This window comes from Bradyrhizobium sp. SZCCHNRI1029 (assembly GCF_032487555.1).
Lineage (GTDB): Bacteria > Pseudomonadota > Alphaproteobacteria > Rhizobiales > Xanthobacteraceae > Bradyrhizobium.
On the sequence record NZ_JAUEUK010000012.1, the window covers coordinates 1 to 113,762 of the forward strand.

Sequence of the window (113,762 nt, forward strand, 5' to 3'; positions counted from 1 at the left end):
GGGTCTTGGTCGTGTAAAAACGGCCTTGCGGACGTCCGTCCTGACCACGAGGACGCGGGCGTTTCTCAGGCTGTGATTGCCGCGATCAACGGCTTGACCCCGACGATGTTCATGACCCGTGTGAGGTTGTAGGCCAGAACCGATAGGGCCATCTCGGCGGCTACTTTTGGGAGCGATTTAGTGAGGAAGTGCGTCGCTCCCATACGGGCCTTCATCGTGCCGAACGGATGTTCGACCGTCTCGCGCCGCTGGCGCATCGCTTCCGGGTTTGCGTCAAGGCGCTGCTGCACTGCCTCAAGCAGATGCTCGTGCTCCCACCGTGTAATCCGCCGCTCCGGCCCCGGCGTGCACTGGGATTTGAGCGAACAGGTTTGACAGGCTGTGGTCCAGTAGCGCCGCAACACCTTGCCGTCTTCTTCGTTTGTATAGCGATACGGTAATCGCTCTCCAGCTGGGCAGCGATAGGCATCCTGTTCTGGCAAATAGACAAAGTCCTGCTTACCGAAGCGTCCCTCCGACTTAGCATTTGACGTCTGCGGCTTGGGCAGCGTCACCGTGATTCCGGCCTCGTGGCACGCGAGGATCTCTGGGCTATTGAAGTAGCCGCGATCGGCTACAGCGTCGAGCGTCTCGCTCTTGAGAACGGCCTTTGCCTGTTTGGCCATGTTAGCAAGTTGGGCGCGATCTGAACCGCTGTTCGTGACCTCGTGCGTCACAATCAGATGGTGCTCGGTGTCCACGGCGACCTGTACATTGTAGCCGACAACGCCGGAGCCGCGGCCGCTCGTTGCCATCGAGCGGCTGTCGGGATCGGTCAGAGAGATTTGCTGATCGGACGACGCAAGCATCTGCTTCTCATACGCGGCAAGCTTGCCCATTTCCTCCTTCAGCTTCGTGAGCTTCTCGGCAAGTCTCGTCACCTTCGTAGCCAGCGCCTCTGTCGGCTCCTGACGGTCGGCCGTGTCAAGTTGGCTCAGATAACGCGCGACGCTCTCCTCCAGCTGAGCACGCCGCCGTTGGACCTTTGCCCGTGTGAAGTTCTTGTCTCGGCTGTTCACGGCTTTGAACTTGCTGCCATCGATGGCGACGCTCGCCGTCGCCAGAAAGCCCATCCCACGGCAGAGTTCGACAAAGCGCGCACAGACCTTGCGAAGCGCCAGGCCGTTGTCTTTACGGAAGTCGGCGATGGTCTTGTGATCAGGCGCGAGCCGACCCAGCAGCCACATCACCTCGAGATTGCGGCCGGCCTCCCGTTCGAGCCGCCGGCTCGACTGCACCCGGTTCAGATAGCCGTAGATGTAAAGCTTCAGGAGAACCGAGGGGTGGTACGACGGCCGACCGGTGGCTGCCGGCTCCACCCCTTCAAAACCCATCTCAGACAAATCGAGCGCTTCGACAAATGCGTCGATCACGCGAACGGGGTTGCTCTCGTCAATGAAATCATCGAGGCATTCAGGCAACAGCGTCCATTGCCCACGATCCGCCTCTTCAACGAAGCGCCTCATCGATTCCCCCAAAAGAATCACTGGAGAATCATAACAGCCGCGCAGCGTTTTCACACAGCCAGGGTCACAAGCAGCCTATCGGTCCTCGGATGCAGATTTCCGGCCCTACCCCGAGAGGGGACATCATCGGCGCCCTCGGGAAGGTCCGGAACGGGCCACAAGCCGACCTGGGCCTTCAAAGGGAGCCGTGCAATCATCCAGATGATCCGGGCATCAGAGGGGAACGATGGCATGAGGATAGTGGCCCGCTTGGCGGCCTATTTTGCCGCGAGCGCAACGTCATCAGCGGTCTTCACCGTTTGGATGGCCTGTCGCGACTCCCGCGATCCGGCAGGAAAAGGGCTGAACCTCATTGAAGTTGGGAGCGAGACCTTGCAGGTTTGGCCCTATGTCTTTGCGTTGGCGCTTTTGCTGATGTTCTTGCCTTGGTGCTTGATCACGGGGATGTCGCGATGGCTGCCTTTTGGAGGACCAGTCTACAGCGCCAGCGGTTCGGCTCTCGCAGCGATCCTCGCTTGGGGTTGCTTGGGAGGCCTATTCCCCGCGCGCGGCCATCCAAGCTTCACGGAAGGCTTCGCGCTGGCCCTAGAGGCAAACGGACTCCCAGTTCTGATTTCTGGCGCGATCGGAGGCTTGATCTATTGGCTGGTCCGCGAACGCGCCGAACACCTCAAAAATACGATGCGATCCGTCGAGCATATTGAGGCTGATGCAAAGGTCCATTGAGTGCTATCAGTCCGCATCTGACCGGGATGTCTGCTCAGGGTCGATTCTGTTGAAAAAGTCAGCAGTTGCGACGCAGAGATATCGGTGATTCAGTCTGTCTAGTGGGCAGGACTGAAGGTCATGATGGGGCATCGGCAAGTCGAACAGGCTGCGTTGTTCTATGAGTTCTCGCTGGAAAGGCACATCCCAGCCGACCACCTCGTGCGGTCGATCGATAGGTTCGTCGACCTTGAGGACTTACGGCGGGAGCTGGCGCCGTTCTACAGCAACATCGGGCGGCCCTCGATCGATCCGGAGCTGATGATCAGGATGCTCTTGATCGGCTATTGCTTCGGCATCCGATCGGAACGGCGCCTCTGCGATGAAGTCCATCTCAATCTGGCATACCGCTGGTTTTGCCGGCTGGGTCTAGATGGAGGCGTCCCCGATCACTCGACGTTCTCGAAGAACAGGCACGGCCGCTTCCGTGAGAGCGATCTCTTCCGTCGCGTGTTCGAGACCGTCTTGCGCCGCTGCATCCGGGAGCGCCTGATCGGCGGCGAAGGGTTCGCAGTCGACGCGAGCCTGATCAAGGCGGATGCCAATCGGCAGAAGGGAATCGAAGGCGATAAGAGGCTTCCGCCGGAGGCTGCGGGTCGAGCGATCGACGAGTATCTTGCCGTTCTTGATGATGCCGCGTTCGGTGCCGCGACGGAGGTCACGCCCAAGTTTGTATCGCCCTCCGACCCGGCGGCGCGCTGGACGGGAGCGCACGGCGGCCAAGCCTTCTTCGCCTACTCGACGAACTATCTGGTCGACGTCGAGAATGCGATCATCGTCGATGTCGAAGCGACCACGGCGATCCGCCAGGCAGAAGTATTGGCCGCCAAGCGCATGATTGAGCGTTCAATCGAAAGGTTCGATCTTTATCCAAGCCGGCTTCTCGGCGACAGCGCCTATGGCTCCGCTGAGATGCTCGGGTGGCTGGTCTACGAGCACGGGATCGAGCCGCACGTGACCGTCTTCGACAAGTCGGCCCGCACCGACGGGACCTTCTCGCGTGAGGCCTTCACCTACGACCATACCAGGGACGTCTATCGCTGTCCCGCTGGCAAACCCCTCACCACTACAGGGACGCTGGTGAACAACGACACGACGGTCCTCTACCGTGCGAGCAAGCGCGATTGTCAAGCATGCTCTCTAAGAAGCAGGTGTTGCCCCAACACCCCGGCTCGAAAAGTGCCGCGCTCGATCTACGAGGGCGCTCGCGACATGGCACGCGAGATCGCAAGCTCATGGGAAGGCCGCACTTCACGCCGGCTCCGCAAGAAGATTGAGATGCTGTTCGCGCATCTCAAGCGCATCCTCAAGCTAGATCGGCTGCGACTAAGAGGGCCGAACGGCGCACGCGACGAGTTCACCCTCGCTGCAGCCGCTCAGAACCTTCGTAAGATGGCCAAGCTGATCCCGATGCCCGCGCTGACGCCCGCGTGAACCACAACGCGCCAATTCGTCCTCGAAACAGATGGCGTTCACGACGAAACTACTGCCGACTTTTTCAACGGAATCGGTCAAAAGCCACCTTCCGGTCGGCCAGTAACTTACGTCCGGTTGTATCCAGCAGTAGGCGTTCCAGGCGCCGGCCCGAAGGTCCCAGATGGGACAACATCAGACGTCGGGCGGGTTCGTATTAGCGGATCAAGCCTTCGCCCGCCGGATCGAAGTCGGTGGACGCTTGTATACCTCAGCAAACACACTGTTGAAACGCCGTAGGCTGCAGAATCCTGATCTAAGTGCGACCTCGGTCATCGGAAGCTTCGTCTCGTCCAAGAGACGCTTTGCTCGTTGAACACGCCCCGTTCGCGCGACTTGGGCGGGACTTGCGCCGACATATTTTTTGAATAGGCGTGATAGATGCCGCGGTCCGATGCCGAGACGTTCTGCGAGTGTTTCGATGTTCGCATCGTCTAGTGCACCACTGCTAATCAGACGTAGGGCGCGCTCAACTGTCGTCCGTGAGCCCTTCCAAGCTGGAGAGAACGGTGCCGTTTCGGGGCGGCATCTGAGGCATGGTCGAAATCCCTCCTGCTCAGCTGCAGCTGCCGAAAGATAAAACGTCACGTTTTCGGCCTTGGCGGGGCGCACCGGGCACACCGGCCTGCAATAGATCCTCGTGGTTCGGACGCCTGAGAAGAACAGGCCGTCATAGCTCTTGTCGCGACTCACTCGGGCACGTTCGCATACAACGGGATCAAGCCTCCCGATGTCCGTTAAAGCCGACGACGGAGTCCGATTCCGGCGAGCCACAACACGCTCCAATTGCTACGACGCCATCAACCTATCAGCATGAGTGAGCGAGACAATGGGTGACGAGCAGCATTTCGTTGGTTGGTCGGTGGCATGGGCTGCCTTTACCTTGGCGGTGCTCGCCTGGGGCATCGGCTTCTATGGTCCTTCGGTCTTTCTTCCGACTCTGCACTCCTCGCGCGGATGGTCCATCTCGGAAATCTCGGCTGCCATTACCTTTCATTTCGTGCTGAGTGCGCTCCTGGTCGCGTAATGCCCGACATTCATCGCAGAATTGGGATTGCCGGGACGACACTGGGCGGTGCTCTTCTGATGGCCATCGGGTTGATCGGATGGTCCAGATCGTGGGAGCCGTGGCAACTCTTCTTAGCGGCCATTCCGAGTGCGGGAGGTTGGGCCGCTACAAGTGGTGCTGCCCTAAACGCCATTGTCGCCAGATGGTTCGAGCGCGATCGCCCGAAGGCGATGAGTCTGGCGTTCAATGGCGCAAGTGTCGGGGGGTTCTGTTCGTGCCTTTGTGGCTCTTCTTGATCGATTGGCTCGGCTTTCAAACCGCGGCGCTGGCCGTGTCCATTGTTGCCCTCGGCGTTATGGGTTGGATTTCTATTCGATACTTCAGGCTGTCCCCCACCAGCCTTGGTCTCTCTCCCGATGGCAACGGAGTGCCTACGGTTGTCGCGAAACCGACAACGAGACTATCTCGCTCTAGCATTATTCGTATGCCGGGATTCCTTACGCTTTCGGCGGCGTTTGCGCTTGGCTTGTTTGCGCAGATCGGCCTTCTGTCACACTTGGTCTCCCGCCTCACTCCCGATGTTGGTGCGACAACTGCGGGCCTGCTTCTCAGCCTAGCGACGGCATGTGCAGTAATCGGACGGACTCTGACGGGATGGTGGATCGGAGATCACGACCGGCGGATCGCCGCAGCCATTAACTTCGCGGTTCAGACCGTAGGAGTTCTGCTGCTCATCTTCGGCAACGGATGGATCGTACTGACATTTGGCTGCGTCATCTTCGGATTTGGCATCGGGAATCTTACGACTTTGCCGCCATTGATCGCGCAGAAGGAGTTCGATCGTAAGGATGTGGTGGCGGTGGTTGCGCTGATCGTTGCCATCAATCAGGCAGTATTTGCGTTCGCGCCAGCCATTGTTGGTGCTCTCCGCGATGCGACTTCGGGTTATGGAACGGCGTTCGGGATTGTCGCTTGCATCCAGCTTTTGGCTGCGATGGTTGTGCTCCTTGGGCGTAAGGCCGTGGTCCCGCCGGCGAGGTCAGCTTAGGGTCATTCGCGTCGGCATTGCCATGTCCGCCTCCTGGTCCGCTATCGACAATACCCAACCTTACCGACCGAGTAGGTGTGGATCTCGACCGATTAGGACTGCCGTCCGTTATCGGCCTGACCGTCCGTCAGCTGACGCGACAGCGGCGGCCATGCAGAATGAGCGCTCTCGACCACACAGGAGGCGCGCAATGGAGTTCTTCTGCGGGCTGGATGTCGGCATGGATCGAACCACGATTTGCGTGGTCGACGACAAGGGCGAAGTGCTGCTGGAGGTCGCGGTGATGACCGACCCGAATGCGGTCAGGGGAGCACTGGCGCCATATCTCGGCCGCTTAAGGCGGGTCGGCCACGAGGCCGGGGCGCTGTTGCCGTGGCTGCATCCCGAGTTGCTCAAGCTTCGCCTGCCGGCGATCTGCCTGGAGACCCAGCATGTGCGGGCGGCGCTGAAGGCGCAGCGCAACAAGAGCCCGCGCTGGCGCAGAGCAGGCTGAGGGTGCGCTGGATCGGGCTGGGCCGAGCATCACACCCCAGGCAATCAAAACCTCGCCAGCCAGGCCCGCAAACGCATGAGGACTGACTCGAAGAGCTACCGGCGCGACTACCTCCGCGCGCTCGCCCAACGCGTGGAAGTGGACGCGAAAGAGCTTCGCATCATGGGATCGAAAGCGCGCTCCTGCGCACGCTGGTCGGTGCCTCGGGCGCAAAGACGGCCCAGTTTGGTACCGAAGTGGCGCACGCGACACGATTCGAACGTCTGGCCTTCGCCTTCGGAGCGCACCCGGCATCGGTGTTCAATCCGCCACACGCACGCGCAGCGACAAATCTGCGCGGCGGTCGGGATCGTTCGGCCGTGGCCGCGAAAAATGTTGGCCTTTTCGTTGGCTTTCGTTGAAATCGCACAAAAATACATAAGCTAAGTCAGTAGGATGCGCCTATAGCGAGGCGCCCTCTTGCGGCACCAGCCTCTCCTTCCGTCCCGATCTCTCCTTTCCTGACGCGCCCGCTCGCCGCGCTCGATTTGCCGGTTAAGAATTGCTTAACCCAAATCGCGCCATCGTTCGGCGCGAGCGGCGGGATGAATGCCCGCACTGGCGGCTGGCGGCGATCCGGACGAGCGCGTCCGTCGTGTTCGAATCCCGCAGGTTCCGGTTGCGCTCGGGCGTACGCCAGCGGCCAAGCCGGTGGCGATCAGTATCCAGAGGTCATGGTGGGACGTCTCTCGCAAGGGCATGGCGCCCGTGCGCGTGACGATTCGACCGGCACTGGCGATGCACCGGCTGCTGGCAGCGGCGCCGGACCAACGGCCGAAGACGCAACGCGAGACAAAGGCGAACCCGCGACATGAGCACGACTGCCCTCGACAGCCACACCCAGTTTCAATCCATCGTCGGCCAGATCCGGACGCTCGCCTACAAATACATCGAGGACAAGGACTTCGTCAGCGCCCAGCTCGCGTTCCAGAAGCTGCTCGAGCTCGACCCCAAGGACATCAACGCGCGCTTCATCTATGCGCAGCTGATCGACGATGGCTCGCACAAGAAGCGCGCCGAGGCGCGCGACATGATGCTGGCGATCCTCGACGAGCATCCGGAGATCTTTGACGAGCCGAGCGAGGGCAACCTGCACCTGATCCGCAGCGCGGCCGTGCGCTGCAGCCATGTCGGACCGTTCACGCGCTCGATGGAGCTGTTCCGCAAGCTCGCCCGCGCCTCCAACCAGGCGGCTGACTATTTCTCGCTCAGCGAGATCCTGACCCAGGGCAACGAATTCGAGGAAGCGGTCGCGGCGCTGGAAAAGGCGATCAAGCTCAACCCGGCCTATGACAACCCGATCAACCGCGAGACGCTGGAGCTCGCGCGGTCGAACGCCAAGAAGGGCAAGGCCAAGGAAGCCAAGGGCCGCGCCAAGGTCGGACGCTATCCGGAGACCAAGGACTTCCTCGGCGACCTGCAGACGCTGATCACCAGCCACATCGCGGTGAACCTCGCGGCCGCGCCGAAATTCCTCGACAAGAGCACCCGCTTCTTCACCATGGGCTCGTGCTTCGCGCGCAACCTCTCCAAGAGCCTCACCGACAGCGGCTATGCCAGCCACCACATGGAGATCTCGGAGTACATCAACACGACCTTCGCCAACCGCGTGTTCGTCGACTGGCTGCGCGACGCCCAGATCGATCCGGAGATCCGCGAGCGCATCGTCGAGTTGCTGCCGCCGGGATCGAGCAAGGAGAATACGCTCGCCGTCATCAAGCAGGCCGACGTCTTCATCCTGACGCTCGGCGTCGCCGCGGCGTTCTTCGACCGCGAGACCGGCGCCTTCGTGCTGCCCCGGCCGACCGCGCTGAACTCGCGGGCGCTGGCCGAGAAATACAAGTTCCGCACCGCCAGCGTGCAGGAGAACGTCGACAACGTGCTCTATCTGATCGAGTTCATCCGCAGCATCCGGCCTGGCATCAAGGTGATCGTCACCGTGTCGCCGGTGCCGCTGCTCACCTCGTTCGAATATGAATCGGTGGTGCAGGCCGACTGCCTGTCGAAGAGCACGATGCGGCTGGTCGCGCATGAGGTCGTCAACAATTCGAACCTCGAGGACATCTGGTACTGGCCGTCGTTCGAGGTGTTCCGCTGGGCCGGCTCCAACGCCTCCAGCTTCTTCGCCGCCGATGACGGCGCCGCCTGGCACGTCTCGGAGGACAAGGTGTCCGCGACGGTGCGCGCCTTCGTGCAGACCTTCTCGCCGGCCTGAGCGCGCGAACGGCTGCCTCAGGGCAGCCGCTTCTTCCAGAGGCGGATGACCAGGATGCCGGCCTGGGCGTAGCCCGGCGGCGAACTTTCAGTGCCGAACGGCGTCTTCGAATACAGCGAGCTCGAGACCAGGAAGCCGCCGACATACGGCTCGGGCAGGCCCGACAGCGCCAGGAAGCAGCGGTGCGTGAGCAGGCCATCCTCCGGCAGATTGCCACGCACCAGTCGGCAATCGCCGATGCCGGTGAATGCGATGCCGTTGAGCTGGCCCTCGGTGTAGGTGCCGAGCAGGGTCGGATCCATCGCCTGGCCGATGCAGACCCGCATCTCGCCGATGCTCTTGTCGCCGGTCTCGGTCATGCGGCCGTCAGCCGGCCGGACCCCGACGGAGTGGATCGAGAGCTGATCTTCCAGCGCCGGCGCGAAGCCGGTCTTGGTCGGCGCGCAGAAATCCGACGGCACGACGCGGCCCTGGCGCACGCTCCGCGCAATGTAGATCTCTTCGACGTTGTCGTCGCCGGACTGCGCCCGGCCCGGCCCACTGGCGGCCAGCAGCGTCACGGCCGCCAAGAACACTGCAACGATCACCCGGCGCATGCGCGCATCCTTCCCCCGAATCGATCGGTTTTCCTATCGGATTCGGCGAAGCTTCTGAACAGCACCAACGAACAGTACACGTACATACGATCATACCTCAACCCTGGATCTCACCGGCAGCATGGAACACCGCGCCTTGACGGTAATTTGGTAGCAACAGTCGGGTGTGCCGGATCGCGTCGCCCACCGCCCACGTGCTGCCGCCGGTGGATTTCCGGATGGGCTCGTCCAGAACTCCCCTCGTCCTGAACGGACGTCCCCGCGGCGCCGGAAAGGTTTCGAGAAAGATGGCGCACCGATCCGCAGTGCCGTGTGCCGGCATCCGGCTTCATTCGCGCTTGCCATGCGGAGCGTGACGGGGGTCACATCGGACGGTCGCGCCGGCGCCTAAACCTTCCCGCAGCCAACAAAGGGGAGCTTACTCGATGCGCAAGATGATCCTGATCGGAGCCATGGTGCTCGCATCCGCCACAGTCGCGCAGGCCGAGGGCACACGCAGCCTGTCGCTGTCGTCGAACGACGCCGCCGCGCGGGCGCCGCGTCCGACCTACGTCCAGCAAGCCGGCGAGGTCACCGTCACCCCGGCGCCGGTGCCGGCCGTCGCGGCCGAGGTCCAGCCCGCTGCGCAACCGGTTGCGCCAGCGGCCCCGGCCGCCGCACCGCCGCCGCCGCCGCCGCAGCCCACCGCCGCTGCGGCGCCGGCACCGCAGCCGGGCTCTGTGCAGCAATCATCGCGGCGGTCGAAATCGGCGCGCTCCGACCGGACGCGCCGCAAGAGCTGGACCGAAGCCCGCATCGTCCGCGAGCTGCATCGCCACGGCATCTATTGGTGAGCATCCGCCAATAGGCGACAAACGAAGAAGGCCGGGCGAATGCCCGGCCTTTCGCGCGAGGAGACCCTGCAGCGAGGCATCACTGCGAGATGGTCTGGATCACGCTCGAGATCGGCCGCGCATTGGTCATTGTCGTCGGCAGCTTCGGATCCTGACCGATCATCGCGTCATATTCCGGCAGCGTGTCGAGCGTGCCCTTCGGCTTCATCGCGACCACCTTGTAGCCGCCGGCCTTGAGCCGCCGCAGCAGGGTCGGCAGCGCCAGCGCAGTGTTCTTCTGGAAGTCGTGCATCAGGATGATGCCCTTGCCCTTCTTGTCGAGCCCGGTCATCACGGTGTTGACGACCTGGTCGGCATCCTTGGAGCGGAAGTCGAAGCTGTCGACGTCGCAGGAGAACATCGCGACATTGCGGCTGCCGAGATAGGCCACGGCAGAGGGCCGGTGCTGCAGTTGCGGGAAGCGGAAGAACGGCGCCGGGTTGGTGCCGAGCGCGAACTTGACCGCGCTGAAACCCTTCTCGAGCTCCTCCTTCGCCGTCTCGTCGGTCATCTTCTTGCCGTTCAGATTGGCGTGCGACCAGGTATGAACGCCGACGACGTGACCGGCGGCCAGCACCTGGCGCAGGATCTCCGGATGATAGGTCGCATGCTTGCCGATCGTGAAGAAGATGCCGGTGGTGCATTCGTCGGCCAGCGCCTTCAGCACCGCCGGCGTGTTGACCGGCCACGGGCCGTCGTCGAAGGTCAGCACCACCTCGTGGTCGGCGAGGAAGTCGAACTGCTTGAAATGGTCGAGGCCGAAACCGGGGCCGCCGGTGGTGTCGACCATGACGGTGCGGGAGATGCCGAGCGCGTCCGGATTGGCGCAGGTCGATTTGGGCTGCACGGGCGCCGGGCCTGCTGCTGCGGCAGCGCGCGTGGAGACGGTACCGGTCGTCTCGACATCGTCCTTCGAGCTGGCCTTGGCGGCGACGCGCGCCGGAGGCGGCGCCGGCTCGGACGGCTTCGCCGCTGCGCTCTGCGCGGCGGCCTTGGCGGCGCTGGGCTTCGATACGTAGTACCAGACACCGGTGATCGCCAACGCCGCGACGACGGTGGCCAGCAGCAAGCCTAACGCATTACGCATGGTTACTCTTCCCGAAAACACGAGACACTCGATGGCGGACGCAACGCTGTCCGCCTCCTTCAATTAGCTTCCATTAGTGCCAACGATTCCTTAACGCGGTGCCAACACGACCAGGATCGGACAAGATTTCCAGGATGATGCCCGCTCCGAAGCGGCCGTTCACCGGAGCGACATGGCGCCGCGGCCATCGGCCTGCCGAAACTGCCGACCAGGTTTGGATCTGGCGTGACCCGCATCACGGTTGCCAACAGGGCATCCGGCCATGATGGACGCATTGAAACACGCGGCCCCGCCAACATGCGGCGCCAATGGGAGCCAGCCATGACGAAGTCGACCAACATTCTGCGCAGGGCCGTTCTGACGGCCGCCAGCCTTGCCGCCCTCTCGACCTTCTCCTCGACGGCAAGCTTCGCCTTCAGCGCCGAGGCGCAGCAGATGTGCACCGGCGACGCGTTCCGCCTGTGCAGCAGCGAGATCCCCAACATCCCGGCGATCACCGCCTGCATGATCAAGAACCGGTCGTCGCTCAGCTCCGGCTGCCGCGTCGTGCTCGACCGCGAGATGTCCAAGCGCAGCGGCAAGGTCGCGGATGCCAACGAGGCCAATTGAGAGCGCTTCCGGCTCCCGCCTGCGCACCCCGGCTGCGACCGAGGCGCTTGCGACGGCCGGTTGCGACCACTAAAAGCGCCGCCAAACGTTCAGTCCCGGGAGCGAGGCGCCAGTCATGAACAAACTCTCTCTGATTATCCCTCTGGTCCTAATGGCGTCGACGGCCTCAGCCCAGCAGCAGCCCGGCCAGGATGCCTGCGCGCGCGACGTCTCGCGGTATTGCCGCGCCGTGATGAACAACGGCGATCAGGCGGTGCTGGCCTGTCTCAAGGAGCATCGGGCCAAGCTGTCGAAGGCTTGCGAGAAGGTGCTGACCGAGCACGGGCAGTAAGCGCCTGCTCAGTGCAGATGCTCCGGAGCTACGGCCCGCTGCGAGCCGCCGAGGCGACAGCCGGCGCCTGCTCGGCGGTGCGGTCGATATCCTCCTTGGCGCGGACCGAGCCGAACGGCCGCTCCAGCATGCGGCGGATGCGCACCGGGTCGGTGCCGATGTGGAAGTCGATCGCGCGCTTGTGCAGCTCGCGCTCGGCGCGGGTCGAGCGGTTGCGCTGACGCAGATAGTCGATCCAGGTCGGGCAGTGATAGCGCTCGGTCCATAATTCGGGGTCGGCGATGTCGCGTGCGATCGACCAGCCATAGGCGCCGTTGCGCTGGCGGCTGAGCTGCACGTCCTGCATCAGGTCGTGAAACGCGCGGGCATTGTCTTCAGCGACGCGGTACTCGATCTCGACCACCAGCGGCCCCGAGCGCGGCGTCAGCTCGAGCTGCACCTCCGGATCGGCCAAGGTCTCGCCGTCCTCGTTGCGGGCCCCGATCGGCGGCATCCGCAGCCACAGGCCGAGCAGCGGCGACACCATCATCAGCGCTCCCGACGCGAGCAGCGCGACCTCGACGCCGGCGGCGTCGGTGAGACGCCCCCAGCCCCAACTGCCGATCGCGATGCCGCCGGAGATCGCGGCCTGAAATGCCGCCAGTGCGCGGCCCGCGACCCAGCGGGGTGCCGAAAGCTGCACGCCGATGTTGAACAGCGCCACCGCCAGCATCCACACCGCACCGGCGATGACGAGCGCCGCCGCCGTCAGGACCGGCGCGGTGCTGAGTGCAACGGCCGCGGTGGCCGCGCCCAAGGTGAGCGCGCAGGTGCGGATCGCGGCCTCACCAGACAGCCGCTTCCTGATCTCGCCGATGTTGAGCGCGCCGACCACCGCGCCCATGCCGAAGGCGCCGAGCATGATGCCGTAGGTCTGCGCGCCGCCATGCAGCAGGTCGCGCGCGACCAGCGGCATCAGCGCCGAGATCGAGCCGCCGATGATGCCGGTGACCAGCGTGCGGATCAGCACGATCCGGATCGACGGCGAATGGACGATGTAGCGGACGCCGGAGACGATGGCGCGGTTGAGCGGCTCGCGCGGTAGCCGGCTCGGCTCGACCACGCGCCGCCACAGGAACAGCGCCGCGAGCAGCGGCAGATACAGCAGCGCATTGGCCGCGAACGCGGCGACCGCGCCGGCGGCCGCGACCACGACGCCGCCGATCGCCGGACCGAAGCTCCGCGCGATGTTGTAGCTGATGCCGTTCAGCGCGACCGCGGCCGGCAGCGTCTCCGGCGGCACCTGCTCGCTGACGGAGGATTGCCAGGCCGGCCCCATCAGCGCCATGCCGCTGCCGATGACGAAGCACAGCGCGAGCAGGCGCTCCGGCGTCACCAGGCCGTACCATGCCAGCACCGTCAGCGTGGTGGCGCCGCCGAGCGCCACGGCGAGCGCGACCAGCGCGACGATGCGCCGGTCATACATGTCGGCGATGGCGCCGGCCGGCATCGAGATGAACATCACCGGCAGCATCAAGGCGGTCTGCACCAGCGCAACCTTGTCGGCCGACGACGTCATCTGCGTCATCGCCCAGGCGGCGCCAACCGCCTGGATCAGCAGGCCCAGGTTCGACAGCAGGCTCGCCAGCCAGATGCGGCGGAACACCACGTGCCGCAGCGGCGCGGCGATGCTTTCGGCGGCGAACAGCTCACGTTTCTGCGGCGCATTCATGCGGGTCCGTCCACGTCGCCAGTTCGCCTTGAAGCTCGCATCGAACTATCGCTTGATTCCAGCTGGACCTATGTGATGCCTGCGAATGTCCGCCGCTGTCCAGTGCTGCCTGCAAAGGCCGGCATCGGGGATCGCGGCCAACGAACACAAATGAATGAGACCAAAGGGAGACCGCCGATGAAGCTGACGCGCCGCAACATTCTGCAGGGAATGGGAACCCTTCCCTTGCTCACCAGCGGTCTACCCTTACCGGTACGCGCCCAGAGCGCGGCGGCAACGACGGTGGCCGACATTCCTCCGGTCCTGTTCGTGCACGGCAATGGCGACCACGCGGCATTGTGGATGACCACGCTGTGGCGGATGGAATCCAACGGCGTGCCGCGCACGCGTCTCGCTGCGCTCAACTTCACCGACCCGCTGGCGCGCAACGACGACGCCGTGGCGCAGCCGAACCGCTCGTCGACCGACGATCAGCGCCGCGAGCTCGCCGAGGCCATCAAGACACTGAAGGAGCACACGGGCGCTGCGCGCGTCGCGCTGGTCGGCAGCTCGCGTGGCGGCAATGCGATCCGCAACGTCGTGAAGAACGGCGGCGGCGCCGATGTCAGCCACGCCGTGCTATGCGGAACGCCCAATCATGGCGTGTTCGACTGGGATGACAGCCCCGGCAGCGAGTTCAACGGCCGCGGCCCGTTCCTGCGCGGACTGAATGCCGGCGACACCGAGGTGACCGAGGGCACCGCCTTCCTGACGCTGCGCAGCGACGGGCTCGACAAATACGCCCAGGCCGACGGCCGCCTGGTCGGCAAGCCCGGCGTGCCGACCGGGATCACCTCCGAAGGGCCGGCGCTGAAGGGCGCAACCAATCTCGTGATCGGCGCGCTCGACCATCGCGAGGTCGCGTTCCACCCGCGCGCGTTCCGCGAGATCTACAAATTCATCGCCGGCCGTGAGCCGACGCAGATCGCGATCCAGCCCGAGCAGCAGGTGCGGCTCAGCGGTCTGGTGACGGGAACGCCGGGCGGCGCGCCGACCAATCGCCCGGTCGCGGGCGCAAGCGTGGAGGTCTATCGCGTCTCGAGCGAGACCGGCGCACGCAATGGCGAGCCTGTCTATCGCGGCCAGACCGGCGCCGACGGGCGCTGGGGTCCCGCGGAGGTCGATCCGACGTCCTATCTCGAGATCGTCCTGACCTCGCCGGGCGCGCCGGTCACGCACTTCTACCGCTCGCCGTTCCCGCGCTCGTCCGACGTCGTGCATCTGCGCGCGGCGCGGCCGCTCGGCCAGGCCGATGCCGGCGCCGGAGCGATTCTCATCATGATCAGGCCGCGCGGCTATTTCGGCCTGCCCCGCGACATCGTGCTGCTCGACGGCAAGGAACCAACCGACGTACAGAAGGGAATACCGACCGATGCGGCAACGACATTGCGGCTGCCTGCGGGCGACGTCGGACGCAGCGTCATCGGACTGTTCAACGAGGAACGCATCACCGCCCGTCTTTGGCCAGCATCGGAGAGCAGGATTGCGGTGATCGAGCTGACTAATTAGTTGCTGGAGTATGATGATACATCATAGCCTCGGAGAGGGCGGAAGCGCGCCCCTCTCGCTTGTGAGCGGGACGACAGAGTTACCTCTGGCAGAAGGCCGTCGTTGCGCGACGGCCCGTTGCGGCCCCGCAACCGAGGCTCGGTTGCTCGCGATGCAGCCGATCGGTGGTTCCAGGCTCGTGACAGCGTCGAGAGGCCGTGAATGAGTACCGCCGACGTCCATTATCTGCCGCAGGCACGATTGCCGCTGATACCGCCGACACCGCCGCGGGCGCCTGACAGCATGGGCGCGCTGCGCCGCGTGCTGATGATGGGCGACAACGCGATCGCGACCTGGAGCCAGCGCGCCTATGAGGACGACATCATTCGCGGCCGCTTCTTCGGCAGCTCCAGCTACATTCTCAATACGCCCGACACGATCAAGCACGTGCTGGTCGACAATTGGGAGAACTACGCCCGCACCGTCGGCGCCATCCGCGTGCTGCGTCCGGTGCTCGGCGAGGGGCTGCTGATCGCGGAAGGCAAGGCGTGGAAGCACCAGCGCCGGACGCTCGCGCCGGCGTTCACGCCACGCGCCGTTTCCGGCCTCATCCCGCACATGGTCGCGGTGAGCGACGAGACCGTCGCCAGGCTGAAGCAGCAATGCGGGCAGCCGCTCGACCTGCGCGAGATCATGCAGCGCATGACGCTCGACATCGCCGGCCGCACGATGTTCTCGTTCGAGATGGGCCGCCATGGTGCCACCCTGCGCGATTTCGTCTACGAGTATGGCGCGCGGCTGGCCAGCCCGCATCTGCTGGACATCGTGCTGCCGCTGTCCTGGCCGACGCCGCGCGACTTCGCGCGCCGGCGGTTCCGCAAGCGCTGGACCGGTTTCGTCGCCATGCTGATGGCCGAGCGCCGCGCCGCCGGCAAGCTGGAGGACGCACCGCCGCGCGACCTGTTCGACCTGATGGGCGCGGCACGCGATCCCGAGACCGGCGCGGCGTTCACCGATGCACAGCTCGCCGACGAGGTCGCGACCATGATCCTCGCCGGCCACGAGACCACGGCAACGGCGCTGTTCTGGGCGCTGTATCTGATCGCGCTCGACCCGGCCAATCAGGACAAGCTCGCGCAGGAGGCCCGCGCCGCGACCGATCTCAGCGATCCGGATCAGTTGCCGTTCACGCGCGCCGTGCTGGACGAGACATTGCGGCTCTATCCGCCCGCATTCCTGATCGCGCGCGCAGCCAGCGGCCCCGACCGGATCGCCGCGTTCCAGGTGAAGCGCGGCGACGTCGTGCTGATCTCGCCCTGGCTGCTGCACCGGCACGAGAAGCTGTGGGATGCGCCCAACGCCTTCAAGCCCGAGCGATTCATGCCGGGCGCGCCGCCGCCGGAGCGCTTCGCCTATCTGCCGTTCGGAGCGGGCGCGCGGGTCTGCATCGGGGCTCATTTCGCCCTGACCGAGGCGGTTCTGGCGCTGGCACGGCTGGTGGCGGCCTTCGACATCGAAATGCTCGACGCCGCACCCGTGATGCCGGTCGGCGTGGTCACGACCCAGCCGGATCGCTCGCCGCTGTTCAAGCTCACGCCCAGGGCGGGCGTCTGATCCCGGCGGCGGCCGGGCCATCGCTTCGTCTCTTGCTTGTGGGTTTGCTAGGCACCATCTTAGCACGCCATGAGCGACATCCAGGCCCAGCTTTCGGTTCTGAAGCAGACCGCCGATCCGGCCGTTGCGGACGCGATCACACGGTTGATTGAGGCGGGTGAAGATCACGAACTCAACCGTATCAATGCCCTGGAGTTCTCGGCGCGCGCCGGTCTCGATGAAGAACGGGTTATTTCCGGGTTCCTGCATGCTGCACGGATCGGCTTGTTCGATCTGACTTGGAACGTGCTCTGTCCTGGCTGCAGCGGCGTGCTGGATGCGCACGCCACGCTGAAATCTCTCCGCCATGACGATTACCATTGCGGACTATGCGCTTGCGGCTACGAGCCTTCCATCGACGAGCAGGTCGAAGTTGCTTTCACCGTGAGCTCCAAGGTCAGGAGCATCGCCGCTCACGATCCGAACACGCTGCCGCTCTGGGAGTATTACAAGCAGGTCTTCTGGAGTTCCGGGATCGACCTCGACCGGGAGACTTTTGCCTCGCTCAGCGAAGAAGTGACGCTTGATGCGCTCGAGCTGCCAGCCGGTGAAAAGGCCGTGCTCTCGCTGCAGCTCCCATCCGATTTCATCATCATCTTCGAACCGGTGACGCATTCTGCGCATTTCATCGACGTTCAGGGCGAGCCCACCAGGGAACGCCAGCAGCTCGGACTACTATTCAACAGGGCGCATCCTCCGACCGGATCGATCACGTTGCGTCCAGGCCCGCTGCGACTGGCGCTCGACAATCAGGCCGGCGTACGGACGCTGCCGACCGTCTTCGTTGCCGGCGATGCGCTCCACCATCTCCTTGGCAAGCGCCGGCCTTTCCTGACCGCCAAGCGCATATTATCCAACCAGACCTTCCGCGACGTGTTCAAGGCGGACAATCTCAACATCGACCAGCGGCTGAAGATCACCTCGCTGACCTTCCTGTTCACCGACCTCAAGAGCTCGACCGCGCTGTATGAGCGTGTCGGCGATCTCGCGGCCTTCGACCTGGTGCGCGCCCATTTCCGCGCGCTGCTGGAGATCATCAACGCCGAGAAGGGCGCGGTGGTGAAGACGATCGGCGACGCCGTGATGGCGACCTTCGTCAAGCCCGAGCATGCGCTCGCCGCCGGCCTGCGCATGCGCGCGGCGATGCAGCGGCTCAATGCCGAGCGCGGCACCGAGGACCTCGTGGTCAAGATCGGCATTCACGAGGGGCCGTGTCTCGCGGTGATGCTGAACGACCGCCAGGACTATTTCGGCCAGACCGTCAACATCGCCGCCCGCGTGCAGAGCCTGTCGACCGCGCAGGAGATCCATCTCACCGCGCCCGTGATCGAGAGCCCCGGCGTCGCCGACATCCTGCGGGGCGCGAAGATCGCGCCAATCCAGAAACAGGCTGCGCTGCGCGGCATCGCCGACCGCATGATGGTGTACGAAATCCCCTGAGCCTTACCGAAATGTCATGCAGTCCGAAGGTCGCAGCGGATTGCCGGCACAGCGTGGCATTCGCATATAGTGAGCAGTCGCCGGCCGGTTTGCGGTCCACTACGGATCTGACAACGAAAGGACGCCATGCTCGAAGGATTGCGCCAATTCATCGCCGACGTCGTTTCGCCGCACGAGACCCCGGCGTTCGACGACAATGGCTATCAGCTCGCGGCGACGGCGCTGCTGATCCACGTCATCTCGCTGGACGGCGAGCCGAGCGAGATCGAACGGCGCAAGCTGCATGGCCTGATCGAGCTGCGCTTCGGGCTCGACCCCGGCAGCGCCGACCGGCTGATCGCCCAGGCCATGCTGGCGGAGGGCGACGCTGTCGATCTCTATCGCTTCACCAGCGTGATCATGCGCGAGGTCGACGAAGCCGGCCGCCTGCGCATCGTGGAGATGATGTGGGAGCTGGTCTTTGCCGACGGCAAGGTGACGGAGTTCGAGGACAATGTGGTCTGGCGCGCCTCCGAGCTGCTCGGCATCTCCACGCATGACCGCGTCGACCTCAAGCACCGGGTGGCGTCGCGGAAGTCCGGCGCCCCTGCTTGAACCGCCTGGCTCCGGGCGGAACCGACTTCATGCGGAGATGAACAAACTTTAATTTTGTTTCCGAACCCCCCCGTTCATGTAAACCCATGTGAATCTGAGGCTATTGCCGCAATCCCGCGCAAGGCCATGGAGCACGGTGTCTTGCATGTTCCCGTCCCGCTATGCTCTCGTCCGCCGCGATTGGATGATGTGCGGATTGTGATCGAAGAGCAGGATCGTGGGTGAACGTGTCACGCTCGTAACAGGTGCCTCGGCCGGGATCGGCAGCGAGTTGGCGCGCGTATTTGCCGCGAACGGGCACCGGCTCGCATTGACGGCCCGGCGCGAAGACCGGCTCGCGGCGCTGGCCCAGGAGATCGCCGCCAAGGGCGGCCCGGCGCCGCTGGTGATCCCCTGTGACCTCACCTCCTCCGACGCCGGCGCGACCATCGAGGCTGCGCTGTCGGCTGCCGGCCTGGAGCTGGAATATCTCGTCAACAACGCCGGCTTCGGCCTGTTCGGCAAGGCGGTACAGCTCGACCGCGCCGAGCAGCTCGACATGATTTCCGTGAACGTTCGCGCCCTGACCGAGCTGTCGCTGCGCTTTTCCGAGCAGCTGATCCGCAACAAGGGCGGCATCCTCAATCTGGGCTCTGTGGCCGGGTTCCTGCCGGGTCCCGGCATGGCCGTCTATTACGCCTCCAAGGCGTATGTGATCTCGTTCACCGAGGCGCTGCGCAAGGAGCTGGCGCCGCATGGCGTCCGGGTCACGGTGCTATGTCCCGGTCCGGTGCCGTCGGAATTCCAGGACCGCGCCGGCTTCAAGCCGGGCGTGGATTCGGTGATCCTCAACGTCTCGCCCAAGGCGGTGGCGGAAGCGGGCTATCGCGGCTTGATGGCCGACAAGCGCGTGGTGCTGCCCGGGCTCGGCATCAAGATCGTGCCGTTCATGCTGCGCTGGTTCCCGCGCGGCTTCATCCTCGCCGCGGTCGGCCGGCTGCAGCTGAAGCGGACCTGATCGCGCTGGCCCGGCGCTTGCTTTGCAATGTGCGCTCGCTCACGCGCCGTTAACCTTTGCTTAGCTATGATCGCCAGGTGATGCTCAGGCAAGACCCTTCGCTCCATCCGAACGGGCCCCAGGCCGACGTTCGGCAGCTCCATCCGAAGCCGGCCATGGCGGCTGCGCCGCAGCGGCCCGTCCTCATCATCCTGCACCAGGAAACGTCGAGCCCCGGCCGGGTCGGCAATGCGCTGCGCGCCCGCGGCTATCCGCTCGACATCCGCCGGCCGCGGTTCGGCGATCCGCTGCCGGAGACGCTCGATGGGCATGCGGGTGCCGTAATTTTCGGCGGTCCGATGAGCGCGAACGATCCGGACGACTTCGTCCGCCGCGAGATCGACTGGATCGAGGTGCCGCTGCGGGAGCAGCGTCCGTTTCTCGGGATCTGCCTGGGCGCGCAGATGCTGGCGATCCAGCTCGGCGCCCCGGTTGCGCCGCATCCAGAGGGGCGCGCCGAGATCGGCTATTATCCGATCCGCCCGACCCGGGCCGGGCGCAAGCTGTGCCCGCATTGGCCCGATCACGTCTATCACTGGCACCGCGAGGGCTTCGATCTGCCCGATGGCGCCGAGCTGCTCGCCGAGGGTGGCGACTTTCCGGTGCAGGCCTATCAATACCAGAACGCGACCGGGCTACAGTTCCACCCCGACGTGACCTACGCGATGATGTGCCGCTGGACCACGCGCGGTCATGCCCGGCTGGACACGCCCGGCGCCCGTCTGCGCCACCATCATTTCGAGGGCCGCGCCGTGCACGATGCGGCCGAGCGAGCGTGGCTGGCGCAGTTTCTGGATGGCTGGCTGATGCGCGAGCCGGTGGCGGCGATGGCCGAGGCGGCGGAGTAGGACGGGCGTCCTGGTCAGTCCGTTGTTGGGCATCTTTGCCATCCAGCCCGCCGTCGCCCTTCGGGCTCTGGCGCGGCAACCTTCGCACGCTTCGCTATTCATTTGCTGAAGCGGCTTGCCGAGCCGAAGCTCGCGAAGCGAGCGAAGGTTGGTGGAGCCAGGCGGGATCGAACCGCCGACCTCGTCATTGCGAACGACGCGCTCTCCCAGCTGAGCTATGGCCCCGTAACACGACCGCCTCGATGTTGGGAAAAGGCAGCCGGCAGATCGGGCGCCATTTACAGTGGGTGCCGAGGTCAAGTCAAGAACGGTCACATCGTCCGTTAGCCTTGACGGGCACCTTCCCTTGTTTGCGCCGGGGGGAACCGATATCTACCGGTCGTCACAGGTCGAATTCGCGACCTCGCCCCCCGAGTGGACCCGCATGCGTGCCGTTCTCGACATCGTTCTGATCGTTCTCGACCTCTATGTCTGGCTGCTGATCGCCTCGGCGATTCTGTCGTGGCTGATCGCCTTCAACGTCGTCAACACGCGCAATCAGTTCGTCTCCGCCGTGGCCGAGTTCCTGTACCGAATCACCGAGCCGGTGCTGGCGCCGATCCGGCGCATGCTGCCCAATCTCGGCGGCCTCGACATCTCGCCGATCATCCTGATCCTCATCATCATGCTGATTCAGCGGGTGATCACCTACTACATCTATCCATTCGTGTTCTGACCGCCACGCCGTTCGCCATGGATCCCTGGCGCGCCGCTGCTGATGGTCTCACCGTCGCGCTGCGTGTGACGCCGCGCGGCGGCCGCGACGCGATCGACGGCGTCGAAACGCTGTCCGACGGCCGCAACGTGCTCAAGGTCCGCGTCCGGGCCATCGCGGATGGCGGCGAGGCGAATCGCGCGGTGACAGAGCTGCTCGCCAAGGCGATCGGCGTCACCAAGGCCTCGGTGCGAATCACCTCTGGCACCACCTCACGGCTAAAACAGGTCGCCATCGACGGCGATCCGTCCGCGCTCGATCAGGCCTTGCGCGACCTCCTTGCAGCCCATAAGCGGACCGGGAAACAACGACAATAGACGCAAGAAGTGCGAGCCGAGGTCTTTCGGCTTCGCAAGCGGCGATCTTCACCCTCCCCTGGAGGGGGAGGGTCGCCTCACGGTGAGCGAAGCGAGCGTGAGGCGGGGTGGGGTGATCTCTCCACCGGTACCGGCATCCGTGGCTTCACCCCACCCCGCTCGCCCGCTTCGCGTGCGATCGACCCTCCCCCTCCAGGGGAGGGTGGGAGCACGCGGCCAGCGTCTTGCTCGATGAACAGCCTTTGAACCGAGGATAGAGCAAAATGACCGCGCGCATCATCGACGGAAAGATCATTGCAGCCGACCTGCGCGCGCAGGTCGCCCGTGAGGTCGAGCGGGTCAAGCGCGACCATGGCCTGACACCGGGCCTCGCCGTGGTGCTGGTCGGCAACGATCCGGCGTCCGAGGTCTATGTCCGCAGCAAGCATACCCAGACCCAGGCGGCCGGCATGGCCTCGTTCGAACACAAGCTGCCGGCCGACGTGTCGCAGGACGAGCTGCTGGCCTTGATCGGCAAGCTCAACCGCGATCCCGCCGTACACGGCATCCTGGTGCAGCTGCCGCTGCCGAAGGGGCTGGAGACCGAAGTCGTGATCAATGCGATCGATCCGGCCAAGGACGTCGACGGGCTGCATCCGCACAATGCCGGCCGTCTCGCCGGCGGCCAGCCGGCGCTGGCGCCGTGCACTCCGCTCGGCTGCATCATCCTCAGCAAGACCGTGCATGGCTCGCTGGAGGGCATGAACGCGATCGTGATCGGCCGCTCGAACCTGGTCGGCCGTCCGCTGGTCCAGCTCCTGCTGAACGAGAACGCCACGGTGACGATCGCGCATTCGCGCTCGCGCGACCTGCCGGCGCTGACCGCGCGCGCCGATCTGGTCTACGCCGCCGTGGGCCGCCCGGAGATGGTGAAGCGCGACTGGATCAAGCCGGGCGCGACCGTGATCGACGTCGGCATCAACCGTATCCCGACGGCGGAGGGGAAGACGAAGCTGGTCGGCGACGTCGCCTATGCCGAGGTGGCGGAGGTCGCCGGCGCGATCACGCCGGTGCCCGGCGGCGTCGGCCAGATGACGGTGGCCTGCCTTCTGGTGAACACGCTGCGCGCCGCCTGCGCGATCGCCGGGCTGCCGAAGCCGGCCGTCTAGGCCTTAGCCCGCGGCGGCTTCCAGCAGCCGCCGATAGAAGCGGATCATGTCGGCATAGCCCTCGACCGACAGCCGCTCATTGGTGCCGTGGAAGCGCTTGAGATCCTCCGTCGTCGCGCGCAGCGGCGAGAAGCGGAAGATGCTGTCGGCAATGCCCGCATAGTGGCTCGAATCGGTGCCGGCGACCATCAGGCCGGGCGCCACCACCGCGTCGCTGAAGATCTCGCGAATGGTCCGGTTCACGAGCTGATAGGACGGTCCGGCGGTCGAGGTGACCGGCGGGGGCTCGCGGTTGCCGCGCAAGGACGTGATCGAGATGCGGTCGTTGGCCACGGTCTGCCTGACGTGGTCGATGATGCCCGCCTCGGTGTCCCCCGGCAGCAGCCGGAAATTCACGGTGGCGGAGGCGTTGCCCGGCAGCACGTTGTCCTTGTCGCCCGCGTTGAAGATGGTCAGCGCGGTCGTCGTACGGACCATCGCTTCGGCCGGACCGCTCTTGGCGAACTCGCCGAACAGCAGCGGTTTGGTCAGCCAGAGATTGGACAGCACGGCGCGGTTGATGCCGGTCATTTCCGGCGCCAGCGTATCAAACATCTCGCCGACCGTGCCGTCGATGCGCATCGGCAGCCGGTTGGCCTCGAGCTTCGCCAGCGCCGCACTCATCATGCCGATCGCGGTGTCCCGCGGCGGCATCGAGGAATGCCCCGGGGTGGCCTTGGCCGTCAGCACCAGGCTCGCATAGCCCTTCTCGGCAACACCGACCAGTGCCGCCGGCTTGTCGAGGCCCTTGATGCCGCCCTCCGAGATCAGCAGGCCCTCATCGATGACGAAGTCCAGCCGGACGTTGCGGGCGGCGAGGACGGCCGAGATGGCCTTGGCGCCCCGGGTGCCGCCGACCTCCTCGTCGTGACCGAAGGCGAAATAGATCGTGCGCTTCGGCTTGAAGCCGGCCTTGATCAGCGCCTCGGCCGCCTCCAGCATCGCATACAGATTGCCCTTGTCGTCCCAGGCGCCGCGGCCCCAGACGAAGCCGTCTTTGACGACGCCGGCAAACGGCGGCACGGCCCAGTCGGGCTCGGTGCCCGGCGCGACCGGCACCACATCCTGATGGGCCAGCAGCGCAATCGGCCTGGCCGCCGCATCCGAGCCCTTCCACAGGTACAGCAGGCTGTGCCCGGCCACGACCTCCTGTGTCGCGGCCGCATGAAAGGCCGGGAAGCTTGCCTCGATATGGGCCTTGAGCGCCGCGAAGGCATCGGCATTCAGCTCGGGATCGTCGGAGCTCGAAATCGTGCGAAAACGAACCGCCGCCGCGAGCCGCTGCGCCGCGGCCTCGGCATCGATGCTGATCTTCGGCAGCGCCGCGACATCGAGCTGCCGGGAGCCATGGCGAAACATGTTGACCAGCACGAGCGCGACGAGCGCCGCGCCTGCCGCCAGGATGAGAAGACCAAGGTATCGAAGGGACCTGAGCAGGCGGCGCATTGCAGAACGCTCCAAGACAAGACGGCGCCGCAGATCCTATCTGCGACGCCGTGAAACTGCTCGGAGCGGACTCGAAAGTCCATCGCCTGGAGCCGCGAAGCGCTGCGTTTGGAGCTTCCGCGCGCCCTACTTCTTCGCCGCCTTGGCGCGCGCGATGCCCTCGGCGATCAGCTGATGGGCGTCGTCGGCATTGCCCCAACGCAGCACCTTGACCCACTTGCCGGGCTCGAGGTCCTTGTAGTGCTCGTAGAAGTGCCGGATCTGCTGCAGCGTGATGTCCGGCAGGTCCGAATAGGTGCGGACCTTGTCGTAGCGCTGGGTCAGCTTCGAGGACGGCACCGCGATGATCTTCTCGTCGCCGCCAGCCTCGTCCTCCATCAGCAGCACGCCGACCGGGCGCACGCTCATGACCGCGCCGGGCACGATCGCACGCGTATTGGCGACCAGCACGTCGCAGGGGTCGCCGTCATTGGACAGCGTGTGCGGGATGAAGCCGTAATTGCCGGGGTAGCGCATCGCCGTATAGAGGAAGCGGTCGACGAACAGCGTGCCGGCTTCCTTGTCGAGCTCGTACTTGATCGGCTCGCCGCCGACCGGCACTTCGATGACGACGTTGACCTCGCGCGGCGGATCTTTCCCGATCGGGATGGCGTCGATGCGCATGGATGCTCCGTAGAACTTGAACGTTTGAGAACTTGAACGTTGAGGGTCGGACGCTCGACAGGCAAGCGCTGGCATTCGCAGTCGCAAAAAAATCGCGGCTGCGCAACAGCTACCTCAAGCCAACACTTTCAGTTCAATTCCAGTTCAATTCGGCGGCGCGTTAACGTTTAACGCGCCCGGAGCACGGCCGGCCCAGGCTCAGTTGGTCCAGGCAAAGGCAACCTTGTCGAGCGACTTCGGCCCGAAGCGCTCCGACGACCGCGCGACCATCCGGCCGCCCAAGGCGCGGTAGAACTCGGTGGCAGGATCGTTGTCGGACAACGCCCATACCACCATGCTCTTCAGGCCGCTCTGCGCGAGGTCGCGCTTGGCGGACTGGAAGAGCCGGCGACCGAACCCCAGCCCCTGAAATTCCGGTCGCAGATAAAGCTCGTAGACTTCACCGTCGAAGTGCAGGCTGCGGGCGCGATTGCGGCCGTAATTCGCATAGCCTGCGACCTTGTCGTTGAACACCAGCACGCTGACGCGGCTGCCTTTGCGGATCGCGCTGTCCCACCATTGGGGGCCGCGCCGGTTGATCAGCTTCTCCAGCTCTGCGCCAGGGATGATTCCCTGGTAGGCGGAACGCCAGGCTTCATCATGGGCTGACGCCACCGCAGCCGCATCTGCAGCCTTGGCCGGACGGACTTCGATCAGGGTTGTGCTCATGAGCGGATCAAAGCAAGTCGGCGGTCCGCCTTCAAGGTGCCACGTTAAAGATCGGTTAACCTGTGGACTTTCGGCATCACCGTGGCGGAAAGCTGTGCCGAAAAGGGACAAATTCGCAACATTGTTGAGGGTCGACGGTGCCCCGTCACCGCAGGTTCATACCACGAACTAAAAACTGCAACTCACTCGCGGTGGGCTCGGCTAGTGTGGCCGGAGCTCAACAACTTCCCGCCCGGCTGAATGCTGCTGCTTCGCTGCCTCTCATGGTTGATGGCGCTCGTCCTCGCGGGATCGAACGCCTGGGCACAGACATTCGGCCCGGCCTCGCCGGAAGGCGAGCCGGCCCGGCTGCAGCAATGGCTGGTGCCCTCGACCGAGCCTGGACTCCCCGCGCATGCGCTGCTGTATCGGCCTGCCGGTGACGGACCGTTTCCGCTGGCGCTGATCGCGCATGCCTCGACACAGAATGCGTTGCGGCGCGCGCAGCTGCCGCAGCCGAGCTACACGGCGATGGCCAGCGAGCTGGTCGCGCGCGGCTATGCGGTGCTGGTGCCGGAGCGGCTCGGGCATGGCCGTACCGGCGGCCCCTATGTCGAGGATCAGGGCGCGTGCGAAAATCCGGACTACGAGAAGGCGGGACGTGCCACGGCCACGCAGATCTCGCGCGCGCTTGCCTTCATGCGCGATCAACCATTCGTCGCCAAAGGCGGCGCACTTGTGGTCGGTCACTCGGCCGGCGGCTGGGGCGCGCTGGCGCTCGCCGATCAGCCCCGGCAGTTCGTTTCGAGCATCATCGTGTTCGCGCCCGGCCGTGGCGGCCATGCCGACGAGGTGCCAGGGCGCGTCTGTGCAGAGGCGCGCCTGCTCGATACGGCCCGCGCATTTGGACGCGGCGCGCGCGTGCCGGTCACGTGGCTGGTCGCGGCCAATGACAGCTACTTTCCACCACCGCTTTCGCGTCGGCTTGCGGAGGCCTTCGACTCGGCCGGAGGCCGGGCGGACTTCAAGCTGTTGCCAGCGTCCGGCGAGGAGGGGCATTGGATGATCGAGCGCGACGACGGCGTGGCACTGGCGGCGGATTTGCTGTCGCGGGCGCTGACAACGACACGTCGATCGACGCATCCGATGCCGCCGAACTAGCAGGACACGATGACGCTGTATTTCCTTGTCAAATATCTCCACGTGCTCGGCGCCATCGTCATTCTCGGCACCGGCACGGGGATCGCATTCTTCATGCTGATGGCGCATCTGAGCGGCGAGGCCGCGTTCATCGCGCGCACCGCAGGCGTCGTCGTCATTGCCGACATGCTGTTCACGCTCTCGGCGGTGCTGCTGCAACCAGTCACCGGCGGCACCTTGATGTGGCTGTCGTCGACGGCGATGACCGAGCGCTGGCTGCTCACCTCGCTCGCGCTCTACGCCGTCGCCGGCCTGTTCTGGGTCCCCGTGATCTTCATGCAGATCGAACTGCGCGACCTCGCCCGTGCTGCTGATATCAGCGCCCAGGCGCTGCCGCCGCGCTACTTCATCGTCTTCCGCCGCTGGTTCCTGTGCGGCATCCCCGGTTTCGGCGCGGTCATGGCCACTCTCTGGCTGATGATCGCAAAGCCGTTCTGACGAGACGCGCATGATCACGTCAACCAACCCCCGCATCCTCGTGCTTGGCGCCTCCGGCCTGATCGGACGCTTCATCACCGACGATCTGCGCCAGCGCGGCTGTGCGACGGTCGGTGTGGCGCGCGCGTTCTCGCCATCACAACGCACGTCACCGTTCGACATCGAGCTGCCTATCATGGCGCTCGATGCGCCGGCTTTGGCGAGTCTGATCCGCGCCCACGAGATCGACGTCGTCGTCAACTGCCTCGGCGTCCTGCAGGATGGTCCGGGCAGCGATACCGCTGCCGTGCATCGTGAGTTCGTCGCGCGCGTGCTCGCAGCGATCACGGCCTGCGGCCGTCGCGTACGCTTCATTCACATCTCGATCCCCGGCACGGCCGATCAGGATCGCACCGCCTTCGCGACCACCAAGCGCGAGGCGGAGCAGTTGATTGCATCCTCAGACATTCCCTACGCCGTCCTGCGCCCGGGCTTCGTGATCGCGCCATCGGCCTATGGCGGCAGCGCGATGGTCCGCGCGCTCGCGGCGCTTCCGGTCGACCTGCCGGCGAGGGATGCGGCGACGCCGTTCCAGCCGGTGGCGGTGGCGGACATCGCCGCGACCATCGCCTGGCTCGCGATGCGGCCGATCGATGACGAGGCGACGCGCGCGGTGAGCTGGGACCTGATGCAGCCCGAGGCGGTGACGCTTGGCGACGTCGTCGATGCGTTTCGGCGCAGTTTCGGCACGACGGATTGGCCACGCGTTGCCGTGCCCGCACCACTGATCAATCTCGGCGCTTTCGCCGGTGACCTCTGCAGCCGGCTCGGCTGGATGCCGCCGATGCGCACCACCGCGATCGCCGAGCTTCACCGCGGGGTGCACGGCGATCCCGCACCATGGATCGCGGCAACCGGCATCACCCCCACGCCGCTGGACGCCGTCGGCGCGCGTGGCGCCACCATTCAGGACAAATGGTTCGCGCGGCTGTTCCTGATCAAGGCACTGATCATCGCGAGCCTCGTGCTGTTCTGGGTCGCATCGGGGTCGATTGCACTGTTCGTCTCGTTCCCGGCGACCACGGCGGTCCTGACCACGCGCGGCTGGCCGGAAGGCTTTGCGACTCCGTTCGCGGCGATCACCAGCATGATGGATATTTCGGTCGGCCTATTGATCGCATTCCGCAGGACCGCAGCATTCGGGCTCGCCGCCGGCACCCTCGTCTCGCTCGGCTACATGCTCGGCTGCGCGATCCTCACGCCCGATCTCTGGCTCGAGCCGCTCGGCGCCCTGGTGAAGACGGGACCTGCGATCGTGCTGATGCTGGTCGCGCTGCTCATGATGGACAATCGCTGATGACCAACTGGCCCGACGATGACGTGATCCTCTACGACGGCGTCTGCGTGTTCTGCTCCCGCTGGGTGCAGTTCGTGATCGCGCGCGACACCGCCAGGCGCTTCCGCTTCACGCCGATCCAGTCGCCCTACGGCACCCGGCTGGCACAGGCCTTCGGCATCGATCCCCAGGACCCCGACACCAACGCGGTCGTGCATGGCGGCAAGGCGCATCTGAAATCCGATGCTGCGCTGACCGTATTGTCGAACCTGCCGGGCTGGGGCTGGACGCGCGCGCTGCGCGCCATTCCGAAGCCGCTGCGCGATGCGGTCTATGGCGTGGTCGCACGCAACCGCTACCACATCTTCGGCAAATACGAATCCTGCTTCGTGCCGGATGCCGAGCTGCGCAAGCGGGTGCTGGAGTCGTGATCCGGTCGGCGGTGAGATGCGGCCACGAGCGCCGATTAATCGATTGAACCGAATGATACGTGCGATATAATCTGTTGGATCGATTGGTCACAGCATGAAATTCTCTTCCTCGCACTTGGTTTGGGAGAGATTTCCATGGCTGCCCCCTCGCACGATCTGATCGCAGATGCGCCCGTTGCCATTCATCATCGACCTGCGCACGCGCCCGCGACGCCGGCGGCACCGACGCTGCTGCCCGGGCTCGCGCTGTCCGCGGCGCTCGCGGCCGGCGCCTTCGGGCTGCGCCTGCTGCCGGGCCTCGGCCTGTTCAGCCCGATGATCCTGGCGATCGTGGCAGGGATGGCGCTGCACAACGTGGTCGGCACACCGGCGCGGGCCAAGCCCGGCGTCGCCTTCTCGATGCGTCGCGTACTGCGGCTGGCGATCATCCTGCTGGGCCTGCAACTGACGGCGACGCAGATCGTCGAGGTCGGCGCGCGTGGTCTCGCCGTGATCGCGCTGAGCCTCACCGGCACCTTCCTGTTCACGGTGTGGATGGGACAGCTGCTCGGCGTCAATCGCAAGCTGGCGGAGCTGATCGCCGCGGGCACCTCGATCTGCGGTGCGTCCGCCGTGATCGCGACCAACACGGTCACGCGCGCCCATGACGAGGACGTCGCCTATGCGGTGGCCTGCGTCACGGTGTTCGGCTCGATCGCAATGTTCATCTATCCGCTGCTTCCGGCGCTGCTGCATCTCGACGCGCACGCCTTCGGCCTGTGGAGCGGCGCCTCCATTCACGAGATCGCCCAGGTGGTCGCGGCCGCGTTTCAGCAGGGCCAGCAGGCCGGCGAGTTCGGCACCATCGCCAAGCTGGCCCGCGTGATGCTGCTGGCGCCGGTCGTGCTCACGCTCGGCCTGCTGGCAACGCGGCGTGCGCGCCATGGCGGCGAGACCCGAGGCAATGCGCAGCCGCCACTGCCCTGGTTCGTGTTCGGCTTCATCGCGCTGGTCGGCCTCAACAGCGTGATCAGCATTGCCGCCGAGATGAAGACGGTGATCGTGACGGCGACCACGTTCCTGCTGTCGATGGCGCTGGCCGCGATGGGACTGGAAACGGATTTCGCCAAGCTCAAGGCCAAGGGCCTGCGGCCGCTGGCGCTGGGCCTGCTCGCCTTCCTGTTCATCGCAGGCTTCAGCCTGGCCCTGGTGAAGCTCACCACATAGGACGCCTGTGACGCTCGAACAGCTCAGGATCTTCGTTGCGGTCGCAACCCGCGAGCACGTCACGCAGGCGGCGCGCGACCTCAATTTGACCCAGTCGGCGACATCGGCGGCTGTGGCCGCGCTCGAAGCGCGCTACGAGACCAGGCTGTTCGATCGCGTCGGACGCCGCATCGTGCTCACGGCGACCGGGAAGGCGTTTCTCGTCGAAGCGAAGGCGGTGCTGGCGCGCGCGGCCGCCGCCGAGACCGTGCTGAACGATCTCGCCGGCCTGAAGCGCGGGCAGCTGGCGCTGGCGGCCAGCCAGACCATCGCGGGCTATTGGCTGCCGGCCTTCATTCACCGCTTCAGTGCCGCGCATCCGGCGATCAGGCTGCAGCTGTCGATCGGCAATACCGAGCAGGTCGCGACCCAGGTCCGCGAGGGCTCTGCCGATCTCGGCTTCGTCGAGGGCGATGTCGACGATCCCGTGCTCACGGTTCAGCCGGTCGCGCAGGACAACATGGTGCTGGTCGGTCCGATCGATCATCCGCTGTGCCGCGGAAGGTCAGTGACAACCAGCGACCTGAAGACGGCGCGCTGGGTGTTGCGCGAGCAGGGCTCCGGCACGCGCGCCGCGCTCGAAACAGCGCTTGGCCGCTTCGGAATCACCCCGGCCGAGCTCGATGTGGTGTTCGACCTGCCGTCCAACGAGGCCGTGCGCGGCGCCGTCGAAGCCGGCGCCGGCGTCACGGTGCTGTCGCGCCTCGTGGTCATGCGCGCCGTCAAGGCCGGGCTGCTCGCCGTCGCCAACATCGAGCTGCCCAAGCGGCACTTCTACAGCCTGCGCCACAAAGAGCATCACCAGACGCAGGCCGCGCGGGAGTTTCTGCGGATGGTGGGGGAGACGCATTGATTGGGGCACGTCATCGCGAGCGCAGCGAAAGCGATCCGGAAATCCCACCGCGGTGACAGTCTGGACTGCTTCGCTGGGCTCGCAATGACGATCGATGGACTAGCGCCTGGTTAATGACGCCAGAGCTTCCCGCGCCGCGCGCTCACCGCTGTCACGCGCGCCATGGGCAGTCGAGAAGAAATCCGAGGGCGTCGCCTCGCCGGCGAAGAACAGCCGATCATCAACCGGCGCGGCCAGCACGGCGCGCTTGTCGGCATGTCCGGGCAGTGCATGCGAATAGGCGCCGCGCGCGAACGGGTCGGCGCCCCAGCGGGACTCGGCGAGCGGACGGAGGCTGTTGCGGATGTCGTTGCCGACCAGGGCCGCGATGTCGTCGATCGCCTGCGCCGCCAAGGCCCCCTCGCCCGCCGCCTCGATCTCGCGGGCGAAGCTGCCGCCATAAAAACCTTCGATGCAGGGCTGGCCGAACGGGCGCAGCTGGAAGCTGCCGACCCGCGCGGTGTGGCTGCGGCCGCGCATGCCCGAATCCCTCGGCAGGTGCTCCCAGCCGTCGAGCGCCAGCGTCACCTTGTTGTCCAGCCCGAGTGGCAGGCCGATAGCGGCTTCGACCTTGGCAGGCAGCGCCGGCGTGAAACGGAGCGCTTCGTCGGCGATGAGATTGGTCGGCACGGTCACGATGACCTTGTCGGCCGTCAGCGTGCCCTGTGACGTCGTCAGGCGGATGCGCCTGTCGCCACGGTCGATCAGCGTCACGTTGCAGTCGAGCACGATCGGCAGGTCCGCACCGTAGGCTGCAACGAGGGCGCCATAGCCGCGGCGGATCCGCCAGTTCAGCTCGGTGTCCTCATAGGCCTCGAAGTCGAGCAGCGACATCTGCTCCAGCTCGCAGCCGTTGAGATAGGTGCAGATCGCGTCGATCATGCCGTTCCAGCGATTGCCGGGCTCGAGGCAGATGCTCGCAGGCGCATCGCGGCCGCTCTTGGCAGCCTCCGCGGTACGCATGAAGAACGCCTCCAGCGCGCGGATGAATTCTTCGCGCTCTTCGCGCGGGAATGCCGCCTCATAGGCCTGATCGCGCCAGGGCGGCCGGCTGGTGTCGATAGTGAAAGCAAGCTGCTCGGCAATGCCGACGAACGAGTTGCGATCAGCCGAATGCAGCCAGCCGCAGCCGAGATCGAAGGTGACATCAGGCGAAGCCATGATGGTGTGAGCGCGGCCGCCGATGCGGTCGCGGGCCTCCAGGACGATGAACGAGACGCCCTTGTCCTGCAGCGCATGTGCCGCGCCGAGGCCCGCGGCACCCGCGCCGATGATGGCGATGTCGATGGAGGATGGGAAAGACATTGGCTCATCCAACTCCGTCGTCATGCCCGGCCTTGTGCCGGGCATCCACGTCGTCCTCGCAAGCCCCAAAACGTGGATGGCCGGGACAAGCCCGGCCATGACGCATTTGAGAATGGAGGGCGGAAATTAGGCCACCGCTTCCTTCTGCTTCTCGGCGCGCTTGCGCTCGTTCGGATCGAGATGCTTCTTGCGCAGCCGGATCGACTTCGGCGTGACCTCGACCAGCTCGTCGTCCTCGATATAGGCGAGCGCCTTTTCCAGCGTCATCTTGATCGGCGGCGTCAGGCGGACTGCCTCGTCCTTCGACGTGGTGCGGATGTTGGTGAGCTGCTTGCCCTTCAGGACGTTGATCTCGAGATCGTTGTCGCGGGTGTGCTCGCCGACGATCATGCCGCGATAGACCTTCCAGCCCGGCTCGATCATCATCGGGCCGCGGTCCTCCAGCTTGAACATCGCGTAGGCCACCGCCTCGCCCTGGTCGTTGGAGATCAAGACGCCGTTGCGGCGGCCGGCGATCTCGCCCTTGAACGGGGCATAGCCGTGGAACAGGCGGTTCATGATCGCGGTGCCGCGGGTGTCCGTGAGCAGCTCGCCCTGATAGCCGATCAGGCCGCGGGTCGGCGCGTAGAACACCAGCCGCAGGCGGTTGCCGCCGGACGGGCGCATCTCGATCATCTCGGACTTGCGCTCGCTCATCTTCTGCACGACGACGCCGGAATGCTCCTCGTCGACGTCGATCACGACCTCCTCGATCGGCTCCAGCCACGCGCCGGTGGCCTCGTCCTTCTGCAGCACCACGCGCGGACGCGACACCGACAGCTCGAAGCCTTCGCGGCGCATGGTCTCGATCAGGATCGCGAGCTGCAATTCGCCGCGGCCCGACACTTCCATGGCGTCCTTGTCGGCGGATTCGACGACGCGCAGCGCGACATTGCCCTCGGCCTCGCGCAGCAGGCGGTCGCGGATCATGCGGCTCGTGACCTTGTCGCCTTCGGTGCCCGCCAGCGGCGAGTTGTTGACGATGAAGGACATCGACACGGTTGGCGGGTCGATCGGCTGCGCCGGGAGCGGAGTCTCGACCGAGGGATCGCAGAACGTGTCGGCGACGGTGCCCTTGGTCAGGCCCGCGATGGCGACGATGTCACCGGCCTCGGCCTCGTCGAGCGGCACGCGCTCGATGCCGCGGAACGCGAGAATCTTGGAAATACGGCCCTGCTCGACGACCTTGCCTTCGGCGTTCAGCACCTTCACGGCCTGGTTGGGCTTGATGCTGCCCGAGGTGATGCGGCCGGTGATGATGCGACCCAGGAAGTTGTTGGCCTCCAGGATGGTGCCGATCATGCGGAACGGTCCCTCTTCGACCGACGGCGCCGGCACATGGCGCAGCACCAGGTCGAACAGCGGCTGCATCCCGGCGTCCTTCGGACCTTCCGGGCTCTCGGCCATCCAGCCCTGCTTGGCCGAGCCGTACAGGATCGGGAAGTCGAGCTGCTCCTCGGACGCGTCGAGCGCGGCGAACAGGTCGAACACCTCGTTGATGACCTCGGTCGGACGGGCGTCGGGACGGTCGACCTTGTTGATGACGACGATCGGCTTGAGGCCGACCTTGAGCGCCTTGGAGACCACGAACTTGGTCTGCGGCAGCGGGCCCTCGGCGGCGTCGACCAGCACCAGGGCGCCGTCCACCATGTTCAGGATGCGCTCGACCTCGCCGCCGAAATCGGCGTGGCCGGGAGTGTCGACGATGTTGATGCGGGTGTCCTTCCACTGCACCGAGGCGGCCTTGGCCAGGATGGTGATGCCGCGCTCGCGCTCCAGATCATTGGAGTCCATGGCGCGCTCGGCGACCTTCTGGTTCTCGCGGAAGGTACCCGACTGCTGCAGGAGACGATCAACCAGGGTGGTCTTGCCGTGGTCGACGTGGGCGATGATGGCGATGTTGCGAAGATTCATGGTCGGTGTCTTCTAAGCTTTCTCAAGAGCTCGTGCTCTGTCCCCGGCGGGGCGCGCGCTTTGTTATAGTCGAATCAAGCTGTTAGCTTTGCGACGCGCGCTCGCGAAACTCGTTCGGCGGCAGGGGCCGGCAGCCCCAAATAGGAAGCCCGGCCAATCGACCGGGCAGACCTCACGCGTTGCGGCGCAATATAGGCAAAAAATGCCAAAAAACAATGACTGCTTTCAGGAACGAGGAGCGGTTTCCGAGCGGCTGGCTAACGCCTCCGCGACCGCACGCTTCCGGGCAGCGCGGGAGAAGACGAGACCAACCACTCCGACCGGCAATCCCACGAGGACCAGCGCTGACAGCCAACGCGGTTGGCTGGTGTCTGTGCGCGGAAAGTCACTGGCGCCTGCAGGCTCAGCCCGCCGCGGCCTGCTCGGTCGGATAGACGCCGCGCAGGACCTCCTCGAAATGGGTCTTCACGGCCTCGTTGCACAGGCAGGAGCGGCGCTTCAGCGCGTCGAAGTCCCGCACCATGAAGGCGCCGCGGCGGGTTTCGAGAATGCCCTCGGCCCTGAAGGTCTGGACAACCCGGCTGACGTAGCTGCGGCCGACGCCCAGCAGCGTTGCCAGCTGCTCATGCGTCAGCGGCACGATCGGCTCGCCATCGGTACGGTCCATCGCGGCCACGATCCACTTCGCCGTCCGCTGCTCGATCGAATGGATTGCGTTGCAGGCGGTCGACTGGAACATCTGCGCCAGCATGCAATCGGCGTAGCGCGCGAACACGTTGCGCAGCGTCTTGGATTGCAGCTTGGCGGCCGCCAGGCGGGACAGCGGCAGCCGTGCGAACGGGCCGCCGAACTTGACGACGATCCGCGTGTAGGCCGGCAGGAAACCCTCGCTGACGATCCCGCCGACGGCGCCCTCGCGGCCGACCAGGATGGTCTCGACGTCGCGGCCATCCTCATTGGGAACGAGATAGGACGTCAGCGCCGGCCCGCAGGGAAAATGCACGATCTGGACGTCGTCACCCGGACTGTAGAGCAGCTCGTTCGGCGTTGCCTCGTCCTCCACCAGATACGGTGAGATCAGCGCGTAGTCGGCCGGACTGAGCCGCCGCAGCAGGTTGTTGTAGGGCCGCTCCCGGCTCAGCGTGGTCACACCTTGGCTCAGCATCGTCATCCCCGTGCGCAACGCATGTGCGTGATCCGTGCACCTTGTGTTCACAAGTGCACCGACACAGGAACTCTGATATGCTGCCTTGGTTCCAGGAACCCGCCAGCGCGCTCGAGAGGAGGCGCCGGCCGCGGGGTCCATCCCTCATCCTGGAACCCGCAGATCCCATGACCAGCTCGCAATCAGGCGTGCCCGAGTTCTATCAGCATGTGCTGGTCGTCGAAGACGACCCCATCATTGCGCTCGGACTGGAAGACACGATCACCGACCTCGGCGTTCCCGACATCAGGATCGCAGCCGACGTCGCAACCGCGCTCGCCATGATCGCCGAGCGCGTCCCGCAATTCGCGCTGCTCGATGTCGGCCTGGTCCGCGAAAAGAGCTTTGCGATTGCCGAGCGGCTGACGGCGCTCGGCATTCCCTTCGCATTCTCGACCGGCTATGGCGCCGACCGCGTGCCACCCGCATTCGCCGACCGGCCGCGGCTGCCGAAGCCTTGCCCGACCGAGGCGCTGGAGGCGGCGCTGCGGCGACGCGATTAGTTGCCGTCGCCGCACGCGGTCGTCTTGCCGCCGAACAACGAGACCTCAGCCCAGCTTCGGATCGAGCGTGGTCGACCACAGCGCGACGTCGGCGCGATCCCGCAGGGTCACGGTCATCTGGCCCGTGGCGCCTTCGATCTTGACGTGGCCGAAGAACTGCATGCCGGCCGACGGCGGCAGATTCTGCTTGTCGAGGCCGGGCGCCTTGATGAAGCGCACCTCGGGGCCGAAGGTGTTGTCGAGCTCGTTCGGACCGAACGTGCCGGCATGCAGCGGGCCGGAGACGAACTCCCAGAACGGCTCGAAGTCCTGAAACTGCGCCTTGTTCGGATCGTAATAATGCGCGGCCGCGTAATGCACGTCCGCCGTCAGCCACACCGTGTTCTGGATCGGCGCGGTCTTGATGAAGCGCAGGACCTCGGCAATCTCGAGCTCGCGGCCGCGCGCCGGGCCGTCACCCTGGGCGATGGCTTCCGAGCCCTTCTTGTTGGCCGCGTCGTCATAGACGATGATGCTGAGCGGCATGTCGGAGGCGATCACCTTCCAGGTCGCGCGGGAATTGAGCAGCGCCTGCTTCAACCAGCGCATCTGCTCCGGCCCGATGAAGTAGGACGCCGGACCATACTTGTCCTCGAGATTGGGACCGTTGGCGCCGCGGTAGCTGCGCTCGTCGAGCACGAACACGTCGAGATGCGGGCCATAGTTGATGGTGCGATAGACTCGGCCCGGCTCGATGATGCTCTCGCGCATCGGATACATCTCGTGGAAGGCGCGCGCCGCGCGGGCCGCGAGCAACTGGATGTTGCGCTCCTTGTAGGCGGCGGGCAGCTCCTTGGACGCCGACCAGTTGTTGGTGACCTCGTGATCGTCCCACTGCACGAAGATCGGCACCTCGGCATTGAAGGCGCGAACATTCTCGTCGAGGAAATTGTATTTGTGGGCGGCACGAAATTCGTCGAGCGTCTCGGCGACCTTGGCCTTCTCTTCCACGGTGAGGTTCTTCCACACCTTGTTGTCCGGCAGCTTCACCTCGGACTTGATCGGACCGTCGGCGTAGATGGTGTCGCCGGAGTGCAGGAAGAAGTCCGGGCGGTGCTTCTTCATCGTCGAGAAGGTGAACATGCCGCCATCATCGGGATTGATGCCCCAGCCCTGCCCCGCCACGTCGCCGCCCCAGACGAACGAGACGTCGCGCTTGTTGCCTGGCGCGGTGCGGAAGCGGCCGGCCACGGCCTCGCTTTCGACCGCGGTATGCGACAGGTCGCGGAACTTGACACGGTAGAAGATGTCCTGGCCGCTCGGAAGGCCGTCGATCAGCATCTTGGCCGTGAAGTCGCTTTCCGGAAGCGCGGCAATCGGAGGCAGCGTACGCGCGTCCTTGAACGATTCGGTGGTCGCCACCTCGACCAGCATCTGCGACGGCCGGTCGGCGCGCGCCCAGACCACGCCACCATCCATGCCGACGTCGCCGGACTGCACGCCATGCGTGATCTGCGGCCGGTCGGCGGCGCGGCTCAGATAGGGCATCGCCAGCGTCGTGACGCCGGCTGCGGCGGCCGTCGACAGGAAGCGGCGGCGGGACAGGGCTGTGTGCGATCGAGGAATGCGAAGCGTCATGCGGATCTCCTGGTCGGATCGCGCGCGGGAGCCGGCGCGAGCCACGGCCCGGCAGACCTAGAAAAGATTGATGACGCTGGAATTACAATCGCGCCGTGGACAGCGCGTGACGCGGCCGCAGGGCGAACATGGTCCGCCCTCAGGTGCCGGCGGCACGCAACTGCGCGCCGGTTCGCTGCAGATTGGCGGGCATGCTCATCAGGATGAGCTTGCGATCGGCCACCGCGTTGTGGAACTGCTCGAGCGCGATGTTGAACGCGGTCAACGCCGCGTGCTCGATTGCACCGTCCTCGAAGCAGGTCAGCGTGTTGCGCAGGATCTCGTCGGCCTCGCTCTGCAGCTGGTCGAGCTCCTCGGTCGAATCGCTCTTGCGCGCGATCGTGATCATCTCCAGCAGACGATCGCGCAGCGAGGTGTTGATGGTGCGTTCGTCGCGCTTGAGATAGCCGGCGAACCACGCACCGGCCGAACCCATCGCCGAAAGCGCCATCAGGCCCCACCAGATGTAGTCGCTGTAGCGGTCGAGGAATGTCTTCTCCTCGCCGTTGATGAACGCCGCCGCGCCGGGATGCGCCGGAATCGCGGCGTCCTTGTCGGTGTCGGGGGTCTCGATCTTGGCAGCCAGCGGGAACTCCGACAGCAATTGCTGGCGCACCGAAAACAGCTGATGGGTGAACGCGGACACGGTCGAATCCGACAGGCCTTTGCGCGCCACGATGTGGTGGTTGAAGCTGATGGTCTTCACCTCGTCCTCGGGACGATCGGGCGAGCCGCCAAACGCGCCGGCGGGAATTTCGGTCGATTCATATTCGGGGTGGTTCTGCGCGATCGCTTCGGCCGAATCGATCGCCAGGAAGGTCGGCGTGCCGCCGTCCTTGGTAGCAGCGGCGATCGCATCCGCCGTGATCTTGCTATTGATGGGTCCGGCCGCAAGATAGACGTCCGCCCGCTGGTTGCGCACGGCTTCGGCGGCCTCGGTGATCGGGACTTGGACGATCTCGACCTTGCTGGCGTCGACGCCGTACTGATGCAGGATCACCTTCAGCAAATTGGCGTTCGCCGGGGTCCGACCGATGATGCCGACCTTGTGGCCCGCGAGCTGGGAGATCTTGGTGATCTTGGCGCCCTTGCGACCCTTGCCCTTGCCGCCCGGAGGCACCCAGAGCACGGCGACGTTCTTGCGCAGCGTCGCCACGGCCTGCGCGTTCTTTGGGACCTCGAGGTCACCCCGGACGATCGCGAGATCAACCTTGCCTGCGGCCAGCGCCTGCGCGCTCTGTGCGGCGCCCTCGGTCGGAACCGGCCGCAGCCTGACGGAGGCGTGCGACTGGGAAAAGGCCTGGGTCAGGGCCTGGACGACCTTCAGGTCGTCGCTGTTGGGCGGACCGACCGCGATCTTGAGCACCACGGGACGCATCGCGAAATAGTAGGCACCCGTCAAAGCGCCGACGACCGCGAGGATCCCGGCGATGACGATGAACACGGCTGGGCGCATCCGTGAGCGCTGCGCTGGCGTGGTCTGAGTATCTACCAGATCCCGTCCTCCGGTGGTCCCAGGCCCGGGCGATGCCACAGGCGGCTTCGTCTGGCCACGTCGTCCTTCAATAGAGCCGAACTGTAGCAAATTTCTTGTCCGCCCGGGGTGACATCTGCGTCATGGTTACCATCGCACCAGTCGCCGGAGGATCGGGGCAGTTCCAAGCGCCTCCGGCATCGCGCCTGTGACAAGGCTCTGATCGGGATGCGTTTTCGGTTAGTCTTGGCAACCGGACACCAGCGCGATCCAGCCGGAGGTAGCCCCGCGATCACCCGGATGCCGCCACGTGTCCGGTCGATTGCAGCACAAGAGGAGATCGAGATGCCGCAACCATTGTCGACGGAGGCACGCGCCACCGCCTTGCGGGAGCTTCCCGGCTGGTCTGAGGCGCAAGGCCGTGAGGCCATCGCCCGCACGTTCACATTCACAGACTTCAACGAAGCCTTCGGCTTCATGACCCGCGTCGCCTTGGTCGCTGAAAAGGCTGACCATCATCCCGAGTGGCGCAACGTCTACCGCACCGTCGAGGTGGTCCTCACGACCCATGACGCAGGCGGCGTGACCATGCGCGACATCGCGCTCGCCAAGGCGATGAATGCGATCGCCGCGACGATGCGCGGCTGAGATCTTCGCGACGACGGCACGCGCCTTGCGGCCGGCGCCGCCATCACCACATCCGAGGGCGAGGACCGCGCCCCCAGCGCCGTCGGGAACCGGAGATCGGACATCATGTCGGATGCGACCGACTACAGCGTTGGCTTCGAGCCCGCGGAGCGGCTGGCCCGGGATCGCGAGACCCTTCGCCGTCGTTTCTGGATCAAGTTCAAGAAGGTTGTCGCGCGGCTGCCATTCGCCGAGGAGCTGCTTGCGGCGTATTACTGCGCCTTCGACAAGGAGACACCCCGGCACGTACAGGTCGCCCTGCTCGGCGCCATCGCCTACTTCGTCGTGCCGTTCGACTTCATGCCTGACGTGTTGCCCATCCTCGGCTTCACCGACGACGCGGCGGTGCTCGCCACCGCCATCCGCATGGTCGCTTCGCACATCACGCCCGACCATCATGCGGCAGCCCGCGCCGTACTCGCGCGGCTGGCGGCAGACAAGAACGCTGACGGCGAGAATATCGGCTGACGGCGGCTCCGGCCGGCAAGCCGGGCGCCCGCAGTCAGCGCATCGGAAGGGCACAACAGCAAAAAGCCCCGCATCCGCGGGGCTTTTCTCCTGATGGGACTTCGTCGAACGCTACGAGCTCAGCGCTGGCCGCGCGCCTGGGCGCGGGCGCTGCCGGTCTTCTCGGCCTCCCAGGCCTGGTACTGCTTGAACAGCGCCTCGCGGTCGGCCTCGCTCGGCATCGCCCTGCCGGCGCTGCTCTGCTTCAGGAAGTCATCGAAGCGGTCGCGCTGTGCGCCTTCCATGGCGTGGCTCTCCAGCCATTTGCTGGCGGACGGCAGCCGCTGCCAGCCGGCGAGCGGCGCCGAAAGCGAAACCTCCTTCCACTTCGGATGGAACGGCGGATTCTGGAATGCCGGGAATTTGGTGAAGAAGGCGTCGACGAAGGTCGCGAGCTTGCGATAGCGGTCGGTGTTCGGCGCCCAATTATAGGCGGCGAGCACGGCCGGCACCGCGATCGTGTCGACCTTCTCGCCCTCGGCGATCAGGTTCGGGTAGTCCTTCGCCGTCAGGGTCGCCGGCAGATAGTCGGTCTGCAGCGGTCGATCGTAGTCGACGTTGACGAGATGGAAGCGGCCGTCGTTCACGAAGGTCGAGACCGACTTGTAGGGCTTGCCGCCGACCACGATGACGGCATCGAGCTCGCCGCGCTTCAGCTTCTCCATCGCGATGCGCTGCTCGATGTAGGCGAAGTTGGCGCGCAGGCCAAGCCGCTCGAACACCGTCAGCGCCGTGACGAAGGTGCCGCCATTCGGCAGGTCGACGCTGACGCGGCGGCCCTCGAGATCACGCAGGTTGCGCACCGCGCGCGGCGCGATCACCTGCATCTCTTCATTGTAGAGCTTGGTGACGTAGGTGAACTGCCGCTTGATGTCCTTGGCGAAACCCTTGCGCTCAAGGTAGTCGAGCGTATCGGCGCGGACGACGCCGAGATCGACGCCCTGCAGGAACAGGATGTCGGCCACGCTCTGCACCGAGCCGCGGCCGACGATCGGCAGGACGCGCAGATTGTTGCCGTCGTCGAGCAGCGAGGCCAGATCGGCGCCGAACTGCACATAGGTGCCGCCAATGGTGCCGGTGATGAGCGTCACCGTGTTGGCGTTCAGCGCCTGCTTGGTCTGCACCGAGCCGAACTGGAAGATCGCCTTGAGGCTGTCGCTCACCTTGGCGGGGTCGAACTCGCCTTCCTCGGCGTGGGCAGCGAAACCGCACGCTATCATCATTGCGGCCAGGGCCGCTCCAACAAGACGTCGCATCTGTCCCCCTTGATCTAAGGCTGGCACATGTTTGCGAGCCGGAACGCGGGCAGCGCCAAGTCTCGCCTGGCATCGCCCATGAACAGACTCGAAAATCACGCGTGAAACAAAAAAATGAAACGAGGCGGCATCGCTGCCGTCACGAGCGTTCAGTTCTGCAGTTGATCGAGCCTGCGCTGCGCTTCAGCCGAGCCGAGCTGGGCGGCGCGGCGGTACCAGTTGCGAGCCGCAGCCGGATCGGCATTGATGTTGCGGATGTCCTTCGTCCCCAGCACGTGGGGATCGTAGGTCTGCGCAAGCATCAGCGCCGCGGCCGGTTCTTGCGCCTCGGCCGCGCGCTCCAGCAGCAGTCGGGCCGGCGGGATGTCGCCCGCGGCCAGCAGGCTCTTGGCGCGTTTCATGATGCCCGCGAGTTCGTCGGGATCTAGCCGGCGGACCTGCGCGGGCGGCGGAGCGGCGGTCACGGCGCCGAGGCCGGGTGCGACGATTGCCGATCCGGCGCCCGGCGAATTGATCGAGGATGGCTCCATCGCGCTCGGGGCCGGCGCGGACGGTGCCGTGGCGAAGCTCGGTGGTGCTGCAACCGGCGCGGGCTGCGTCACACTGCGATTCTGCAGCGCTGTCTGGTAGGCGTTGGCGATGTCGTCACGCGTCGGGGCCACGGCTGCCGTCTGCACCGGCGCCGCCGCAGCCGGCGGCTCGGCGGGCGGCAGTCGCGCCGGCTCGTTCAGCTGCATGTCGCGCGCGGTGAGCTGCGTGTTGGTGGCCTGCGGCGGGGCCGTCGGGTCCGGCGTGGCGCCGATGATGGAAGCCTTGGCACTGGCGATCAGGTCGCGCGTCGCATCCGAGGTGACAAGCGCGAAGAGCACCGCGACGCCGGCCGCAGCCACCACGGCGAGAAGAATCCGGGACGAGACCGAGACGCGGCGGGTCCGCTCCGGCCACTGGTCCTCGAAATGCGTGCTGTCGATCTGGTTGCCGCTCTCATACTCAGAGAGGAACATCGGCATCGATTCGTCGTTTGGATAGTTATCCTGGGTCGACCGGCCGAAACGATAGCTCGGGGGGCGCTCCTGAGGGAGTTCGTCGGGGAAAGGCCTGAAGTCAGGCTCCGAAGGAGTTCTGTTGTTGAAACGCCCGCGCGTCGTCCGCTCAGCCATGGCCTTCATCCCCATCTCAACTTCACGCAACATACTTTTAGTCCCAAGCCCGTCAGAAGCTCGAGACACGTCACGATTGCCAGAGGCACCCCACTGCCGACAACTAATTGACTAATTGAATCCGACTAAAAGTGGACGAGAGCCGGCATGATTCTGGAAACATTTTGATCTGATTGTGGCAACGCACGTGCGACATCGCACGGCACCAAATCCAGAAACGTCGTGATAACAACGGCCAAGCCTCAAATTAACCACGCCATAATGTGGCGCGGTTGCGTTAACCAAGAAACGCTCGTTTTCGGATTTTCTGCTTCCGGTTGCGAATCCGTGGCGCCGGCGCGGCAGCCCGCCGAACAAATTTGCGACCGCCGCGCAGCGCGCGGATGTCACAGCGACGCCGGGCCGGCTCGAGCATTCCATCGGCACAACAGCCGGGGCACTGCTCGGTTTGGTTGCACGGATCAGGGCGAGGCTATCCCGGGGAGTACAGCCCCCCGGGGGCCTTCATTGCGCGACGTCCTCAGGGGTGCAGGATCACCTTGCCCATCGCCTGGCGGCCGGCCAGCACCTTCAAGGCATCGGCGGTCTGAGCCAGCGGGAAGGTGCGGTCGACGTGCGACGACAGCTTGCCCTCCGCGGTCCACTGCACGAGCTTTTCGAGGTTGGCGCGGTTCTTGGCGGGGTTGAGTCGGGTCCAGGCGCCCCAGAACACGCCGCGGATATCACAGCCCTTCAGAAGCGCGAGGTTCAGCGGCATCTTCGGGATGTCGCCGGCGGCGAAGCCGATCACCAGGAATCGGCCCTCCCATGCGATGGAGCGCAGCGCTGCCTCGGCGTAGGCGCCTCCGACGGGATCGAAGATGATGTCGGCACCCTTGCCGTCGGTGAGCCGCCGCAGTCCCTCCTTGAGATCCTCCTTGGCGTAGTTCAACGTCAGCGTCGCGCCGTGCTGCCTGGCAAATTCGAGCTTCTCGTCCGAAGAGGCACAGGCGATGACCTTCAACCCCATCAGCTTGCCGAGCTCGCAAGCCGCCAGGCCGGTGCCGCCGGCGGCGCCAAGCACGGCCAGCGTCTCGCCCGGTTTCGGACTGGCACGATCCTCCAGCGCATGCAGCGCAGTGCCGTAGATGATGATGATGCCGGCGGCGCGATCGAAATCGAGATTGTCCGGAATCTTGACGATCGACGCGGCCGGCAGCGCGATCTTTTCGCGCGCGCCGTTGTGGCCGCAGGAGGCAACGACACGGTCGCCGACCTTCAGTTCGGTGACGCCATCGCCGACGCTCTCGATGACACCCGCGACCTCCGCACCCGGCGAGAACGGGAACGGCGGCTTGATCTGGTACTTGCCTTGGATCATCAGGATGTCGAAGAAGTTCAGCGCCGCCGCCTTGATCGCAATCACGGCCTCGCCGGGACCGGCCACCGGATCTGGCACCTCGGTGAGGACGAGATCGTCGGGCTGACAGAATTGCGAGCAGAGAATGGCTTTCATAGGCGCTCCTTGGTCGTTGCCGCCGGATCGAGGTCCGGCTTTGGGAACGTCATGCCGGATTTGCCGCCGCGCCACAATCATCATCAGGCCGCGGCAGGTGCGCGGCGCCGCGCCAGGGACGCGGAGCGCCGGACAATCCGGCTCTGCGGCCTTTGCAAGCGGTGCATTTAGCCGCTATCCATCGCGACCACGGTCAGCGATTCCGGGCCATTATCCAGTCACAATATTGGTGGAACGAAGTCGCGGGGGAACTCAACGTATCATGTTGTTCGGGCGATTGTTGACAACGCTGGTCGGCGGCGTGCTGCTGTTCGGAGCTCCGAGCCTCGTAGCGGCACAGAGCGCCGCGCCAAAGGCCGCAGCTCCGCATCCGAAGGCCGCACCGAAATCGGAATCGAAGCCGGCCGTTCCCAACATCGGCGGCGCGGAACCGACGCTGATCGGACAGTTCGGCGGCTGGGGCGCCTATACCGCGATGCCCGGCGGCAAGAAGGTCTGCTTCGCGCTGGCCAAGCCGACATCCTCCAAGACCAATCCGCCCAACCGTCCGCGCGATCCCGCCTATGCCTTCGTGTCGACCCGGCCCTCCGAGAAGGTCTTCAACGAGGTCTCGATCATGATCGGCTATGCGCTGAAGCCGGGATCCGACGCCACGGTAGAGGTCGGCGGAGCCTCCTATGCCATGTATACCCAGGGCGACGGACTTTGGATCAAGAACGCCGCGGAGGAAGAGCGGATGGTCGATGCCATGCGCAAGGCGCCCGAGGCCGTGGTCAAGGGCGTCTCGGCCAAGGGCACGGAGACCACCGACGTGTTCTCACTGAAGGGCCTCGCCCAGGCGCTCGACCGCATCGCGCAGGATTGCCGCCGGTAGACGGCGGCCGCCGGTACCGCTCGTCAGGCGGGTCGCATTTGCCGGCCGGATCGTTATATAAACCCGCTGAACGCCTTCGGCCGCCGCGGCCGGGCAGCACTTTGGGCCCATCGACATGGCAACGACTGCCGGGCTGCGCGACTCCTCTGCGCCCCTCGAAAAGACTCCGCTCGAAACCTACGTCCCGCCGGCGAAGCCCTCGCTGATCGGCCTGTCACGCGCGGAGCTGGCAGCAAGGCTCGGCCAGGTCGGAGTGCCAGAGCGCCAGCAGAAGATGCGGGTGCAGCAGTTGTGGCACTGGATCTATTTCCGGGGCGCCAGGTCGTTCGACGAGATGACATCGGTATCGAAGGACACACGCACCGCGCTGGCCGAACATTTCACGGTCGACCGTCCCGAGGTCGTGGCCGAGCAGATCTCCAACGACGGCACCCGCAAATGGCTGCTGCGGCTGCCGAGCGGCGACAATCTGCAGAAGGCGCACGAGGTGGAGTGCGTCTACATTCCCGAGACCGATCGCGGCACGCTCTGCGTCTCCTCCCAGGTCGGCTGCACGCTCAACTGTTCGTTCTGCCACACCGGCACGCAGCGGCTGGTGCGCAACCTGACGGCCGGCGAAATCGTCGGCCAGGTCATGGTGGCGCGCGACCGGCTGAACGACTGGGCCGACCGCGAGACCCCGCTCGGCAACCGGCTCATCACCAACATCGTCATGATGGGAATGGGCGAGCCGCTGTACAATTTCGACGCGGTGCGCGACGCGCTGCTGATCGTCTCGGACAACGAGGGCATCGGCATCTCGCGCCGCCGCATCACGCTGTCGACCTCCGGCGTGGTGCCGAACATCAAGCGCGCCGGCGAGGAGATCGGCGTGATGCTGGCGATCTCGCTGCATGCCGTGCGCGACGAACTGCGCAACGAGCTGGTGCCGCTCAACCGCAAATATCCGATTGCCGAGCTGCTGCAGGCCTGCCGCGACTATCCCGGCGCATCCAACGCGCGCCGCATCACCTTCGAATATGTGATGCTCAAGGGCGTCAATGATTCGCTCGACGACGCCCGGCTGCTGGTCAAGCTGCTGAAGGGCATTCCGGCCAAGATCAACCTGATCCCGTTCAATCCCTGGCCCGGCTCGGCGTATGAGTGCTCGGACTGGGAGCAGATCGAGAAGTTCTCGGAATACGTCTTCAACGCGGGCTATTCGTCGCCGGTGCGCACGCCGCGCGGCCGCGACATCCTCGCCGCCTGCGGCCAGTTGAAGTCGGAGACGGAGAAGCTGTCCGCGCGGGAGCGTCAGGCACTGCGCGCGATGGCGATGACGGATTGATGATTGATCGCGCCTGCATCTCCGAACGAGATCGTCATGCCCGGGCTTGACCCGGGCGCCATCGATTCATCGACCGAGAGATGGATGGCCGGCTCATGCCGGGCCATGACGAGCGAAGAAAGCGGGGCCTCGCTTGGGTAATACGGGTCTAAAGCCATGGCGCTGATCGGTCGTCTCGTCGTGATCGCGCTCGCGTTTCTTGCCGCGTGCTTCCTCGCGGGGCTGATCGTGGTGACCGCGGTCCTGTTTCCGGAGTTCTCCGATCTCGGCAACGGCCCGATCGATCAGGGCGCGTTCGAGGTCATCATCGGCTTCGGCTTCATCTTCGTGTCGGGCTTCGCGCTGATCCCGGCGCTGCTGATCGCACTGATCACCGAGGCTTTCTCGATCCGCAGCGTGCTCGCCTACGCGATCGGCGGCGGCGTGGTCGGCGCAGCCTGCTATCTCGGCCTGGTCCCGTTCGATCCCGAGACCTTCCGGTTCGAGGGCATCGTGCGTCGCCATCTCGAGATCCTGACCGGGGCCGGCATCGTCGGCGGACTGGTCTATTGGCTGATTGCCGGCCGCAACGCCGGCCGCTGGCGCGAGCCGTCGCCGCGCCTGCCGCCACCGCCGCCATTGCCGTCGGGATCGCCACGTTGAGCCGCCGGCCTTTCCATCGCCATCCGCTTTCGCTAAACCGCGCGCCATGAACCGGACCGGCCTCTTCATCGCATTGTCGCTCGCGCTCGTCATCGGCGTGCTGTTCGGCGTCTATCCCGAGCTCGACCTCAAGCTGGCCGCGCTGTTCTACGATCCGCGCACGCACAGCTTCCCCGTGAAGCTCGACGGCTATGCTGCGTTCGCGCGCGATGCCGCGATGTGGGTCGCCTGGGGCATCGCGCTGCCGTCCATCGTTGCGCTGGTCGTGAAGCTCGTCCGTCCCGACCGGCCGCTGCTGGTGAAGGGCCGCACCGTGGCGTTCCTGCTGCTGACCTTGTCGCTCTCGGCCGGCGTGCTCACCAACTTCACCTTCAAATCCTATTGGGGCCGGCCGCGCCCGGTTGTGGTGGCCGAGTTCGGCGGCGACATGCAGTTCGTGCCGTGGTGGGATCCGCGCGGCGGCTGCGGCCGCAACTGCTCGTTCTTCTCCGGAGAGGGAGCCACCGCATTCTGGACCCTGGCGCCGGCCGCGCTGACGCCGCCCGCGATCCGGCCCGTCGCCTACGGCGCCGCCGTCCTGTTCGGCATCGCCACCTCGGTGTTGCGGATGGCGTTTGGCGGACATTTCTTCACCGACATCGCCGCGGCCGGCCTCGTCACCTTCATCGTGATCTGGCTGCTGCACGGCTACATCTACCGCTGGCCGTCCACCCGCCTCACCGACGCCGGCATCGACGCCGCCCTGACCCGCTTCGGCTGGCCGGGCTTCCGCCTGATGCGCCGGCTGTTCGGCCGCCGTACCGCGGATACCAGCCCCGCGGCCTGAGCGCGGGCCGGTCACCCTCAGTCGCCATTAAAGGCGTGCCCAGCAACGCAAAATCTGTTATTCGCGCCCGAATTTCTGAACGGCGCAGCCACAAACACGGTTGGACTCTCCCATGACCACGATCCTGAAAAGCCTGCCCAAGGGCGAGAAGGTCGGCATCGCCTTTTCCGGCGGTCTCGACACCAGCGCCGCGCTGCTTTGGATGAAGCAGAAGGGCGCGCGTTGCTTTGCCTACACGGCAAATCTCGGGCAACCTGACGAGTCCGACTACGACGAGATCCCGCGCAAGGCGGTGAGCTTCGGGGCCGAGAAGGCGCGCCTCGTGGATTGCCGCACTCAGCTGGTGCATGAGGGCATCGCCGCGATTCAGTCGGGCGCCTTCCACATCTCGACCGGCGGCATCACCTATTTCAACACCACCCCGCTCGGCCGCGCCGTCACCGGCACCATGCTGGTCGCCGCGATGAAGGAGGATGGCGTCAACATCTGGGGCGACGGCTCGACCTACAAGGGCAACGACATCGAGCGCTTCTACCGCTACGGCCTGCTGACCAATCCGAGCCTCAAGATCTACAAGCCCTGGCTCGACCAGCAGTTCATCGACGAGCTCGGCGGCCGCGCCGAGATGTCGGCCTTCCTCACGGCCAACGGCTTCGACTACAAGATGAGCGCCGAGAAGGCGTATTCGACCGACAGCAATCTGCTCGGCGCCACCCACGAGGCCAAGGATCTCGAGAGCCTGAGCAGCGGCATCCGCATCGTCAATCCGATCATGGGCGTGCCGTTCTGGCGCGAGGATTGCTCCGTGAAGCCGGAGACGGTCGTGGTCCGCTTCGAGGAGGGTCAGCCGGTCGCGCTGAACGGCCAGAGCTTCAGCGATCCCGTGGCGCTGTTCCTGGAGGCCAACGCGATCGGCGGCCGTCATGGTCTCGGCATGAGCGACCAGATCGAGAACCGCATCATCGAGGCCAAGAGCCGCGGCATCTACGAGGCGCCGGGCATGGCGCTGCTGCACATCGCCTATGAGCGGCTCGTCACTGGCATCCACAACGAGGATACGATCGAGCAGTACCGCATCAGCGGCATGCGCCTCGGTCGCCTGCTCTATCAGGGCCGGTGGTTCGATTCGCAGGCGCTGATGCTGCGCGAGACCGCGCAGCGCTGGGTGGCGCGCGCCGTCACCGGTGAGGTGACCCTGGAGCTGCGCCGCGGCAACGACTACTCGATCCTCAACACCGAGAGCCCCAATCTGACCTACCAGCCGGAGCGGCTGAGCATGGAGAAGGTCGAGGACGCCGCGTTCACGCCTGCCGACCGCATCGGCCAGCTGACGATGCGCAATCTCGACATCACCGACACCCGCTCCAAGCTGAAGCTCTATTCGGACACGGGGCTGCTGTCGGGCGCGGACGGCGCTCAGATCTTCCAGCTCGGCCACGACAAGGGCTGAGTTGGAGCTGTCGAGCGCAATCCGCGCCGTCTCCACCGCTGTCGTCCCTGCGAACGCAGGGACCCATATCCACCGACTGACACGGTGAGAGCCGGCTGCGGCTCCAGCCATCGCAAAACTGGATCCTGTGAGTATGGGTCCCCGCGTTCGCGGGGACGACACCGAACAGGACGGAACGGATTGCCGCTTACAAAAATGGCCGGGATCGCTCCCGGCCATTTTCATTTTCGCTCAGTCGCGTCTCACCGCGGCGGCGCGACGCCCGGAGGTGGCGGCGGCAGGGCGGCCTGGCCGCCATTGAGCAGCGGCGTGATGCGGCGGACCGTGACGCGGCGGTTGATGCGGCTCGGCCCCTGCGTCTGCTCCTTCAGGTACTGCGCGCCGTAACCCTGCGAGGTCAGGTTCTCGGCGGGCACGCCGAACTGCTGCGTGAGCAAGGTGGCGGCCGACTCGGCGCGGCGATCCGAGAGCGACAGATTGTCGGTGTCGTTGCCGACCGCGTCGGTGTGGCCCTCGATCAGGAAGACCTCGCGCGGGTTGCGCTGGATCGCCTGGTTGAGGCCGTCGGCGATGACCTGCAGCTTCGCCACCTGGTCGGGACTGATCTCCCACGATCCGGTCTCGAAGGTAATCGTGTTGAGATCGATCGACGGCATCAGCTGTCGCACCGATGGGGAGTAGCGGACCTCGTCGAGCGAGTAGCGGCGCTGGACGCGTTCCACCGGCGGCGCGATCAGCGTGTCGTAGATGACATCCGGCTCGGCCTCATCCGCGTCGACGATGTAGCGGTTGTAGGGGATGCGGATCTCCGGCGGCGGCAGGTCGACGTAGAAGCCGCCGACCGCCTGGGGATCGCGGTAGGTGTTGTCGATGATGATGATCTCGCGGCCACCGATGTCGCGGCGGATGCGGCGCAGCAGCCGGCCGTCCGGCGCGGTGATCGTGACGATCTGGCTACCGTCGGGACGGATCACCACTGTGCGCGTCTCTCCCCGCTCCTGCTGGACGCGGATGTCCCGCGCGCCGTAGCGGAAGCGCTCAAGCTCGTCATGACGCACGAACTCCTGACCGCTCGGATCGCGCACGATGACGCGGCCCGGCTCGTAGATCAGCGTGCGACCGCCCTCCTGGACCTCGCGGCGCTGGCCGCGGAAATCGTCCAGCCGCTGCGGCCCCGCCAACGGCGCGCCGGGCGCGATCGGCGTGAGCTGCTGTGCCGTCGGCGGCGGCGGCGCCGGGATGGGCGCAGTGACCTGCGGCGGCGGCCGATTGGACATGGCCGGGGGGCCGGCGGGCGGCACAGCGCCAGGACCGGCCTGCGGCGCGCCGGCGGGTCCCGGACCGGGTCCGGCAGCACCAGGACCTGCCGCCGGAGGCGGACCACCCGGGGCTCCTGGGGGCGTCCCCGGACGTCCGCCGGGCGGGCTCCCGGCTGCGGGCGGCGTGCCTTGCTGCGACGGCGTCTGGGTGGCCGGAGGCGCGGGTGGCGCCGGCGGAGTTCCCGGAGCAGGCGCGACGGTTCCGGCCGGCGGCGTCGGCGCGCCGCGTGGCGGGGGTGCTCCCTGGGGAGCACCAGGCGGCGGGACGCCGGCACCTGGCTGTGTCGGCGGCCGCTGCCCGGGGCCAACCGGAGGAGTCGGAGCCGGCGTCGGCTGCGGAGACGGCGCCGCGGACGGAGCCGGCGAGTGCGCAGGCGGCGACGCGTTCCCGGCCGCTGGCGACGAAGGCGGGGGTGTCACGGCTGACGGCGGCGTTCCCGGCCGCAGGTTCGGTGCCGGACTCGGCGGAGGTGGCGGGGCGGGCGTGGCCACGGGCGGCGTGGGCGGCGTTGGACGCGCGGGAGCAGCCGTCGGCGGGGGCGCAGGCGGAGTCGCAGGACGTGCCGGCTCACGCGGCGGCCCCGGCGGAGGCGCTGGAGGCGGCGGCGTATGCACCGGCGGAGCCGCAACAGGTGGCGCAGGACGCGCCGGCGGAGGTGCAGGCGGCTCGGCCCGTGGAGGCGGCGGCGCCGAATGTGGCGGCTCAGCCCGCGGCGGCGGTGGGGGCGGCGGAGCAGCCGGACGTGGTGGCTCGGCCCGTGGCGGAGGGGGCGGTGGGGGCGCCGGACGCGGCGGCTCGGCCCGCGGCGGAGCAGGCGGTGGTGGAGGGGGTGCGGGACGCGGGGCCGCTGCCGGTGGCGGCGCGGGCGGTGGAGGCGCTGGGCGTGGAGCAGCGGCCGGCGGCGGCGCGGGAGGCGGCGGAGGCGCAGCCTGATGCGGTGGCGGCGCGCCTGGGCCAGGTCGCTGCGGCTGCCCCTGCGGCTGCTGTTTCGGCCGGCCGTCTGGACCGACTTCGCCGCCGCCCGGGCCTTGGGCGACGATCATCGGCGCCCCCTGCGCATGGGAGCCGGAGCTCATTAGTTGCATCGCCGACAGCGCAGTCGTCGCCAGCAGCAGGACGCGAAGTTTGCTCATGTGTCTTGTTTTCCCGGAACGATCTTTTTCAAGCACGGAGAGATCAACAAGTATGCGTTAGGCCGGATTGTGGCGCAGTTCAAATCCGCAGGGGGATTTATTTCGACGCGAAGCCACCCCCGCAGGGCCGCCATTCAGGTTTCATTCAGCCTTGATTTTCAAGGGCTTGGCGCAGCCGCAGGGCTGCGGGACCGGCCAGCGACCAAGCCCCTGGCGGGCGATCATCATGACCGTCCAATCGCGGTCAATCCGTGGCCGGATTCGGTGTGGTCGGACCGAGCGGCCCCCGGCCCGGGATTTCGTCCGGCGTCTGCCCCGGCAGCTCGCGCGGAGGCTCCGGCGCATCGGGTTCGTAGACCGGCGGCGGAATGTCGGGCTGCGGATTGCCGACAGGATCCTCCGGTGGCGGTTCGAGCGGGCGGCCCGGCGTCGCCGGCGGAATCTCTGGCGGTTCGATCGGCATCACATCGCGACCTTTCGATTGTCGCCGAGAACGGGACGCGTGCCTGTCACCGCCGCCGCCGCCATCTTGACGTAGCTTACGACCGTGCCGGGGGAATCCCAGAATTCAGCGTCGTCGGGCGTGATCTTCAAGAGACGGATGTTCGGATCCTCGGCGCTGTCCCACCAGGCCTTGGCCGGCGTCGAGAACAGCTCCCGGATCTTGCCGCGATCGTTGGAAATGGCCGCCGTACCCGTGAGCGACACGTATTTCTGGTTGCCGGCGTCTGCGAACGACAGATTGACCTGCGGCGATCGCGCGATCTCCTCGTCCTTGTGATGCCGCGCGTCGGTGAGAAAATAGATCGTGTTCTCGTCGCGCGCGAGATACGCGCTCATCGGCCGTGCCCGCAGCCTGTCACCATCGCGGGTGACCAGCATCGCAAAGCCGATCTTCTTCATCAGGTCCCAAACGCGGTCCTGGTCGCGCGCGTCGTCATTGCTCATGGTCGGCTCCCTCAATGTCAGGGGCGACAACGCCGCGTGGGGCGCCGATGTTCCGGACGCGCCCGGGGAAAGCGAACGCCGTTCAGCTGCGCAGCAGCAGCGTATTGCTGCGCGTGCGGCCGCTCTCACGGTAACCGCGACCGAGCATGTCGGCGAGACAATCGTTCTGCCATTCGTCGCGCGACAGGTGTTCGATGACGACGGCGCGCGGCCATAACGCGGCAGGCGCATCACGGAAGAAGCCGGTCAGCACGCGGTCCTCAAAACCTTCCACGTCGATCTTCAGCGCATCAACCCTGGCCGCTCCGGCCTGTGCGAGAATGGTCTGCAGCCGCAACGACGGCACCTTGAACGCCTCCGCTCCGGCCTCGCCGGTCACGATGTGACTGGCGCCGAGATTGTCCCCATCGGTCTCGATCAGCACCTCGCCATCGCTCTCACCCGCTGCCACCGCGAGCAGCCTGACCTGGGGCAGCGCGGACGCAGCACGGTTGAAGCTCAGCCGCGCATGCGTGACCGGATGCGGCTCCACTGCGATCACGAGGCCATCAGGCCCGACGTGACGGGCAAGCGGCAAGGCGAACGTTCCGACATTGGCGCCGACATCCACCACCACGCCGCCCGGCGGAACGTGGCTGCGCAGGAAATCCAGCTCCTCGCGATTGTAGTCGGGATTGAACAGTGCACCGCGCTCGGTCGCACTGACCTGATGGTAGAAGCGGAAATTGGCGCCCTGATAGCCGACGTCGACAGGGCCAGCTCCGAGCATGTTGACGACACGCGTCAACATCGGCCGGAACGCGCCGCGCTTCAGCCCGGAGCCGTGCGCCATGCGGATCACCAGCGCCTGGGCGGCATTCGGAGCAAAGGCACCAAAGGGGGGCGGAGAAGGATCGTTGTCGGGCGTCAAGGTCGCGTCCTGGGCTGAGGGCGACGTGTGATAGCCGGTTTCGCCGCGATCTCCAATGCAGGCGGCGTGGCCGCATTGTGTCGTCGCCAGGACCGCGCTGAGGCAACGTCCGAGCCGTTCAGGCCGCCTTGCGCTGACGCAGGAAGCGGCCGATGAGGCGACGCTTTCCCTTGCGCGGAATGAGATCGATGTCGCTGACGAGCTTGGCGCCGCCCTTGCGCCGTTCGAGCACGATCTTGCGGCTGTGGAAGGCCTCGAGCTCCGCCCGATGCGCCACGCTGACGATGGTCGCCTTCGGCAGCTCGCTCGTCACCATCTCCATCATCTTGTCCTGGCTCTTCTCGTCGAGCGCGGAGGTGGCTTCATCGAGCACGACGATGTCAGGGCTGTGGAGCAGCAGGCGCGCGAAGGCGAGACGCTGCTTCTCGCCGCCGGAGAGCGTCTGATCCCAGGGCGCGTCCTCCTCGATCTTGTCCTTGAGATGGTCGAGACCGACCTTGTGCAGGGCTTCGCCGACCTGCGCCACGCTCCAATCCTCGGCAGCCCCGGGATAGGCGACGGCCCGGCGCAGGGTGCCCGATGGCACGTAGGGTCGCTGCGGCAGCATGAACAGCTTGCGGTCGGGGTGGAAGTTGATGCTGCCGCCGCCCCACGGCCACAGCCCGGCGATGGCGCGCACGAGCGTGCTCTTTCCGGTGCCGGATTCGCCCGCGACGAGCAGGCGCTCGCCGGGATCGACCACGACCTCGGTCTCGCCGACCACGGCGGTGCCGTCGTCGAGCGTCACCTGCAGATCATTCAGACTGAGCATCGCGTCGCCGGTGGTCTCGCCGCGCTTGATGCGGCCGATGCCGTCGCCTCTCTCGGCACGTTCCAGCGCATCGAGCGACATCATCAGCGAGGCGATGCGGCGGGCACAGGCATTCCAATCCGCGAGCCGCGGATAGTTGTCGACCAGCCAGCCGAACGCGGTCTGCACGATCGTGAACGCGCTCGCCGCCTGCATCACCTGCCCGAGCGTCATGCTGCCGTCGAGGAATTTCGGCGCGCACAGCAGCAGTGGCACGACAGGGGCGATGAGGCTGGAGCCCTGCGACACCAGGGTGGTGCGCATGTGCTGGCCGGCGAGCCGCGCCCATTGCTGCAGCACGTTACCGAACGTCCGGTCGATGCCGGCGCGCTCTTCGGTCTCGCCGCCGAGCAGGGCGATGCTCTCGCCGTTTTCGCGGACGCGGGTCAGAGTGTAGCGGAAATCGGCCTCGGCCTGGTTCTTGTCCTCGGAGACCTGCACGAAGCGGCGGCCGATCGTCATGATCGAGCCCGAGGCGATGGCGGCGTAGGCGATCGCGGCAATGACCAGAAAACCGGGAATGGTGATCTCGGTGGCGCCGAGATGCAGCGTCAGCGCGCCGCCGATGGTCCAGAGCACGACGATGAAGGTCGCAGCCGACAGCAGCGCCGAGGTCACGCCGGCGATGAAGTCGACCGGCGAATCGGTCGCGATGCGCAGGTCCTCGGCGATCCGGTATTCCGGATTCTTGTGGTCGCCGCTGACGAGATTGAGCTGATAGTAGCGCCCGCTGGCCAGCCAGCGGGTGACGACGCTGTTGGTCAGCCAGGCGCGCCAGCGCCGCTGGATCGACATGCGCGCATAGACCTGGGCGACCCCGAGTATGACGCTGCCGATCGCGAGCGGGAAGAAGATCGCGGTGAGATGAAAGACCGTCGCCGAATCGCGTTTCTCGATCGCATCGAAGATCGACCGATTCCAGACGTTGATGCCGTACTGAAATCCGACAGTCGCAACGATCAGGAACAGCAGCCCGATCGTGAATGCCCACGCCAGACGGTCGCCGCTCTGACCCCAATAACCGCGGGCGCTGATCCAGAACCGCGTCAGCAGATAGCGCTTGCGCAGCTGCTCTGCCTCTTCGGGCGACAGCTCCGGATCAGGCTCCACCAGTTCGGGCGGCGGCGGCTCAACCTGGGCGCCATTCTCGGCCGCGATCTCGATGATCGGCGCCTTCTCGGGCGCCTGTGCCGGCGGCCGCGCGGTGTCCTGAACCTGTCCCATCGCGCGATAACAGCAGTGCGAACAGAAGGTTCCCGGCCTGGTTCCCGCGCGATGCGCGCCGGTTTCAGGGCACCTGCGTGTTCGGCGCCATTGGTGGGGCGCGATACAGCGGCACCGGAACGACCTTGTTCAGCACGCGCGACAATTCCTCGATCGAATAGGGTTTGCGCAGCAGCTCGAAGCCATGCGTGCCCTGCTGCGCCAGCACATGGCTGTAGCCACTCGCGAGCACGACCGGCACGTTGAGCTCGAGCCGCCTGATTTCCTCGGCAAGTTCCAGCCCAGTCATGCCGGGCATCACGACATCGGTGAAGACGACGTCGAACCGGCTGGTGCCGCTGATCAGCTCCTCCAGCGCGTCTCTGGCGTTGTCGACCAGCGTGGTCCGATAGCCGAGCTCGGCCAGCGCTTCGGTCGCCGACCTGCCGACGTCGATGTTGTCCTCGACCACCAGCACCGACATGCCTCGACCGTCGATCGGCTCCGCATGGCTGCCGTCCTCGCCGCGCTGCACCTGGGCTGGAGCGACGCGCGGCAGATAGAGCGTGAACGTCGCGCCGCGGCCCGGCTGGCTCATGACCCCGATTTCGCCGCCGGACTGCTTCGCGAAGCCGAAGACCTGCGAGAGACCGAGGCCGGTGCCCTGGCCGATGGTCTTGGTCGTGAAGAACGGCTCGAAGATGCGTCCGAAATGCTCCGACGGGATGCCGACGCCGGTGTCCTGGACGGTGATGGCGACATAGCCCAGCGGCGGACGGTCGTGCGGCGCCGCCGGCGTCGGCAGCGCCGCTGCAGGGGCGACGGTGATGCTGAGACGTCCCTGGCCGGCCATCGCATCGCGGGCATTGACGGCCAGGTTGATCAGTGCCGTCTCGAACTGGCCAGCGTCGGAATTGACGTAGCACGGCTCGTCGGGAACGGAGACCGCGACCTCGACGCGTGACCCGACCAGGGTCTTGGTCATGTCGCGCAGGGTGACGACGCTGCGGCAGATGTCGAAGACCTCCGGCTTCAGCGTCTGGCGACGGGCGAACGCGAGGAGCTGCGACGTGAGCTTCGATGCGCGCGCCACCGTATCCGAGATCGCGTCGATATAGCGCTGCCGCCGTTCATCAGCCAGATTCGGCCGGCGCAACAGGTCGGCTGAGGCCCGGATCACGGTCAGCAGATTGTTGAAGTCGTGCGCAACGCCGCCGGTCAATTGTCCGAGCGCCTCCATGCGCTGACCGTGCTTGAGCGCATCCTCGGCCTCGAGGCGGCGGGCGGCCTCGACATGCAGGCGCTCGGTCCGCCGCTGGGCAAGGGCCAGGAAGACGATGAGCAGCGCGGTTGCCGGGATGCCGAAGATGAGATGCCGGCCGATCGTGCCGAGCCAGCGGTTGCGGATGGTCGACGTCGCAAGCCCTGCCGAGACGTAGACGGGATAGCCGCCGAGCCGCTGATACCCGACGAGACGCTCGACGCCATCGACCGGCGAGATCTCGGTGACGAGCTGCTCCGTATCTGCGGCCCGGGCGGCGATGTCGCTGGGCCCCGCAGCCGCCCTTCGCCCGCCGGCCGGGAAGCGCGCCAGAACGAGACCATCGAAGCGGCGCAGCGCGAAGTAGCTGCCGGGCGCCCGGCCGATCCGGGCATAGAAGTGCTCGAAATAATCCGGAAGCACCGAGGCCTGGATGATACCGGTGAAGCTGCCGTCGTCGCTCTGGCGGCGGCGGCTGATGCTGAAGAACGGCGCGCCTTGATAGGGCGGCCGCGGCGTCAACTGCGCGCCGATGAAGGTGCCGATGCTGTCCTTGACGTGGGCGCTGAAGTAGTCGCGGTCGAGGAACGTCATGTCCGGCGCCGGATAGATCATGCTGTTGACCAGCGGCCGGCCATTGGCGTCGAACACCCAGGCGGACTTCATCTGCGGCAGCGCGTCCGACAATTGTCGCAACCGGGCATGCAGCACCTGCTCGCGCGCCTTGATGTCGGCATCCGACAGATCGCGGACGACCTCGTCGATCTCCGAGAGGCTGCGCTCGATCGTCTCGAACACCTTCAGCGCGTGCTCGTGGACGATTTCGAGCGAGCGGCGGATCTCGCGATCGGCCTCCTCATACGTCGTGCCGTGGGATACGTAGGCCGTGATCACGAACAGCGCGACGGGAAGCGCGAGGGACGCGACCATCATCCAGCGCAGCATCGTCATCGATTTGCGTTGTGCGGTCTGCACGGTCGCTCCGGCTTCAAAGGGCCACGAGCTTAACGCAATCGACGGCAGCTACAAACTAGCCGCGCCCGAAACTTGCACCGGTATCGGGCGCGGAAGGTGAGATCGAAAGCCGCCCGTCAGGCTAGATCTGCCGCTCGACCAGCTTGAACTTGAGTTCCGCGATCGCCTCGGCGGGGTTGAGCCCCTTCGGGCAGGCCTTGGCGCAGTTCATGATGGTGTGGCAGCGGTACAGCCGGAACGGGTCCTCGAGATTGTCGAGCCGCTCGCCGGTGGCTTCGTCCCGGCTGTCCTTGACCCAGCGCGTCGCCTGCAGCAGAGCGGCGGGTCCGAGATAGCGCTCGCTGTTCCACCAGTAGCTCGGGCACGAGGTCGAGCAGCAGGCGCACAGGATGCACTCGTAAAGGCCGTCGAGCTTCTCGCGATCCTCGTGGCTCTGCCGCCATTCCTTCTGCGGCGTCGGCGAGGTCGTCTTCAGCCACGGCTCGATCGAGGCGTATTGCGCGTAGAAATTGGTGAGGTCCGGCACCAGGTCCTTCACGACAGGCTGATGCGGCAGCGGATTGATCTTGACCGCGCCGTCCTTCACGTCGTGCATCGACTTGGTGCAGGCCAGCGTGTTCTGGCCGTCGATATTCATCGCGCAGGAGCCGCACACGCCCTCGCGGCAGGAGCGGCGGAAGGTGAGCGACGGATCGATGTGGTTCTTGATCCAGATCAGCCCGTCCAGCACCATCGGGCCGCAATCGTTGACGTCGACGTAGAAGGTATCGACGCTCGGATTCTTGCCGTCGTCCGGATTCCAGCGATAGACCTTGAACTCGCGGACCTCGGTGGCGCCGGCCGGCTTGGGCCAGGTCTTGCCGCCGGTGATCTGAGAATTCTTCGGAAGTGCGAACTCAGCCATTTCGGAAGGCCTTCTTGGGTTTGACGGACGGGCTCAGGTCACACGCGATCAGTACACCCGCGCCTTCGGCGGGATGTACTGCACGTCGTTGGTCATGGTGTAGTTGTGCACCGGGCGGTAATCGATCGTGGTTTTGCCGTCCTTGCTGTCGATCCACGCCAGCGTGTGCTTCATCCAGTCCTTGTCGTCGCGATCCGGAAAATCCTCGCGCGCATGGGCGCCGCGGCTCTCGGTGCGATTGACGGCCGAGTCCATCGTCACGACTGCCTGCGCGATCAGATTGTCGAATTCGAGCGTCTCGATCAGGTCGGAATTCCACACCAGCGATCTGTCGGACACCGCGATGTCGCCGATGCCGCCATACACCTTGTGGATCAGGTTATGGCCTTCCTGCAGCACCTCGCCGGTGCGGAACACGGCACAGTTGGTCTGCATCACGTTCTGCATGCTCTCGCGCAGCTTCGCGGTCGGCGTGCCGCCGGAGGCGTAGCGATAATGATCGAGCCGGCTCAGCGCCTTGTCGGCGGAGTCCTTCGGCAGATCCGGCTGCTTGCCGTTCGGCGTCAGCTTCTCGGCCAGCCGCAGCGCCGCCGCGCGGCCGAACACCACGAGGTCGATCAGCGAGTTCGAGCCGAGCCGGTTGGCGCCGTGCACGGACACGCAGGCCGCCTCGCCCACCGCCATCAGGCCGGGGACGATCGCGTTGTCGTCGCCATCCTTCTTGGTCAGCACCTCGGCGTGATAGTTGGTCGGGATGCCGCCCATGTTGTAGTGCACGGTCGGCACGATCGGGATCGGCTCGCGCGTCACGTCGACATTGGCGAAGATCTTGGCCGATTCGGAGATGCCGGGCAGACGCTCGGCCAGCACCTTCGGGTCGAGATGGTCGAGATGCAGGAAGATGTGGTCCTTCTTCCGGCCGACGCCGCGGCCTTCGCGGATCTCGATGGTCATCGCGCGGGAGACGACGTCGCGCGAGGCGAGGTCCTTGGCGGACGGCGCATAGCGCTCCATGAAGCGCTCGCCCTCGGCGTTGACGAGATAGCCGCCTTCGCCGCGCGCGCCTTCGGTTACCAGACAGCCCGAGCCGTAGATGCCAGTCGGGTGGAACTGCACGAACTCCATGTCCTGCAGCGGCAGGCCGGCGCGCAGCGCCATGCCGCCGCCGTCGCCGGTGCAGGTGTGCGCCGAGGTGCAGGAGGCATAGGCGCGGCCATAGCCGCCGGTCGCGAGGATGGTGGTCTGGGCGCGGAAGCGGTGCAACGTGCCGTCGTCGAGCTTCAGCGCGATGACGCCACGGCAGACGCCCTGGTCGTCCATGATCAGGTCGATGGCGAAGAACTCGATGAAGAACTCAGCGGCGTGCCGCAGCGATTGGCCGTACATCGTGTGCAGCATCGCGTGGCCGGTGCGGTCGGCGGCGGCGCAGGTGCGCTGCGCCTGGCCCTTGCCGTAGTCCAGGGTCATGCCGCCGAACGGCCGCTGGTAGATCTTGCCGTCCTCAGTGCGCGAGAACGGCACGCCCCAATGCTCGAGCTCGTAGACGGCGTCGGGCGCGTTGCGCACCATGTATTCGATCGCGTCCTGGTCGCCGAGCCAATCCGACCCCTTGACGGTGTCGTACATGTGCCAGCGCCAGTCGTCCTGGTGCATGTTGCCGAGCGAGGCCGAGATGCCGCCCTGCGCCGCCACCGTATGCGAGCGGGTCGGGAACACCTTGGTGATGCAGGCGGTGCGCAGGCCCGCCTCGCTGCAGCCGACAACGGCGCGCAGGCCCGCGCCACCGGCGCCGACCACGACGACGTCATAGGTGTGGTCCTCGATCGGATAGGCTTTTCCGTTCGTCGCGGGCGCGCCATTCGCGCTGCCATTTGCTCCGCCGGCCATAGGCTAGACTCCAGTGGACAGTTTGATGAGGGCGTAGATCGAGGCGAGCGCCACGGTCACCGCGAAGAAGTTGTTGGCCATGATCGCGACGAGCTTGAGCGGCTCGCTGTGCACGTAGTCCTCGATCACGACCTGCATGCCGATCTTCATGTGCCAGCAGCTCGCGATCACGAACAGCAGCATGATCACCGCAATCGGAATAGAGCCGAGGATCTGCGCCGCGCCGGCCTGGTTGCGGCCGAGCAGGATGATCACGACCACGACGACCGGCACGATCAGCAGGGTCATGGCGACGGCGGTGAGCCGCTGGCGCCAGAAGTCGCCGGTGCCGGAATGCGCTGCGCCGAGGTTGCGGACCCGGCCGAGCGGGGTGCGCATCGATTTCGCGTGTGCGTTGCTCATCGGCCGCCTCCCACTGCGTAAGCCACGATCCACACCAGGACGGTCAAGGTGATGCCGCCGATCAGGGCGCCCCAGGTGAGCGCCTCGCGCTCATTGGCCTTGAAGCCGTAGCCGAGGTCCCAGACGAAGTGGCGGATGCCGGACAGCAGGTGGTGCAGCAACGCCCAGGTGTAGCCGAACACGATCAGGCGGCCGAGGAAGCTGCCCATGAAGCCCTGGACGTAGGAGTAGGCGCTGGGACCGGACGCGGCGGCGATCAACCACCAGGCCAGCAGCAGCGTCCCGAAATATAATGCAACCCCGGTGGCGCGATGGACGATCGAGAGAATCATCGTCAGCGTCCAGCGGTAGGTTTGCAGATGCGGCGAAAGCGGTCGTTCGATCCTGGCTGTCATTGGTTGCTTTGATGATTTCTTGTGGGCCGTGAACGCGGGGGGCTTGCGGCCGTGTGGATCGGCAAGGCGGGCTTTATTTACGGAGAAGGAACAGGCGTTGCAACGAACAAATCGCCCAAATGCGAACAGCGATTCAGTCCTAGGCGACCGATCGCAAAAGGATCAATGGCCGCCGTGGTATACCAGAAACCGATCGTGACCGGATGCGGCGAACTATTATTCATTCCTAAGCCCTCACCAAGGCCATGACCGACGCCGCGAGACTGTCAAATGGCGCCGACTGTCGAGCATTGATTCACCGCTTAGCTACGGTCCTGACCAAGCCGGTTTCGCGGCAAGCGCCAGCGCCATCTGATGATTCTGCAAACCTGCCCGGAGCGATTCGCGGAGCAACAACCTGCGTTGCGACCGCCTGCGCTGCAGCAAATCTCCCTCGATCTCCCGCGTTCCTCGCCGCGCACGGGGCCCCTCCGCCGGTCGTTTTTGCCGCATGTCGCCGCCCGGCGAAGCGGCCTAGTCTCAGGCGAGGTGCAACAGACGCGGTGCAGGGAGCCTCGATGCCGCTGCCGACGGTCCGACCGACAACCACTGAACGCCCGGCGGCGCTGCCGGCGCGCAAGGTGTCGTCGCACGAGCCCGTCGAGGAGCCCCTGACCTGCGTGCTCGGCTTCACCGCCGCCGGCCTGTTCGCCGCCTGTCTCGCGCTGGCCATCCAGCATGAGATTGCCTCGCTCGCCGTGCTCGAATTCGTGCTGATCTGCGCCGCGCCGCCGCTCGCCGCGCTTGTAGGACTGGCGATCGGGCGCCGGCGCTAGGCCGCCGTCACTTCGTATAGATGTCCTTGTACTGATCACGCAGCACGTTCTTCTGCACCTTGCTCATCGCATTGCGCGGCAGCTCGTCGACCACGAACACGCGCTTGGGCATCTTGAATTTCGCCAGTCGGCCGTCGAGACCCTTGAGCACGCCGGCCTCGCTGACATCGGCCCCCGGATGGCGCACCACGACCGCCGTGACACCTTCGCCGAAATCAGGATGCGGCACACCGATGACGGCGGACTCGACCACGCCCGGCATCGCGTCGATCTCGCTCTCGATCTCCTTCGGGTAGACGTTGAAGCCGCCGGAGATCACGAGGTCCTTGCCGCGGCCGACGATGTGGACGTAGCCCTGCTTGTCGATCTTGCCGAGATCGCCGGTGATGAAGAAGCCATCGTCGCGGAATTCCGACTTGGTCTTCTCCGGCATGCGCCAATAGCCCTTGAACACGTTCGGGCCCTTCACCTCGATCATGCCGATCTCGTCGCGCGCGAGCTCCTTGGCCGTCTCGGGATCGGTGACGCGCACCGAGACTCCGGGCAGCGGGAAGCCGACCGCGCCGGGTACGCGCTCGCCCTCGTAAGGATTCGACGTGTTCATGTTGGTCTCGGTCATGCCGTAGCGCTCGAGGACGGCATGGCCGGTCCGCGCGAACCATTCGCGATGGGTATCGGCGAGCAGCGGCGCCGAGCCGGAGATGAACAGCCGCATGTGGCTGGTTGTCTCCTTGGACAGCCGCGGGTTCTGCAAAAGCCGGGTGTAGAACGTCGGCACACCCATCAGCACGGTGGCGCGCGCCATCAGGTCGATGATCAGGTCCGGATCGAGCTTGGGCAGGAAGATCATCGACGCCCGCGCAAACAGCGTGACGTTGCTGGCCACGAACAGACCATGGGTGTGATAGATCGGCAGCGCGTGGATCAGCACGTCGTCCTTGGTGAAGCGCCAGTAGTCGATCAGGGTCAGCGAGTTCGAGGCGAGATTGTCGTGAGACAGCATCGCGCCCTTGGAGCGACCGGTGGTGCCGGACGTATAGAGAATGGCGGCGAGATCATCGGCGCCGCGTGGCACCGTGGTGAACGCCTTGTCGGCCTTGTCGGCCGCCTCGGTCAGCGAGCCCCTGCCCGACGCATCGAGCGTTTCCACCTTGGCGCCGACCTTGGCCGCCAGCGTGGCAATGCCCTCGGCCTTGGCCGGATCGCAGACGACGACGGTCGGCTCGGCGTCGCCGATGAAATAGTCGAGCTCGTTGAGCGTATAGGCGGTGTTGAGCGGCAGATAGACGCCGCCTGCACGCACCGTGGCGAGATAGAGCACGAGGCCGGACACCGACTTCTCGGTCTGCGCCGCGACCCGGTCGCCCGGCTTGACGCCGCTGTTCACCAGCACATTCGCCATCTGCCCTGCCCGCGCGATCAGGTCGCCGTAGGTGATGCGCTGGCCGTCATGGGTCTCGATCGCCAGGCGGCTGGGATCGTCGAGGCCATCGAACAGGCGGGAGAACAGATTGGCGTTGGCGGCTTGGTTCATGCAACATTCCCCTGGGAGCATGGGCAGGCCGGCAGTGCCAGCCGGCGGAACATCATGCTCGACGAAGACGAAAAGGGCCGGGACAGCGAACAAGACCGGTGACATCGCCATCACCACGGTCGCCATCTCTGATCGAGGCTGCTCTAGCAAAAACGCCCTTTCGAAGGCAACGGGAGACGCTGGGATATGGTCAAGGGAAAACGGATCGCGTGGATCACCGGCGGCGGCACCGGAATCGGCGAGGCCGGCGCACTGGCGCTCGCGGCCGACAGCTGGACGGTGATCGTCTCGGGCCGGCGCACGGCCGCGCTCCAGGCCGTAGTGGCCAAGATTGCCGCGGCGGGCGGCACGGCCGAGGCCGTCACGCTCGACGTTGCCAAGGCCGCCGACGTGCAGGCCGCGGCTGATGCCATCCTGGCGCGGCATGGCCGCATCGATCTGCTGGTCAACTCGGCCGGCGTCAACGTGCCGAAGCGGCGCTGGGACGACCTGACGATCGAGGGCTGGAACCAGCTGGTCGAGATCAACCTCAACGGTGTGCTCTACTGCATGAAGGCGGTGCTGCCGGCGATGCGGGCGCAGCAGGACGGCACCATCATCAACGTCTCGTCCTGGGCCGGCCGTCATGTCTCGAAGATGCCGGGGCCGGCCTACACCTCGACCAAGCACGCGGTGCTGGCGCTGACGCACTCGTTCAACATGGAGGAATGCGTCAACGGCCTGCGCGCCTGCTGCCTGATGCCCGGCGAGGTCGCCACGCCGATCCTGCAGCAGCGCCCGGTGGTGCCGAGCGCCGAGGAGCAGGCGCGGATGCTGCAGCCGGAAGACCTCGGCCGCACCATCGCCTTTGTGGCGAACATGCCGCCGCGGGTGTGCGTCAACGAGATCCTGATCAGTCCGACGTGGAATCGGGGATTTATCCAGACGCCGGGCAACCGGGATTGAGCGGGGCTGGATATCGGTTGCGGCAATCGTGTCGGCGCGGGTCATGAAGATCGAGGTGATGCCCAGCTACCGGTGTCGTCCCTGCGAACGCAGGGACCCATACCGCGTGATTGTTGTAGGAGGCAGGCGGCGAGTCCCGTGCAAAACAACTGAACCCTGTGGTTATGGGTCCCTGCGTTCGCAGGGACGACGGCGGAGGTTGGCGTTGGCAGCGTTGCCTTCGAGACAGAGTTGAATACGTGTGTGTTCACCCCGCGACGCATCCGCGCCCGAGCTGTGCTGAATTTGGTCGCCCCTCAAACAGAGGGCGCAGGGAAGGCCGGGCGCTGGCCGCGCCCGTGGCCCGCCTGCGAAAGAAAATGCAGGCGGCAGGTACCACAGGTCTGGCCGAGAACGCCCGGCCTTCCCCGCGCAACGGTTTTAACGGCTGCTTCGCGTTCTCCCTGGTGCGCCGGGCTGTCTGGCCACCATCCCCACGCGAAGCAAAGCCTCGACGTGAGTTGACATCAGCATCGGGATGTCAGGACCGCGCGACTTGACCGTGCGTGCATCACCGTTCGTCCGCGCAGACTGATCCACGCTGCGGCGACACACGCCCATCGCATCCCACTGCCAACGGTTCGTGACGGTCGCGAAGCGCCCCTCATGCGGCAGCAGGGACGTGCGGAAATGTGCAGGTGATTTGCCCGACGGTGCAAGCCTTATTGCTGCGGCAAACTAACACGACGGGCAATTTGCGCATGGGAGGGATGCTGGCAGCCCCACCGTCATTGCGAGCGAAGCGAAGCAATCCAGAGTCCCGCCGGAGCTCTGGATTGCTTCGTCGCTTCGCTCCTCGCAATGACGGTGGCGAGCATCACGCTATCGACCGCCGGCATGATCCCCAGCCGCCTCATCATTCTGGTCGAGCTATTACCACGACAGCAGTCTGCTCCCTCCCTCTTGCGGGGAGGGGTTGAGGGTCCGCGGGCGTTGAATTCGGTGGCGTGCGTGACCCCGAACAACAAAGTGCGATGAACACGATCGGCGGATTATTGGCTGGGGGGCTCGGACTCCGATTGAGAGCGGACTCGTGTACCCGCCCCGCTCCCCACAGGGGGAGGGGAGCGCACCGCCCGCGTGGTGAGCGTCTCGCACCTCTGGGAGAGCGCAGTCGCTATGCGCCTCAGAACGACGTGCCGCCGCCGAACCTGAACTCCTGGACGGTGTCGTATTTGCCCTTGGACAGCGGCACCGCGTAGTCGAAGCGGAGCGGGCCGAACGGTGAGGCCCAGATCAGGCCGACTCCGACGGAGGAGCGCACCACCTTGCTGTCATCGTACAGCAGGCCGCATTTGCAGGTCGCGGTGTTGACCTCGCCGGTCGCCGCCCAGGAGGTCGGGCCCTGATAGCCCCACAGCGAACCGGCATCGGCATAGACGGCGCCCTTCAAGCCCACTTCCTTCGGCAGGAACCAGAACGGCATCTGCAGCTCGGCCGAGGCGCCCCAATATTTGGTGCCGCCGAGCGCATCGCCGGTGGCACCGAGGCTGCGATAGGTGATGTCGCGCGCCCCGATTCCGTTCGAGGCGAAGCCGCGCACCAGGCTCGGTCCCATCTGGAAGTGGTCGAGCATCCGCAGATCCTTGTCGCCGATCTTGTTCAGCATGCCGCCCTGCAGATGGATGATGCCGACGATGTCGGCCACCAGCGGCGAGTAATATTTCGCATCGACCGCCGACTTGAGGTAGCTGACATTGCCGCCGACGCCGGCGAAATCCTGCTTCCAGTCGATCAGCAGGCCATCGGTCGGGTTCTTGTTGTTGTCGAGCGTGTTGTAGCTGAGCGTGTAGCCGAGCGCAGAGGTCAGCGCGGCGCCGTCGCTCAGCTCCTTGCGGACCGGCAGGCTCGACTCGCCATCGCCGTAGCAGCCCCAGCCATAGTAGCCCGAGCTGGTCGAATTGGTCGGATCGACGCCGCCGAGCACGCTCTTGATGTAGGCCGGGGTCGGGTTGAAGGCGAGCAGGCTGTTGGCGGCGTTGTTGTTGCAGTTCTTGTAGTAGGACGGCAGCGATATCTCCTGGCGATACAGCGAGTAGCGCAACTGGAGCGAGAGGTCTTCGCGCAACTGGAAGCCGAGCCGCGGACTGAAGCCGATCGTCGTCACACCATAGCTCGTATAGCTGTTCGCCAGCTGCTGCTTGTAGTAGACATCCAGGCCGAGCGCGATCCGGTTGTCGAGCAGATAGGGCTCGACGAAGGACAGCGAGACGCCCCTGCTGTATTGGCCGTAGCTCACGGACGCCTTGGCGTACAGACCGCGGCCGAGGAAGTTGCGCTCCGAAACCGAGACCTCACCCAGCGCGCCATCGGTGGTCGAATAGCCGCCGGAAACGGAGAGGTCGCCGGTCGACTTCTCCTCCAGATTGACCACGAGGATGACGCGGTCGCTCGACGAGCCCGGCTCGGCCGCGATCTTCACGTCCTTGAAGAAGTCGAGATTCTTCAGCCGGCGCTCGGCGCGGTCGACCAGCGCGCGGTTGTAGGCGTCGCCCTCGGACAGATCGAACTCGCGCCGGATCACGTACTCGCGGGTGCGGGTGTTGCCGCGGATGGTGATGCGCTCGATATAGGTGCGCGGGCCCTCGTCGACCTGGAATACGATCGCGACCGTATGCGCTTCCAGATTGCGGTCGCCGCGCGGACGCACGACGGCGAAGGCAAAGCCGCGACGCGAGGCCTCGATCTGCATCTCCTCGACCGACTTCTCGAGCTGCTCGACGTTGTAGAGCGCGCCGACATTGACGCGCGAATAGCCGCGCAGCGTGTTGGCGTCGAGCGCCGCGACGCTCGACTGGAACTGCACCGAGCTGACGCGGTATTGCTGGCCCTCCTCGATCTGGAACGTGACCAGGAAGCCCTTCTGGTCCGGGTCATATTCGCTGAGCGCCGCGACGACCTGAACGTCGGCATAGCCGTTCTTCAGATAGAAGCGGCGGATCAGGTCGCGATCGGCCTCGACGCGGTCGGGGTCGTAGACGTCGTTGTTGCCGAGGAAGCTGAGCCAGTTCGTTGCGTGCGTCTTGATGACGTCGCGCAGCCGCGCGGCGGAATAGGCGTTGTTGCCGACGAAGCTGATCGACTTCACGCCGGTCTTGACGCCCTCTTCGATGGTGAAGACGAGGTCGACGCGGTTGTTGGGCTGCTCGATGATCTCGGGCGTGACGCGGACGTCGTAGCGGCCGGAGCGGCGGTAGATCTCGGCGATGCGCTGCGCGTCCGACTGCACCATCGGACGGGACAGCGTGCCGCGCGGCTTCGATTGCACTTCCGCCGAGAGCTGCTCGTCCTTGACCTTCTTGTTGCCCTCGAAGGCGACGCGGCCGATCACGGGATTCTCGACCACGCGCACGATCAGCCGGCCGCCCTGCCGGTCGATCTTCACGTCGGCGAACAGGCCGGTCTGGACCAGGGCCTTGAGGCCGTCGTCGACCTGGCCGGCATCGAGCGTGCCGGCGGGACCCGGCTTGAAATAGGAGCGGATGGTGTCGGATTCGACGCGCCTGTTACCCTCGACGGTGATCGCGCTGGCGACGGCGGGTGCCGCCGCGGCCATGCGGGGCAGCGAGGAAACGGGCATGGCCAGCAGCATCAGGGCAAGCACGCCCGGCAGTCTCAGACGCATCATCGACGCTCTTTCGAAAGTCAGAGTCCTCGGCGCGCAGACGTTCGTCGGCACGCCACCGGAATCGCTGATGCCCGTCAAAGATGGTCGCGATGCGCCGATCTCGTTTCGTGAAATGTCTGATGATGCTGGATGTGACTGAGTGTTTCCGGTCAGACAAGATTCTCGGGCCAACCGAGCGGCAGAGGGCATGAGCAGCTAATAAGTGCGTCGCCCGCGCTGCGACCGGAAAGCCACGGCTGAGACGGACATCTCCGTTAAGCAATCGGCCCGGCCGCGCCGCATTCGGTGGCTTCCGAAATCAAATTCTACAAATCTTCGGAAATTGGCAATACGAGGGAAAAACGAGGGTGCTAATTGATCGTCATCCGAACTAAGCCCCCAAGTAGTTCGGCCAAGGCCCGGTGCGCGTAGATTCCCATTTATATTCCGGCGCACCGGGCCGCCCGTTTTCCCTCGCGCGCGAGCCGATGGCCCGTAGGATGGGCGGAGGCGGTCGTGCCGCGGCTCCATCCGAGGTCGCGGCAGCGCCATGCCCACGGTCTGAGCGCGAATGCGCTGCGCGGCGGTGTGCCGGCCGCCGCCTTGCCCTCCCACGGTTCCCGCCGCCCCACCCGAATCACCACAATGTCCGCCGCTGTTGCGAAATTGCCTCTGGATCGGGGCGGGAAAACCGATCAAAACGGGCGGCAGCGCCGATGGTTAATCGCGTCTTAACCTCGCCCCACCTATGGTGACCAGACAGGCACCGGTTCATGGGCGATCGGCGGCTTCCACTGGTTTGGCGCGCGTTTTACGTATGGCAATGACCGCTTCATCCCCCGCGCCCGCTGGCGCCAGCCATTCGGAGAGCGAACGCTCGCCGTTTGCGCGGCTGAACGAGCTGCTCGCCCCTTACAAGCCGGGCAAGCCGATGATCACACTCGCCGTTGGCGAGCCGCAGCATCCGGTGCCGGACTTCGTCGGGCCTGTATTGGCCCAGCACATCGCCGAGTTCGGCCGCTACCCGGCCGCCAAGGGCATCGAGCCGTTCCGCAAGGCGGCCGCCGGCTGGCTGTCGCGCCGATTCGCGCTGCCGCGCGCTGTTGATCCCGAGCACGAGATTCTGGTCCTGAACGGCAGCCGCGAGGGCCTGTTCTTCGCCGCCCATGCCGCGCTCCGCCATGTCGGCCCGCGCCGCGGACGGCCGGCGATCCTGATGCCGAACCCGTTCTATCCGGTGTATGGCGTCGGCGCCCGCACCGCCGGCTGCGACTCCATCTATCTGCCGACCACGCGCGACAACGGCTTCCTGCCCGATCTCGATGCGATCGACGAGGCGACCCTGGCGCGCACGATCGCGTTCTACCTCGCGACGCCGGCCAACCCGCAAGGCTCGGTGGCATCAGCGGACTACATGCGCAGGCTGGTCCAGCTCGCCAACGCTTACGGCTTCCTGATCTTCAGCGACGAATGCTATTCGGAGATCTACACGAAGGCGGCACCCGGCAGCATGCTCGAGCATGCCGGACCCGACTACACCAACGTGGTCGCGTTCCAGTCGCTGTCGAAGCGCTCCAACGTGCCGGGCATGCGGATCGGCTTCGCCGCCGGCGACCGCCGATTCCTCGCGGGCTTTCACGAGCTGCGCAACGTCGCGGCGCCGCAGGTGCCGGTGCCGCTGCAGCACGTGGCCGTCGCCGCCTATGCCGACGAGGCGCATGTCGAGGAGAACCGGCGGCTGTACCGCGCCAAGTTCGATCTCGCCGACCAGATCATCGGCAACCGCTATGGCTACAAGCGTCCCGATGGCGGCTTCTGCGTCTGGCTCGACGTGGCTGATCGCGGCGGCGACGAGGACGTGACGTTGCGGCTGTATCGCGACGCCGGCGTGCGCGTGGTGCCCGGCAGCTACCTGGCGCGGCCGCAAGCCGACGGGTTCAATCCGGGCCTGGGCTACATCAGGCTGGCGCTGGTGGCGGACGCCGGATCCACCGGTGAGGCGTTGCACCGGCTGGTCGAGGTCCTGGGATAATCGCGGGGCTGATGCAGATGCCGGCGATCGAACGAGTCATCCCTCTGGTCAACCACCTGCCGACGTCGCTGCGCGACGCGCTGGTGCGGCGGCTGCGCGAGCTCGCGGGCCTCTGCCTGATCGCGCTGTGCGGCGTGGCCGCGGCGGCGCTGATGACGTGGTCGGTGCAGGACCCCAGCCTGAGCCACGCCACCTCGCGCGCCATCCGCAACATCGTCGGCTATCCCGGCGCGATCAGCGCCGATCTGCTGATGCAGATCCTTGGTCTCGGCTCGATCATGGCGATCCTGCCGCTTTCGATCCGCGGCTGGCGGATGATGACGCACCGGCCGTTCGACCGCGAGGCGCTGCGCTTCGGCGCCTGGATTCTCGGCGCCGTCATCGCCGCCGGCTTTGCCAGCTGCTGGCCGCGCTCGCACGCCTGGCCGCTGCCGACCGGTCTCGGCGGCGTCGTCGGCGACGCCCTGGTGCGCGCACCGGCCGTGGTGTTCGGTCCGCCCGGTGTGATCTATCGGCTGGTGCTCGGCGCCCTTCTTCTGGTTGCGATGATCGGCTGCCTGCTGGTGGCCGGCGGCATGGGCGCGAAGGAAGCCGATCCGAGCCTGCTCGCGGATGAGGACGACGACACGCCGCTGGCCGACCCCGAGGACGACGACGACCGCAAGGCGATCCGGCTCGGCTGGGTGTTCCACGCCATCATGAGCGCCAAGGCCCAGGTCGTCTGGTTCCTGAGCACGGCCTATCGTGCGCTGGTCTCCTCCGGCCCGCAGCCGCGCGCCGCCGCCGCAGGCCGGCAAGAGCCCAGCCTGGGTCGCGGCAAGCCGACGCTCGCGCCCGAGATGGACGAGGACGGCGGCGACGAGGACGAGGCCGACGAAGGCGAGGATGAAGAAGAGGAGGAGGAGCCCGCTCCCCGCGCCCGCAAGAAGCCCGCGGCTAAGACGCCGGCCCGCAAGGCCAACGACAAATACGACCTGCCCTCGGTCTCGATGCTGGCGGCGCCGAAATCCTCCGACCGCCAGCCGCTGTCGAAGAGCGAGCTGGAGGCCAATTCGCGCGCGCTGGAAGGCGTGCTGCAGGACTTCGGGGTGCGCGGCGAGATCGTCAAGGCGCATCCCGGCCCGGTCGTCACGCTGTACGAACTGGAGCCGGCGCCGGGCATCAAATCGTCCCGCGTCATCGGCCTCGCCGACGACATCGCCCGCTCGATGAGCGCGCTGTCGGCGCGCGTCGCCGTCGTGCCCGGCCGCAATGCCATCGGCATCGAGCTGCCCAACGCGCATCGCGAGAAGGTGTACCTGCGCGAGCTGCTCGTCGCCAAGGAGGCGACCGAGAGCGTCGCCAAGCTGCCGCTGTGCCTCGGCAAGAACATCGGCGGCGAGTCCATCATCATCGACCTCGCCCGCACCCCGCACATGCTGATCGCCGGCACCACCGGCTCGGGCAAGTCGGTCGCCATCAACACCATGATCCTGAGTCTGGTCTATCGCCTCAGGCCCGACCAGTGCCGGCTGATCATGGTCGACCCGAAGATGCTCGAACTGTCGGTCTATGACGGCATCCCGCATCTCCTCACGCCGGTCGTGACCGATCCGAAGAAGGCCGTCGTCGCGCTGAAATGGGCCGTGCGCGAGATGGAGGAGCGCTACAAGAAGATGGCCAAGCTCGGCGTGCGCAACATCGACGGCTACAACGCCCGCCTGGGCGAAGCGCGCGCCAAGGGCGAGGAGCTGACGCGCACCGTCCATACCGGCTTCGACAAGGAAACCGGCAAGGCGATCTACGAGGAAGAGAAGCTCGACCTCGATCCCCTGCCCTACATCGTCATCATCGTCGACGAGATGGCCGACCTGATGATGGTCGCCGGCAAGGACATCGAGGGCACGGTGCAGCGCCTCGCGCAGATGGCGCGCGCCGCCGGCCTGCACGTCATCCTGGCGACGCAGCGCCCGTCGGTCGACGTCATCACCGGCACCATCAAGGCGAACTTCCCGACCCGCATCTCCTTCCAGGTGACCTCCAAGATCGACAGCCGCACCATTCTCGGCGAGATGGGCGCAGAGCAACTGCTCGGCCAGGGCGACATGCTCTACATGGCCGGCGGCGGCCGCATCAGCCGCGTGCACGGCCCGTTCTGCTCCGACGAGGAAGTCGAGAAGGTCGTCAAGCACCTGAAGGCACAGGGCTCGCCGGAATATCTCGAGGCGGTCACCGCCGAGGAGCCGAGCGAGGAGGATGGCGCCGTGTTCGATGCCACCGGCATGGGCGGCGGTGGCGGCGGCGACGACCTGTTCTCCCAGGCGGTCGCCGTGGTCAAGCGCGACCGCAAGGCCTCCACCAGCTACATTCAACGCCGGCTGCAGATCGGCTATAACAAGGCCGCTTCGCTGATGGAGCGGATGGAACAGGAAGGCATCGTCGGCCAGGCCAACCACGCCGGCAAGCGCGAGATCCTGGTGCCCGAGGAGGAAGGCGGGTTCTGACGGCCCCGATGGCCGCAGAAACGCCGCTTCGGTGCCCGATCTTCACGCGATTACGATCACGCTGCCCGGCCGAACCGGGATAGAACGCGTAAAACCTCAGGACGTCGTTTTGAAAAGCTCCTTGTTGAACAGCACGTTTTCGTATCACGCAGCTTGGCGCGGGCGCCGGATCGGCGCTTGGCTGGTCGCCTGCGCCGTGACGATATGCTCTGTCGCCGGTGCGTCCGGTCACGCCGCCGCGCAGGGCACGCCGGCTCCGAAATCAGGCCCGAAGAGCGGCTCCCAGCTCAGCGCCTCCGACCAGCAGCGGGCCGGCCAGAGCCCCTCGACCACCCAGACGGCCCCGCCCAACCCGGTCATTCCCGATCCCCGGCGCAACGTGCCGGCCAGCATCTTCACCTCGTTCGACGCCAACCAGAAGGCGCAGGCGGCCAAGGTCAGCGCGTATCTGTCGTCGCTGCAGACCCTGGTCGGGAACTTCGTCCAGGTCGGCCCGGACGGCAGCAAGACCAAGGGCGATTTCTACATCCAGAAGCCGGGCAAGGTCCGCTTCGAATACGAGCCGCCGACGCCGATCGACATCATCGCCGACGGCTCTTCCTTGGTGGTGCGCGACCGCAAACTCGCGACCCAGGACGTCTATCCGCTGTCGCAGACGCCGCTGCGTTATCTGCTGTCCGACCGCATCGACCTGTTGAAGGACACCAACGTGATCGCGGTCGCCGCCGACGACCTCTACGTCACGATCACGATCGAGGAGAAGCAGGCCCTGATCGGCACCAGCCGGCTGATGCTGATGCTCGGCGCCAAGGACGGCCAGCTCAAGCAGTGGACCGTGACCGATCCGCAGGGCTACGACACCACGATTGCCGTCTACAATCTGGATACGACCAAGAAGCTCGATCCGGCGATGTTCAAGATCGACTTCACGGCCTATCCGAGCACACCGCCGGGCTGACGCCGCCTCTCGCGCTCGCTCAGCGCGATTCGAGCCCGCGCACCTTCCATTGCGCTTCGGACAGTGCGAGCTTCTCGAAACGCTTGCGCGCCTCTTCGAGGTCATCGGCCGGAAGCGCGTCGCAGCCGGGCCGGTCGCGCAGGATCATCGACGTCGTCGCCCAGCTGAGCCGCGCGGCCTTGCAGGCCAGCAGCAGGTCCGTGATGCGGTCCTCCTCCAGCAGCGATTCGATCGTCTCGATGGTGACGACGCAGAGCAGCGCCAGCGCTGCGATCACGGCAGGGAAATCGCCGGTGGCGCAGAAGCGGTTGACGGCGGAGTCGCCGAGCTTGCCGGTCCGGCTAAGGGCGGCAACCTCGGCCTTGACCTGCTGATAATCCCAGATCGCGCGCATTGCCGCGCCGGGCGAGCGGGTCGGCGTCGCCTGCAGGGTGGCGCGGGTCGCCGGCGGCGCGGCCTTGATGAAGCGGGCGCGGGCGCCCTCGCTGGCCGCGGCGACAAAGGCTCGCGACAGCTTGGCCGGCAGGTCGGTGCGCAGCGCCAGCTTCTCGGCGAGATCCTCGTCGCGCTCGGCGATCTTGAACAGGCTGCGATAGCCGTCCTCGGACAGCCGGGCGGAAAGATTCTGCGCCAGCGCCATGCGCACCGCCGGAAAGCCGCGCGCGATCAGCTGCGTCGTGAGGCTGTCGCCGATGCCCCTGCGGCTGGCGATCGCAACGAGATGCGCCGGGCTGCCGGTGCGGATGAACTCGGCGAGATCGCGCTCGGTCAGCACCGCCGCCTTGGCCAGCATCGGCCCGGCGACGCGCAATTCGGGGTGAACGGCGAGCATCCGCGCCGTCGCGTAAGGCGCGCGCTCGACGCCGGCGAGCGCCATGCTCAGCTCGGCCAGCAGCTCGGTCGCGACCTGCGGCATCAGCCGGGCGAACATCTGATCGTAGAGATCGAGCTGCTCGGCCGAGGCTGGCCGCGGACCGGCCAGGAACAGGCTGGTGGTCCGGCGCAGCATGTCGGTGGCGAGCTCGGACACCGTCCGCGCATCACCGGGGGGCGTCTTGGCGGTCGGAGCTGCCGCAGGCGCTGGAGGCATCGCACGTCCCTCGTTGGGCGCCTCCCTCGGCTGTGACGGAGGCGCGGGTCGATCATCAATTGAGGAAGAATGCGAAGGCCGGACTAAAGGGGCGTTAAGCGCAGCGGACGGAGCTGCAACCCCACGCGGCTGTCGTTAATGGATTGCGACAGAGCGCGGCAACGACAATGTTCCCGTATTGTTCTTGCGAACGATGCCGGCTTCCGCTAGCCTCCTTGCCCGGGAGGGGCATCATGGTCCAGCGCGTTTCCACCGTTGCCTTCGAGGGGATCGAGGCCCGCGCGGTCGACGTGCAGGTCCAGGTCGCGCCCGGCCTGCCGGCCTTCGCGATCGTTGGCCTGCCGGACAAGGCGGTGTCGGAAGCGCGCGAGCGGGTGCGCTCGGCGCTGATCGCCTCGGGCCTGGCGCTGCCGGCGCGGCGCATCACCGTCAATCTGGCCCCGGCCGACGTGCCCAAGGAAGGCAGCCATTACGATCTGCCGATCGCGCTCGGCCTGATGGCCGCGATCGGCGCCATTCCGCCGGATGCGCTCGGCGGCTTCACCGTGCTCGGCGAGCTCGGGCTCGACGGCTCGATCGCGCCAGTCGCCGGCGTGCTGCCGGCGGCGATCGGCGCCAATGCGCGCGAGGAAGGATTGATCTGCCCGGCCGCCTGCGGCGCCGAGGCGGCGTGGGCGAGCCCGGACCTGCAGATCATCGCGGCGAGCTCGCTGATCCAGATCGCCAACCATTTCAAGGGCACGCAGGTGCTGTCGCGGCCGCAACCGAAGATCCAGGAGGCGCCCGCAAGCCTGCTCGACCTGCGCGACATCAAGGGCCAGGAGAGCGGCAAGCGCGCGCTCGAGATCGCGGCCGCCGGCGGGCATCATCTGCTGATGATCGGCTCGCCCGGCGCCGGCAAGTCGATGCTGGCGGCGCGGCTGCCGTCGATCCTGCCGCCGCTGTCGCCGGCAGAGCTCTTGGAAGTCTCGATGATCGCCTCGGTCGCCGGCGAGATCGAGGGTGGCGCGCTGACGTCGCGCCGGCCCTTCCGCAGCCCGCATCATTCCGCGAGCATGGCGGCGCTGACCGGCGGCGGCCTGCGCGCCCGACCCGGCGAGATCTCGCTGGCGCATCAGGGCGTGCTGTTCCTCGACGAACTGCCGGAGTTCGATCCGCGCGTGCTGGATTCGCTGCGCCAGCCGCTCGAGAACGGCGAGGTCTCGATCTCGCGCGCCAACCACCGCGTCACCTACCCTGCCCGCTTCATGCTGGTCGCCGCGATGAATCCGTGCCGTTGCGGCAACGCGTTCGAGCCCGGCTATGCCTGCAAGCGCGGCCGCATCGACCGCTGCACGTCCGACTACCAGACGCGCATCTCCGGCCCGCTGATGGACCGCATCGACCTGCGCATCGAGGTCCCCGCCGTCACCGCCGCCGACCTCATCCTGCCGCCCGCCAAGGAAGGCTCGGCCGAGGTGGCCGCCCGCGTCGCCGCCGCGCGCGACCTGCAGCGCGCCCGCTATGCCAAAGCCGGCCTGCCGCACATCCGGACCAACGCCGAGGCCCCCGCCGCCGTGCTCGACGAAATCGCCAGGCTCGACGCGCCCGGCCAGAAGCTGCTGCGCGAAGCCGCCGAGACGATGCGGCTGTCCGCCCGCGGCTATCACCGCGTCCTGCGCGTGGCGCGGACGCTCGCCGATCTCGACCACACTGATGCGATCGGCCGGCTGCATCTGGCCGAGGCGCTGTCGTATCGCGCGCTGGCGGAGGACAGCCGGCATGCGGCGTAAAGGCGCCCCCTCCCCCTCAACACTCCGGTAACGACTTCTCTTTACGCTCCGACAACCATAGGGCCCGCGTTTTGTCCTCAGGCCTGCCGCGTCGGTGCGTATCATGTTGCGTTTCAAGGTCCTCGTCTCGGCTGTGCCGCTGATCGCGGCCGCTGTCATCGCCAGACTCGAATTGGCGCCCTCCCCGCAGCCCTGCATTGCCGTCGGTGCCGACAGCGTCTCGCTCGGCTCGGCGCCGTTTACCGCCGATCTCCATGTCGACGTCACCGATGACCCGGCGCTCGCCACCGTTCGCGTGGCGCTGGCCGACAGTCCGGAGACGGCTGATCTCGTCGTGGTCGACGATGTGCTCGCCAAGGAGGATCGTGGCTGCGGCATGACTGCCGCGACTGCGGTCGTCGCGATCGCCGCCGATCCGCATCCTGGCGCGCTCCGGATCCATCTCGCCAAGGACAGTGCAGCAGATGCTCACGCCGCCGCGCTCATCGTCTCGGCCCGCGGCCACGACTCACCGCCGGCCGATCCGGTTCGGTGAGTCGGGCTAACGCCCGGTTCACCATCTCAGCACGGCTTCATCGCGCGTGCATGACCTTTCAAAGTCTCAGCAATACCGACGCCGCATGGTGCGGGCCGGCCATGACATTGGGATCGAAATCGTCGGGGGTGATCGAGATGGGACCGATTTTTCACGTCAGGCTGCGCCTGCGCCGGTTCATGCGCCGTCACCGCACCATCTTCGCCATCCTGCGCTCGCTGATGATCTTCTCCGCCGGCTTCGGCGGCGCGTACGGCTTCATCAAGGCCAGCATCTCCGACAACTCCGGCTACAACCCGCACACGTTCGCGATCGGCGCCAGCTTCCTGTTCGCGCTCGCCTGCGTCGGCCTGGCCACGCTCAGCATGCGGCTGCGCTTCGTCGCCAGGAAGATGCACAAGATTGCGCTCCACAACGAGGTGCTGGCCGACCGGAACTGGGAGCTGCAGGAAGCCGAGCAGCGCGCCCGCAATCTGTTCGAGCAGCAGGGCGATCTCATCGTCATGCGCGAGCGCGGCGGCAGCATCATCTTCGTCAACGACGCCTATTGCCGGATGGCGGGCCTCGATCGCGACAACCTGCTCGGCAGCGCGTTCACCTTCGAGCTGATCGAGCAGGGCGACAGCGCGCTGGAGCCGAACGGCACGCGCGTCCACGACCAGCGCATCGAGAGCGCGATCGGGCCGCGCTGGATCGCGTGGCGCGAGGCGCTGGTGCGTTCCGACGCCGGCCAGCCCGCCGTGCTGCAATGTGTCGGCCGCGACGTCACCGACCGCACCGAGACCGAGCGGGCGCTGGCGGACGCGCGCGATCAGGCCAACGCCGCGAACCGCGCCAAGTCGCGGTTCCTGGCGATGGCCAGCCATGAGATCCGCACGCCGCTGAACGGCATCCTCGGCATGAGCGGACTCTTGCTCGAAACGCAGCTGACGCCGGAGCAGACGACCTACGCCAAGGCGGTCCGCACCTCGGGTGAGGCCTTGATGTCGCTGATCGACGAGCTGCTCGACTATTCCAAGATCGAAGCCGGCAAGCTGGCGCTCGAGGCGCAGCCGTTCTCGCTGGCGGCGCTGATCGAGGAGATCACCGAGCTGCTGGCGCCACGGGCGCAGGCCAAGCAACTGGAGATCGCGGCCTATCTCGACGAGCGGCTGCCGACCTGGGTGACGGGCGACGCCGCGCGGCTGCGCCAGGTGCTGCTCAACCTCGCCGGCAACGCCATCAAGTTCACCGCGACGGGCGGCGTTGCCCTGATCGCCGAGCCCGGCATCTGGCCGAACGAGATCAGCTTCCAAGTGTGCGACACCGGCATCGGCATCGCAGCCGACGCGCAGGAGCGCATCTTCCGCGAATTCGAGCAGGCCGACGACAGCGTCGCGCGCAGCTTCGGCGGCACCGGGCTTGGCCTTGCGATCTCGGACCGGATCGTCAAGCGGATGGGCGGCCGCATCGCGCTGCAGAGCGCGCTCGGCGCCGGCTCGACCTTCGAGGTGTCGGTGCCGCTGCCGCCGGCGCTGGAGCGGGGCGAGCAGAACAGCTTCCGCGGCCCCGATCTCGCAGGACGGTCGATCATGCTGGTCGCGCCGGCCGGGCTGCAGGCCGAGCTGATCGAGCGGCGCTTGCAGAACTGGGGCGCGCAGACCTGCCTGGTCGCCGAGGCCGAGGTGGCGGAGGCCCTGCTGCCCGAACGCGCCTGGCACGCCGTGCTGGTCGACGACAGCATCGGCGGCGATGTATCGCTGCGTGTGGGCGGGGTCGCGCAACGTCATACGACGCGGCTGATCGTGCTGGTGACACCGGCGAGCCGCCACGAGCTGGCGCCGGGGGCGCCATTCAACGGCTATCTCGTCAAGCCGCTGCGGGCCGCCTCGCTCGCCGCGCGCGTGAGCTTCGACACCGACGGCACGGTCATGGCCGACGATCCGATCCCGACCATCGCGCCGCCGATCGCGGCCCAGGCCGGCACGGGACTGTCCATCCTGGTCGCCGAGGACAACGACATCAACGCACTGCTGATGCGTTCGCTGCTGAGCAAGCTCGGCCACCACGCCGACATCGCCGTGCATGGCGAAGCCGCGCTGGACTCGTGGCTCGCGGCGCGCTCGGCCGGCGCGCCCTATGATCTGATCCTGATGGACGTGCAGATGCCGAAGCTCGACGGCATCGCCGCCGCCAGGCGCATTCGCGCCATCGAGGCCAGCGAGCCCGGCGGGCGCACCCCGATCCTGGCGCTCACGGCCAATGCCCTGGTCGAGGACCGTTACGCCTGCTTCGAGGCGGGCATGGATGGGTTCCTGGTCAAGCCGATCGATCGCGACAAGCTCGACGAGGCGCTGGCGAATCTGGCGGCGGCGCGACAGGTGCCAGCGTAGGTCATTAGTTGGAGCGGATCAGCTCGCGCCGCGCTCGCGGGCCCCGCTCACAACCGCCTCAGCGCCACCGTCTCGATCTCGTGATCCGCGCCCTTCTTCAGGATCAAGGTCGCACGCGGCCGTGTCGGGAGGATGTTGTCCTCGAGATTGGCCAGGTTGGTGCGCTCCCAGATCGCGATCGCGGTGGCGATGGCCTCCTCGTCCGACAGCAGCGCGTAGCGGTTGAAGTAGGACCGCGGATCATGGAACGCCGTGTCGCGCAGCGACAGGAAGCGCTTGACGTACCATTTGCGCAGGATCGCCTCGTCGGCGTCGATGTAGACCGAGAAGTCGAAGAAGTCGGAGACGACCGGCACGGCCTGGCCATCGCGCGGCAGCGGTCCGGTCTGCAGCACGTTGACGCCTTCGACGATGAGGATGTCCGGCTGGTCGATCTCGGCCCACTGATTGGGGACGATGTCGTAACTCAGATGGGAATACACCGGTGCGCGCACGGGATGGCGGCCGGCCTTGATGTCGGAGAGAAAACCGAGCAGCCGCGGCAGGTCATAGCTTTCCGGAAAGCCCTTCTTCTGCATCAGGCCCTGCCGCTCCAGCACCGCGTTCGGATACAGGAAGCCGTCGGTGGTGATGAGATCGACCTTGGGCCGCGGCGACCAGCGGGTCAGCAACGCCTGCAGCACGCGCGCAGTGGTCGACTTGCCGACCGCCACCGAGCCGGCGACGCCGATGATGTAGGGCATCTTGCGGTCGCGGATGCCGAGAAACTGGCGCTGCGCGTAGTACAGCCGCTGCGCCGCATCGACATACATCGACAGCAATCGCGACAGCGGGAGGTAGATGTCCTCGACCTCCTGAAGGTCGAGACGATCGTGCATCGACCGCAGCTTGGAGAACTCGCCGGGCTCCAAGGTCATCGGCGTGTCGTTGCGCAGCTCGGCCCATTGTTCGCGGGTGAAGACGCGGTACGGATTATATTGTTGTTCGGTGGTGCGCATGTCCATGACGCTGCCCTTCGTTTCCCCCGCCGTCGCGCCCTACTCCGTCTTGCGCGACGCCTTTTCTTCCAGCCCCGATTGGCCGGTCCGCTTGCCGAGCGCCGCCTCGACCTCCTCGAGCCGGACGTCGCGCGACTTCAACAACACCAACAGATGAAACAGCAGGTCGGCGCTTTCGGAGATCAGATGCTCACGGTCGGTGCCAAGTGCGGCGATGACCGTCTCGACCGCCTCCTCGCCCATCTTCTTGGCGCATTGCGGCGGACCCTTGTCGAGCAGCTTGCGCGTATAGGACGCCTCACCGCCCGCCGCGGCGCGCGCGTCGATGATGGCAGCCAGGTCGTGAAGCGTGAAGCGGGACATCAGCCGGTACTCGGAACGCCTGCCCGACCACGGCGGCCGGACCAGCGTTCATCTAACATTTTTGCGACGCAATGTCGTCAGGGATCGAGCCGCATCGGCAGCCCCTGGCGCACCATGTGCTCCTTGGCCTGCCGGATGGTAAATTCCCCGAAATGGAAGATTGACGCCGCCAGCACCGCTGTCGCGTGGCCCTCGCGGATGCCGTCCACCAGATGATCGAGGTTACCGACGCCGCCGGAGGCGATCACCGGCACCGGGACGCTGTCGGCGACTGCCCGGGTCAGCGGCAGGTCGAAGCCCTGGCGGGTGCCGTCGCGGTCCATCGAGGTCAGCAGGATCTCGCCGGCACCGAGCGCGACCACCTCCTGGGCGTATTCCAGGGCATCGATGCCGGTCGATTTGCGGCCGCCATGGGTGAAGATCTCCCAGCGGCTGCCGCCGCCCGGCCGCGACACGGACTTGGCGTCGATCGCCACCACGATGCACTGCTCGCCGAACTTCTCGGCCGCCTCCTTGACGAATTCGCGCCTGCTCACCGCGGCCGAATTGATCGAAACCTTGTCGGCGCCGGAACGGAGCAGGGTCTTGATGTCGTCGATGGTGCGCACGCCGCCGCCGACCGTGACCGGCATGAAGCAGGCCTCCGCCGTGCGCCGGACGACGTCCAGCATGATGCCGCGGTTCTCATGGGTGGCGGTGATGTCGAGGAAGCACAGCTCGTCGGCGCCGGCCGCGTCATAGGCGATCGCGGCTTCGACCGGATCGCCGGCATCGCGCAGATTGACGAAGTTGACGCCCTTGACGACTCGTCCGTCCTTGACGTCGAGGCAGGGAATGACACGGACCTTGAACATCCTGTTTCCTCCTACGCACGCGCCGCGCGGATCAGCGCCAGTGCTTCCGCGGGATCGAGGCGGCCGTCATAGAGCGCGCGGCCGGCGATGGCGCCTTCGAGCTTTTTCGCCCGCGGTGTCAGCATCGCCTTGACGTCCTCGATCGAGGCCAGGCCGCCGGAGGCAATCACGGGAATCGAGATGGCGTCGCCGAGCGCGATCGTGGCGTCGAGGTTGAGGCCCTTGAGCAGGCCGTCGCGCGCGATGTCGGTGAAGATGATCGCGGCGACGCCGGCGTCCTCGAATCGCTTGGCGATGTCGAGCGCCGTCACTTCGGATGTCTCGGCCCAGCCCTCGACGGCGACCTTGCCGTCGCGCGCATCGAGCCCGACGGCGACGCGGCCGGGGAAGGCCTTGGCTGCGGTCTTCACCAGCTCGGGATCGCGCACCGCCGCGGTGCCGATGATGACACGGGTGATGCCTTCGCTGAGCCAAGCCTCCACCGTCTTGAGATCGCGGATGCCGCCGCCGAGCTGCACCGGCATCTTGACGACTTTCAACATCGCTTCCACGGCGTGCGCATTCATCGGCTTGCCGGCGAAGGCGCCGTCGAGATCCACGACGTGGAGATAGTCGAACCCCTGGTCGGCGAAGCTCTTGGCCTGCGCGGCGGGATCGAGGTTGAACACGGTGGCGCGCGCCATGTCGCCCTGCTCCAGGCGCACGCACTGGCCGTTCTTCAGATCGATGGCAGGAAACAAAATCATCGGAGCTGTCTTTCAGGCAAGCGCCCTGCCCGCCTCTTGGACGGACAGGCGCGCTGCGCTCACGGCTTCCACTTCAGGAAGTTGGAAATGAGGGCGAGACCGAAACGCTGGCTCTTCTCGGGATGGAATTGGGTGCCGATCGCGGTGTCCTTGCCGACGATCGCGGTGACCGGTCCGCCGTAGTCGGCGCGTGCCAGAACGTCGCTCTCGTTGACGGCATTCAAGTGATAGGAGTGCACGAAATAGGCGTGCAGGCCCTTCGGTCCGAGCGGCAGCCGCTCCAGCACCGGATGCTCTTGCAGCGCATCGAGCGTGTTCCAGCCCATATGCGGGATCTTCAGGCTCTCGTCGCGAGGCGTGATCTTCTCGACGTCGCCGGAGATCCAGTCGAAGCCGTCGGTGGTGACGTGCTCCTTGCCGCGCGTTGCCATCAATTGCATGCCGACGCAGATGCCGAAGAACGGCCGCGCCTTGTGGCGTACGGCTTCGGTCATCGCCTCCAGCATGCCGTTGACGGAGTCGAGGCCACGACGGCAGTCGGCGAAGGCGCCGACGCCGGGTAACACGATGCGATCGGCGCGATAGACCGTATCGGGATCGCGCGTCACGACGACCTTCTGCGGATCCGCCATGCCGCGCGCGGCGCGCTCGAACGCCTTGGCGGCGGAATGAAGATTGCCAGAGCCGTAATCGATGATCGCAACACTCATCGTCCACCTCCGGGTTCGGGAAACAAGCCAATGATGCTGGCATGCGGCAGCGGCGGCGGGTGCTGCCCATTGCCATTGTCGCGTGTCGGCGGCGCCGCGCCGCGATCGACGGTGTGATTGTCGTAGCCGAGCGTGTTGCGCCGGGCGGCCCAGCGCTCGAAGAAGCGGCGCTCGGCGGCATCGAGATCGTCGGCGACGACGACGTCGATCTGGCGCCAATTGCCGCGCGAGTAGCTCCAGCGCTTCAGGCTCGAGGCTTCGAGCCCGAGCAGGATCGCAAGCAACAGATCGATGCCGGCAATCGCGCCGCCGCTGACGCCGACGCGCGCCAGGATGACGTCGAGCGCGATCATCAGCACGGCCCAGACGAGCATCGCAAGCCAGAGACGATGCCAGGCCAGCCAGACGGCGCCGAGCACGGCGGCCCAGAAATGGAAGCCGTCGCGGATGAAGACAAAGCGATCGGTCGAACGCAGATCGACCCCGGCGGCCAGGGGAGCGTGAACCGTATAGACGGGCATGTCGATAATCCCTTGGGAGGAGGGAGGTCAGCCGCCGAGCTGACCCTTGGTGGATGGCACTTCGCCCTGATTGCGAGGATCGATCGCAAGGGCTGCGCGGAGGGCCCGCGCCAGACCCTTGAAGCAGGATTCGGCGATATGATGGGCGTTCTCGCCGTACAGCGTCTCGACATGCAGGGTGATGCCGGCGTTCATGGCAAAGGCGTTGAACCACTCGCGCACCAGCTCGGTGTCGAACTCGCCGATCTTGTCGCGCGCAAAGGTCGTGCGGAATACCAGCATCGGCCGGCCCGATACGTCGATCACGACGCGCGTCAGGGTCTCGTCCATCGGCATGTGGATCGAGGCGTAACGGGTGATGCCGGCCATGTCGCCGAGCGCCTGACGCACGGCCTGGCCGAGGGCGATGCCGACATCCTCGGTGGTGTGGTGGAAATCGATATGGAGGTCGCCGACCGCCTTGACGGTCATGTCGATGCGGGAATGCCGGGCCAGCAGATCCAGCATGTGATCGAAGAAGCCGATCCCGGTCGCGATGTTCACGACGCCGGTGCCGTCGAGGTTCACGGACACCTCGATCTCGGTCTCTTTGGTCTTGCGCTTGATGGTCGCGCTACGCATGGGGTCAGCTTTCCCTTGAAAACGCGGCCCTTTTATCAGGCGGATGACACCTTAGCTACTGCGGGATGACGCCCCTCGGCCTTGATCTCGGGCCATGGTGAGCGGATTTCAAGGCCTGAGGGCGGAAGCAAGGGCAGGGCAGGGACCCGGGAATTGGATCCCCGAATTGTATCCCCCGGCCCGAGGCCCTAAATGAGGGCATCAACCAGGGACTTCCCATGCACGCATCCTCGAACGAGCCCACCGTCTGGCACGGCACCACGATCCTGACCGTCCGCAAGGGGGGCCGGGTGGTGGTCGGCGGCGACGGCCAGGTCTCGATCGGCCAGACCGTGATCAAGTCCAATGCCAGGAAGGTCCGCAAGCTCGGCAAGGGTGACGTCATCGGCGGTTTCGCCGGGGCCACCGCCGACGCCTTCACGCTGTTCGAGCGGCTGGAGAGCAAGCTGGAGCAGTATCCGGGGCAGCTGACCCGGGCCGCGGTCGAGCTCGCCAAGGATTGGCGCACCGACCGCTATCTGCGGCGGCTCGAAGCCATGATGATCGTCGCCGACAAGGACGTCTCGCTGGTCCTGACCGGCACCGGCGATGTGCTGGAACCTGAGGCCGGCGTGATGGCGATCGGCTCAGGCGGCAATTACGCGTTGGCCGCGGCGCGGGCCCTGCTCGACACCGACAAAGACGCCGAGAGCATCGTGCGGCGCTCGCTCGACATCGCCGCCGACATCTGCGTCTACACCAACGGCAACATCACCATCGAGACCTTGCAGGGCGGCTCAGCCATGGTGCGGGATTAATGGCTCAGGATTACGCCATCCGCGCAATGGCTGCCGCCGACCTGCCCTTGATACGCCGTTGGCTTGGCACGCCGGACGTGATGCGGTGGTGGGGAGAGCCCGACGAGCAATATGCGCTGGTGAGCGGCGATCTCGCTCATCCTGACATGGACCAATTTATCGTCGCGATCGATGGCCGGCCGTTCGCATATCTCCAGTGCTATGCGCTCTCAGCCTGGGATCATGGATTCGGGCCTCAACCGCCTGCCACGCGTGGCATCGATCAGTTCATCGGCGAGCCCGACATGATCGGGCGCGGCCATGGGGCGCGTTTCATTCGGCAGTTCGTCGAAGACCTGCTGCGATCGGCCGCGCCACGCGTGGTGACCGATCCAGATCCGGCGAACGCCCGTGCCGTGCGCGCCTACGAGAAGGCCGGATTCAGACGCGATCGGCTCGTCGAAACGCCGGAGGGCTCTGCGCTGCTGATGGTGAGCCAGCCCGGCGACTTGCCCTGATTGCGATCCAAACCTAGCTAGAGCCCCATGACCGACTTTTCACCCCGCGAAATCGTCTCCGAACTCGACCGCTACATCGTCGGCCAGGCCGACGCCAAGCGGGCGGTGTCCATTGCCTTGCGCAACCGCTGGCGCCGGCTGCAGCTCGATGCAGGCCTGCGCGAAGAGGTGCTGCCGAAGAACATCCTGATGATCGGGCCGACCGGCGTCGGCAAGACCGAGATCGCGCGGCGGCTGGCCAAGCTTGCGGGCGCACCGTTCCTCAAGGTCGAGGCGACCAAGTTCACCGAGGTCGGCTATGTCGGCCGCGACGTCGAGCAGATCATCCGCGACCTCGTCGAGGTCGCGATCGCCCAGGTCCGGGAGCGCAAGCGCAAGGACGTCGCCGCCCGCGCGCAGCTCGCCGCCGAGGAGCGCGTCCTCGACGCGCTGGTCGGCGCCAATGCGAGTGCTGCGACGCGCGACTCGTTCCGCCGCAAGCTGCGCGCCGGCGAGCTCAACGACAAGGAGATCGAGATCGAGACGCAGTCCTCCGGCGGCGGCTTGCCGATGTTCGAGATCCCCGGCATGCCGGGAGCCCAGATGGGCGCGATCTCGATCGGCGACATCTTCGGCAAGCTCGGCGGCCGCACCAAGACGCGGCGCGTGACGGTCGAGGCCTCGCACGACATCCTGATCGCGGAAGAATCCGACAAGCTGCTCGACAGCGAGCAGCTGGTGCAGGAAGCAATCAGCGTGGTCGAGAACAACGGCATCGTGTTTCTCGACGAGATCGACAAGATCTGCGTGCGCGAGAACCGCGCCGGCGGCGACGTCTCGCGCGAGGGCGTGCAGCGTGACCTGCTGCCGCTGATCGAGGGCACGACGGTCTCGACCAAGCATGGCGCGGTCAAGACCGACCACGTCCTGTTCATTGCCTCCGGCGCGTTCCACATCGCCAAGCCCTCGGACCTCTTGCCGGAGCTGCAGGGACGATTGCCGATCCGGGTCGAGCTGCAGGCGCTGACGCGCGACGACATGCGGCGCATCCTGACCGAGCCGGAGGCATCGCTGATCAAGCAATATGTCGCGCTGATGCAGACCGAGGGCGTGACGCTCGACATCACCGACGATGCGATCGACGCGCTCGCCGACATCGCGGTCGCGGTGAATTCGACCGTCGAGAACATCGGCGCGCGCCGGCTGCAGACGGTGATGGAGCGCGTGCTCGACGAGATCTCCTTCACGGCGTCCGATCGTAACGGCGAAACCTTGCGCGTCGACGCTGCGTATGTGCAGCAACACATCGGCGACCTCGCCAAGAACGCGGATCTCAGCCGGTTCATTTTGTAGTCGGCTGCGCCTAGCAAGCGCTGAGCTTCTTCGCTCCGGCGCGGCGTCAAAATCCGCTGCCGTCCCCGCGAACGCGGGGACCCATAACCACCAAAGCTGATTGTGACTCACGATGGCGGCTCCAGCCTTGCCTCACCACGAACGGCGGCGGCTATGGGTCCCGGCTCAAGGCCGGGACGACAGTGGTGGACGGGGCGACGACCTCGTCTCCATCTATCACCGCTCGGACGCCGCATGACCGCCGCCTCCAGCAAACACTGGCGCCTGATGCTCGCCGTCAACGCCGCCGTGATGCTCGGCGTCTTCCTGCACAAGCTCACGCTGCCGCCCTACATTCCGTACATCCATCTGCTGGTCGACTATCACTTCGGCTTCATCAAGCGCGCGCTGATCGGTGCCATGGTCGGCCTGTTCGCCGCGAAGGTGCCGGTCTGGCTGGTGTTCGCGCTGGCCGGTTGCGTCTGGCTCATCACCTTCGCACTGTTCGCGCAGCTCTTCCGCCGCACGTTCGGCTTCGATCGCGCACGGCTGCCGTTGTTCATCTTCACCGCCTGCTCGCCGTTCGTGTTCAAGAACTTCCTGTTCACGCTCGGCCATTTCGACATCTATGGCTGTCTCGGCGCGATCGTCCTGCTGCTGGTGCCGGCGCGCACGCTGGCCTACGTGCTGCTTGCGGCATTGATCTCGGCCCTGCTCGTGCTGATTCATCACATCCATCTGCTGATGTACGTGCCGACCATCACCGCGATCGTCGTGCTGCGCTACTACCTGACACGTCCCCTCACTCGCCTGGATATTGCAGTCGGCGCCAGCGCGCTGCTCGGCCTCGGCGCGCTGTTCCTCGCGGCGCAATTCCTCGGCACCATGCCGCTGCCCGAGGCCGACTTCGTGTCCTACTTGCGCTCGCGCATGGTCGATCCGTCGCGCACCGAGCTCTTGCAGTTCGCCTATGTCTGGTATCAGCCGCTCGCCAAGGAGGTGCAGGACACCTGGGCGCGGCTGCCGTCGAACCTGCTGGGCCTGCCCATCTATGCGCTGCTGCTGTGGCTGCACGCGCCGCTGTGGCGGAATCTCAAGGATCTCATCGGCGCCTTGGCTGACAAGCGCCATCGCCAGATCGTCATCGCCGCGCTGATCGTCATCAGCTCCGCTTACCTCGTCATGTTCGCCATGGTGTTCGACTATTCGCGCTGGATCTCGAGCTGGGTGGTCTGCATGGTACTGATGCTGCACGCGCTGAAGACGCTTCCTGCGACCAAGCCGATCACTCCGATCGACGCCGACGACCGCATGACGACGATCCTGGGCTGGATCGTCACCGCCGTACCGCGGATCGGGATCATCCGCCCGTTCTGACGCTCAGCCGCGGGCGCGTCTGATCCGGACATAGAGCGCGCCGGCGCCACCATGGCCGACATGAGCCTCCTCGAAGCCGACGATGAGCGAGCGGAATTCCGGCAGGCTAAGCCAATGCGGCACCTGCCGCCGGAGCACGCCGCGTTCGGGATCCGCCCCGATGGTGCCCTTGCCGGTGATGACCAGCACGAAGGTGAGACCGTCATGCTGGGCGCGATGCAGGAAATGATGCAGCGCCTGATGCGCCCGACTCTGGGTCATGCCGTGCAGATCGAGCCGCGCATCGATCTCGCTGCGGCCGCGCGACAGCTTCGACCGCTCCTTGCGGCCGAGCGAGACCAGCGGCGGGATCGCCGGCCGGGCCGGCTTGGGCACGACCACCGGCGCGACCGGCCGCGGTGTCATCATCGGCTTGTCCGGCTGCGGCTCGGCCGTCACCATCGGCGGATGCGGCCGCACCGGACGGTGCGTCTTGCGCAGCGGCTTGACCTGGCGCGCCACCGTCTCCCACAGCGTGCGCTCGTCCTCGGAGAGGCCACGCTTGCGACGGCCGCGCGGCGGCTCGGGATCTTCAGACATGGAGACGGCTTGTCATCGGCGGTTGCGATGGCGCCTGCCATAACGCAATCGGCGGATATTGCGATCACTTTCGATACGGGGGCGGGCCTCGGGCAGGGGCACGGGCTGCGGCGCCACAACGTTCTGCGCCACCGTGGTTGCCGGGATTGCGCTCGCGGCGGAAGCAGGGGCCTTCGCATCGTTGACCGGGGAGGCGGCGGCTTTGGCGGCCTCCTTCGGCAGCACCTGCGGAAACAGTTTTGCGATCTTCTCCGACGGGCGTGCATCCGGCAGCGGCATCTTGCGGCCACGCGCGACCGGATCGAGGCTCTTCGGCACCAGCATCACGAACTGGATGCTGTGCTTGAGACGGCCGGAGACCTTGCCGGCGTCCTGGCCGGCGCCGAAATAGAGATCGGCGCGCGCAGGTCCGACGATCGCCGAGCCTGTATCCTGCGCAATCATCAGCCGGTGGAACGCGGTCTTCGACTTCTCGGATTCGATCGGCAGCTCGCCGGTGATGAAGAACGGCGTGCCATAGACGTGCAGCGACTTGTCGACCGCGATCGAACGGCCGGGCGTCAGCGGGATGCCCTGCGCGCCGACCGCCTCGTCCTTCTCCGACAGCTGCACCTCGCGGAAGAAGATGTAGGAGCGGTTCATCCGCCGCAGCTCGTTGGCACCTTCCGGATTCTGCTCCATCCAGTCGCGGATACGCTGCATCGACATCTGCTCGCGCGGAATGATGCCGCGCTCGATCAGGATGCGGCCGACCGGTGTGTAGGGAAGGCCATTATAGGCATCGTAGTTGATGCGGATGGTCGAGCCGTCGTCGAGACTGATGCGCGCCGATCCCTGGATCTGGGCAAACAGCAGGTCGGTCTGGTTCCTGAGCCACGCGATCTCCAGGCCGCGGCCCTCGATGGCGCCGTCCTCGATCTCCGCGCGGTCGTAATAGGGGACCAGCTTGCGCCGTCCGATCTTCCGATAGACGGGACCCTTGTTGGGCAGACTCGTCGCGTCCTGCTTGAAGCCACGGACGAACAGATTGGAGGGGCGACGATAGACCGGAACGTTGTAGACCTCGTTCTGGGTCCGCGAGCCCTCGATGACGGGTTCGTAGTAGCCGGTGACGAAGCCATCGACATCGCCGAGCTTGGAGATCTTCAGCGGCTCGAAGTGCCGTTCGAAGAAAGCCCTTGCCGCAGCATTGTCGGCGAGATCGGTGGCCCGAGCGTCGCGACAGGGGTCGCGCAGGGAATCACCCAGCGGCTTGCCATCCGCCTTGGCATCCGGCGCTGCATCCGTCTTTGCGGCGATCGGCTTGCAGCTGGCGCGGAACGTCCGATAGGCCGCAAGCTGGTCGTCGTCGTTCCAGCCGGGCACGTCGTTCCAGGCCAATGGCAGGTACTGGCTGTTGCTGATCTCGAGCGGCCAGTCGAGTTGCGGGTAGGGCAGGTGGCGCACCGGGGGCGCCGCCGCCCGGTGGCGCGAGCGCACCGCCTCGGCCGCATAAGGGGCGAGCGCCACGGCGGCGACGCTCAGGGCGAGCGCCGGCGTCCAGTATTTCAGGCGATGAGCGGTGAAACCCCGCTTCCAAATTTCGCGAACCATGCTTGCACCATCAAAGTACCACTCAACGCGAAATTCAGAGAAAACGGGATGCTGAAAAGATCCGGGTCAAAAAGCCGAGGATGGAGCTCGTCGTCCTCCTTGCAGAACTGGGTCGACATCGAGAGCGGGCGATCTCCCGATGTAACGCCGGCGGCGGCAACCTATTCCATCAATGGCTGCCGGTGCCGACCAGCTTCCAATTGGGATCGCGCGAGCCGGTATCGCGGGCGAAAGTCCAGATGTCGGTGATGTCGGCCACCTTGTCCGGATTGCCGTCGACGATGTTGCCCCCCTTGTCGCGTGTCACCGAGATCATTTGCGAGACGAAGCGCACCGTCACCTGCGCGGTGCGGTCGCGCAGCTCGGCACCGACCAGTTCGGCGGTATCGATGGAGACGAAGCGGGTTTCGGTCTTCTGCTCCTGCTTCTCGCGCTCCTTGATGACGGCGTCGAAACTCTCATAGACCTCGGACGACAACAGGTCGCGCAATGCGCGGCGATCGCCATTGGCGAACGCCAGCACGATCATCTCGTAGGCACTGCGCGCGCCGGTCAGGAAATGGCGCGGATCGAACGACGAGTCGTCGGCGACGATCGCGTCGAGGCCACGGGCGAGCGGTGTGCCCGGCTCGGCCAGGCCACGCCAGCGATCGCCCGGCGCCGGCATCTCGCCGCCGGGGACCGCAGCCGAGGGATCGATGGGCTTGTTGGGAACCGGCATGACGTGGTTGTCCGGCGCGCCCTGGACCGCGTTTCGGGCGGCGTGATCGAACGGCCGCTCGCTCCCGGTGCGCTGCCCGAGCACGGCGCGCAGGCGGATGAAGATGAAGACCGCCAGCGCCAGGAAGATGATGGTATAAATGTCCACTTCGTGTTCGCTTTCTGACTTGTCGAGCCGAACGCGGAGCCCGGCCACCGGGCACCCGTTCTACAGGATCCGGGTAAAGACCCGTGAATCCCTCGGTCGACCCGGATGTAGTCATCGAATTGGGCCCGGCCAATGGCACATTGTGGCCCGGTGATCCTAACCCTTTTCCCTCTCAAGGGGAAATCCGATCGACCTTGGATTGGAACAGAGTAGACGGTCGCTGGTTCCGCCCCCGGGGCGATGCGACAAATAGAGACATGCCGGCCGGATCAACCCTCTGCCTCGGCCTTTTGCGGCGTCCGTGCCTCGTCCTTGTGGAACAAGCCGGCCCTATGGTAGCCACGCGCCGCAACGACCCGCCCTTTTTGCCTGGAGAACACTGCGATGACCAACGGTAACGGCGCCACTCCCGAGGCGGCTCCTCCTCCTCAACTGAACGTGCTAGCGCAATACATCAAGGATCTCTCGTTCGAGAATCCGAACGCTCCGCAGTCCCTGGCGCCGCAGGGCCAGCCGCCGCAGATCAACATCCAGATCAATGTCGGCGCCAATGCTCTGAATGACACCGAATACGAGGTGACGCTGACGATCGAGGGCAAGGCCGAGAGCGGCAGCCAGGTGATGTTCAGCTTCGAGCTGGTCTATGGCGGCGTGTTCCGGCTGGTCAACATTCCGCGCGAGAACCTGTCGCCGATGCTGCTGATCGAATGCCCGCGCCTGCTGTTCCCGTTCGCCCGCGAGATCGTCGCCAATTCGGTGCGCGACGGCGGCTTCCCGCCGCTGATGCTGGACCCGGTCGATTTCGTCGGCCTGTACCGCCAGAACATGGAGCGCCAGGCGGCGGCCCAGGGCGGCCAGGTGCTGTCGAGCTGATCCGGTTCTGCTTACGATTGATGTTTGCCGGGCGTGATCCGCTGCCGATCAGGCGGATCACGTGCCGGCGAGAAACTCCGTCCAGATCGGCTTGTCGCCGAGCGTGGCGATGAAGGCGCGATGCGCCTCTCGCTCCGCATCCGTGACCCGCGGCAACAGCGGCTGCTCGCGCTGACGGCGCGGCGTCTCGCCGGCAGATCCGATGCGGATCTCCTGGCTGTCCTGGGTCAGGATCAGCTGCGACTGCCGCGCCCCGACCAGATCGACATAGACCTCCGCCAGCAGCTCGGCGTCGAGCAACGCGCCGTGCTTGGTGCGGCGTGAGTTGTCGATCGCATAGCGCGAGCACAGGTCGTCGAGGCGGTTCGACACGCCGGGATGCTTGCGACGTGCCAGCAGCAGAGTGTCGACCAGACGGTCCCTCGGAATGGCCGCGCGCTTGACCCGGTCGAGCTCGGCATTGATGAAGCCGATGTCGAACGAGGCGTTGTGGATCACCAGCGGGGCATCGCCGATGAATTCCAGGAACTCCTCCACGATCTCGTGAAACAGCGGCTTGTCCGCGAGGAACTCGCTCGACAGTCCGTGAACCGCGAACGCCTCCGCCGGCATGTCACGTTCGGGATTGATGTAGCGGTGGTAGACTTGGCCGGTGGGCATGCGGTTGATGATCTCGACGCAGCCGATCTCGACCAGGCGGTCGCCGCGCAGGGCGTCGAGGCCGGTGGTTTCGGTGTCGAGAACGATCTCACGCATCTGATTTGATCCGTCGAATTCCGCGCGGCCGGCGTTCGCGAATCAGCCCCGGCGCTGCGGCATTCTAACGACCTCCGCCAGGATGTCGCGGATGCGTGCCCGCACCGGATCGAGCCCGTGCGAGGTATCCACGACGAAATCGGCGCGCTTGCGCTTCTCGGCATCCGGCATCTGCCGTGCGAGCAGCGCATCGAGCGCTTCTTCCGTCATCGTGCCGCGCGCCAGAATGCGCTGACGCTGGATCTCGGGCGCGGTCGACACCACCACCACGGCATCGACGCGCTTGTCGCCGCCGGTCTCGAACAGCAAGGGGACATCGACGACGGCAACGGGCACGCCGGACTGCTCGGCGTCGTCGAGAAACTTCTGATGATAGGAGCGCAGCATCGGGTGCACGATCGCTTCGAGCCTGCGGATCGCGTCGGGATCGCCGACGACCTTGGCGGAGAGCCTGGCCCGATCCACCTTGCCGTCCACCGTGGTCCCAGGAAATTCGGCTTCGATCGCCGGCGCGGCTTCGCCCTCATAGACCTTATGAACGGTCGCGTCGGCGTCATAGACCGGGACGCCGGCTTCGGCGAACAGCTTTGCGGTCGTCGACTTGCCCATGCCCATCGAGCCGGTCAGACCCAGCACTCTCATCCGCGGTCACTCCCCCTTGCGCGTGGCTGCGGTCGGCCTCAGATCCTGAGCAGCTTCGCTTCGCGAAAATAGGCGAGCAGCGGCAACAGCGGCAGGCCGAGGATGGTGAAGTGATCGCCGTCGATGCGGTCGAACAGGTGCACGCCGAGCCCTTCCAGCTGGTAGGCGCCGACGCTGGATGTAACGGTTTCGCCGGCGGCATCGAGATAGGCTGCGATCTCGGTTTCGGCGAGGGCACGCATCGTCATCCAGGCGACGGCGACGTGCGAGAACAGCACCTCGCCATTGCGGACCACGGCGATGGCCGAGTGCAGCGCATGGGTGCGTCCGCCCAGCGCCAACAGTTGCTGCATGGCATGCTGGCGGTCGGCCGGCTTGTTGAACATGCGCTCACCCAATGCCAGCGTCTGATCCGCGCCCACCACATATGAATTGGGCCTGTTTGCCGAGACCGCTGCGGCCTTCGCGTTGGCAAGGTGCAACGCAATCTCGTAGGGCGCGACCAGGCCGGCTTCGGCCTGCACCGCGCGTTCGTCGATATCGGCGGGAAGCGCCTCGCACGCGAGTCCTGCGTTCGCGAGCAGCATCCGCCGCGCGCGGCTCTGCGATGCCAGAATCAGAGGCTCGTCACTGCACCAGATGGACATTGATCCGCTCACTAGTCCGGAAGCCGCTGCCGCTGCCGGTCGGTATAGAGTTTCAGGATCGCGGCGGCCGTCTCCTCGATCGAGCGCCGCGTCACGTCGAGCATGACCCAGTTGAACTTCGCACTCAGCTTGCGTGCATAGGCGACCTCGTCCGTCACCGACTGCTTGTCTACATAGTTCTCATTGCCGGATTCCGCACCCATGCTGAGCAGGCGATTCTGCCGCACCTGGATCAGCCGCTCCGGGGTCGCATGCAGGCTGACCACCAGCGGCTTCTTCAATGTCTCGAGCTGATGCGGGATCGGAATGCCCGGGACCAGCGGCACGTTGGCTGTGCGCACGCCGCGGTTGGCGAGATAGATCGAGGTCGGAGTCTTCGACGTCCGGCTGACGCCGACCAGCACCACTTCGGCGTCTTCGAGGCCGTCGACCATCTGCCCGTCATCGTGGAGCATCGTGTAGTTCAGCGCATCGATGCGGGCGAAATATTCGGCATTGAGCACGTGCTGCGCACCGACGCGGCCGGCGGTCGATGCGCCGAGATAGGCCTCGAACAGCTGCATCACCGGACCGATGATCGACAGGCTCGGGATGTTGATCTGCTGGCACTTGGCTTCGAGCCGGCTGACCAGATCCTTCTCGAGCAGCGTGAACAGCACGATGCCCGGCGCTTCCTCGATCTCGTCGAGCACGCGGTCGAGCTGCTTCTGGCTCCGCACCAGCGGGTACACGTGCTCGACCGGGGTCACGTTGGTGTATTGCGCGGCGACCGCACGCGCGACCGTGATCAGGGTTTCGCCCGTCGAATCGGAAACCAGATGGAGGTGAAAGTAGTTGCCGGTGGTGGGCATCAAATCCTTAACGATCTGTGAATCCCTGTGAAGGATGGGGCCAAAAAGCCGCCTCGGACCGCTCCCTTTGTATAACCCCGATTGTTCTGCACATGGTCGCCGTCCGGGACAACGTCAGGCAGCAGCGCGATGATATCGGGACGAGGCCCATTTGTCTCTGGATAAGCTGTCGAAGGATTTCGACAAGCGTCTGAATCACATCAGACTCTGGGGCGATCCGGCGTGCGCAGCTCGCATGTTGAGGGATGTGAACAAGCTGCGGGCAGACTGCGGATGACATTGCATGAGTCCAATCCACCGCTACCTAGACTCAAACCTTAAGATTCTAAAATTATTTGGTTTGGAGGGGACTGAGCGAGCGGATATGTCTCGACACGCAAGCTGATCGCCAGCCGAGAGGATCACGCGTTTCCGATGTATGAGTGGATCAAGGCCCTTCACGTCATCGCTGTCATCGCGTGGATGGCCGGCATGCTGTATCTGCCACGGCTGTTCGTCTATCATTGCGACGCCGAGATCGGCTCGAAGCAGTCCGAGACGTTCAAGATCATGGAACGGCGCCTGCTCAAGGCGATCATCAATCCGGCGATCACCGTGACGTGGCTTGCCGGACTCTATCTGGCCTGGTCCGGCCACTGGTATACCAGCGGTTGGTTTCATGCGAAATTTCTGCTGGTGCTGATCATGTCCGGGGTCCATGGACTGTTCACCCGCTGGGTCAGAGAATTCGGCGCCGACAAGAACACCCGAAGCCAGAAATTCTACCGGTATATCAATGAGGTACCAACGGTGCTGGTGATCGGCATCGTGATTCTCGTCATCGTCAAGCCGTTCTGACCGCTTCCCAGGGAATACCGCTCCGCTGCAGATGCCTTGCAGACGACGGCGCGATTTTCTATATTATCGATATCCCACCCCACGCAGGCGGATGTGGTTGCGTTCCGGCTTGACCGGCCGCCGCATCAGGTCTGGTGCCTCATCGGCGCCAACCTTGCTCAGACCTGCGGACCTCATTTCGTCCGCCTTCCCACAGCCACCTCGCATCCCTCCCAAGTCGCTTCCACAGGACCACCCCAATGCGGGAAATCAAACTACAGGACCTCAAGTCAAAGACGCCGGCCGAGCTCGTCTCCTTCGCGGAGGAAAACGGGGTCGAGAACGCCAGCACGATGCGCAAGCAGGAGCTGATGTTCGCCATCCTCAAGCAGCTCGCGATCCAGGAAACCGACATCATCGGTGAGGGCGTCGTCGAGGTGCTCTCCGACGGCTTCGGCTTCCTGCGCTCGCCGGATGCGAACTACCTGCCCGGTCCCGACGACATCTATGTCTCGCCGTCGCAGATCCGACGCTTCGGCCTGCGCACCGGTGACACGATCGAAGGGCATATCCGCAGCCCGAAAGAAGGCGAACGCTATTTCGCGCTGCTCAAGGTCAACACGCTGAACTTCGAGGATCCCGAGAAGTCCAAGCACAAGGTCAATTTCGACAATCTCACGCCGCTGTTTCCGGACGAGCGCTTCCGGCTCGAGCTGGAGGATCCGACCCGCAAGGATCTGTCGCCACGCGTCATCGACATCGTCGCGCCGATCGGCAAGGGCCAGCGTGCGCTGATCGTCGCGCCGCCGCGCACCGGCAAGACGGTGCTGATGCAGAACATCGCGCACTCGATCACCGCCAATCATCCCGAGTGCTATCTGATCGTGCTGCTGATCGACGAGCGCCCCGAGGAAGTCACGGACATGCAGCGCTCGGTGAAGGGCGAGGTCGTGTCCTCGACCTTCGACGAGCCGGCCGCCCGTCACGTCCAGGTCGCGGAGATGGTGATCGAGAAGGCCAAGCGCCTCGTCGAGCACGGCCGCGACGTCGTCATTCTCCTGGACTCGATCACCCGCCTTGGCCGCGCCTACAACACCGTCGTGCCGTCCTCCGGCAAGGTGCTGACCGGCGGTGTCGACGCCAACGCGCTGCAGCGTCCGAAACGCTTCTTCGGCGCCGCCCGCAACATCGAGGAAGGCGGCTCGCTCACGATCATCGCGACCGCGCTGGTCGACACCGGCAGCCGCATGGACGAGGTCATCTTCGAGGAGTTCAAGGGCACCGGCAACTCCGAGCTCATCCTCGACCGCAAGGTCGCGGACAAGCGGACCTTCCCGGCGATCGACATCGCCCGCTCCGGCACCCGCAAGGAAGAGCTCATCACCGAGCCGCAGAACCTCAAGAAGATGTACGTGCTCCGCCGCATCCTCAATCCGATGGGCACCATGGACGCGATCGACTTCCTGCTCGACAAGCTCCGCAGCACCAAGAGCAATGCCGAGTTCTTCGAGTCGATGAACACCTGATCGAGGCACTGCTTCAATCTGCAAAGGGCGCTCTCCGGAGCGCCCTTTTTGTTTGACGTGTTTGTCGCTGCGCCCCGCGTGAAGACCTCGATGCTTATCCGCCCGCCATGGTTCGCCGGCGTAAAGCATGCCGCTGCAAACCGATTGTCTTTCGCTGCCGGTGAGCCCAACTGAGGATCATGCATCCTCACGACCAGACCATCTTCGCGCTGTCCTCCGGACGCCTGCCGAGTGCGATTGCGATCGTCAGACTCTCCGGGCCTCACGCCGGCATCGCCCTTCAGATGCTTGCGGGGAAACTGCCGCTGCCGAGGATGGCGACGCGCGCCTTGCTGCGGGATGGTAATGGCGAGCCGATCGACGATGCCGTCGTGCTGTGGTTTCCCGGACCCGCAAGCGCCACCGGCGAAGATGTTGCCGAGCTGCATGTGCACGGCAGTCGAGCCGTCCTGGCGACAATGTTCTCGGTGCTGTCGACGATGCCGCAGATGCGCCCTGCTGAGCCGGGCGAGTTTACGCGGCGCGCGTTCGAGAATGGCAAGATCGATCTGACCGAGGCCGAAGGTCTCGACGACCTCATCCACGCCGACACGGACCGCCAGCGGCGCCAGGCGTTGCGGCAGCTGAAGGGCCTGTTGGGCGACAAGGCGCGGAGCTGGCGTGAGCAGATCATCGAGGCGGCGGCGCTGATCGAGGCCGGGATCGACTTTGCCGATGAAGGCGACGTGCCAACCGAGCTGATGGCGCCGGCGCTCGCCCGGATCGGCCAGCTGTTGACCGAGATCGAGTCGGTGCTGTCGGCCGAGGGCCGGGCCGAACGTCTGCGCGACGGCCTGACGGTCGTCATTGCCGGACCGCCGAACGCGGGCAAGTCGACCTTGATGAACCAGCTTGCGCGTCGCGAGGTCGCGATCGTCTCTCCGCAGGCCGGCACCACGCGCGATCTCATCGAGGTTCAGCTCGATCTCGACGGCTATCCAGTGACGGTGATCGACACCGCGGGCATTCGCGAGACGGACGATCCGGTCGAGCAGGAGGGTGTTCGGCGCGCGCGAGACCGAGCGGCGCAGGCGGATCTGGTGCTGTGGCTGTCGGAGGATGAGCAGGCCGAGGTTGAGCGCCAAAGCGAGGCTCCCGTCTGGCTCGTTCGTAACAAGATCGATCTGAGCAGAGGTCGGGAGGGGAGTCGTCCATCGTCCAGCGGAGATAACCCGGTCTTTCAGATCTCCGCGCGAAGCGGGGCAGGGCTGGTCGAGCTGCTGGATGCGCTGGTTGGCTTTGCCCGGGACTATTTTGGATCAACTGAGAGCGGCCTGATCACACGGCAGCGGCAGCGGACTCTGCTCGCCGACACCGCCGCTGCGCTTCAGCGTAGCATCTCGGCGATCGACCTGGGCGAGGAGCTTGCTGCGGAGGAGCTGCGGATCGCCGCGCTTGCGCTCGGGCGTCTTTTGGGACGAGTGGATGTCGAAGACCTGCTCGACGTGATCTTTCGCGAGTTCTGCATCGGTAAGTAGCCGCGGTTCTCCACGAACCGGGTCGAATATACTTAATGAAGCGTTGCTTGGTTAATCGATCGTCAATTGTTTCACGTGAAACAGGATGTGCGGACGCCGTCAGAGGGATGTTTCACGTGAAACACGATGGGACCGCTGGTCGTGTTTCACGTGAAACAACGAGGATTCGATGTCGGCGAATGTTTCACGTGAAACGTCTTCCGAGCATTGTCTGCGAGCGTTAGATAAGCCCCATGATCCAGCATCTGACATCCTACGACGTCGTCGTCATCGGTGGCGGCCACGCCGGCTGTGAAGCCGCGGCGGGCGCGGCGCGCATGGGCGCCCGAACCGCGCTGATCACCCATCAGTTCGCGACGATCGGGGCCATGTCCTGCAATCCGGCCATCGGAGGACTGGGAAAAGGACATCTGGTTCGCGAGGTCGACGCTCTCGACGGCTTGATGGGTCGCGCCGCCGACGCCGGCGGCATCCAGTTTCGCGTTCTGAATCGCCGGAAAGGACCGGCCGTTCGAGGTCCACGCGCCCAGGCCGACCGCAAGCTCTACGCCGCGGCGATGCAGTCAGCGATCCGGGAGACCCCAAACCTCACCGTCATTGAAGGCGAGGCGGACGAACTGATCGCTACCGGCGGACGGGTGGCAGGGGTGCGGTTGGCTGACGGCCGGACCTTCATCTGTGGCGCTGTCGTCATCACGACCGGCACGTTCCTGCGTGGTCTGATCCACCTGGGTGAGAGGATCTGTCCGGCCGGCCGGGTCGGCGAAGCGCCGGCGCTGGGGCTGTCCCAGTCTCTCGAAGCCATCGGATTTCGGCTCGGCCGCCTCAAGACCGGCACGCCGCCGCGCCTGGATGGATCGACGATCGACTGGAGCGCGGTCGAGATGCAGCCCGGCGACGATCCGCCGGAGCCGTTCTCCGTCCTGACCGACAGGATCACCACCCCGCAGATCCAATGCGGCATCACCCGGACGACGACCGCAACCCACGAGGTGATCCGCGCCAACGTCCATCGCTCGCCGATGTACTCCGGGCAGATCAAGTCGACCGGGCCGCGTTACTGTCCCTCGGTCGAGGACAAGATCGTCCGCTTCGGTGACCGCGACGGTCACCAGATCTTCCTGGAGCCCGAGGGGCTCGACGATACGACGGTCTACCCGAACGGCATCTCGACCTCGCTGCCGGAGGAGGTCCAGCTCGCGCTGCTGCCGACCATTCCGGGTCTCGAACGGGTCCGGATGATCCGGCCGGGCTATGCCATCGAGTACGACCACGTCGATCCGCGTGAGCTCGAGCCGACCCTGCAGACCAAGCGGATGAAGGGTCTGTTCCTCGCTGGCCAGATCAACGGCACGACCGGGTATGAGGAGGCCGCAGCTCAAGGTCTGGTCGCGGGCCTCAATGCAGCGCTGGCCGCGGACGGCGGCGGGCCGGTCGTATTCGATCGCGCCGATGGCTATCTGGGGGTGATGATCGACGACCTCGTCACGCGGGGGATCACCGAGCCGTATCGGATGTTCACCTCGCGCGCCGAGTATCGGCTGACGCTGCGGGCGGACAACGCGGACCAGCGGCTGACCGACAAGGGCATCGCGCTCGGCTGTGTCGGCATTGATCGTGCGCGTTTCCATCGAAGCAAGATGGGCGCGTTGGAAGCTGCCCGCGCGATGGCGAGGTCGCTGACGATCACGCCCAATGAGGCGGCGAAGCATGGCTTCACGCTCAACAAGGATGGCCAGCGCCGCTCGGCCTTCGAGCTGATGGCCTATCCGGAGATCGGTTTCTCCGAGGTGAGGGCGATCTGGCCGGAGCTCGGCGCGATCGATCCCGCCATCGTCGTCCATCTCGAGATCGATGCCAAATATGATGTCTATGTCCGCCGGCAGAGCCAGGACGTCGACGCCTTCCGGCGCGACGAAAGCCTGGTGCTCGGTGACGTCGACTATGCGCTCGTCCCAGGTCTCTCCAATGAGGCGCGAGCGAAGCTGACGGCGGCCAGGCCGTGGACGATCGGGCAGGCCGGCCGGATCGATGGCATGACGCCGGCGGCGCTCGGGATCCTTGCGGCCTATCTCCGCCGCGAAGCGCGTCGAAGCAAGGCCACGGGTTGAGGCGTTTCACGTGAAACAGGCATCGCCAGCGGTGGCATCCAAGATGATCGAATCGGACAAGGCGGCAGCGCTCGCGCTGACTCCCGTTTCACGTGAAACGGAGCAGCGTCTCGATCGCTACGTCGCACTGCTGCTGGAGTGGCAGGCGAAGACCAATTTGATCGCGCCGTCGACCTTGCCGCATCTCTGGACGCGCCACATCGCCGACTCGCTTCAGCTCCTGGACCTCGCGCCCGACGCCCGGATCTGGATTGATCTCGGCAGCGGCGGCGGCTTCCCGGGCGTCGTCCTCGCCTGCGCCCTGGCCGAGCGGGATGGTGCCCAGGTCCATCTGGTCGAGCGCAACGCCAAGAAGGCCGCCTTCCTGCGCGAAGCAATTCGCGTCACCGGCGCTCCGGGGACCGTGCATTTGTCAGAGATCGGGGATATCGTGGAGAAGTGGAGCGGGCGAGTCGATTGCGTGACCGCACGCGCGCTCGCTCCGCTACATCAACTCATCGGCTTTGCGGAGCCCCTGGTGAAAAAAGGCGCGAGAGCGCTGTTTCTCAAGGGTCAAGATGTAGAAGCGGAATTGACCGAATCTACTAAGTATTGGAAAATTGAGTCGAAACTTCACTCCAGCCGGACGGGCGGGCAGGGCTGGATCGTCGCAATCGATTGCATCGAGCGACAGAGCTGAATTCCGTCAAGACGACAACCAATGGCGATCGCGCATGGCCGTAATTGATCAGATTTATCAAGAAGATAGGGCTCCTCACCCGGAGGGGCATCCGCGCATCCTGGCGCTCGCCAATCAGAAGGGCGGGGTCGGCAAGACCACGACCGCGATCAACCTCGGTACGGCGCTGGCCGCGATCGGCGAGCGGGTGCTGATCGTCGATCTCGATCCGCAGGGCAACGCCTCGACCGGCCTCGGCATCGACCGTGGCAGCCGCAACTGCTCGACCTATGACGTGCTGATCGGCGAGGCCTCGCTGCGCGACGCCGTCGTTGCGACGGCCGTGCCGCGGCTGCACATCGCCTCCTCGACGATGGACCTGTCGGGGCTCGAGCTCGAGCTCGGCTCCACCGCCAACCGCGCCTTCCGTCTGCGCGATGCGATCGCCGGCCTCAACAACAACGTCTCGCCGGAGAACGACTACACCTACGTGCTGGTCGATTGTCCGCCGTCGCTGAACCTGCTGACGGTCAATGCGATGGCCGCGTCCGACGCGATCCTGGTGCCGCTGCAGTGCGAGTTCTTCGCGCTCGAAGGTCTGTCGCAGCTGTTGCAGACCGTGGAGCAGGTGCGCTCGACCTTGAACCCGAACCTCTCGATCCACGGCATCGTGCTGACGATGTTCGACTCGCGCAACAACCTGTCGAACCAGGTGGTCGCCGACGTCCGCCAGTTCATGGGATCGAAGGTCTACAACACGATGATCCCGCGCAACGTGCGCATCTCGGAAGCGCCGTCCTACGGCAAGCCGGTGCTGGTCTACGACTTGAAGTGCGTCGGCAGCGAGGCCTATCTCAAGCTCGCGACCGAAGTCATTCAGCGCGAGCGTGACCTGCGCACGAACTGACTTTGCCTCTGCTCCGGGGGACCTCGTCGCCCGGATCTCATTCGAGGACGGCAGCGGATTCCGAAATGAATCCGCTCCCTCGTTCATTGTGCCGGCGGGACCCGATCGGCAGCAGACGCAAGCGGAGCGTGACGTGAATCCAAAGGAGAAGGCGATGGCCGACGAGTCGCGATCGCGATTGGGCCGGGGTCTCGCAAGTCTGATCGGTGACGTCGGCCGCGAGGCCGGCGCGCCGCCGGAGCGGCCGCGCAATCAGCGCAAGGTGCCGATCGAATTCCTCAAGCCGAACCCGCGCAATCCGCGTAAGACGTTTTCCGACGGCGAGCTCGCCGAGCTCTCGGCCTCGATCAAGCAGCATGGCGTGATCCAGCCGATCGTGGTGCGTCCGGTGAAGGGCCAGCACGACCGCTATGAGATCATCGCCGGCGAGCGGCGCTGGCGCGCCTCGCAGGCCGCCGGCCTGCACGAGGTGCCGATCGTTCCGGTCGATGTCAGCGACAGCGATGCGCTGGAGCTCGCGATCATCGAGAACGTGCAGCGCGAGGATCTCAATCCGATGGAGGAGGCGCAGGGCTATCACGCGCTCGCCAACGAGTTCAAACGCAACCAGGAAGACATCGCCAAGATCGTCGGCAAGAGCCGCAGTCACGTCGCCAACATGATGCGGCTGACCAAGCTGCCGGCCGAGGTGCAGGGCTTCATCGCGACCGGGCAGATCTCGGCCGGCCATGCGCGAGCGCTGATCAACCTGCCGGATCCGATGTCGGCGGCGAAGAAGATCATCGCGGAAGGGCTGAACGTCCGGCAGACCGAGGCGCTGGCGCATGAGGAGGGCGTGCCGGAGCGCAAGCCGCAGAAGCCGCGCAGCAGCGGCAGCGCGCCGGCGGAGAAGAAGGACGCCGACACCATCGCGCTGGAGAAGCGCGTCGGCGATGCACTCGGCCTTTCGGTGTCGATCAGCCACCGCGACCCCGGCGGCACGGTGCAGATCACCTACCGCAGCCTCGAGCAGCTCGACGAGGTGATGCGCCGGCTGGAGCAGGGCTAGGCTGTTATGTCGTAATTGCTGTCCCGTTGTCGAGATACTTCCTACGAACTCCCGTCAGCTTTGTTATGACGCTCTCACCATCTCGTCATGGCCGGGCTTGACCCGGCCATCCATCTTTTAAGAGTACTCTCTCCAAGAGGATGGCTGCCCGGGTCAAGCCCGGGCACGACGAGCTACTAATTAGGCGACGGGTACGACCAGTGCTTCCTGGTCACGGTTGCCTCTGGTGATCTCGAAACTCTCCTCCGTCATTCCGGGGCGTGCGCAGCACGAACCCGGAATCCATCTCAAGGCAGATCCTGTAGCCCGATGGATTCCTGGCTCGCCCTTCGGGCGCCCCGGAATGACGGCTGAGGTTGGAGAGCGATCTCGGGTCCACTCGGGCTGAAGTTCTCGACGCCGTATTCAGGGAGCCGGCGCACTGACCATCACCCCTTCCGCCGTGCCGCGACCGCGATCGACAGCAGCGTCCGCTGCGCGATCGCTGCCGCCAATCCCGGCTGCTTGCGCATGTCGAGCGCGGCTGTCGCCAGTTGGTCGATGATCGGCAGCAGGCGGGCAGGGGAGAAATTGCGCAGCGCCGTCTCGGCGCTCGGCTTGCGCGAGAAGTGCAGCCGGGGGAAGCCGCCTTCGAGGATGGACGAGACTGGCGTGCCGGAAGCGACGGCGAGCGCCGATTTATGCAGCCATGCGGCATGTCGCTGCGCGGCGGAGATGATGACGCCGGGATAGGTGCCCGCGATCATCGCCTTGCCGAACTCGGTCTCGACCATTTCCGGCTTGCCGCCGAAGGCGCCGTCAACGATCGGATCGAGCTTCATCTCCGAGGCGTCGGCGACCACGGCCATCACATGGTCGAGCGTCACCTCGCCTTCGCCGTGGGCGAACAGGGTCAGCTTGCGCAGCTCGTTGCGGGAGGCCTGGCGGTCGCCGCCGAGCAGCGCCATCAGATAGGCGCGGGCCTCCGGAGAGATGCGCAGCGAGGCCAAGCGCAATTCGTCGTCGATCAGCTTGGCGAGATCGCGCTCGGTGTCCGGGTAGCAGCCGATCGCCACCGCCGTTCTGGCCTTCTCGCAAATCTTGCGCAGTGGCGAATCGGGGCGGATGTCGCCGGCCTCGATCACGATGCGGCAGTCCCGTACGTTCATCTCGCTGAGCGTCTCGACGCCGCTGGCGAAATTGCGCGAGCCAGCGCGCACCCGGATGGCCCGGCGGCCGCCAAACAGCGGCACGGTCATGGCTTCGTCGACGAGGCGCGATGGCTCCGCGGAGAGCTCGTCACCGTCGAGCCTGACCACGGAGAAGGGATCATCGGGGTTGTCGACGGCCGAAGCGATGAGGGCCTCGGCACGCTCGCGAACCAGGCCGGTATCCGGACCGTACAACAGGATCAGCGGACGAGTGGCGTCCGGTTTGGCCAGGAAGGCATCGATGTCTCGTCCGCGCAGCGCGACCACGGCGATGTCAGCCGTGCGTCAGGTGCCCGCGGTGAAATAGGCCGCGAGCCGCGTTTTGATCTTCTCGGCGACCTCCTCGGAGGCGCGATCCTCGGCGTCACGGAAGGCCCGCTGCCGGGCGAAGCGCTGGTACGAGCCGGGGATGTCATAGGAGGTGCGCGCGAAGGTCGTTCCGGTCATGACCGATTTGTTGGTCGCCAACTCGACCAGATTGTACTGCACGTCGAGGCCGACATTCTCGGTGGTCGGCAGGCCGGTGGTCTGTGAGACGATCAGCGAGGACCGGCTGGTCTGCAATCGCAGCACCAGCTTGTGGGTCGGCGCCGTGCCGGTTGCGGTGCCGTACAGCTTGAAGGCGAGCGCGTTGCGGATGCCGACGCCGATGCGCGCCTCGGGCGAGGCGTTCGGCTTGTCGACCGGCGGCAGCTCGATGCCCATCAGCTTTTCGCGCAGGCCGGGCGTGCCGTCGGTATGCTCTGCATACATCGGCTGGAAGCAGCCTGCCGTCAGCGCGGCCAAAGCGGCCACGGCAACAAGCCGAGCAGCGATCCGAAACCTAGCCGACGACATTCACGATCCTCTTGGGAACAATGATCACCTTGCGGACGGGTTTGCCATCCAGCGCCAGTTTTACTGCATCGAGGGCCAAAACGGCAGCCTCAATTTCCGGATTCTGCGCGTTGCTGGCGACTGTGACTTCTCCGCGCTTCTTGCCGTTGACCTGGACGACCAGGGTCATGCTGTCCTCAACCAGCAAATCTCGTTCGATTTGCGGCCAGGAGGCCTCCGAGATCAGCCCGGTCTGGCCCAGCACCTGCCAGCATTCTTCGGCCAGATGCGGCATCATCGGCGAGAACAGCTGCACCAGGATCCCGGCGGCCTCACGAATCGCCCAGGCCAGGTCGGCCGCCGGCTTGGCCGGCCGCGCCAGGACGTCGGCCAGCGCATTGGCGAACTCGCGGATATGCGCCAGGCAGACGTTGAAGTGCAGCCGCTCGATGCCGCCGGTCACCTTGTCCAGGGCGCCGTGGGCAGCCTTGCGCAGCGCCAGCGCGTCGGGGCCGAACGCGGCCGGGCGGGAGGAGGGGGCCTCGGCCGCTGCCGCGACCGATTCGTTGACCAGCCGCCACAGCCGCTGGACGAAGCGCGCCGCGCCCTGCACCCGCTCGTCGCTCCAGATCACGTCGCGGTCCGGCGGCGAGTCCGACAGCATGAACCAGCGCGCGACGTCGGCGCCGTAGCTCTCGATGATGTCGTCGGGGTCGACGGTGTTCTTCTTCGACTTCGACATCTTCTCGATCGGGCCGATCGTGATGTCCTCGCCGGTGGCGGCCAGCACGGCGCGGCGGCCGTTGCCGCCGATCTCGATCTTGACCTCCGCCGGGTTGACGTAGGTGCCGTCGGCCTTCTGATAGGTCTCGTGGACCACCATGCCCTGTGTGAACATGCCGGCGAACGGCTCGTCCATCGCGACGTGGCCGGTAGCCTTCATCGCGCGGGTGAAGAACCGGCTGTAGAGCAGATGCAGGATCGCGTGCTCGACGCCGCCGATATACTGGTCGACCGGCATCATCCGGTTGGCCACGGCCGGCGTCGTCGGCGCGGCCTCGTTCCATGGATCGGTGAAGCGCGCGAAGTACCAGGACGAATCCACGAAGGTGTCCATGGTGTCGGTCTCACGCTGCGCCTTGCCCCCGCATGCGGGGCAGGTGACGTGCTTCCAGGTCGGATGGTGGTCGAGCGCATTGCCCGGCTTGTCGAAGGTGACGTCGTCCGGCAGCACCACGGGCAGGTCCTTGGCCGGCACCGGCACGACATCGCAGGTCGGGCAGTGGATCACCGGGATCGGGCAGCCCCAATAGCGCTGGCGCGAGATGCCCCAATCGCGCAGGCGGAAATTGACCTGGCGCTCACCGACAGCTGCGCCGCCGCGCTGCTCGCTCTCGAGCCGCCTGGCGACCTCGTCCTTGGCCTGCGCGATCGTCATGCCGTCGAGGAAGCGTGAATTGATCAGGCGGCCGTCACCGTCGAAGGCGGTGTCGGTGATGACGAAGCTCGCCGGGTCCTGGCCCTCCGGGCACACGACCGGCGTGTTGCCGAGACCGTATTTGTTGACGAAGTCGAGGTCGCGCTGGTCATGCGCCGGGCAGCCGAAGATGGCGCCGGTGCCGTATTCCATCAGCACGAAGTTCGCGACATAGACCGGCAAGGTCCAGCTCGGGTCGAACGGATGCACGGCGCGGATGCCGGTGTCGAAGCCCTGCTTCTCCGCGGTGTCGATCGCCTCCTGCGCGGTGCCGATCCGCTTGATCTCGGCGATGAACGCGGCGAGCTCCGGGTTCTTGGCGGCCGCGGCTTGCGCCAGCGGATGGTCCGCCGAGATCGCCATGAACTTGGCGCCGAACAGCGTGTCCGGCCGCGTCGTGAAGATCTTCAATTCGGTCTCGCCCGCCGGCGTCGTCTTGGGATCCAGCGCGAAGCGGATCAGCAGGCCTTCGGAGCGGCCGATCCAGTTGCGCTGCATCAGCCGCACCTTGTCGGGCCAGCGGTCGAGACTATCGAGCGCGTCCAGCAGCTCCTGCGAGTACTTCGTGATCTTGAACACCCATTGGTTCATCTCACGCTGTTCGACCACCGCACCGGAGCGCCAGCCGCGACCGTCGATGACCTGCTCATTGGCGAGCACGGTCATGTCGACCGGATCCCAGTTCACCTTGCGCTTCTCGCGCTCGACCAGCCCCGCTTGCATGAAGTCGAGGAACATCTTCTGCTGGTGCTTGTAGTAGGATGGATCGCAGGTCGCGAACTCGCGCGCCCAGTCGAGCGACAGGCCGATCGAGCGCAGCTGCTTCTTCATCGCCGCGATATTGTCGTAGGTCCACGCCTTCGGCGCCACCTTGCGCTCGATCGCTGCGTTCTCCGCCGGCAGGCCGAACGCGTCCCAACCCATCGGGTGCAGCACGTTGAAGCCCTTGGCGCGCATGAAGCGCGCCAGCACGTCGCCCAGCGTATAATTACGGACATGGCCGATATGGATGCGTCCCGACGGATAGGGAAACATCTCGAGCACGTAGTATTTCGGACGCGGATCGTCGTTCCTGGTGGCGAAGATCGCCTTTTCGTCCCACTGGCGCTGCCAGCGCGGCTCGGCTTCACGGGCGTTGTAGCGTTCGGATGTCATGGAATCGCTTGTAATTTTCGAGGATTCGCGTCGTTTGAAGACGGCGGACTAGGCCACAAAAGCGGCAGCCCGGTCAATGGGGCGACAGATGATGATACCATTTTGGGCATCCGCTAAGCGACGGTAATCGTGAGTTTTTTTGCAGCCTCTGCCGGCAGTGTCGAAGGTTCGATTGAGGCACGGTTAAGACTTGAATGGGAGACTGAGTGCATACATCCAGGCATCAGCCCGCATCTGGGATCACTCCACATCGTGTCCGGCGCTACGTTCGACGAGCTTGACTTCGAGTACGCGACGACGGTCGCGGAAAAGGCCATGAAATCCATGGCTCAACAGCGCGTGCCACCGACGCCTAACAACTTCCATCTGTGGTTCAAGTACTCACTGGGCTCGGCGTCGGATCTCAAGCGCGCCGTCGACATCCTGGTCAGCAACAAGCGCAAGTTCGACAAGACCACCAACCAGGCGCTGTTCGACACGTACATCGGCCAGCAGGGTACGGAAGCGGCTGTCGTCCACAAAGTCTCGCAGCAGTTGCATGGCGTGATGGACTCCGCCAAGCAGTATCTGACGGCCGCGATCGCCGACAACCGCACGCACATGGCGGCGATCGATGGCGTCGCCGAACGCAGCGAGCAGGGCGTCGATCCGAAGATCCTGATCGAGAACCTGGTCAGTGAGCTCGCCCAGGCGACAGCGCGTGCGGCGAAACTCGAAGCGAGCTTTGCCGAGAAGTCACGCGAGCTCGACACCATCCGAGACTCGCTCAACAAGTCGGAGCAGCGCGCCCGCACCGACACGCTGACAGGATTGCCGAACCGGCGCGCGCTCGAAGAGTTCTTCCGCCATGCGCAGGTCGAGGCGATGGAGCGCGACGAACCGCTCAGCATTCTCCTGATCGACGTCGACCACTTCAAGAAGTTCAATGACAATTACGGCCATGGCGTCGGCGATCAGGTGCTGCGCCTCGTCGCCAAGGCATTGCGCGAGCGCGTCCGCGACAAGGATCTTCCGGCGCGCTACGGCGGCGAGGAGCTGATCGCGGTGCTGCCGCAGACCGACCTCGAAGGTTGCACCGTCATCGCTGAGCGCATCCGGCGCACCATCGCCGATTGTCAGTTCACGCGGCGGTCGACCGGCGAGGTGCTGCCGCAGATCACGGTGTCAATCGGCGTCGGCCAGTTCCAGTTCGGCGAATCGATGGCTGATCTGATCGACCGTTGCGACCGCTCGCTGTATCTCGCCAAGAAGCTCGGCCGCAACCGCGTGGTCAGCGAGCTCGAGCTCGACCAGAAGCTCGCGGTCGGCTGATCGCAGGCCGCCGCCGCAGCCCTATCCTGCGCGTGCCACGCCGCTCCTGTCATCCGCGACATCCGCGAAGCCATGTGCGATGACCGTGTTGCGGCCGCGATGCTTGGCCGCATAGAGCGCGGCATCGGCGGCTTCGATCAGGTCGGAGGGCATCAGCGACTCGTTCGGCCGGGTCGAGGCGACACCGACGCTCACGGTGACGCACCGATGCGCCGACGTCGCGTGCGGTAGCTCGAGCTCGAGCACCGTGGCGCGCACCTGCTCGCCGACCGCGAGCGCCTCTCTGGCACCCATGCCCGGCAACAACAGGCAGAACTCCTCACCGCCATAGCGGCCGGCGAAAGCCGTCATGGCGCCGGCGATCTGCGACAGCGTCTCGCCGAGACGTGACAGGCAGGCGTCACCCTCAGGGTGCCCATAGGTGTCGTTGTAGAGCTTGAAGTGGTCGACGTCGATCATCAGCAGCGACAGCTCGGTGCCGGCCTGCTGCGCGCGGCTCCATTCGACGTCGATGCGGTTCTGGAAGCCGCGGCGGTTGGCGAGGCCCGAGAGCATGTCGATCGACGCCATCACCGTCAGCCGGTCATTGGCGGCGACCAGCTCGCGCTCGCGCTGGCCGAGCTTGGCGGCCATCGCATTGAAGGACTTTGCCAGCGGAACGAACTCCGACGGAAGATGCTTGGTGGTGACGCGCGCCGACCAGTGGCCGTGGCCGAAGCGCTTGGCGGTCGCCGCGAGCATGCTGACGGGCTTCACGATCAGCTTCTCGGCGGCGATCAGCGCGCCGAGCAGCACGATCAGGCAGACGAGGCCAGCCTGCAGATAGGCGTTGCGGATCTCGCGGTCGATGGCGGCGGTGACGCGGGTCTCATCGATGCTGACGATCAGCCGCGATCCGGTGTCGGCGATCCGAGTGAAGGTGATCGCGCGCTTGGAGCCATCCGCCGCCGTGAAACTCATCGTCTCGCTCGGCTTCCCCGAACTCAGGGCGGTCTCGGCAACGGCCGACAACAACGGCACGCTGTCGAGCGGCCGGCCGATCAGCTCGTTGCGGTCGGCGGGCGCCGCCAGCACGGTTCCTTCGCTGTCGACCAGCACCGCCGTGATGCCGGGGCGGCCGCCAAGATTGTTCATGATCTTGGACATCCATTCCAGGTTCACGCTCGCCAGCATCACCGCGTCCGGCTCGCCGGTGATCGCGCCGACCGGATAGGCGGCCATGACGATCGGCACGTGCGACGGCTTCGACAGCAGGTAGTCGCTGAACACGAAATCACGTGATTCCTGGGCGCCACGGAAATACGGCCGGTCGCTGAAATCGAGCCCGACATATTGGTTGTTGGTCGAGCACTGGATGCGGCCGTCGCGGCCGGCGATCATCAGGGTGCGGATCCACGGCAGGGTCGCCGGCAGGCTGGCGCGCATCATGTCGCAGCTGCGGCTCACGCCGGTGCTCGACGCCCGGACATAGGCCGTCGACTTCAGCACCGTCTCCACCGACATGATGACCTCGCGCTGCATGTCGGCGCTTTGCCGGGCGAGGCCGGAGAATTCCTCCGATGCGAGTGCGATCTGCCTTGTCCTGGCGCTTTCCAGCGAGCGCGCGCGTTCCAGCATCAGCGGCGCGACCAGGATCAGGGCGAGCAGCGCCAGCCGGGCGCGGATCCCCATCAGCCGGTTCAGCTTCACTCTATTGCGATTGAACCGGATGCTTGGCATTTCTTCCCCCTACCCCCGGCCGTGAAGGGTAAGGAGAAGGGCTCAAGAACCCTTTCTCGAACTCTGTAAAATTGCAGCCAAACCCGTAAATCTACCGACGGACGCCATCGTGCCTGATGAATCGAACGCCTCAACCTCGTCCTCGCCGTCCGCGCTCGCCGCCGTCGAGCAGGAGATTCTGCGCGCCTGCCGCGACGCCAAACGCGATCGCGGCTCGGTCACGCTGATCGCTGTGTCGAAGACCTTCGATGCCGACGCGATCGAGCCGGTGATCGCGGCCGGACAGCGCACGTTCGGTGAAAATCGCGTTCAGGAAGCCAAAGCCAAGTGGCCGCCGCTGATGGCCGCGCATCCGGGGCTCGCACTGCACCTGATCGGGCCGCTGCAATCCAACAAGGCCAAGGAGGCGGTCGCGCTGTTCGACGCCATCCATTCGGTGGACCGGCCAAGCCTGTGCGTGGCGCTTGCCAAGGAGATTTCCGCCCAGGGCCGGCATCCGCAGCTGTTCGTCCAGATCAATACCGGCGAGGAGCCGCAGAAGGCGGGCATCGCGCCCGGCGACGCCGACGCCTTCATCGCCGCCTGCCGCACGGATTACGGGCTCGCGATTTCAGGGCTGATGTGCATTCCGCCGGTCGACGAAGCACCGGGGCCGCATTTCGCGCTGACTGCCAAGATCGCCGCCCGCAACGGCCTCGCGCATCTGTCGATGGGCATGAGCGCCGATTTCGCCACCGCCATCCAGTTCGGCGCCACGCATGTCCGGGTCGGCTCGGCGATCTTCGGGCATCGCTGAAGGAGGGGCGCGGTCGCGGCCGGTCCCTACTCGAACCGCACCGATACCTGCCCCAGATCGCCGAAATCGGCCTCCATGTGGTCCCCGCTGCCGATCGGCAGCGGCGGATGACAGGTGCCGGTCGTGACCACCTGCCCTGCCCGCGCGGGCACGCCGAGCGCGCTGAGCTCGTTGACCAGCCAGGCCAGCGCTATCAGCGGATCACCGAGCACGTTGCGGCCGTGGCCGATGAAGGTCTCGCCACGCAGCGCGATGCGCGGCCGCTCCGCGATCAGGTCGCGGCTGCGCCAGTCGGCGGTGCTGGCCTCGCCCAGCACGAACAGATGCGCGCAGGCATTGTCGGCGATCAGTTGCGCCTCGCCGGCGCTGACGAAGTCGGCGAACCGCGAATCGGGAATTTCGATCGCGGGGTGCAGCGTGTCGACCGCGGCCAGCACCTCCGCGACATCATAAGGTGTCGGTCTGGGCGGCAGATCGCGTCCGAGGCGGAACGCGAATTCCGGCTCGGCGACCCGCATCGCGTTGCCGGCCATCGACGCGGTGCCGCCGACCGGCAGCACCGTTTCGGCCAGGATCCGCCCGGCCATCGGACCGGCGACATTGATATGGCGCTGGCCGGCCTCGCTGGTCGCCGCAATCTTCCAGCCAAATAATGGCTTGGGCGAGTGGCGCTCGAGCTCGGCCTGGATGGCATAGCCTTCGGCGCGGTCTCTCGGACGCAGCTCCGGCGGCAGCTCTGCCAGCTTGCTGCCTTCGCTCCAATGCTGGCGCAGGATGCCCGCGGCGCTGGCTGGCTGATCCGGTGCGCGCATGACGTCCTCCCCCAACTCGCTTCTCATTCGATGACGATTCTGGTGCGCGGACCGATTCTTTGCAACAGACGCAGCATCGCCGGCCGGGTCATGGCCACGCAGCCTGCGGTCGGGCCGAAATTCGGCCGCGCCAGATGCAGGAACACGGCGCTGCCGCGGCTGGCGATCCGCGGCCGCGTGTTGT

At 65.8% G+C, this 113,762-nt stretch carries 103 protein-coding genes, 1 tRNA gene and 1 pseudogene (1 of these 105 running past the window's edge); 55 read left to right on the forward strand and 50 right to left on the reverse strand.

Annotated features, from left to right (window positions below):
- Positions 1–65: 65 nt before the first annotated feature.
- Positions 66–1,505 carry an IS1182 family transposase gene (locus QW861_RS28000; protein ID WP_316171123.1) on the reverse strand — a complete coding sequence of 480 codons (1,440 nt, stop codon included), beginning with the start codon at positions 1,503–1,505 and terminating at the stop codon, positions 66–68.
- A gap of 249 nt (positions 1,506–1,754) precedes the next feature.
- On the opposite strand from QW861_RS28000, the gene QW861_RS28005 reads away from it, so the two are divergent.
- Positions 1,755–2,231 carry a hypothetical protein gene (locus tag QW861_RS28005; RefSeq protein ID WP_315723447.1) on the forward strand — a complete coding sequence of 159 codons (477 nt, stop codon included), beginning with the start codon at positions 1,755–1,757 and terminating at the stop codon, positions 2,229–2,231.
- Between the two features lie 120 nt (positions 2,232–2,351).
- Positions 2,352–3,704 (forward strand): IS1182 family transposase, encoded by a 1,353-nt coding sequence (locus QW861_RS28010; RefSeq protein WP_315750567.1) that lies wholly within the window; start codon positions 2,352–2,354, stop codon positions 3,702–3,704.
- Positions 3,705–3,908: 204 nt separating this feature from the next.
- Here the strand turns inward: QW861_RS28010 and QW861_RS28015 are convergent, their stop codons facing one another.
- Entirely contained in the window at positions 3,909–4,517 is a 609-nt protein-coding gene (locus QW861_RS28015; protein ID WP_315718667.1) for a bifunctional transcriptional activator/DNA repair enzyme AdaA, read from the reverse strand.
- A gap of 55 nt (positions 4,518–4,572) precedes the next feature.
- On the opposite strand from QW861_RS28015, the gene QW861_RS28020 reads away from it, so the two are divergent.
- From QW861_RS28020 to QW861_RS28035, 4 genes and pseudogenes are all read left to right on the forward strand, one after another.
- Positions 4,573–4,770, forward strand: a complete 198-nt coding sequence (locus QW861_RS28020; protein ID WP_316193757.1) for a hypothetical protein — start codon at positions 4,573–4,575, stop codon at positions 4,768–4,770.
- Positions 4,771–5,044: 274 nt separating this feature from the next.
- Positions 5,045–5,800 carry an MFS transporter gene (locus QW861_RS28025; RefSeq protein ID WP_316193758.1) on the forward strand — a complete coding sequence of 252 codons (756 nt, stop codon included), beginning with the start codon at positions 5,045–5,047 and terminating at the stop codon, positions 5,798–5,800.
- Between the two features lie 190 nt (positions 5,801–5,990).
- Positions 5,991–6,275 (forward strand): annotated as a pseudogene (locus QW861_RS28030) (IS110 family transposase); the annotation flags it as partial.
- Between the two features lie 868 nt (positions 6,276–7,143).
- On the forward strand, positions 7,144–8,547 hold the full coding sequence (locus QW861_RS28035; protein WP_316193760.1) for a GSCFA domain-containing protein: 1,404 nt from the start codon (positions 7,144–7,146) through the stop codon (positions 8,545–8,547).
- 17 nt (positions 8,548–8,564) lie between these two features.
- Here the strand turns inward: QW861_RS28035 and QW861_RS28040 are convergent, their stop codons facing one another.
- Positions 8,565–9,143, reverse strand: a complete 579-nt coding sequence (locus QW861_RS28040; protein ID WP_316193761.1) for a hypothetical protein — start codon at positions 9,141–9,143, stop codon at positions 8,565–8,567.
- A gap of 425 nt (positions 9,144–9,568) precedes the next feature.
- Between QW861_RS28040 and QW861_RS28045 the strand changes: the two genes are divergently transcribed.
- A complete protein-coding gene (locus QW861_RS28045; protein WP_316193762.1) occupies positions 9,569–9,976 on the forward strand; it encodes a hypothetical protein in 408 nt (135 codons plus the stop codon).
- A gap of 79 nt (positions 9,977–10,055) precedes the next feature.
- Here QW861_RS28045 and QW861_RS28050 read toward each other — a convergent pair whose 3' ends face one another.
- On the reverse strand, positions 10,056–11,102 hold the full coding sequence (locus tag QW861_RS28050; RefSeq protein ID WP_316193764.1) for a polysaccharide deacetylase family protein: 1,047 nt from the start codon (positions 11,100–11,102) through the stop codon (positions 10,056–10,058).
- Positions 11,103–11,423: 321 nt separating this feature from the next.
- On the opposite strand from QW861_RS28050, the gene QW861_RS28055 reads away from it, so the two are divergent.
- Both QW861_RS28055 and QW861_RS28060 read left to right on the forward strand, forming a co-directional pair.
- Positions 11,424–11,711 (forward strand): hypothetical protein, encoded by a 288-nt coding sequence (locus QW861_RS28055; protein ID WP_315716725.1) that lies wholly within the window; start codon positions 11,424–11,426, stop codon positions 11,709–11,711.
- Positions 11,712–11,826: 115 nt separating this feature from the next.
- Positions 11,827–12,042 carry a hypothetical protein gene (locus QW861_RS28060; protein ID WP_315716726.1) on the forward strand — a complete coding sequence of 72 codons (216 nt, stop codon included), beginning with the start codon at positions 11,827–11,829 and terminating at the stop codon, positions 12,040–12,042.
- Between the two features lie 28 nt (positions 12,043–12,070).
- Here QW861_RS28060 and QW861_RS28065 read toward each other — a convergent pair whose 3' ends face one another.
- Complete coding sequence (locus QW861_RS28065) at positions 12,071–13,753, reverse strand: MFS transporter (RefSeq protein ID WP_315750562.1); 1,683 nt, start codon at positions 13,751–13,753, stop codon at positions 12,071–12,073.
- A 177-nt stretch (positions 13,754–13,930) separates the two neighbouring features.
- On the opposite strand from QW861_RS28065, the gene QW861_RS28070 reads away from it, so the two are divergent.
- The 6 genes from QW861_RS28070 to QW861_RS28095 all read left to right on the forward strand — a co-directional run bounded on the left by QW861_RS28070 (position 13,931) and on the right by QW861_RS28095 (position 20,851).
- A complete protein-coding gene (locus QW861_RS28070) occupies positions 13,931–15,301 on the forward strand; it encodes a hydrolase (protein WP_315750561.1) in 1,371 nt (456 codons plus the stop codon).
- 201 nt (positions 15,302–15,502) lie between these two features.
- On the forward strand, positions 15,503–16,894 hold the full coding sequence (locus QW861_RS28075) for a cytochrome P450 (RefSeq protein ID WP_316193766.1): 1,392 nt from the start codon (positions 15,503–15,505) through the stop codon (positions 16,892–16,894).
- Between the two features lie 69 nt (positions 16,895–16,963).
- Positions 16,964–18,373, forward strand: coding sequence for an adenylate/guanylate cyclase domain-containing protein (locus tag QW861_RS28080; protein ID WP_315750559.1), 1,410 nt, complete (start codon positions 16,964–16,966; stop codon positions 18,371–18,373).
- Positions 18,374–18,499: 126 nt separating this feature from the next.
- Positions 18,500–18,967: a TerB family tellurite resistance protein gene (locus QW861_RS28085; protein ID WP_315716731.1), complete on the forward strand. Its 468-nt coding sequence runs from the start codon at positions 18,500–18,502 to the stop codon at positions 18,965–18,967.
- Between the two features lie 217 nt (positions 18,968–19,184).
- On the forward strand, positions 19,185–19,964 hold the full coding sequence (locus QW861_RS28090) for an SDR family oxidoreductase (RefSeq protein WP_315750558.1): 780 nt from the start codon (positions 19,185–19,187) through the stop codon (positions 19,962–19,964).
- Between the two features lie 80 nt (positions 19,965–20,044).
- The gene (locus QW861_RS28095; RefSeq protein ID WP_315750557.1) at positions 20,045–20,851 is read left to right on the forward strand and encodes a glutamine amidotransferase; all 807 of its coding nucleotides are present in this window, start codon (positions 20,045–20,047) and stop codon (positions 20,849–20,851) included.
- Between the two features lie 149 nt (positions 20,852–21,000).
- On the opposite strand, the gene QW861_RS28100 is transcribed toward QW861_RS28095, so the two are convergent.
- A tRNA-Ala gene (locus QW861_RS28100) sits at positions 21,001–21,076 on the reverse strand.
- Between the two features lie 199 nt (positions 21,077–21,275).
- Here QW861_RS28100 and QW861_RS28105 point away from each other — a divergent pair.
- The 3 genes from QW861_RS28105 (at position 21,276) to folD (ending at position 23,070) form a co-directional block, all read left to right on the forward strand.
- Positions 21,276–21,566: a YggT family protein gene (locus QW861_RS28105; protein WP_315716734.1), complete on the forward strand. Its 291-nt coding sequence runs from the start codon at positions 21,276–21,278 to the stop codon at positions 21,564–21,566.
- A 17-nt stretch (positions 21,567–21,583) separates the two neighbouring features.
- Positions 21,584–21,922: a DUF167 domain-containing protein gene (locus QW861_RS28110; RefSeq protein ID WP_316193768.1), complete on the forward strand. Its 339-nt coding sequence runs from the start codon at positions 21,584–21,586 to the stop codon at positions 21,920–21,922.
- Between the two features lie 263 nt (positions 21,923–22,185).
- Positions 22,186–23,070 carry a bifunctional methylenetetrahydrofolate dehydrogenase/methenyltetrahydrofolate cyclohydrolase FolD gene (folD, locus tag QW861_RS28115; RefSeq protein WP_316166433.1) on the forward strand — a complete coding sequence of 295 codons (885 nt, stop codon included), beginning with the start codon at positions 22,186–22,188 and terminating at the stop codon, positions 23,068–23,070.
- Between the two features lie 3 nt (positions 23,071–23,073).
- Here the strand turns inward: folD and QW861_RS28120 are convergent, their stop codons facing one another.
- From QW861_RS28120 to QW861_RS28130, 3 genes are all read right to left on the reverse strand, one after another.
- A complete protein-coding gene (locus QW861_RS28120) occupies positions 23,074–24,555 on the reverse strand; it encodes a M20 family peptidase (RefSeq protein WP_316193769.1) in 1,482 nt (493 codons plus the stop codon).
- 126 nt (positions 24,556–24,681) lie between these two features.
- Positions 24,682–25,218: an inorganic diphosphatase gene (gene ppa / locus QW861_RS28125; RefSeq protein ID WP_315716738.1), complete on the reverse strand. Its 537-nt coding sequence runs from the start codon at positions 25,216–25,218 to the stop codon at positions 24,682–24,684.
- Between the two features lie 198 nt (positions 25,219–25,416).
- Positions 25,417–25,926, reverse strand: coding sequence for a GNAT family N-acetyltransferase (locus tag QW861_RS28130; protein ID WP_006611902.1), 510 nt, complete (start codon positions 25,924–25,926; stop codon positions 25,417–25,419).
- A 240-nt stretch (positions 25,927–26,166) separates the two neighbouring features.
- On the opposite strand from QW861_RS28130, the gene QW861_RS28135 reads away from it, so the two are divergent.
- The 6 genes from QW861_RS28135 (at position 26,167) to QW861_RS28160 (ending at position 31,387) form a co-directional block, all read left to right on the forward strand.
- Entirely contained in the window at positions 26,167–27,066 is a 900-nt protein-coding gene (locus QW861_RS28135) for an alpha/beta hydrolase family protein (RefSeq protein ID WP_316193771.1), read from the forward strand.
- 9 nt (positions 27,067–27,075) lie between these two features.
- Positions 27,076–27,543: a DUF2269 domain-containing protein gene (locus tag QW861_RS28140; RefSeq protein WP_316193773.1), complete on the forward strand. Its 468-nt coding sequence runs from the start codon at positions 27,076–27,078 to the stop codon at positions 27,541–27,543.
- Between the two features lie 10 nt (positions 27,544–27,553).
- Positions 27,554–28,879 (forward strand): SDR family oxidoreductase, encoded by a 1,326-nt coding sequence (locus tag QW861_RS28145; protein WP_316193775.1) that lies wholly within the window; start codon positions 27,554–27,556, stop codon positions 28,877–28,879.
- A complete protein-coding gene (locus tag QW861_RS28150) occupies positions 28,879–29,289 on the forward strand; it encodes a thiol-disulfide oxidoreductase DCC family protein (protein ID WP_315716742.1) in 411 nt (136 codons plus the stop codon). The genes QW861_RS28145 and QW861_RS28150 overlap by 1 nt, the downstream gene beginning before the upstream one ends.
- Positions 29,290–29,424: 135 nt before the next feature.
- Entirely contained in the window at positions 29,425–30,495 is a 1,071-nt protein-coding gene (locus QW861_RS28155; protein ID WP_410052340.1) for a YeiH family protein, read from the forward strand.
- 7 nt (positions 30,496–30,502) lie between these two features.
- On the forward strand, positions 30,503–31,387 hold the full coding sequence (locus tag QW861_RS28160) for a LysR family transcriptional regulator (protein WP_315750550.1): 885 nt from the start codon (positions 30,503–30,505) through the stop codon (positions 31,385–31,387).
- A 99-nt stretch (positions 31,388–31,486) separates the two neighbouring features.
- Here the strand turns inward: QW861_RS28160 and QW861_RS28165 are convergent, their stop codons facing one another.
- The 3 genes from QW861_RS28165 to QW861_RS28175 all read right to left on the reverse strand — a co-directional run bounded on the left by QW861_RS28165 (position 31,487) and on the right by QW861_RS28175 (position 35,849).
- The gene (locus tag QW861_RS28165) at positions 31,487–32,731 is read right to left on the reverse strand and encodes an NAD(P)/FAD-dependent oxidoreductase (RefSeq protein ID WP_315750549.1); all 1,245 of its coding nucleotides are present in this window, start codon (positions 32,729–32,731) and stop codon (positions 31,487–31,489) included.
- A 126-nt stretch (positions 32,732–32,857) separates the two neighbouring features.
- A complete protein-coding gene (typA, locus tag QW861_RS28170; RefSeq protein ID WP_315716745.1) occupies positions 32,858–34,684 on the reverse strand; it encodes a translational GTPase TypA in 1,827 nt (608 codons plus the stop codon).
- Between the two features lie 403 nt (positions 34,685–35,087).
- Positions 35,088–35,849, reverse strand: a complete 762-nt coding sequence (locus tag QW861_RS28175) for a Crp/Fnr family transcriptional regulator (RefSeq protein WP_315716746.1) — start codon at positions 35,847–35,849, stop codon at positions 35,088–35,090.
- A gap of 167 nt (positions 35,850–36,016) precedes the next feature.
- Here QW861_RS28175 and QW861_RS28180 point away from each other — a divergent pair, with 167 nt between their 5' ends.
- The gene (locus QW861_RS28180) at positions 36,017–36,391 is read left to right on the forward strand and encodes a response regulator (protein ID WP_315750548.1); all 375 of its coding nucleotides are present in this window, start codon (positions 36,017–36,019) and stop codon (positions 36,389–36,391) included.
- Between the two features lie 45 nt (positions 36,392–36,436).
- Here QW861_RS28180 and QW861_RS28185 read toward each other — a convergent pair whose 3' ends face one another.
- Positions 36,437–38,008, reverse strand: coding sequence for an alkaline phosphatase D family protein (locus QW861_RS28185; RefSeq protein WP_315750547.1), 1,572 nt, complete (start codon positions 38,006–38,008; stop codon positions 36,437–36,439).
- A gap of 139 nt (positions 38,009–38,147) precedes the next feature.
- The gene (locus QW861_RS28190) at positions 38,148–39,491 is read right to left on the reverse strand and encodes a TAXI family TRAP transporter solute-binding subunit (RefSeq protein WP_315750546.1); all 1,344 of its coding nucleotides are present in this window, start codon (positions 39,489–39,491) and stop codon (positions 38,148–38,150) included.
- Between the two features lie 330 nt (positions 39,492–39,821).
- On the opposite strand from QW861_RS28190, the gene QW861_RS28195 reads away from it, so the two are divergent.
- Both QW861_RS28195 and QW861_RS28200 read left to right on the forward strand, forming a co-directional pair.
- Positions 39,822–40,169, forward strand: a complete 348-nt coding sequence (locus tag QW861_RS28195) for a 4a-hydroxytetrahydrobiopterin dehydratase (RefSeq protein WP_316193776.1) — start codon at positions 39,822–39,824, stop codon at positions 40,167–40,169.
- A gap of 105 nt (positions 40,170–40,274) precedes the next feature.
- Positions 40,275–40,676, forward strand: a complete 402-nt coding sequence (locus QW861_RS28200) for a YkvA family protein (protein WP_315716752.1) — start codon at positions 40,275–40,277, stop codon at positions 40,674–40,676.
- Between the two features lie 119 nt (positions 40,677–40,795).
- Here the strand turns inward: QW861_RS28200 and QW861_RS28205 are convergent, their stop codons facing one another.
- The 3 genes from QW861_RS28205 to QW861_RS28215 all read right to left on the reverse strand — a co-directional run bounded on the left by QW861_RS28205 (position 40,796) and on the right by QW861_RS28215 (position 44,626).
- Entirely contained in the window at positions 40,796–41,971 is a 1,176-nt protein-coding gene (locus QW861_RS28205) for a TAXI family TRAP transporter solute-binding subunit (protein ID WP_315716753.1), read from the reverse strand.
- Positions 41,972–42,120: 149 nt separating this feature from the next.
- Entirely contained in the window at positions 42,121–43,131 is a 1,011-nt protein-coding gene (locus QW861_RS28210; protein ID WP_315716754.1) for a hypothetical protein, read from the reverse strand.
- Positions 43,132–43,651: 520 nt separating this feature from the next.
- Positions 43,652–44,626, reverse strand: a complete 975-nt coding sequence (locus QW861_RS28215; RefSeq protein WP_315750543.1) for an NADPH:quinone oxidoreductase family protein — start codon at positions 44,624–44,626, stop codon at positions 43,652–43,654.
- A gap of 262 nt (positions 44,627–44,888) precedes the next feature.
- Between QW861_RS28215 and QW861_RS28220 the strand changes: the two genes are divergently transcribed.
- The 5 genes from QW861_RS28220 to argG all read left to right on the forward strand — a co-directional run bounded on the left by QW861_RS28220 (position 44,889) and on the right by argG (position 49,745).
- Positions 44,889–45,500 carry an invasion associated locus B family protein gene (locus QW861_RS28220; RefSeq protein WP_315716756.1) on the forward strand — a complete coding sequence of 204 codons (612 nt, stop codon included), beginning with the start codon at positions 44,889–44,891 and terminating at the stop codon, positions 45,498–45,500.
- A 115-nt stretch (positions 45,501–45,615) separates the two neighbouring features.
- Positions 45,616–46,827 (forward strand): 23S rRNA (adenine(2503)-C(2))-methyltransferase RlmN, encoded by a 1,212-nt coding sequence (gene rlmN / locus QW861_RS28225; protein ID WP_315750541.1) that lies wholly within the window; start codon positions 45,616–45,618, stop codon positions 46,825–46,827.
- 156 nt (positions 46,828–46,983) lie between these two features.
- The gene (locus tag QW861_RS28230) at positions 46,984–47,469 is read left to right on the forward strand and encodes a hypothetical protein (protein WP_315716758.1); all 486 of its coding nucleotides are present in this window, start codon (positions 46,984–46,986) and stop codon (positions 47,467–47,469) included.
- 46 nt (positions 47,470–47,515) lie between these two features.
- Complete coding sequence (locus QW861_RS28235) at positions 47,516–48,295, forward strand: phosphatase PAP2 family protein (protein ID WP_316193778.1); 780 nt, start codon at positions 47,516–47,518, stop codon at positions 48,293–48,295.
- A gap of 112 nt (positions 48,296–48,407) precedes the next feature.
- Positions 48,408–49,745 carry an argininosuccinate synthase gene (argG, locus tag QW861_RS28240; RefSeq protein ID WP_315716760.1) on the forward strand — a complete coding sequence of 446 codons (1,338 nt, stop codon included), beginning with the start codon at positions 48,408–48,410 and terminating at the stop codon, positions 49,743–49,745.
- A gap of 242 nt (positions 49,746–49,987) precedes the next feature.
- On the opposite strand, the gene QW861_RS28245 is transcribed toward argG, so the two are convergent.
- The 10 genes from QW861_RS28245 to sdhC all read right to left on the reverse strand — a co-directional run bounded on the left by QW861_RS28245 (position 49,988) and on the right by sdhC (position 61,933).
- Positions 49,988–52,198: an OmpA family protein gene (locus QW861_RS28245; RefSeq protein WP_316193780.1), complete on the reverse strand. Its 2,211-nt coding sequence runs from the start codon at positions 52,196–52,198 to the stop codon at positions 49,988–49,990.
- Between the two features lie 244 nt (positions 52,199–52,442).
- On the reverse strand, positions 52,443–52,661 hold the full coding sequence (locus QW861_RS28250) for a hypothetical protein (protein ID WP_315716762.1): 219 nt from the start codon (positions 52,659–52,661) through the stop codon (positions 52,443–52,445).
- Positions 52,661–53,146 carry a pyridoxamine 5'-phosphate oxidase family protein gene (locus QW861_RS28255; protein WP_315750536.1) on the reverse strand — a complete coding sequence of 162 codons (486 nt, stop codon included), beginning with the start codon at positions 53,144–53,146 and terminating at the stop codon, positions 52,661–52,663. Before QW861_RS28255 ends, QW861_RS28250 begins: the two co-directional genes overlap by 1 nt.
- Before the next feature lie 82 nt (positions 53,147–53,228).
- Entirely contained in the window at positions 53,229–54,056 is an 828-nt protein-coding gene (locus QW861_RS28260) for an FkbM family methyltransferase (protein WP_316193782.1), read from the reverse strand.
- 118 nt (positions 54,057–54,174) lie between these two features.
- A complete protein-coding gene (locus QW861_RS28265) occupies positions 54,175–56,130 on the reverse strand; it encodes an ABC transporter ATP-binding protein/permease (RefSeq protein ID WP_315750534.1) in 1,956 nt (651 codons plus the stop codon).
- Positions 56,131–56,194: 64 nt separating this feature from the next.
- Positions 56,195–58,345: an ATP-binding protein gene (locus QW861_RS28270; RefSeq protein WP_316193784.1), complete on the reverse strand. Its 2,151-nt coding sequence runs from the start codon at positions 58,343–58,345 to the stop codon at positions 56,195–56,197.
- Between the two features lie 121 nt (positions 58,346–58,466).
- Complete coding sequence (locus QW861_RS28275) at positions 58,467–59,249, reverse strand: succinate dehydrogenase iron-sulfur subunit (protein ID WP_315716769.1); 783 nt, start codon at positions 59,247–59,249, stop codon at positions 58,467–58,469.
- Between the two features lie 48 nt (positions 59,250–59,297).
- Positions 59,298–61,136 (reverse strand): succinate dehydrogenase flavoprotein subunit, encoded by a 1,839-nt coding sequence (gene sdhA, locus QW861_RS28280; RefSeq protein WP_315750532.1) that lies wholly within the window; start codon positions 61,134–61,136, stop codon positions 59,298–59,300.
- 3 nt (positions 61,137–61,139) lie between these two features.
- Positions 61,140–61,514: a succinate dehydrogenase, hydrophobic membrane anchor protein gene (gene sdhD / locus QW861_RS28285; RefSeq protein WP_315750835.1), complete on the reverse strand. Its 375-nt coding sequence runs from the start codon at positions 61,512–61,514 to the stop codon at positions 61,140–61,142.
- A gap of 20 nt (positions 61,515–61,534) precedes the next feature.
- Positions 61,535–61,933 (reverse strand): succinate dehydrogenase, cytochrome b556 subunit, encoded by a 399-nt coding sequence (gene sdhC / locus QW861_RS28290; protein WP_315716771.1) that lies wholly within the window; start codon positions 61,931–61,933, stop codon positions 61,535–61,537.
- A 557-nt stretch (positions 61,934–62,490) separates the two neighbouring features.
- Between sdhC and QW861_RS28295 the strand changes: the two genes are divergently transcribed.
- On the forward strand, positions 62,491–62,748 hold the full coding sequence (locus QW861_RS28295) for a hypothetical protein (RefSeq protein ID WP_315716772.1): 258 nt from the start codon (positions 62,491–62,493) through the stop codon (positions 62,746–62,748).
- Between the two features lie 7 nt (positions 62,749–62,755).
- Here QW861_RS28295 and QW861_RS28300 read toward each other — a convergent pair whose 3' ends face one another.
- Positions 62,756–64,282, reverse strand: coding sequence for a malonyl-CoA synthase (locus QW861_RS28300; protein ID WP_315750531.1), 1,527 nt, complete (start codon positions 64,280–64,282; stop codon positions 62,756–62,758).
- Between the two features lie 186 nt (positions 64,283–64,468).
- Between QW861_RS28300 and QW861_RS28305 the strand changes: the two genes are divergently transcribed.
- The gene (locus QW861_RS28305) at positions 64,469–65,227 is read left to right on the forward strand and encodes an SDR family oxidoreductase (protein ID WP_315750530.1); all 759 of its coding nucleotides are present in this window, start codon (positions 64,469–64,471) and stop codon (positions 65,225–65,227) included.
- Positions 65,228–66,392: 1,165 nt separating this feature from the next.
- Here QW861_RS28305 and bamA read toward each other — a convergent pair.
- On the reverse strand, positions 66,393–68,894 hold the full coding sequence (gene bamA, locus QW861_RS28310) for an outer membrane protein assembly factor BamA (RefSeq protein WP_315716775.1): 2,502 nt from the start codon (positions 68,892–68,894) through the stop codon (positions 66,393–66,395).
- Here bamA and QW861_RS28315 point away from each other — a divergent pair.
- The 4 genes from QW861_RS28315 to QW861_RS28330 all read left to right on the forward strand — a co-directional run bounded on the left by QW861_RS28315 (position 68,845) and on the right by QW861_RS28330 (position 74,346).
- Positions 68,845–69,033 (forward strand): hypothetical protein, encoded by a 189-nt coding sequence (locus QW861_RS28315; protein WP_315716967.1) that lies wholly within the window; start codon positions 68,845–68,847, stop codon positions 69,031–69,033. The two genes, bamA and QW861_RS28315, sit on opposite strands and share 50 nt — an antisense overlap.
- Before the next feature lie 657 nt (positions 69,034–69,690).
- Positions 69,691–70,905 (forward strand): aminotransferase class I/II-fold pyridoxal phosphate-dependent enzyme, encoded by a 1,215-nt coding sequence (locus QW861_RS28320; protein ID WP_315750529.1) that lies wholly within the window; start codon positions 69,691–69,693, stop codon positions 70,903–70,905.
- Positions 70,906–70,916: 11 nt separating this feature from the next.
- Positions 70,917–73,388 (forward strand): DNA translocase FtsK, encoded by a 2,472-nt coding sequence (locus tag QW861_RS28325; protein WP_315750528.1) that lies wholly within the window; start codon positions 70,917–70,919, stop codon positions 73,386–73,388.
- Between the two features lie 196 nt (positions 73,389–73,584).
- On the forward strand, positions 73,585–74,346 hold the full coding sequence (locus QW861_RS28330; RefSeq protein ID WP_315716778.1) for an outer membrane lipoprotein carrier protein LolA: 762 nt from the start codon (positions 73,585–73,587) through the stop codon (positions 74,344–74,346).
- Positions 74,347–74,365: 19 nt separating this feature from the next.
- Here QW861_RS28330 and QW861_RS28335 read toward each other — a convergent pair whose 3' ends face one another.
- Complete coding sequence (locus QW861_RS28335) at positions 74,366–75,436, reverse strand: DUF2336 domain-containing protein (protein ID WP_315750527.1); 1,071 nt, start codon at positions 75,434–75,436, stop codon at positions 74,366–74,368.
- A gap of 233 nt (positions 75,437–75,669) precedes the next feature.
- Between QW861_RS28335 and QW861_RS28340 the strand changes: the two genes are divergently transcribed.
- The 3 genes from QW861_RS28340 (at position 75,670) to QW861_RS28350 (ending at position 80,115) form a co-directional block, all read left to right on the forward strand.
- Positions 75,670–77,208 carry a YifB family Mg chelatase-like AAA ATPase gene (locus QW861_RS28340; protein ID WP_315750526.1) on the forward strand — a complete coding sequence of 513 codons (1,539 nt, stop codon included), beginning with the start codon at positions 75,670–75,672 and terminating at the stop codon, positions 77,206–77,208.
- 103 nt (positions 77,209–77,311) lie between these two features.
- Positions 77,312–77,743 (forward strand): hypothetical protein, encoded by a 432-nt coding sequence (locus QW861_RS28345; protein WP_315825699.1) that lies wholly within the window; start codon positions 77,312–77,314, stop codon positions 77,741–77,743.
- A gap of 137 nt (positions 77,744–77,880) precedes the next feature.
- On the forward strand, positions 77,881–80,115 hold the full coding sequence (locus QW861_RS28350) for a PAS domain-containing hybrid sensor histidine kinase/response regulator (RefSeq protein ID WP_316193785.1): 2,235 nt from the start codon (positions 77,881–77,883) through the stop codon (positions 80,113–80,115).
- Between the two features lie 47 nt (positions 80,116–80,162).
- On the opposite strand, the gene coaA is transcribed toward QW861_RS28350, so the two are convergent.
- From coaA to hisB, 7 genes are all read right to left on the reverse strand, one after another.
- On the reverse strand, positions 80,163–81,119 hold the full coding sequence (coaA, locus tag QW861_RS28355) for a type I pantothenate kinase (RefSeq protein WP_315716783.1): 957 nt from the start codon (positions 81,117–81,119) through the stop codon (positions 80,163–80,165).
- A gap of 33 nt (positions 81,120–81,152) precedes the next feature.
- A complete protein-coding gene (locus tag QW861_RS28360) occupies positions 81,153–81,476 on the reverse strand; it encodes a phosphoribosyl-ATP diphosphatase (protein ID WP_315716784.1) in 324 nt (107 codons plus the stop codon).
- A gap of 77 nt (positions 81,477–81,553) precedes the next feature.
- Positions 81,554–82,330, reverse strand: a complete 777-nt coding sequence (gene hisF / locus QW861_RS28365) for an imidazole glycerol phosphate synthase subunit HisF (RefSeq protein WP_315716785.1) — start codon at positions 82,328–82,330, stop codon at positions 81,554–81,556.
- Positions 82,331–82,341: 11 nt separating this feature from the next.
- Positions 82,342–83,076, reverse strand: coding sequence for a 1-(5-phosphoribosyl)-5-[(5-phosphoribosylamino)methylideneamino]imidazole-4-carboxamide isomerase (hisA, locus tag QW861_RS28370; protein ID WP_316193786.1), 735 nt, complete (start codon positions 83,074–83,076; stop codon positions 82,342–82,344).
- A gap of 59 nt (positions 83,077–83,135) precedes the next feature.
- Positions 83,136–83,786 carry an imidazole glycerol phosphate synthase subunit HisH gene (hisH, locus tag QW861_RS28375; protein ID WP_316193787.1) on the reverse strand — a complete coding sequence of 217 codons (651 nt, stop codon included), beginning with the start codon at positions 83,784–83,786 and terminating at the stop codon, positions 83,136–83,138.
- Complete coding sequence (locus QW861_RS28380) at positions 83,783–84,307, reverse strand: DUF2628 domain-containing protein (protein ID WP_316193788.1); 525 nt, start codon at positions 84,305–84,307, stop codon at positions 83,783–83,785. Before QW861_RS28380 ends, hisH begins: the two co-directional genes overlap by 4 nt.
- A gap of 27 nt (positions 84,308–84,334) precedes the next feature.
- Positions 84,335–84,928, reverse strand: coding sequence for an imidazoleglycerol-phosphate dehydratase HisB (hisB, locus tag QW861_RS28385; RefSeq protein WP_315716789.1), 594 nt, complete (start codon positions 84,926–84,928; stop codon positions 84,335–84,337).
- A 218-nt stretch (positions 84,929–85,146) separates the two neighbouring features.
- On the opposite strand from hisB, the gene hslV reads away from it, so the two are divergent.
- The 4 genes from hslV to QW861_RS28405 all read left to right on the forward strand — a co-directional run bounded on the left by hslV (position 85,147) and on the right by QW861_RS28405 (position 88,910).
- A complete protein-coding gene (gene hslV / locus QW861_RS28390; protein WP_316193789.1) occupies positions 85,147–85,725 on the forward strand; it encodes an ATP-dependent protease subunit HslV in 579 nt (192 codons plus the stop codon).
- Positions 85,725–86,222 (forward strand): GNAT family N-acetyltransferase, encoded by a 498-nt coding sequence (locus tag QW861_RS28395; RefSeq protein WP_315825695.1) that lies wholly within the window; start codon positions 85,725–85,727, stop codon positions 86,220–86,222. Before hslV ends, QW861_RS28395 begins: the two co-directional genes overlap by 1 nt.
- 27 nt (positions 86,223–86,249) lie before the next feature.
- A complete protein-coding gene (gene hslU / locus QW861_RS28400) occupies positions 86,250–87,554 on the forward strand; it encodes an ATP-dependent protease ATPase subunit HslU (RefSeq protein WP_316193790.1) in 1,305 nt (434 codons plus the stop codon).
- A gap of 234 nt (positions 87,555–87,788) precedes the next feature.
- A complete protein-coding gene (locus QW861_RS28405; RefSeq protein ID WP_316173462.1) occupies positions 87,789–88,910 on the forward strand; it encodes a hypothetical protein in 1,122 nt (373 codons plus the stop codon).
- 3 nt (positions 88,911–88,913) lie between these two features.
- Here QW861_RS28405 and QW861_RS28410 read toward each other — a convergent pair whose 3' ends face one another.
- The 3 genes from QW861_RS28410 to QW861_RS28420 form a co-directional block, all read right to left on the reverse strand.
- The gene (locus QW861_RS28410) at positions 88,914–89,489 is read right to left on the reverse strand and encodes a Smr/MutS family protein (protein ID WP_315716794.1); all 576 of its coding nucleotides are present in this window, start codon (positions 89,487–89,489) and stop codon (positions 88,914–88,916) included.
- A 12-nt stretch (positions 89,490–89,501) separates the two neighbouring features.
- Positions 89,502–91,082: a murein transglycosylase A gene (locus QW861_RS28415; RefSeq protein ID WP_316166409.1), complete on the reverse strand. Its 1,581-nt coding sequence runs from the start codon at positions 91,080–91,082 to the stop codon at positions 89,502–89,504.
- A gap of 169 nt (positions 91,083–91,251) precedes the next feature.
- A complete protein-coding gene (locus QW861_RS28420; protein WP_315750514.1) occupies positions 91,252–91,950 on the reverse strand; it encodes a Tim44/TimA family putative adaptor protein in 699 nt (232 codons plus the stop codon).
- A gap of 384 nt (positions 91,951–92,334) precedes the next feature.
- Between QW861_RS28420 and secB the strand changes: the two genes are divergently transcribed.
- Positions 92,335–92,823 carry a protein-export chaperone SecB gene (gene secB, locus QW861_RS28425; RefSeq protein WP_315716797.1) on the forward strand — a complete coding sequence of 163 codons (489 nt, stop codon included), beginning with the start codon at positions 92,335–92,337 and terminating at the stop codon, positions 92,821–92,823.
- Between the two features lie 57 nt (positions 92,824–92,880).
- Here the strand turns inward: secB and dnaQ are convergent, their stop codons facing one another.
- From dnaQ to QW861_RS28445, 4 genes are read right to left on the reverse strand one after another with little or no spacing between them, the layout of a single operon-like run.
- Positions 92,881–93,579, reverse strand: a complete 699-nt coding sequence (gene dnaQ / locus QW861_RS28430) for a DNA polymerase III subunit epsilon (RefSeq protein ID WP_315716798.1) — start codon at positions 93,577–93,579, stop codon at positions 92,881–92,883.
- A 42-nt stretch (positions 93,580–93,621) separates the two neighbouring features.
- A complete protein-coding gene (gene coaE / locus QW861_RS28435; protein ID WP_315716799.1) occupies positions 93,622–94,221 on the reverse strand; it encodes a dephospho-CoA kinase in 600 nt (199 codons plus the stop codon).
- 38 nt (positions 94,222–94,259) lie between these two features.
- Complete coding sequence (locus QW861_RS28440) at positions 94,260–94,868, reverse strand: Maf family protein (RefSeq protein WP_315750513.1); 609 nt, start codon at positions 94,866–94,868, stop codon at positions 94,260–94,262.
- Positions 94,869–94,879: 11 nt separating this feature from the next.
- Positions 94,880–95,719, reverse strand: coding sequence for a pyruvate, water dikinase regulatory protein (locus tag QW861_RS28445; RefSeq protein WP_315716801.1), 840 nt, complete (start codon positions 95,717–95,719; stop codon positions 94,880–94,882).
- Between the two features lie 414 nt (positions 95,720–96,133).
- On the opposite strand from QW861_RS28445, the gene hemJ reads away from it, so the two are divergent.
- From hemJ to QW861_RS28480, 7 genes are all read left to right on the forward strand, one after another.
- The gene (gene hemJ / locus QW861_RS28450; protein WP_315750512.1) at positions 96,134–96,556 is read left to right on the forward strand and encodes a protoporphyrinogen oxidase HemJ; all 423 of its coding nucleotides are present in this window, start codon (positions 96,134–96,136) and stop codon (positions 96,554–96,556) included.
- A gap of 239 nt (positions 96,557–96,795) precedes the next feature.
- Positions 96,796–98,061, forward strand: a complete 1,266-nt coding sequence (gene rho / locus QW861_RS28455; RefSeq protein WP_008965552.1) for a transcription termination factor Rho — start codon at positions 96,796–96,798, stop codon at positions 98,059–98,061.
- Between the two features lie 179 nt (positions 98,062–98,240).
- Positions 98,241–99,578, forward strand: a complete 1,338-nt coding sequence (gene mnmE / locus QW861_RS28460; protein WP_315750511.1) for a tRNA uridine-5-carboxymethylaminomethyl(34) synthesis GTPase MnmE — start codon at positions 98,241–98,243, stop codon at positions 99,576–99,578.
- A gap of 233 nt (positions 99,579–99,811) precedes the next feature.
- Positions 99,812–101,689, forward strand: a complete 1,878-nt coding sequence (gene mnmG, locus QW861_RS28465) for a tRNA uridine-5-carboxymethylaminomethyl(34) synthesis enzyme MnmG (RefSeq protein WP_315750510.1) — start codon at positions 99,812–99,814, stop codon at positions 101,687–101,689.
- Between the two features lie 10 nt (positions 101,690–101,699).
- Positions 101,700–102,368, forward strand: a complete 669-nt coding sequence (rsmG, locus tag QW861_RS28470; RefSeq protein WP_409998627.1) for a 16S rRNA (guanine(527)-N(7))-methyltransferase RsmG — start codon at positions 101,700–101,702, stop codon at positions 102,366–102,368.
- A 34-nt stretch (positions 102,369–102,402) separates the two neighbouring features.
- Positions 102,403–103,254 carry a ParA family protein gene (locus tag QW861_RS28475; RefSeq protein ID WP_315716805.1) on the forward strand — a complete coding sequence of 284 codons (852 nt, stop codon included), beginning with the start codon at positions 102,403–102,405 and terminating at the stop codon, positions 103,252–103,254.
- 154 nt (positions 103,255–103,408) lie between these two features.
- Positions 103,409–104,302, forward strand: coding sequence for a ParB/RepB/Spo0J family partition protein (locus QW861_RS28480; RefSeq protein WP_315716956.1), 894 nt, complete (start codon positions 103,409–103,411; stop codon positions 104,300–104,302).
- Between the two features lie 428 nt (positions 104,303–104,730).
- Here QW861_RS28480 and holA read toward each other — a convergent pair whose 3' ends face one another.
- From holA to leuS, 3 genes are read right to left on the reverse strand one after another with little or no spacing between them, the layout of a single operon-like run.
- Positions 104,731–105,759, reverse strand: coding sequence for a DNA polymerase III subunit delta (gene holA / locus QW861_RS28485; RefSeq protein WP_315750509.1), 1,029 nt, complete (start codon positions 105,757–105,759; stop codon positions 104,731–104,733).
- Positions 105,760–105,777: 18 nt separating this feature from the next.
- Positions 105,778–106,329 (reverse strand): LPS assembly lipoprotein LptE, encoded by a 552-nt coding sequence (lptE, locus tag QW861_RS28490; protein ID WP_315716807.1) that lies wholly within the window; start codon positions 106,327–106,329, stop codon positions 105,778–105,780.
- Positions 106,316–108,940, reverse strand: a complete 2,625-nt coding sequence (gene leuS, locus QW861_RS28495) for a leucine--tRNA ligase (RefSeq protein ID WP_315750508.1) — start codon at positions 108,938–108,940, stop codon at positions 106,316–106,318. The genes lptE and leuS overlap by 14 nt, the downstream gene beginning before the upstream one ends.
- A 324-nt stretch (positions 108,941–109,264) precedes the next feature.
- Here leuS and QW861_RS28500 point away from each other — a divergent pair, with 324 nt between their 5' ends.
- A complete protein-coding gene (locus QW861_RS28500; RefSeq protein ID WP_315750831.1) occupies positions 109,265–110,251 on the forward strand; it encodes a GGDEF domain-containing protein in 987 nt (328 codons plus the stop codon).
- 21 nt (positions 110,252–110,272) lie between these two features.
- Here QW861_RS28500 and QW861_RS28505 read toward each other — a convergent pair whose 3' ends face one another.
- Entirely contained in the window at positions 110,273–111,970 is a 1,698-nt protein-coding gene (locus tag QW861_RS28505) for a diguanylate cyclase domain-containing protein (protein ID WP_315750507.1), read from the reverse strand.
- Between the two features lie 109 nt (positions 111,971–112,079).
- Here QW861_RS28505 and QW861_RS28510 point away from each other — a divergent pair, with 109 nt between their 5' ends.
- Complete coding sequence (locus tag QW861_RS28510; protein ID WP_315750506.1) at positions 112,080–112,766, forward strand: YggS family pyridoxal phosphate-dependent enzyme; 687 nt, start codon at positions 112,080–112,082, stop codon at positions 112,764–112,766.
- A 26-nt stretch (positions 112,767–112,792) separates the two neighbouring features.
- Here the strand turns inward: QW861_RS28510 and QW861_RS28515 are convergent, their stop codons facing one another.
- Both QW861_RS28515 and QW861_RS28520 read right to left on the reverse strand, forming a co-directional pair.
- Entirely contained in the window at positions 112,793–113,578 is a 786-nt protein-coding gene (locus tag QW861_RS28515; protein WP_315750505.1) for a 2-keto-4-pentenoate hydratase, read from the reverse strand.
- Positions 113,579–113,601: 23 nt separating this feature from the next.
- A protein-coding gene (locus QW861_RS28520) for a L,D-transpeptidase (RefSeq protein ID WP_315750504.1) crosses the window boundary here: on the reverse strand, positions 113,602–113,762 show its 3' portion. Its footprint extends 388 nt past the window's final position; only the last 161 of its 549 coding nucleotides appear in the window; its start codon lies beyond the right edge, outside the window — the gene reads right to left on this strand; its stop codon occupies positions 113,602–113,604.

Excerpts from the sequence above, each read along its gene's own strand:
- QW861_RS28250 (WP_315716762.1), bottom strand. The coding sequence starts at position 52,661 with ATGCCGATCGAACCGCCAGAGATTCCGCCGGCGACGCCGGGCCGCCCG.
- sdhD (WP_315750835.1), bottom strand. The coding sequence starts at position 61,514 with ATGCGCACCCCGCTCGGCCGGGTCCGCAACCTCGGCGCAGCGCATTCC.
- QW861_RS28130 (WP_006611902.1), bottom strand. The coding sequence starts at position 25,926 with ATGAGCACAACCCTGATCGAAGTCCGTCCGGCCAAGGCTGCAGATGCG.
- hisF (WP_315716785.1), bottom strand. The coding sequence starts at position 82,330 with ATGTTCAAGGTCCGTGTCATTCCCTGCCTCGACGTCAAGGACGGACGA.
- QW861_RS28000 (WP_316171123.1), bottom strand. The coding sequence starts at position 1,505 with ATGAGGCGCTTCGTTGAAGAGGCGGATCGTGGGCAATGGACGCTGTTG.
- typA (WP_315716745.1), bottom strand. The coding sequence starts at position 34,684 with ATGAATCTTCGCAACATCGCCATCATCGCCCACGTCGACCACGGCAAG.
- QW861_RS28165 (WP_315750549.1), bottom strand. The coding sequence starts at position 32,731 with ATGTCTTTCCCATCCTCCATCGACATCGCCATCATCGGCGCGGGTGCC.
- bamA (WP_315716775.1), bottom strand. The coding sequence starts at position 68,894 with ATGATGCGTCTGAGACTGCCGGGCGTGCTTGCCCTGATGCTGCTGGCC.
- sdhC (WP_315716771.1), bottom strand. The coding sequence starts at position 61,933 with ATGACAGCCAGGATCGAACGACCGCTTTCGCCGCATCTGCAAACCTAC.
- QW861_RS28220 (WP_315716756.1), top strand. The coding sequence starts at position 44,889 with ATGTTGTTCGGGCGATTGTTGACAACGCTGGTCGGCGGCGTGCTGCTG.
- QW861_RS28020 (WP_316193757.1), top strand. The coding sequence starts at position 4,573 with ATGGGTGACGAGCAGCATTTCGTTGGTTGGTCGGTGGCATGGGCTGCC.
- hisA (WP_316193786.1), bottom strand. The coding sequence starts at position 83,076 with ATGATTTTGTTTCCTGCCATCGATCTGAAGAACGGCCAGTGCGTGCGC.
- QW861_RS28245 (WP_316193780.1), bottom strand. The coding sequence starts at position 52,198 with ATGAGCAAACTTCGCGTCCTGCTGCTGGCGACGACTGCGCTGTCGGCG.
- mnmE (WP_315750511.1), top strand. The coding sequence starts at position 98,241 with ATGCATCCTCACGACCAGACCATCTTCGCGCTGTCCTCCGGACGCCTG.
- QW861_RS28175 (WP_315716746.1), bottom strand. The coding sequence starts at position 35,849 with ATGCTGAGCCAAGGTGTGACCACGCTGAGCCGGGAGCGGCCCTACAAC.
- QW861_RS28345 (WP_315825699.1), top strand. The coding sequence starts at position 77,312 with ATGTTGCGTTTCAAGGTCCTCGTCTCGGCTGTGCCGCTGATCGCGGCC.
- coaE (WP_315716799.1), bottom strand. The coding sequence starts at position 94,221 with ATGAGAGTGCTGGGTCTGACCGGCTCGATGGGCATGGGCAAGTCGACG.
- QW861_RS28500 (WP_315750831.1), top strand. The coding sequence starts at position 109,265 with ATGGCTCAACAGCGCGTGCCACCGACGCCTAACAACTTCCATCTGTGG.
- QW861_RS28380 (WP_316193788.1), bottom strand. The coding sequence starts at position 84,307 with ATGCCCGTCTATACGGTTCACGCTCCCCTGGCCGCCGGGGTCGATCTG.
- lptE (WP_315716807.1), bottom strand. The coding sequence starts at position 106,329 with ATGTCGTCGGCTAGGTTTCGGATCGCTGCTCGGCTTGTTGCCGTGGCC.
- leuS (WP_315750508.1), bottom strand. The coding sequence starts at position 108,940 with ATGACATCCGAACGCTACAACGCCCGTGAAGCCGAGCCGCGCTGGCAG.
- QW861_RS28350 (WP_316193785.1), top strand. The coding sequence starts at position 77,881 with ATGGGACCGATTTTTCACGTCAGGCTGCGCCTGCGCCGGTTCATGCGC.
- QW861_RS28065 (WP_315750562.1), bottom strand. The coding sequence starts at position 13,753 with ATGAATGCGCCGCAGAAACGTGAGCTGTTCGCCGCCGAAAGCATCGCC.
- QW861_RS28035 (WP_316193760.1), top strand. The coding sequence starts at position 7,144 with ATGAGCACGACTGCCCTCGACAGCCACACCCAGTTTCAATCCATCGTC.
- hisB (WP_315716789.1), bottom strand. The coding sequence starts at position 84,928 with ATGCGTAGCGCGACCATCAAGCGCAAGACCAAAGAGACCGAGATCGAG.
- QW861_RS28475 (WP_315716805.1), top strand. The coding sequence starts at position 102,403 with ATGGCCGTAATTGATCAGATTTATCAAGAAGATAGGGCTCCTCACCCG.
- hisH (WP_316193787.1), bottom strand. The coding sequence starts at position 83,786 with ATGAGTGTTGCGATCATCGATTACGGCTCTGGCAATCTTCATTCCGCC.
- mnmG (WP_315750510.1), top strand. The coding sequence starts at position 99,812 with ATGATCCAGCATCTGACATCCTACGACGTCGTCGTCATCGGTGGCGGC.
- QW861_RS28200 (WP_315716752.1), top strand. The coding sequence starts at position 40,275 with ATGTCGGATGCGACCGACTACAGCGTTGGCTTCGAGCCCGCGGAGCGG.
- QW861_RS28180 (WP_315750548.1), top strand. The coding sequence starts at position 36,017 with ATGACCAGCTCGCAATCAGGCGTGCCCGAGTTCTATCAGCATGTGCTG.
- QW861_RS28150 (WP_315716742.1), top strand. The coding sequence starts at position 28,879 with ATGACCAACTGGCCCGACGATGACGTGATCCTCTACGACGGCGTCTGC.
- QW861_RS28040 (WP_316193761.1), bottom strand. The coding sequence starts at position 9,143 with ATGCGCCGGGTGATCGTTGCAGTGTTCTTGGCGGCCGTGACGCTGCTG.
- QW861_RS28195 (WP_316193776.1), top strand. The coding sequence starts at position 39,822 with ATGCCGCCACGTGTCCGGTCGATTGCAGCACAAGAGGAGATCGAGATG.
- QW861_RS28060 (WP_315716726.1), top strand. The coding sequence starts at position 11,827 with ATGAACAAACTCTCTCTGATTATCCCTCTGGTCCTAATGGCGTCGACG.
- QW861_RS28235 (WP_316193778.1), top strand. The coding sequence starts at position 47,516 with ATGAACCGGACCGGCCTCTTCATCGCATTGTCGCTCGCGCTCGTCATC.
- QW861_RS28445 (WP_315716801.1), bottom strand. The coding sequence starts at position 95,719 with ATGCCCACCACCGGCAACTACTTTCACCTCCATCTGGTTTCCGATTCG.
- QW861_RS28070 (WP_315750561.1), top strand. The coding sequence starts at position 13,931 with ATGAAGCTGACGCGCCGCAACATTCTGCAGGGAATGGGAACCCTTCCC.
- QW861_RS28415 (WP_316166409.1), bottom strand. The coding sequence starts at position 91,082 with ATGGTTCGCGAAATTTGGAAGCGGGGTTTCACCGCTCATCGCCTGAAA.
- QW861_RS28480 (WP_315716956.1), top strand. The coding sequence starts at position 103,409 with ATGGCCGACGAGTCGCGATCGCGATTGGGCCGGGGTCTCGCAAGTCTG.
- QW861_RS28360 (WP_315716784.1), bottom strand. The coding sequence starts at position 81,476 with ATGTCCCGCTTCACGCTTCACGACCTGGCTGCCATCATCGACGCGCGC.
- QW861_RS28145 (WP_316193775.1), top strand. The coding sequence starts at position 27,554 with ATGATCACGTCAACCAACCCCCGCATCCTCGTGCTTGGCGCCTCCGGC.
- QW861_RS28325 (WP_315750528.1), top strand. The coding sequence starts at position 70,917 with ATGCAGATGCCGGCGATCGAACGAGTCATCCCTCTGGTCAACCACCTG.
- argG (WP_315716760.1), top strand. The coding sequence starts at position 48,408 with ATGACCACGATCCTGAAAAGCCTGCCCAAGGGCGAGAAGGTCGGCATC.
- QW861_RS28080 (WP_315750559.1), top strand. The coding sequence starts at position 16,964 with ATGAGCGACATCCAGGCCCAGCTTTCGGTTCTGAAGCAGACCGCCGAT.
- QW861_RS28295 (WP_315716772.1), top strand. The coding sequence starts at position 62,491 with ATGCCGCTGCCGACGGTCCGACCGACAACCACTGAACGCCCGGCGGCG.
- ppa (WP_315716738.1), bottom strand. The coding sequence starts at position 25,218 with ATGCGCATCGACGCCATCCCGATCGGGAAAGATCCGCCGCGCGAGGTC.
- QW861_RS28395 (WP_315825695.1), top strand. The coding sequence starts at position 85,725 with ATGGCTCAGGATTACGCCATCCGCGCAATGGCTGCCGCCGACCTGCCC.
- QW861_RS28230 (WP_315716758.1), top strand. The coding sequence starts at position 46,984 with ATGGCGCTGATCGGTCGTCTCGTCGTGATCGCGCTCGCGTTTCTTGCC.
- QW861_RS28120 (WP_316193769.1), bottom strand. The coding sequence starts at position 24,555 with ATGCGCCGCCTGCTCAGGTCCCTTCGATACCTTGGTCTTCTCATCCTG.
- QW861_RS28105 (WP_315716734.1), top strand. The coding sequence starts at position 21,276 with ATGCGTGCCGTTCTCGACATCGTTCTGATCGTTCTCGACCTCTATGTC.
- rho (WP_008965552.1), top strand. The coding sequence starts at position 96,796 with ATGCGGGAAATCAAACTACAGGACCTCAAGTCAAAGACGCCGGCCGAG.
- QW861_RS28050 (WP_316193764.1), bottom strand. The coding sequence starts at position 11,102 with ATGCGTAATGCGTTAGGCTTGCTGCTGGCCACCGTCGTCGCGGCGTTG.
- folD (WP_316166433.1), top strand. The coding sequence starts at position 22,186 with ATGACCGCGCGCATCATCGACGGAAAGATCATTGCAGCCGACCTGCGC.
- QW861_RS28045 (WP_316193762.1), top strand. The coding sequence starts at position 9,569 with ATGCGCAAGATGATCCTGATCGGAGCCATGGTGCTCGCATCCGCCACA.
- QW861_RS28075 (WP_316193766.1), top strand. The coding sequence starts at position 15,503 with ATGAGTACCGCCGACGTCCATTATCTGCCGCAGGCACGATTGCCGCTG.
- QW861_RS28515 (WP_315750505.1), bottom strand. The coding sequence starts at position 113,578 with ATGCGCGCACCGGATCAGCCAGCCAGCGCCGCGGGCATCCTGCGCCAG.
- QW861_RS28320 (WP_315750529.1), top strand. The coding sequence starts at position 69,691 with ATGGCAATGACCGCTTCATCCCCCGCGCCCGCTGGCGCCAGCCATTCG.
- QW861_RS28095 (WP_315750557.1), top strand. The coding sequence starts at position 20,045 with ATGCTCAGGCAAGACCCTTCGCTCCATCCGAACGGGCCCCAGGCCGAC.
- hslV (WP_316193789.1), top strand. The coding sequence starts at position 85,147 with ATGCACGCATCCTCGAACGAGCCCACCGTCTGGCACGGCACCACGATC.
- QW861_RS28440 (WP_315750513.1), bottom strand. The coding sequence starts at position 94,868 with ATGTCCATCTGGTGCAGTGACGAGCCTCTGATTCTGGCATCGCAGAGC.
- QW861_RS28055 (WP_315716725.1), top strand. The coding sequence starts at position 11,424 with ATGACGAAGTCGACCAACATTCTGCGCAGGGCCGTTCTGACGGCCGCC.
- dnaQ (WP_315716798.1), bottom strand. The coding sequence starts at position 93,579 with ATGCGTGAGATCGTTCTCGACACCGAAACCACCGGCCTCGACGCCCTG.
- QW861_RS28275 (WP_315716769.1), bottom strand. The coding sequence starts at position 59,249 with ATGGCTGAGTTCGCACTTCCGAAGAATTCTCAGATCACCGGCGGCAAG.
- QW861_RS28010 (WP_315750567.1), top strand. The coding sequence starts at position 2,352 with ATGATGGGGCATCGGCAAGTCGAACAGGCTGCGTTGTTCTATGAGTTC.
- rlmN (WP_315750541.1), top strand. The coding sequence starts at position 45,616 with ATGGCAACGACTGCCGGGCTGCGCGACTCCTCTGCGCCCCTCGAAAAG.
- hslU (WP_316193790.1), top strand. The coding sequence starts at position 86,250 with ATGACCGACTTTTCACCCCGCGAAATCGTCTCCGAACTCGACCGCTAC.
- QW861_RS28265 (WP_315750534.1), bottom strand. The coding sequence starts at position 56,130 with ATGGGACAGGTTCAGGACACCGCGCGGCCGCCGGCACAGGCGCCCGAG.
- QW861_RS28300 (WP_315750531.1), bottom strand. The coding sequence starts at position 64,282 with ATGAACCAAGCCGCCAACGCCAATCTGTTCTCCCGCCTGTTCGATGGC.
- secB (WP_315716797.1), top strand. The coding sequence starts at position 92,335 with ATGACCAACGGTAACGGCGCCACTCCCGAGGCGGCTCCTCCTCCTCAA.
- QW861_RS28085 (WP_315716731.1), top strand. The coding sequence starts at position 18,500 with ATGCTCGAAGGATTGCGCCAATTCATCGCCGACGTCGTTTCGCCGCAC.
- QW861_RS28340 (WP_315750526.1), top strand. The coding sequence starts at position 75,670 with ATGGTCCAGCGCGTTTCCACCGTTGCCTTCGAGGGGATCGAGGCCCGC.
- QW861_RS28110 (WP_316193768.1), top strand. The coding sequence starts at position 21,584 with ATGGATCCCTGGCGCGCCGCTGCTGATGGTCTCACCGTCGCGCTGCGT.
- QW861_RS28315 (WP_315716967.1), top strand. The coding sequence starts at position 68,845 with ATGGCCAGCAGCATCAGGGCAAGCACGCCCGGCAGTCTCAGACGCATC.
- QW861_RS28405 (WP_316173462.1), top strand. The coding sequence starts at position 87,789 with ATGACCGCCGCCTCCAGCAAACACTGGCGCCTGATGCTCGCCGTCAAC.
- QW861_RS28135 (WP_316193771.1), top strand. The coding sequence starts at position 26,167 with ATGCTGCTGCTTCGCTGCCTCTCATGGTTGATGGCGCTCGTCCTCGCG.
- sdhA (WP_315750532.1), bottom strand. The coding sequence starts at position 61,136 with ATGGCCGGCGGAGCAAATGGCAGCGCGAATGGCGCGCCCGCGACGAAC.
- QW861_RS28155 (WP_410052340.1), top strand. The coding sequence starts at position 29,425 with ATGGCTGCCCCCTCGCACGATCTGATCGCAGATGCGCCCGTTGCCATT.
- QW861_RS28185 (WP_315750547.1), bottom strand. The coding sequence starts at position 38,008 with ATGACGCTTCGCATTCCTCGATCGCACACAGCCCTGTCCCGCCGCCGC.
- coaA (WP_315716783.1), bottom strand. The coding sequence starts at position 81,119 with ATGGACATGCGCACCACCGAACAACAATATAATCCGTACCGCGTCTTC.
- QW861_RS28410 (WP_315716794.1), bottom strand. The coding sequence starts at position 89,489 with ATGTCTGAAGATCCCGAGCCGCCGCGCGGCCGTCGCAAGCGTGGCCTC.
- QW861_RS28205 (WP_315716753.1), bottom strand. The coding sequence starts at position 41,971 with ATGCGACGTCTTGTTGGAGCGGCCCTGGCCGCAATGATGATAGCGTGC.
- hemJ (WP_315750512.1), top strand. The coding sequence starts at position 96,134 with ATGTATGAGTGGATCAAGGCCCTTCACGTCATCGCTGTCATCGCGTGG.
- QW861_RS28255 (WP_315750536.1), bottom strand. The coding sequence starts at position 53,146 with ATGAGCAATGACGACGCGCGCGACCAGGACCGCGTTTGGGACCTGATG.
- QW861_RS28335 (WP_315750527.1), bottom strand. The coding sequence starts at position 75,436 with ATGCCTCCAGCGCCTGCGGCAGCTCCGACCGCCAAGACGCCCCCCGGT.
- QW861_RS28215 (WP_315750543.1), bottom strand. The coding sequence starts at position 44,626 with ATGAAAGCCATTCTCTGCTCGCAATTCTGTCAGCCCGACGATCTCGTC.
- QW861_RS28140 (WP_316193773.1), top strand. The coding sequence starts at position 27,076 with ATGACGCTGTATTTCCTTGTCAAATATCTCCACGTGCTCGGCGCCATC.
- QW861_RS28210 (WP_315716754.1), bottom strand. The coding sequence starts at position 43,131 with ATGGCTGAGCGGACGACGCGCGGGCGTTTCAACAACAGAACTCCTTCG.
- QW861_RS28505 (WP_315750507.1), bottom strand. The coding sequence starts at position 111,970 with ATGCCAAGCATCCGGTTCAATCGCAATAGAGTGAAGCTGAACCGGCTG.
- QW861_RS28305 (WP_315750530.1), top strand. The coding sequence starts at position 64,469 with ATGGTCAAGGGAAAACGGATCGCGTGGATCACCGGCGGCGGCACCGGA.